The sequence below is a fragment of the Tsukamurella sp. TY48 genome (genome assembly GCF_019656655.1).
GTDB classification, from domain to species: domain Bacteria; phylum Actinomycetota; class Actinomycetes; order Mycobacteriales; family Mycobacteriaceae; genus Tsukamurella; species Tsukamurella strandjordii.
Window position 1 is genome coordinate 965962 of record NZ_BPMV01000002.1, and the last position, 115343, is coordinate 1081304.

Below are 115343 nucleotides of genomic sequence, written 5' to 3' on the forward strand. Positions count from 1 at the left end.
GATCCATCGCATGCGCGGGCTGAGATGGCTGGAGGCGCGGTACCGCACGGTGCTGGCCCGGCTCGGCTACGAGTACCCGCCGTACTACATGCTGATCACCGAGTCGGCGATGGTGGCGCTGACCATCGGTGCCGCGGTGCCCCGCTTCCTCGCCGGACCGCAGGGGCAGCAATGGATCTGGCTGATCGCCGCGGTCGTACTGTCGGCCGCGCACATGGAGGCCGCACTGATCCGCGCCGGAACCGTGTCGATCACCGCCCACACCGCGGTCACCATCGCCACCTCCGCCCTGTTCTGGACGGTGTACACCCCGTACGACGTGGTCCCGCTCATCGTCGTGCTCGGCATGACCCAGGTGGCCGCGGTCTCGCGGTCGAGGACCACGGCGCTGCACCTCATCGCGTACGAGGCGTTGATCCTCGGCGCCGGACTCACCGGGGCGATCCACCAGGCCTGGCTCATCGGATTCACCGTCGCGTTCGGCGCCGCCGTCGGCCGACTGCTGCAGAACCAGCTGCTGCTCCTGCGGGCCGAACGCGATGCGCAGGCCGCACGGATTTCGCTGGACCGCGCGACGATCGCCGGCGAGGTGCACGACGTGGTCGCGCACTCACTCGCCGTGGTCCTGCTCAACGTCACGGCCGCCCGGCGGTCCCTCGAAGCCGACGACGACCGGGACGAGGCCGTCGATGCGCTGCGCGACGCCGAGACGCAGGGCCGCACCGCGATGAACGACATCCGCCGCACGATCGAGCTGCTCCGCACCGAGGGCAGTGACGCCGCACAGCCCGGGATCGCCGACATCCCCGAACTGGTCGCCTCCTACGAACGCGCCGGTCTGCCGGTGGAACTCGACCTCCTGGCACCCGCCGATCCGCTGCCGGCGAGCAGCGGCCTCGCCGCCTTCCGCGTGGTCCAGGAGTCGCTCGCCAACGCCGTGAAACACGCCCCGGGCGCCCGAGTGGACGTCGCCGTCGCTCCCGAGCCGGGGCGGGGTGTCTCGATCCGGGTCAGCTGTCCCGTGCCCGACGGTGCGCGGCGCTCCCCCGGCGGCTCGGGCCTGGCGGGAATGCGTGCCCGGGTGGAGAGCGCGGGCGGCACGCTCGAAGCGGGTCCCGTGCACGGAATCTGGCTGGTGGCCGCCACCTTCCCGACGGCCGAGGAGAACCGATGACCGACGAGCCGATCCGGCTGGTGCTGGTGGACGATCAGGACCTGGTGCGCGTGGGCCTGCGCCGGATCCTGCGGCGGCGCGACGGCTTCGAGGTGGTCGCCGAATGCGCCGACGGCGATGAGGTTCCCGATGCCGTGGCCGCAGCGCGGCCCGATGTGGTGCTCATGGATCTGCGGATGAAGCGCACCAGCGGTATGGAGGCCACTCGGCGGCTGGCCGCGCAGGTGGACGCGCCGCCGGTGCTGGTGCTCACCACGTTCCGCGACGACGACCTGCTCTCGTCCGCGCTCCGGGCGGGGGCCGCGGGATTCGTGCTGAAGGACTCACCCGCGGAGGAGCTGATCCGAGCGGTCCGGCTGGTCGCGGCGGGCGAGGCCGTCCTCGACCCCGCCGTCACCGGTCGGGTCCTGCAGACCTACCGCGCCGCACAGGAATCCGACACCACCCCGCCCACGGCACCGGATCCGCTCACCGCCCGGGAGGCCGATGTGCTGGCGCTCGTCGGCCGCGGTCTCTCGAACGACGACATCGCCGCCGAGCTGGTGATCTCGATCGTGACCGTGAAGAGCCACATCGGATCGATCTTCACCAAGCTCGGCGTGCGCAACCGCGCGGAGGCCATCGTGTGGGCCTTCGACAACGGCGTGGTCCGGCCGCGCGGCTGAGCGGGATCAGGACCGCTCGACGAAGTCCGGCTTCTCCTTCTTGATCGCCGCGTTCCGGGCGATCGCGTGGTTCTTGCCGCGCAGCAGACCCAGCTGCAGCGCCTGCTCCACCGGGAAGGACAGCCGCGAGCCGCTGTACCAGGTGTTCTCGAACAGCGCCTTGGAAGCGGCGACCGCATCGGGCGAACGCTCCTTGAGCTTCGCGATGAGCGCGAGGGCGTCCTTCATCGGATCGGCGGAGACGCCGGTCACCAGACCCCACTCGAGCGCCTGCTTCGCGGTGAACATCTCACCGGTCATGGTGAGCCGCTTCGCGAGATCGATCGTGGTGAGCTGCGCGATCGACGCCGACAGCGACATGTCGGGGATCAGGCCCCACTTCGCCTCGAGGATCGAGAAATCGGATTCGCTCGATGCGAACCGGAAGTCCGCGCCCAGCGCGATCTGCAGGCCGCCGCCGTAGCAGTGCCCGCGCACCACGGCGATCACCGGCGCCGGCACGCTGCGCCACGCCCAGCCCGCGGCCTGGAAGTTGTTCGCGGCCGAGATGCGCTTGGGCACGAAGTTCATGAACAGGCGACGCTGCTCCTTGCCGGCCGAGGCGAAGTCCAGACCGGAGCTGAACGAGCTACCCTCGCCGCTGATCACCACGGCGCGCAGCGAGCGGTCGTTCTTCGCGCGATCAGCCGCCTTCGCCAGATCGTCGATCATGTCCAGGGTGAGGCCGTTGTGCTTCTCGGGGCGGTTGAGTCGCACGTAGGCGACCTCGTCGCGCACCTCGTAGTCGATGTCCGACATTCGCTTCTCCTCGATTCCTCGTCATGCGTCCCGATATGGAAGCAGCCTATCCGCCGCGTTGGTCCGCGTACGGGAAGGCGCGGCTCGGTAAACTCGGCGACATGGCCGTCACCTTGCACATCACGGGGGAACCCGAGTCGGACGCCGTCCTCTCCGAGTACCCGTTCGCGCTGCTCGCGGGCATGCTGCTGGATCAGCAGTTCCCCATGGAGCGGGCCTTCGCCGGTCCGTGGAAGGTGCTCGACCGCTTCGGCAGCATCGATCCGAGGGACATCGCCGCAGCGGATCCGGTCCGATTCGAGGAACTGTGCACCACGCCCCCGGCGATCCACCGGTACGGCCGGGCCATGGCCGCGCGGCTGCAGGCGCTGGCACAGATCGTGGTGGACGAGTACGACGGCGAGGCCGAACGCATCTGGACCGAGGCGAAGTCGGGAGACGATCTCGTCAAACGGGTCGAGGCCCTGCCCGGGTTCGGCGCGCAGAAGGCGAAGATCTTCGCCGCCCTCGTCGGCAAGCAGTTGGGTGTGAAGCCCCGTGGCTGGGCCACGGCGGTGGGCGACTACGGCAAGGCCGGGTACCGCTCGGTGGCCGATGTGGTGGACGGCGAGTCGCTGCAGAAGGTGCGCACGCACAAGAAGGAGATGAAGGCTGCCGCGAAGAAGGCCGCGAGCGAGAAGGCAGGGGCATGACCGGACCGGGTAACCAGAACGATCCGCGGTACGAATCGGGTCAGGCGTACTCACAGGCGATTCCGCTGCCGACACCGCCGCGCGGCCCGGCCGCTCCCGGCGCGGTACCCGGAGCTCCGCCGCCGCCCCCGCAGAAGCCGAACTCGGGCCGCAACGTGATCGTGGGTCTGGTCGCGGCGGCCGCCGTCGTCGCACTCACCGCGGCGATCGTGGTGGCGGCGCTGTTGAGCGGCTCGAAGGACGGCGACGACAAGAAGGCCGCACCCGCCTCGAACAACAGCGCCCCCGCACAGTTCCGCCCCAACGACTGCCTCTACGACGTGCCGGAATCGCCCAAGGTCGGGAACTGCGACGACGGCGGGTCCCCGTACAAGGTGACGCAGGTGATGCCGGTCGGCGAGAAGTGCCAGGAGAAGCAGGCCTCGTTGCCCGACGGCAAGCGCTGGTACTGCCTGACACCCAATCTCAATGTGAACTACTGCTACACGACCCCGGTGCAGGGGACGTGGATCAAGGCCGCACCGCGGTGCGGCGAGCCCGGCACCATCGCGGTGGTCTCCGTGGTCCCCGGATTCAAGGACCCGAAGCGGTGCTCGGCCGGCGGCGACGTGGTGTACACCTTCGATGAGCCCGTCTACACGGTGTGCGCGAAGTCCTACACGTGACGCGCGTCAGTGGTCGCCGGCGTCGCGGACGTCGGTGACCTCGATCTCGGCGACCTCGGCGTCCACGACCGCGGCGGGCCGCGCCCGTCGCGGCGGCTGACCGGCGGCCCGCGCCACCTCGCTGGCGGTGCGCAGCGCGAACTTCGGCAGGCTCGAGAGCAGATCGCCCACCGGTTCGGCGACGGTGTTGGCGGCACCGACCACGCCCTCGATGTCGACGATCCGCTGATTCATCGCCGAGATCGTGGGGGTGAGGCGGTTGAGTGCGTCGGTCATATCGGCGAGCCGCTGCATCACGCCGTCCTCCGCGGTGAAGGTCTCCACGATGCCGCCCTCGCGGGTGGCCCGGTCGAGCGGTCCGCCGGGCTTGATCACCCGGTCCACCGGGCCGTCCTCGTCGAACAGGTCCGCCACGCGATGACCGGCCCCCTGCTCGCCGACCAGCCGGTCGATCGCGCCGCCCGCGCTCAGCAGGTCGGACATGCGGTGCACGATGAACGGAACCCGCTGGACCGCGGTCACGATGTTCTCGTGGCGCACGTCCTTCTCCGCCTTGGGATCGAGCCGATCGGCGGCCATGCCCACCACATCGCGGGCCATCGCGGCGGTCTGCTCGGCGGCGGCCAGGCCCAGACCCGCCGCGGCGAGGCCAAGACGGGCCGGGGCCGCCAGCACCTTCGGAATCTCCATGGATCCAGAGTAGCGCCGGTCTCGGGCGAGGCGGCGGCGTCTCAGACGCCGGGGGTCGGGCTCACCACGTAGGTGACATCGCCGGCGTTCGAGGAGATGGCCACGGTGAAGCCGCGGCCGCGGTACACCGCGCCCACCGCGCCGGCGTCGAGGGGGACGTTCGGGGCGACCGGCGCCAGACCGGCGTCGAGCAGGGCACGGGAACCGGCGATGGTGTCGTCACCCGCCACGGTGATCCGCCACATCACGTGGCCCACCTCGATGGTCTCGGCCTTGCGGATCTCCCCCACCACCGGGACCTGGCCTGCGGGGTAACCGTCGGGAAGGCGGGTGGGGCCGCTCGTCGGCTCGCTGCACCCCGCCACCAGGACGGAGACGACAAGGGCGGCGCCGATACCGGCACCGCCCTTGATCGCTGTCCTGCCGGGCCGGGCCCGGATCGCGCGGATCAGACCGAGATCTTCCCGTCGGCCAGCGCGCGGATGATCTTCTTCTCGCGACGGCCGCGCTTGAACCGCGATCCCACGGCGAGCACGGCGAGCAGCGCCACCCCGGCGGCCGCGGCCAGCACGGGCGGCTTGGTCAGCGTGGAGACCACCGACTGCTGCGCCTGGGCGGCCAGCTTCTTGGGGTCCGCGCGCTCACCCAGCTGATCCAGCGTCGCCGCCAACTGCTCACGGGCGCGCTCGATGTCGCGCTCGATGCTCTCGGTGTCACGTGCCACGAGCTTCTACCTCCGGGGTCAGCCTGCTTCGGAATACTTCTCCGACAATAGACCAGCACGCTCGTCCGCACCGCTGCGCGGGGCCCGGATCGCGAAGGTCGCCTGCACCTGCAGCCTCTGGGCCAGCAGCTCACAGCCCGTCAGCTGGTAGTCCTCGTGGCGCAGCCGGGTCAGCGGTTCGGTCGCGTACGCCACGTGCCTGCTGCCGCGCAGGTTGTAGTCCCGGCCCCGGAACTTCACCCGCGGCAGGTACCCGAGGATCTCGCGACCGGCGGTGCGCAGCCGGACCACATCACGGCGCCACTGTTGCGAACCGAACGCGGTGCGGGTGGCGTTCTGGAACTTGTCGCCGAGGTAGCCGCCGAGCGCCCGCGGGGCCCAGGTCGCCAGATCCCGCAGTGTGAGCAGTGCGGTCGCGTCGGCGATATCTCGGACGAAGGAGTCGATGCTGGCATTGCAGATCACGTCCTGCGGATGCGAGATCCACTGGACCGGAAAGTCATCCGGGATGGGCGGACCGTCGCCCGCCACCCCTGATCCGGCGAGCGCGGGGTCGCTGCCCCGGGGGCGTTCGGGGTCGGAGACCAGGCCCGCCGCCGCCACGTTCGGCGCGACGAGTTCGCCGGTGGCCAGTGCGCCCAGCACCCGGCGCACCACGGTGCAGCCCTGCGAGTAGCCGATCAGCGCGACCGGCCCATCGGTCTCGGCGATCGCGGCGGTGAGCCGCTCGACGCCGATCGCCACCGACTCGGCGAAGGAGATGCCGTCCCGGGCGGGGACCGGCCCGTACGAGGCCGGATAGCCCACCCAGCGGGCGGCGAAGCGTTCGTCGAGCTCGGCGACCACGTGGCTGAGCATGCCGGTGACCTCGGTACGGACGTCGTCGATCGCCGACTCGCCCGTCCCGCCGACCGCGAGCACGGTGATCTCCGCCCGGCCCGGGCTTGCCAGGTGCCGAGCCTGCTTGGTGGGAACGGTGACCGCGTCCATGGCTCCGACTCTTGTCGGCCCACCTGAACGGGGCCTGAAGAAGCAGTTAAGGATTCCGTGATGTGTCGCAGATAACAGTGCAGGTCACAGGCTCGACGGCGGCACAGTCAGGACTGACAGGTGGGACACCAGTAGAGGTTGCGGGCCTCCATCGTCGCGGTGCGCACCGGCGTTCCGCACACCCGGCAGGGCTCGCCGGTGCGCCGGTAGACGTACGTCCTGGGCCGGTCGGGTGCGTACGAGGGTGCGCCGTGGTCGTCCTCGGCGCGCACCACGTGCATCCGACCGCGCTCGACGCCGATCGGCATGAGGGCCACCAGGTCGGCCCAGATCCCGTCGAACTCGTCGCGGGTCAGGCTCCGGCCCTCGCGGTGCGGGTCGATGCCGGCGCGGTAGAGCACCTCGGCCCGGTAGACGTTCCCGACGCCCGCGAGCACCTTCTGGTCCATGAGCAGTGCCCCGATCGGGCGGCGGGAGCGGCTGATCGGCCGCCACGCGTCGTCGGGATCGGACTCGGCGCGCAGCGGGTCGGGCCCGAGGCGGGCGAGCACATCGTCGACCTGCTCCTCCGAGACGAGCTGGCACGCCGTGGGGCCGCGCAGGTCGGTGCCGCCGTTCGGCCCGACGATGCGCATGCGCACCTGGCCGACCGGAGCGGGCGCGGCACCGTCGATCAGGTCGAACTCGGTGAAGGAGCCGTACAGCCCCAGGTGCACGTGCACGATCGCGCCACCGGCATAGCGGTGCCACAGGTGCTTGCCCCAGGAGTCGGCGCGTTCGAAGACGCGGCCGTCGATTCGGGCGGCCTCCGGGGCGAAGCGCCCCTGGGGGCTGGAGACGTGAACGCCCTCGCCCGCGAACAGTGCGTCGTGGGCGAGGGCGAGCCGATGGAGTGTGTGCCCCTCGGGCAATTAGGCCTCGGGCGAGCCGGGGACGGCCGGCGCGACACCGGTCCGCTCGTACTCGGAGAGGATGTCGATGCGGCGCTGGTGACGCTCCTCGTCCGACCACGGGGTGGCGAGGAAGGCGTCCACGATGGCCAGTGCCTCGTCGACACTGTGCATGCGGCCGCCCAGGCCGATCAGCTGCGCGTTGTTGTGCTGGCGCGCCAGCTGCGCGGTCTCCACGCTCCACGCCAGCGCGCAGCGCGCCCCGGGAACCTTGTTCGCGGCAATCTGCTCGCCGTTGCCGCTGCCGCCGAGCACGATGCCGAGGCTGCCCGGATCGGCGACGACGCGCTTGGCCGCGTCGATGCAGAACGCGGGGTAGTCGTCGAGGGCGTCGTAGGTGTGGGCACCGCAGTCGACCACCTCGTGGCCGGCGTCGGTCAGGTGCTGAGCGATCTGGGACTTGAGTTCGAATCCGGCGTGGTCGCCGCCGAGGTAAACGCGCATGAATACAAGTTTTGCACGCGTCGCCTTAGCGCTCGACGGCGGCACAGCCTAGATTCGATGGCATGGATGACAGCACCGAGCAGACCCCGGGCGGGAAACCGGACGACGGTTCCGCCCCCACCGAGTCCGCCCGCAGCACCGGCTCCGCCTTCGGAACGGACTCGACGAGCATGCCCGCCACCGGCACGTTCCCGGTCGTCCAGCCGAGCGGCACCGGTGGGACCGACGCCGGATCGGACGCCACCACCGCGGCCTTCCCCGCGGCGGACTTCCCCACCGAGCAGCACAGCAACGTGCCGCACCACGCGCTGCCGCATCTCGGTGCGCACGATCCGGCGGTCACCGCCGGGCACACGCAGGGCACCGTCCCGCCGCAGTACCCGGGCGGCCCCGTCGCCCCCGCGTACCAGCCGCCGCGCTACGCGGACGCGCCCCGCCGACACCCGGGTGAGATCCCGCTGCTGATCCTGGTGATCCTCACGACCGCTGTGATCTACGTTGGCTCGCTGGTCCTGGTGCTGCTCGGTTCGCTGAGCTCGTACGCGCTGGTGGTGCTCGCACTCCCGCTGATCCTGTTCATCGGCCGAGGCCTGAACTGGGCCAGCCCGCGCGTGCAGGGCATTCAGATGACGCCCACGCAGTTCCCCGAGGGCTATCAGATCGTGCGCGACGCCGCGGCCCGCTACGGCCTGCGCGAGGTGCCCGACGCCTTCGTGGTGATCGGCAACGGCCAGATCAACGCCTTCGCCTCCGGCCACACCTTCCGCCGGTTCGTGGTGGTCTACAGCGACCTGTTCGAGATCGGCGGCAAGGCCCGCGACCCCGAGGCCCTCGCGTACATCATCGGCCACGAGGTGGGCCACATCGCCGCCGGCCACGTGTCCTACTGGCGGCAGATCGGCTCGTTCGCGATGAGCTACCTCCCCGTGATCGGTCCGGCGCTGTCCCGCTCGCAGGAGTACACCGCCGACAACTACGGCTACTTCAACCAGCCCTCGGGCGTCACCGGCGGCATGGGTCTGCTGGGCGCCGGCAAGTACCTCGGCAAGCAGATCGACTTCGATCAGCTCGCCGACCGGGCCACCACCGACCGCGGCTTCTTCACCTGGCTGGTGAACCTCATGGCCTCGCACCCGGTGCTCACCTGGCGCGCCGCCGCGCTGCGCAACCGCACCAAGGCGGGGTCGCTGTTCTTCGCCCCGGGCCAGACGGTCCGCGGGGTCGGCGGCGGCGCCGTGGTCCCGTCGGGTCCCGTGCCCACGTTCAACACGCAGGAGGTGCTGGCGCCGGCACCCGGCCAGCAGCCGGCGCACCAGCTGCCGCCCGGCGGGCACCCGGCACACGCGCTGCCGCCCCACCAGGGACAGGCCCCGCAGGGGCAGGTCCCGCCCCAGCAGGGCCCGGATCAGACCCCTCCGACGCCGCCGGCTCCCCCGGCGCCGCCCGCGTCCTAGCAGCGACACACGAAACCCCCGGTTCACGGTCGAACCGGGGGTTTCGTCGTCGTACGGCCGATCGTCGGGGGTCAGTCGAACTGCGGGTCCTCGTGACGAGTGCGCTTCAGCTCGAAGAAGTGCGGGTAGCTCGCCAGCAGAACCGTTCCGTCCCACACCTTTCCGGCGACCTCACCGCGCGGGATGCGCGAGAGCACGGGGCCGAAGAAGGCGACGCCGTTGACGTGGATCGTCGGCGTGCCCACATCGGGCCCCACCTTGTCCATACCCGCGTGATGGCTGGCGCGCAGGGCCTCGTCGTACTCGGTGCTCGTCGCCGCCTCCGCGAGGTCGGGCTCCAGCCCCGCCTCGGCGAGAGACTCGGCGATGATCGCTGCGTTGTCCTTCTCACCGCGATTGTGGATACGGGTGCCGAGCGCGGTGTACAGCGGCGCGAGCACCTGATCGCCGTGCCGCTGGGCGGCGGCGATCAGGACGCGCACCGGGCCCCACGCCGTCGTCATCAGCTCGCGGTAGATCTCCGGCAGGTCGTCGCGGCCCTCATTGAGCACGGCGAGACTCATCACGTGGAAGTTCACGTCGATGTCGCGGACCTTCTCGACCTCCAGGATCCAGCGGGAGGTGATCCAACACCACGGACACAGCGGGTCGAACCAGAAGTCGACGCGGTCCCGGGACGGGGTGGTCGGGGCGGTTTCTGTCACGGATTCTCCTAGGGCGAACGGATTCGACGGCACCTCTTGCACTACGTCCAACGCACGGCACCCCCAACCGCTTCCCGCGCACGCGCACGACGGTGCGAGGTGGCATTGTGGAGCCGAGCCGAAGTAGTCCGTGTACGAGCATGAAGGAGCGTCGCCCTTGTCCGCCCCCAATCTCACCCAGGTCCAGGCCGCCGAGCGCGCGAGCATCGTCGATGTGGCCCGCTACGCCATCGACCTCGACCTCACCGACGGGTCGAACTCCCCCGGTACCGGCACCTTCGGTTCCACGACCACGATCACCTTCGGCGCCACGGCCGGGGCCGAGACCTTCATCGATCTGATCGCCTCGGACGTGACCGCCACGCTCAACGGGGCACCGGTGGACGTTTCCGGCTACACCGAGGAGCAGGGCCTGCGCCTGACCGGTCTGGCGGAGCAGAACGAGCTCGTGGTCTCCGGCCAGTTCCACTACTCGAACACCGGCGAGGGCCTGCACCGCTTCACCGATCCGACCGACGATGCGGTGTACCTGTACTCGCAGTTCGAAACCGCCGACGCCAAGCGGATGTTCGCGTGCTTCGACCAGCCCGACCTCAAGGCCGTCTTCGACGTGACGGTCACGGCGCCGTCGTCCTGGACCGTGGTGAGCAACGGCGCCGAGTCCGCCACGGCGACGCTCGCCACCGGGGCGCAGCGGTGGACCTTCGTGACCACGGAGCCGATGTCGACCTACCTGGTGGCCCTCATCGCCGGACCGTACGCAGTGTGGAAAGACGCGTACACCGACGAGCACGGCACCATCGACCTGCGGCTGTTCTGCCGCGCGAGCCTCGCCGAGCACATGGACCCGGAGCGGCTGTTCACCGAGACCAAGCAGGGTTTCGGCTTCTACCACAAGAACTTTGGCATCCCCTACGCCTTCGGCAAGTACGACCAGCTGTTCGTGCCCGAGTTCAACGCGGGCGCGATGGAGAACGCGGGCGCCGTGACCTTCCTGGAGGACTACGTCTTCCGCTCGAAGGTCACGCGGTACCTGTACGAGCGGCGCTGCGAGACCGTGCTGCACGAGATGGCGCACATGTGGTTCGGCGACCTGGTGACCATGCGCTGGTGGGACGACCTGTGGCTGAACGAGTCCTTCGCCACCTTCGCCTCGGTGCTCAGCCAGGCGGAGGCCACCGAGTACACCTCGGCGTGGACGACCTTCGCCAACGTCGAGAAGTCGTGGGCGTACCGGCAGGACCAGCTCCCGTCGACGCACCCCGTGGCCGCGGACATCCCGGACCTGCAGGCGGTGGAGGTCAATTTCGACGGCATCACCTACGCCAAGGGCGCCTCGGTGCTCAAGCAGCTCGTCGCGTACGTGGGCCTCGATCCCTTCCTCGCGGGGCTGCGGGCGTACTTCGCCGAGCACAAGTTCGGCAACGCCACCTTCGACGATCTGCTGCGGGCGCTGGAGGCGTCGTCGGGCCGCGATCTGTCCGGCTGGGGTGCGCAGTGGCTCAAGACCACCGGCATCAACATCCTTCGCCCGGACTTCGAGCTGGACGATCAGGGCCGGTTCACCCGGTTCACCATCGTCCAGGAGGGCGCGCAGCCCGGTGCCGGCGAGACCCGCACGCACCGTCTGGCCGTGGGCGTGTACGCCGATCAGGGCGGCAAGCTGGTGCGCACGAAGCGGGTCGAGCTCGACGTCGAGGGCGAGCGCACCGATGTGGCCGAGCTGGTGGGCGTTGACCGGGGCGAGCTGGTGCTGATCAACGACGACGATCTGACCTACTGCTCGGTGCGGCTGGACCCGGTGTCGCTGGCCACGGTCACGAACCGGATCGCCGATATCGCCGATTCGCTCCCCCGCACCCTGGGCTGGTCGGCCGCGTGGGAGATGACTCGGCAGGCCGAGATGAAGGCCCGCGATTTCGTGACGCTGGTGCTGGGCGGCATCGGCGCCGAGACCGAGGTCGGAGTGGTGCAGCGCGTGGTGCTGCAGGCCCAGACCGCCGTCGAGGCGTACGCCGATCCGGCCTGGGCCGCGGCGGAGGGGCGGGACCGCCTGGCCTCGGGCCTGCTGCAGCTGGCCCGCGATGCGGAGGCGGGTTCCGACTTCCAGTTGGCCTTCGTCAACGCGCTCGCCACCTCGGCGCTGGGCACCGACCAGGTGCAGGTGCTGCGGTCGCTGTTCGACGGTGCCGATCCCGCCTCGGTGGGGCTCGCGGGGCTGTCGGTGGATACGGATCTGCGCTGGCGGCTGGTGAACGCTCTGGCGCGCTCGGGTGCGCTCACGGCCGATGAGATCGAGGCCGAGGTGCTGCGCGATCCCACGGCGGCCGGTGAGCGGGCGGCGGCGACCGCGCTGGCGGCGCGTCCGGATGGCCGGGTCAAGGAGGAGGCCTGGGAGAAGGTCTTCGGCGACGATTCGATCTCCAACACCATGACGCGCGCGATCTCCGCGGGCATCGCGGCACCGGGGCAGGCCGAGCTGCTGGCCCCGTTCACCGCGCGCTACTTCGCCGCGATCGACGAGGTGTGGAGCCGCCGGTCGTCCGAGGTGGCGCAGACCGTGGTGATCGGCCTGTACCCCAGCTGGGACATCTCCGACGGTGCCGTGGCCGCCGCCGACGCGTGGCTGGCCGGGGAGCACCCGTCGGCACTGCGCCGTCTGGTTCTGGAGGGTCGCGACGGCGTCGTCCGGTCGCTGCGGGCGCGGGCCTTCGACGCCGGCTGATCCACGCGACGCCGCGGCCCCCGGGATCGAATCGATTCCGGGGGCCGCGGCCGTCGGGGTCAGCTGATGAACGGGTGTCCGCTCACCGTCTTGCCCGGATCGTCCTGGATCACGTCCCAGTGCTCGACGATCTTGCCGTTCTGAACGCGGAAGATGTCGGCGACGGCCTGCGCCTTGCCGTCGTAGACGGACTTCGCGTAGACCACCACGATGTCGCCCTCGGCCACGATCCGCACGATGCTGGACTTGTACTTCGGGTCGGCGACCACGGGGCCGAGCACCTTGACGAAGGCCTCGCGGCCGTCGGCGACCTCGGGGTTGTGCTGGATGTAGGTGTCGCCGATGTAGCGCTGCGCGGCCCCGGCGATGTCCTTGTTGACGAAGCCCTCGGTGTAGAAGGCGGTGACCACCTGCTTCGGCGTCGTGGGGGCCGCCGTCGCCGGCGCCGCGGCGAACAGGAGGGCGCCGATGGCCAGCAGGGCGGCGATCGCGGTGCGCAGACCGCGTCGGATCTCGGTCATGAATCCACCAATCATTGAAGGTTCAAGTATCACTGTCATCGAACCACCAGCGGACGCGAGCACACAAGGTGATCCCGCCGACAGCGGTAGGCTGCCGCCGTGACCGACACCCCACCCCGCACAGCCGAGGCACTCATGCGTTCGCGGTTCGCCGCCTTCCGCGACGGCGATGTGCAGTGGCTCCTCGCGTCCTGGCACCCCGATACCCGCCCGCGGGATCTCACGCTCGACGAGGACCGCACCTGGCGCGGCCTGCAGATCGTGGACACCGTGGCGGGCACCGAGGACGACGCCGAGGGCATCGTCGAATTCCGCGCCACCTTCCTCGAGGACGGTGAGCTGGGCGTACTGCACGAGCGATCGCGCTTCGTCCGCGAGGACGGGCGCTGGTTGTACGTCGACGGCACCTTTCCGGACTGACCGCGCGCACGGAAGAGCCCCGGACCGATGTGGTCCGGGGCTCTTCGCGAAGCGGGTTACGCCGTGGGCGGCTTCACGGCCGAAGCCATGACGCGCAGGGCGGCGATGAGGCCGTCGATCAGGTCGCCCTTCTGGAAGGGCGGGATCGCGGCGGTCACACCGAGCTGGGCGACCTTGTCGCCGAGGCGGTCGGCCACCTCGCGGCCGGTGACGACCACGATGTCCTTGGTGTTCGGCGACACCGCGATCAGTGCGCCGTACTCGGGCTCGGGTGCCTGCCGCAGCACGGCCTCGGCGCCGGCGTGGATGTCGTCACCCAGGTCGCCGATGTACACCGAGAAGCGGGCCTTGGCGTCGCGGGTGGCGCGGATCAGCGCCTCGTCGAGGCCGATCAGCTCCTCGCGGGAGAAGGGCGGATTGCTCGGGCTGTTGCCGGCCTGACGGGCCGCCGAGATGCGTCCACTCGACGTGACGACCGTGCCCATGGGCAGGTCCGACGAGGGAACGGCGACAGCGTTGCCGTGATCACCACTTGCCACTTGCGGCACCTCCGATCAGGTTCTCGTCCGCACCGTCGTGATGCGCACCGTACGGGGCCACGGGGGCCTCGTCGACGGCGCTGAACAGCAGGGGCTCGCGCGTCCACGGCTCGCCCAGCTTGTACTCACCCGGCTGCTGGTACTTCTCGTTGCGACCGGTCGCCATCGAGATCACCGTGAGAAGGACGATCACGATCGTGGCGATCACCGTGATCGTGCCGACGATGTTGAGGATGCTCACCTCAGCCCCTTTCCTGCCGCCGAGGCACCCGGCGGCGTGCGGTCATTCGTGAATCAACTTAGCCTATGCCGCATCCAGGTCGAGATACCGACTCCACATCGGGTCGACCTCTTTGAGCGTCGAGAGCAGCCGCCAGTGCCGCCCCTGCGGTGCACGCGGCTCCGTGCGCAGGGTCCAGCCCAGCTCGGAGAGCAGGCGGTCGGCCTTGCGGTGGTTGCACGAGGCGCAGCAGGCCACGCAGTTCTCCCAGCCGTGACCTCCCCCGCGCGATCGTGGGTGCACGTGATCGATGGTGTCGGCCTTGCCGCCGCAGTAGCCGCACCGGAACCGGTCTCGATGCATCAGCGCGGCACGCGTCATCGGCACCTGCGCCCGGTACGGCACCCGCACATAGGTGCGCAGCCGGATCACCGAGGGCACAGACAAGGAACGGTCCGCTGAATGCACCAGCGGACCGTTCGGATCGTCATGGACCACGTCGGCCCTATCCCTGAGCATGAGGACTATCGCCCGCCGCATCGAGACCGCGGTCAGTGGCTCGTAGGTGGCGTTGAGGAGCAGGACGCGCCGCTTGCCCCACGCCGTGCGATCGGGGCGGGAGTCGGCGAGCGCCGTCGTCGCGGTGACACCCGCGCCGTGCGTTCGCTTCATCGACTCTCCTCACGTCTGTCACGGCCCCGCCGCACCCGGCGGAGTCGCCGTTAGTAGTGCACCACGCCGGCGGCGGTTCCGCACGCTGATTTCGGCGCATTTCCCCGGGCGAACAGGCGGACGGACGGTGAACGACGGGTGACCTAGTCCGCGACGACGCGGTTCCGGCCCGCAGCCTTGGCCTGGTACAGCCGACGGTCCGCCTCGCGCAACAGCAGGCCCGGTGTGGTGGCGGCGGCCGGTCCGGACGCTCCGCCGCAGCTCACCGTGACCGGCCGCGAACCGTCGTGCGCGAGCCCGAGCTCGAGCACCGCGGCGCGGATGGTCTCGAGGACCGCTGCGAAATCGAGTTCTCCCACCATGATCAGTGCCAGTTCGTCGCCGCCGTAGCGGGCCGCGATGTCTCCGCCGTTCATCGGGACCCGCGCCACCACCGAGGCGAGCTGCCGCAGCGCCCGGTCACCCGCGGTATGGCCGTGGGTGTCGTTGTAGCGCTTGAAGTCGTCGACATCGATGAGGGCGAGGTGCACGTCCCGGCCGGTGGCACCGGCCGAATGCCAGGCGGCGCTGAGCGCCCGGGTGAATCCGCGGCGATTGGCGATGCCCGTGAGGTCGTCGATCTCCGCGAGCCGCTCCAGTTCCAGCGCCTCCCGCTCGACCCGGCGCCGTTCGGCGACCTCGGCGCTGATGTCGGCGGAGACGCCCACCATCCGCAGGATCCTGCCGCGGGGGTCGCGTTCGATGACGCGGCCGCGGCCGCGCACCCAGAGCCACTCGCCGGAGCGCGTGCGTAATCGGTGCTCGCAGGAGTACTCGGGGCTCTCGCCGCGCATGTGGCTGCTCATCGCCATCAGTGCCGCCTCGAGATCATCGGGATGCACCCGGCTCTCCCATTCCCGTGCGCTGTCGCCGACCTCGTCCTCCTCGTAGCCGAGCATCGTCTTCCACCGGGAGGAGTAGAAGACGGCGCCGGTCGCCAGGTCCCAGTCCCAGATCCCGTCGCCCGAGCTGTCGACGGCCACCTGCCAGCGGGCCTCGGCGCGCGCGAGTGCTTCCGCCGAACGCCACGTCTCAGTGACATCGCGGGAGACGCCGATCAGGCCGATGATGCGGCCGAAGGGGTCGCGGTAGGGCGCCTTGAGGGAGCGGTAGATCCGCCACTGTCCGCCGATCAACCCTTCCTCGTGGATCTCCAGCGGCATCCCGGTCGTGATGACGCGCTGGTCGTTGGCGCGGAGTTGCTCGAAGGTCTCCGGGGCGAAGAAGCCGCTGTCGTCGTGTCCGAGGACCTCGGAGATCGGCCGGTCGGTGGCCTGCACCACCTCGAGCGCGGCGGCGTTGAGGAAGAGGTACTTGCCCTCGGTGTCCTTGACGTAGAGGGAATCGGGCGCGGCGTCGGCGATCGCCTGGACGTGGCGCAGGCGGCGCAGGTCCGCCATATCGGCGGTCGAGTCCACCGCCGCGCTGAGGGAGTCCACCAATCGACGCAGCCGAGCGATCTCGGCGAGCGCCTCCTCGAGGCCGACGGCACCGTCGCCGACGCCATCGCGAGCGGTGTCCCGCTCGCGATCAGCACCTGCTTCGGATTCCTTCACGGCTCGACAGCGTAATCCTGTGTTGTGAGCCTGCAACAGCGGAGCGGGGCGCATCGTCGGCCGTGCGAGACTGGAGGGTGTGAGCAGCCCCAGCCAACCGACCTTCTACGACGCCGTCGGCGGAGCCGAGACCTTCCGCGACCTGATTCACCGGTTCTACGTGGAGGTGGCCGCGGACGAGCTCCTGCGGCCGCTGTACCCGGAGGAGGATCTGGGGCCCGCGGAGGACCGCCTGCGCATGTTCTTCGAGCAGTACTGGGGCGGTCCGCGCACGTACTCCGAGCGCCGGGGGCACCCGCGGCTGCGGATGCGCCACGTGCCCTTCCGGATCACCGAACTCGAGCGCGATGCCTGGCTGCGGTGCATGGACGTGGCGATCGCGTCGATCGGCGACGACCGCATGGACCCGTCCCGCAAGCAGGAGCTCAGGGCCTACTGTGAAATGGCTGCCCAGATGCTCGTGAACACCCCGATGGGCGCCTGAGCGGCCCCACCCGAAGGCCCAGCACGATTCCCGGCTCACCCGTCCGGGAAGAACGAGGAGTGAGATGACGCCGCCCGCCGGCCAGTACGACGATTCCGCGCCGTGGTGGAAGGACGCGACCTTCTATCAGATCTACCCGCGCTCGTTCTCCGATTCGAACGGCGACGGCGTCGGCGATCTGCGGGGCGTCATCGACCGGCTGGGGTATCTCGAGCTGCTGGGCATCGATGCGCTGTGGCTCTCGCCGGTGATGCGCTCCCCCATGGCCGATCACGGTTACGACGTCTCCGATCCGCGTGACATCGACCCGTTGTTCGGCAGCCTGCAGGACATGGACGACCTGATCCGGGCTGCGCACGCGCGCCGGATCCGGGTGACGATGGACCTGGTACCGAACCACACGTCGGATCAGCATCCGTGGTTCCAGGCCGCACTGGCGGCGGGCCCCGGCAGCCCCGAGCGTGACCGGTACATCTTCCGCGAGGGCCGCGGACCGAACGGCGATCAGCCGCCGAACAACTGGCCCAGCATCTTCGGCGGTCCCGCGTGGCATCGCGTCACGGAGGCCGACGGCCGGCCGGGCCAGTGGTACCTGCACATCTTCGCGCCCGAGCAGCCGGACCTGAACTGGCACAACGAAGACGTCTTCCAGGACCTCGCGAACACGCTCCGGTTCTGGTTGAACCGCGGGATCGACGGCTTCCGCATCGATGTGGCGCACGGTATGGCCAAGCCGGACGGTCTGCCGGACATGGACCTGGCGAACAACAAGATCATGGACAACGACGAGAACGATCTGCGGTTCAACGATCCCGGCGTGCACGCGATCCACCGCCGGATCCGCTCGGTGATGAACGAATTCCCGGGCCGGGTGACCGTCGGCGAGATCTGGGTCAAGGACAACGACCGGTTCGCGGAGTACATCCGGCCGGACGAGCTGCACCTGGGCTTCAACTTCCGGCTGGCCGAGGCCGCCTGGGACGCCCGCGAGATCCGCGATGCGATCGACAATTCGCTCATCGCTGTCGAGTCGGTGGGCGGCATCCCCACCTGGACCCTGTCGAATCACGATGTGCCGCGCGAGGTCACGCGGTACGGGGGTGGCTCGTTGGGTGAGGCGCGGGCGCGGGCGATGATCCTGGTGGAGCTGGCGCTGCCGGGGACCGCGTTCCTCTACAACGGGTCGGAACTCGGCCTGCCGAACGTGGACCTACCCGACGACGCGCTGCAGGACCCGACCTGGGAGCGCTCCGGCCACACCGAGCGCGGCCGCGACGGCTGCCGGGTGCCGCTGCCCTGGCAGGGCACGCTGCCGCCGTACGGCTTCTCGACGAACCCGGACACGTGGTTGCCGATTCCGGCGGACTGGAAGGACCTCACCGCGGAGGCCGAGCTCGAGGACCTCGACTCCACGCTGACCCTGTACCGGACGGCCCTGGAACTGCGCCGGATGCGGCCGGAGTTCCAGGGCGACGCGATCGAGTGGTTCGGCTCGCCGCGCCCCGGCGCGCTGGCCTTCCGCCGTGTCGGCGGCCGGCTCACCTGCGTGCTCAACGCCTCCGAGGCCCCGGTCGAGCTGCCCGCCGGCGAGGTGATCCTGGCCAGCGCACCGCTCGTCGACGGCCTGCTGCCGCCGAACGCGTCCTGCTGGCTGGCCTGACCCGCGATCAGGCGCCGATGCGCTCGCGCGAGGTGCGGCCCCGCCGGGCCAGAGGTTGGGCACCGACCGCCGCGGCCAGGCCGACGGGGTTGGACAGGTCGCCGTAGATGCTCTCGTGGGCGCCGGCGGGCACGCGGTAGGTCTCGTGCCAGATGCCGACCCGCGACGCCCCTGCCGTGTGGGTCATCGAGTAGAACTTCAGCCACGCCGGACGGTGCTCGAAATCGGTGGAGTGCGAGTACCGCTCGAGGTCCTCGAAGCTGCGCCAGTACTGCACCACGAGCGGGCCGGAGGGTGCGATCGCATTGAAGCCGCCGAGGTAGCCGATCGCTCCACCGCGAGCGCGATCGCGTTCGATCTCCACCTGCATGCGCCGCATCGAGCGCCCGACGAAGAGGGTCTGGTCCAGCCGCCATGTCCGCCTGGGCTGCATGCCCAGGAGGAACACGACCAGGTCGCCGTCGTGGGTGTCGGTCTGCATGTCGTGGTTCATGAGCGTCTCCCTGAGTATTGGATAGTGCTACTACCCATATTGGAGAGTGTAACTATCCCATGTCAAGATCGAGGCATGAAATTGTCCGAGCTCTCCGCCGAGACCGGCGTCAGCACCGCCTCGCTGAAGTACTACCTGCGGGAGTCGCTCCTCGCCCCCGGTGAACCGGTCACCAAGACGCAGTCGGAGTACGGGCCCGAGCACGCCGAGCGAGTACGGCTGATCCGTGCGCTGGTCGAGTCCGGCGGGCTGTCCCTGGCGCAGGTGCGGCGCGTCCTCGACGCGCTGGACAGTCCGGCGGTGCCCCGGCACGACCTGCTCGGGGTGGCACAGGAGGCCCTCACCGAATCCACCGCGTTCGTCGGTGATCCCGAGTGGACCGCACTCGCGGCGGCGTTCGTCGCCGACCGCGGCTGGCGCATCCAGGACGGCGACGTGCTCATCCCGCAGCTCGGCGCGCAGCTCAAGACCCTGGTCGCCAGCTGCGATGTGGGCGGGCAGGAGACGCTCGCCCGGTGGGCCGACGCCGCGGAGACCATCGCGGCCGCCGATCTGGACACCCTCTCCGACGACGATGCGCAGGCCCTTCGTACCGCCGTGGTGGGGACGGTGCTCTCGGACAAGGTCCTGCAGACCCTGCGCCGCCTGGCACAACAGGACTGCACGGCACGGCGGCTCGATCCGGTGGACTGACCGGGCCGCGCGTCAGACCAGCAGACTCGGCCCCGCCTCGCGTCGCTGGTAGAGCGAGCCGTAGCGCGCATCCACCCGGACCCAGGTGGTGGACGCCGATACTCGGACGGGTTCGTCCGCACCGTCGGCGGAGAAACCCATGGCCTCCAACGAGAACGCGGTGCGCAGACCGATCGGCACCGTCTGTCCGGCGCCGCTCACGCTGACCACGTCGGAGTCCAGCAACGACTGCGGCGGGCCGGCGGGTCCACCGGCCTCGCGCCCCACTTCGACCCCGCGCTCGGCCACCCGGCGCAGCGCCGCCGCCGGCACGTCGTCGACGTGCACGAAACCGTCGGTCGGCGGCAGCGCGCCGCGCCAGGCGGAGTCGAGTGCGAAGCCCACGTCCACGTAGCCACCGTCCAGGCCCGACGGATCGGCGCGCACGGATTCGAGGACCGTCGTCGCGCTGCACACCAACGATTCCGGCGCGACCGAGCCCGCCAGAACGCGGACCACCAGCACGCCGAATCCGGTGCGGCCCCAGATCTCCACGCGCTCGTCGTCGCGGCGGCGCACCCGCAGGACCGCCGAATCGTCCGTGCGCAGCAGCCGGGTGGCGAAGGCCGCGAGGTCGGCCCGCGCCGGCCCCGGGACGGTGAGCCGCCGATCACTCACCGGGAGAACGACTTCAGGTAGTCGCGCTGATCACCGGAGAGGCGCCGCACCCGTTGCTCGGCCACGTCGAAGGCGGCCAGCCGCACCGTCGCGACCACCGCGGGCGCCGTCCCCGGGTCGGCACCGACCGGCCGCACCTCGTGGTGCACCACGAAGTCGGCCGCTCGCACGGCGGAGGTGCACAGCGTCACCTGCAGCGGCGAGTCCTGGTGCCGCAGCTGCCCCCGGTACTCCACTTCCAGCTTGGCCAGGAGCAGCCCGTCCAGGAGGTCCCGGGTGGGCGCATCGGGTGCGAACAGCAGCGGGATCCGCGCCTCCTCGAGCAGCGTCACCATGCGGGCGTTGTTGATGTGCTGGTAGACGTCCATATCGGACCAGCGCACGTCGACCGGCACGGTGAGGCCCGCACCGCCGTCGTCGAAGGTGGTCCGGACGCCGGTGACGCCCGCTGCGGTGAAGCTGTACTCGGTCACCCCGCCACGCTAGCCGACGCTGCGCAGCACCGACCTCAGCGCCCGCGTGGCCACCGACAGCGTCGACTCCTGGTTGACGCGCGCGTCGCCGTCCTCGGCGTCCAGGATCTCGGCCAGCAGCGACCGCACGCGCTGCAGGCTGCGCGCGTTGTGCGACTCCCAGTCCGCGATCTTCTGGTCGGCGGGCTCCTCCGGGTCGGTGAAGTTGAGCACCTCGACGGTGATGGCGCGCAGCGCCCCGTACAGGTCGTCGCGCAGGGCGAGCCGCGCCATCTCGCTCCACCGGTCGCCGCGCGGCAGTTCGGCGACGGCGCCCAGCATCCGGTCCACGCGCAGGTGCTGCATGAGCGCGAAGTAGAGGCGGCCCACCTCATCGTCCTCCCGCTCGGTGATGTCGGCGATGTCGATCACGTCGAGCAGGCTGAACCGGTACAGGGCGCGACTCACGCTGAGCGCGAGATCGGTGGGAACCCCGGCCGTCTCGGCCCGGTCGGCGGACGCACAGGCCTGCGAGTCGTACTCGATCCCCCACTCGCCCATCGCCGCGGTCAAGGCGGCGATGCGGGTCGCGTACCGGTTGACCTCGGCGCCGATCGCGATCGGTTGCGGCCGGTTGTTGAGCATCCACCGCGCTCCACGGTCGAGCACCCGGCGGCTCTCCGCGAGGAGCGCGGCGGTCTCGGCCGCCGAGACCGGGAGCTCCCGGATCCGGCCCCAGGTGGCGGGCAGGTCGAAGACGCGGCTCACGGCCACGAAGGCCCGCACGGCATCGCTCGCACCCGCGCCCGTCTCCTCGGAGAGCCGGAAACCGAAGCTGACCCCGGCGTTGTCCACCAGCTCGTTGACGGCCTGGGTGGCCACGATCTCCCGGCGCAGCGGATGCGCGAAGACGGCCTCGCCGGCGCGCTCGCGGAGCCGGTCGGGGAAGTAATCGGGCAGACGCGCGGCGAGCGCGTCGTTATCGGGCAGATCGCCCGCGAGCAGATCGTCCTTGATCGACAGCTTCACGTGTGCCATGAGGTTCGCCAGCTCGGGTGAGCTGAGCCCCTGGCCGGACGCCTGCAGCTTGTCGGTCTCCTTCTTGGTGGGCAGTGCCTCCAGGCGCAGGTCCACGCCGCGGTTGCGGGACAGGTCCGTCAGGATGCGGGCGTGCACGTCCACCATCTTCGGTGCAAGCGAGCGCTCCACCGACAGTGCGAGGTTCTGGGACACGTTGTCCGCCAGCACCAATCGCGAGACGTCATCGGTCATCGAGACCAGGAGGTCGTGTCGCTCCGCGGGCTCGATGGCGCCCGCCGCGATCTGCCGGTCCAGGAGGATCTTGATGTTCACCTCGTGGTCGGAGCAGTCCACACCGGCGGAGTTGTCCATGGCATCGGTGTTGATCCGGCCGCCGTTGCGGTCGAACTCGATGCGGCCGAGCGGAGTCACGCCCAGGTTGCCGCCCTCACCGATCACCTTGGCGCGCACCTCGTTGCCGTTCACCCGGATGGCGTCGTTGGCGCGGTCGCCCACCGCCAGATCGGTCTCGGTGGACGCCTTGACGTAGGTGCCGATTCCGCCGTTCCACAGCAGGTCGACGGGGGCCAGCAGCACGGCGCGCATGAGCTCGGGCGGTGTCAGCTCGGTGACGTCGTCGGGCAGGGCCAGCGCGGCGCGCACCTCCGGGCTGATGGGCACCGATTTCTGGTCGCGGCTGTACACGCCGCCGCCCTTGCTGATCTTGTCGGTGTCGTAGTCCTTCCACGACGAGCGCGGGAGCGCGAAGAGGCGTTGCCGCTCGGCGAAGCCCACCGCCGCATCGGGGTTCGGGTCGAGGAAGATGTCGCGGTGGTCGAACGCGGCCACCAGCCGGATGTGTTCGGACAGCAGCATGCCGTTGCCGAAGACGTCGCCGCTCATATCGCCCACACCGGCCGCGGTGAAGTCCTCGGCCTGGGTGTCGATCCCCATCTCGCGGAAGTGCATCTTCACCGATTCCCACGCGCCGCGGGCGGTGATGCCCATGCCCTTGTGGTCGTAGCCCTCGGAGCCGCCGGAGGCGAAGGCGTCGCCGAGCCAGAATCCGTATCCGGCGGCCACGTCGTTGGCGATGTCGGAGAACGAGGCGGTGCCCTTGTCGGCAGCCACCACGAGGTAGGTGTCGTCCCCGTCGCGGCGGACCACGCGCTCGGGCGGCAGCACCTCGCCGTCGGGTCCGAGGTTGTCGGTCACGTCCAGCAGGCCGGAGATGAAGGCCCGGTAGCAGGCCACGCCCTCGGTGCGCTGCGCATCGCGGTCGACGGCGGCGTCGCCGGTGAGCTCGGGCGGGTTCTTGACCACGAATCCGCCCTTGGCGCCCACGGGAACGATGACGGCGTTCTTCACCGCCTGGGCCTTGACCAGGCCGAGGATCTCAGTGCGGAAATCCTCCCGCCGATCCGACCAGCGCAGGCCGCCTCGGGCGACCATGCCGAACCGCAGGTGCACTCCCTCCACGCGCGGCGAGTACACGAAGATCTCGAAGCGGGGCCGCGGCTTGGGCGCCTCGGGGATCCGGCCGGGCTCGAGTTTGAGCGAGATCACCGGCTTCTCGGCGAAGAAATTGGTGCGCACGGTGGCCTGCACCACGTGCAGGTAGGCCCGCAGGATCCGGTCGGCGTCGAGGCTGGTGACGGCCGCGAGCGCCGCCTGGACATCGGACTCGGCCCGGACGGCGGCGTCCGCGTCCGCAGCCACCGGGTCGAAGGCGGCGCCCCAGAGCCGCTGCAGCGCGAGGACGGCGTCGCGGTGGTCGAGCAGCACCTGGGCCATGTGGCCGGGGCTGTAGCCGAAGCCGCACTGCCGCAGGTACTGGCCGATGGCGCGCAGCAGCGCCACCCGGCGCCAGTCGAGTCCGAAGGCCAGGATCAGCTCGTTGAACCGGTCCACCTCGCACTCGCCGCGCCACACGGCTGCCGCGCCGGCGCTCGCCAGGCCGCGGCGCTCCTGCAGGTGCGCCGGTAGATCGGCCTCGGGCACTCCGGCGACGACGGCGTCGCGGAGCGCCTTCGGGGCGCGCAGACCGAAGTCGTACACGGTGCAGGTCACGCCGTCGGGGCGGCGCACGGTGTACGGCCGCTCATCGAGCACCTCCACGCCGAGCGACTGGAGCACGGGGAGCAGCTGCGACAGGGTGACCCGTCCCCCGGTGAGGAACATGGCGAACCGCAGCCCGCCCTGGTCGCCGGGCGGCTCGTAGAACACCAGGTCCATGCCCTCGGCGGGGAGGGCGTCGATGCGCACGACATCGGCGAGCGCGAGCTCGGGAGCCTGGTCCTCCTTGTAGTTCGGGGAGAAGCCGGGGAGGTAGGTGCGAACGGTGTCGACGTCGGCGCCGGATGCTGCCGCCGCAGCGAGGACGTCCTCGTCCCAGGTGCGGCTGGCCTCACCGAGCCGGCCCCTGATGCGCGCCTCGTCCTCCGCCCGGAACACCGGGACGGCCGATTCGTCGCGCGGGAGGAGTACGAATTGGATTCGGGCGATGGCTGATTCGGTGACCCGGGCGGTGAACCGATCGACCCGCATGCCGGTCTCGTCTTCGAGGACGTCGATCAGCACGCCCCGCGCGCGCGAGGTGTACCGGTCGCGGGGCAGGTAGACCAGGGCGGTGGCGAACCGGGCGAGCTTGTCGGTGCGCAGGAACAGGGCGAGGTCGCCGTCGCTCAGTTCGCGCAGGCCGCCGAACACCCGCGCCAGCTCGTCCTCGTCGCCCACGATCAGCCGGAGCCGGGGGAAGGTCTGGATGTACTCCATGAGCCGCTGGTTCTGCGAATCCGCCGGGTCCACGCCGATGCGGGTGAGCACGCGCTCGATCTTCGCTCCCACCATCGGGATGTCGAAGACGTTGTCGTGCAGGCCGAGCACCGTGAGCGCCATCGCGTAGCAAACGGTGGGACCACCGTCGCCGGGCGTGGCGGCGAGCAGGAACGGGGCGCCCGCTGCGTCGCCGAGCGGCTGCGCCAGCTCGACCACCGAGATGTCGCCGGGGGCGGGAGTCGGCAGGGCGTCGAGCACGGCGCGCACGGCAGGCGCCGGTTCGGTCAGCACGCCGGTACCGGCACCGTCGCTCCAACTGCCGAGCACCCGGGCGTTCCCGTCCGCGAGCCACGTCATGAAGTCCGACGGGGACCGTCCCGGCGGCTGCGTCGACACCGACGCAGCGGTTCGGGAAAATGCGGACTGATCGATCGCGGACAGCGCCACGGGCGTGCTCCTCCTGCGGGTCGTGGCAGCGGACACGCGAAATGCAGGGTCAGCACGCGGCGCCGTTGCCAAGGTGTGACGGAGCTTCTAGCTCCGCCGACCACACTACGGCCGGACCGGGGGCTACGGGCCAGTAATGAACGACGACGGCGCCCACCACCTCGGAAAGGAGTGGGCGCCGTCGCCGGTGCGCAGTGGGACCGCGGAGATCAGTCGCGGGTGAGCTTGCGGTGCGTCACCGCGTGCGGACGCGCCGCCTCGGCGCCGAGCCGCTCGACCTTGTTCGCCTCGTAGGCCTCGAAGTTGCCCTCGAACCAGAACCACTGGCCCTCTTCGACATTGCCCTCCCACGCGAGGATGTGGGTGCAGGTGCGGTCCAGGAACCACCGGTCGTGGGAGATCACCACGGCGCAGCCGGGGAACTCCTGCAGGGCGTTCTCGAGCGAGCTCAGGGTCTCCACGTCGAGGTCGTTGGTCGGCTCGTCGAGGAGGATCAGGTTGCCGCCCTCCTTGAGCGTCAGGGCCAGGTTCAGGCGGTTGCGCTCACCACCGGAGAGCACCTCCGCGGGCTTCTGCTGGTCCGGACCCTTGAAGCCGAAGGCGCTGACGTAGGCGCGCGAGGGCATCTCGTTCTGGCCGACGGTGATGTAGTCCAGTCCGTCCGAGACCACCTCGAACACGGTCTTCTTGGGGTCGATGTTGGCGCGGTTCTGGTCGACGTAGCTGAGCTTGACCGTCTCGCCCACCTTCACATCGCCCGAGTCCGGGGCCTCCAGGCCGACGATGGTCTTGAACAGCGTGGTCTTACCGACACCGTTGGGGCCGATCACGCCCACGATGCCGTTGCGCGGCAGGGTGAAGCTGAGGTCCTTGATCAACACGCGGCCGTCGAAGCCCTTGTCCAGGTCGGCGACCTCGACCACCACGTTGCCCAGACGGGGCGGCGTGGGGATCTGGATCTCCTCGAAGTCGAGCTTGCGGTGCTTCTCGGCCTCGGCGGCCATCTCGTCGTAGCGCTCGAGGCGGGCCTTGTTCTTGGTCTGCCGGGCCTTCGCACCGGAGCGGACCCACGCCAGCTCCTCCTTGAGGCGCTTCTGCAGCTTCTGGTCCTTCTTGCCCTGCACCTCGAGGCGCTCGGCCTTCTTCTCCAGGTAGGTGGAGTAGTTGCCCTCGTAGCCGTGCAGCTTCCCGCGCTCGACCTCGCAGATCCACTGCGCCACGTGGTCGAGGAAGTACCGGTCGTGGGTCACGGCGAGGACGGCGCCGGGGTAGCTGGCGAGGTGCTGCTCGAGCCACAGCACCGACTCGGCGTCCAGGTGGTTGGTGGGCTCGTCGAGGAGCAGTAGGTCGGGCTTGCTGAGCAGCAGCTTGCACAGCGCGACGCGGCGCTTCTCACCACCGGAGAGGTTGGTCACCTGAGCGTCGCCCGGCGGACAGCGCAGCGCGTCCATGGCCTGATCGATCTGCGAATCGACCTCCCAGGCGTCGACGGCGTCGAGCTGCTCCTGCAGCTTGCCCATCTCCTCCATGAGCTCGTCCGTGTAATCGGTGGCCATGAGCTCGGCCACCTCGTTGTAGCGGCGCAGGTTGACCATCGTCTGGCCCAGGCCGTCCTCGACGTTCTCGCGGACCGTCTTGGTCTCGTCGAGCTGCGGCTCCTGCATCAGGATGCCGACGGTGGCCTCCGGGTCCAGGAAGGCTTCGCCGTTGCTCGGCTGGTCGAGTCCGGCCATGATCTTGAGGATCGACGACTTGCCCGCACCGTTCGGGCCGACCACGCCGATCTTCGCACCGGGGTAGAACGACATCGTGACGTCATCGAGAATGACCTTCTCGCCGTGCGCCTTACGCACCTTCTTCATCGTGTAAATGAACTCAGCCACAGTCCCTGCCCTGTCTCACGCGAATACTGCCACCGGGGTGCCGGGGGCAAACGTCTCCAGCCTACCGACTCCCCCGGCGTCGTCCACACCGGCCGAGGCGTGCCGTCAGTCGCGCGAGCGTACCGCCGCGGCGACACGCTCGCCCGCGATCACGACCGCCATTGCTTCGCATTGTGAATTTTCGGTGCCGATTTCGCTCACACCGCGGGGCGCACGGGCGGGCGGAGGTCGACACACCGCCGTAACAATGAGGCCGAAACCCGGAAACACCGCGCGGGCACCGTGTGCGATATGGACATCGACACGGTGTGCGGGTACTGCGGGGTGGGCTGTGGCCTCACACTGCAAGTACGCGACGGCGTGGTCACCAAGTCCTTCGGCACGCCGAGCCATCCGGCGAACCGCGGCCGCCTGTGCACGAAGGGCAGCACCACCGTCGATCTGCTGACGGCCGGGGGCCGGCAGGCCCGCGCCGAGATGCGCGGGACCCGTGACGACGCCCGGGGCACCGTCGCCCTCGACGAGGCGATCGCCGCGACCGGGCGCCGCCTGCGCGCGATCCGGGACGAGCACGGGCCGGACGCGATCGCCCTCTACGTGAGCGGCCAGATGACGCTGGAGGCGCAGTACCTCGCCACCAAGCTCGCCAAGGGCTTCCTGCGCACGCAGTGGATCGAATCGAACTCACGGCTGTGCATGGCCAGCGCGGGCACCGGATACAAGCAGTCGCTCGGCGCCGACGGGCCGCCCGGCAGCTACGACGACCTCGACCACGCCGACGTCTTCCTGGTGATGGGCGCCAACATGGCGGACTGCCATCCCATCCTGTACCTGCGGATGATGGACCGGGTCAAGGCCGGGGCGAAGCTGATCGTGGTGGACCCGCGGCGCACGGCGACCGCTGCGAAGGCCGACCTGCACCTGCCGATCCGTCCGGGCACCGACCTCGCGCTGCTCAACGGGCTGCTCGCGCTGATGGTCGGCAAGGGCGCCGTGGACCGGGATTTCGTCGACCGGTACACCGAGGGCTGGGACGCTATGCCACCGCTCCTCGAGGAGTATCCCCTCGATCGCGTCGCCGAGATCACCGGTCTCGCCGCCGCCGACATCGATGCCGCCGCCGAGCTCATCGCGGGGGCTGCGAACTGGACCAGCCTCTGGACGATGGGCCTGAACCAGTCCACCCACGGCACCTGGAACACCGTCGCCCTGTGCAACCTGCACCTGGCGACGGGCGCGATCTGCCGCACCGGTTCTGGACCGTTCTCACTGACCGGGCAACCGAACGCCATGGGTGGCCGCGAGATGGGCTACATGGGGCCGGGCCTTCCGGGCCAGCGCAGCGCCCTCGACGACGGCGACCGTGCGCACGTCGAGGAACTGTGGGGCCTGCCGGCGGGCACCATCCGGACCGAGGCGGGCACCGGCACCGTCGAGATGTACCGCGAGATGGCCGCGGGAAACATCAAGGCGGCGTGGATCATCTGCACCAATCCGGTGGCGTCGATGGCGAACCGGTCCACCGTGATCGACGCGCTCCGATCCGTCGACCTGGTGGTGGTGCAGGACGCGTACACCGGGACGGAGACGGCGGAGTACGCCGATGTGGTGCTGCCCGCGGCGCTGTGGGCCGAGACCGACGGGGTCATGGTCAATTCCGAGCGCAACCTCACCCGCACCGTCGCCGCGGTCGCGCCGCCCGGGGACGCGCTGCCGGACTGGAAGCTGATCTGTCTCGTCGCCGCGGAACTCGGCTACGGCGAGCACTTCGACTACCCCGATGCCGAGGCGGTCTTCGACGAGCTCAAGGCCTTCGACAATCCGCGGACCGGATGGGACGTGCGGGGAGTCGACCATGCGCGGCTGGAGCAGGGGCCGGTCCAGTGGCCCGCGCCGCCGGGCGCCCCCGACCGCAACCCCATCCGCTACCTCGATGCCGACCGCGGTCTGCGGTTCGCGACCCCGTCGGGGCGCGCCCGATTCCTGCCGCGCCCCTACCTGCCACCGGCGGAGCTGCCGGACGACGAGTACCCGATGCTGCTGACCACCGGCCGGCTCGCGCACCAGTGGCACACCATGACCAAGACCGGCCGCGTCGCCAAGCTCAACCGCCTCAACCCCGCCCCCTTCCTCCAGCTGCATCCCGAGGACGCGGAGCGGATGGGATTGCGTGCGGGGACGCAGGTGCGGGTGTCCAGCCGGCGCGGCGGTGCCACCCTGCCCGTGGCCGTCGACGAGGCGGTACGCCCCGGAGTCTGTTTCGCCCCCATGCATTTCGCCGATGCCTTCGGAGAGGAGGTGGCCGTGAACGCGGTGACCAATGACGCCGTCGATCCCGAGTCGCTGCAGCCCGAATTCAAGGTGAGCGCCGTCGCGCTGACCCCGGTCCCCGCCGAATCGACGACGGCCGCCCCGGACCCGCAACAGCCGGCCTCGCCCTTGGCGGCGGCGCTCGCGCCGTACACCTCCGGGCCCGGCGAGCTCAGCGCGGAGGCGTCCGGATTCCTCGGTGGCCTCCTCACCGGACTGAGTGCCGCTCCGCCGTCCGGCGTTCCGACGGTGCCGCACTCGGCGCCCCTCGAACCGATCGCCCGCGCTTGGCTCGAGGGCGTTCTCGCCGGTGTGTACGGCTCCGCCGCGGACACCGGATCCCCGGACGAGGGTCCTGCCGTCACCATCGTCTGGGCGTCGCAGACCGGGACCGCCGAGGCCTACGCCGCCGACTGCGCTACCGCCCTGGCCGGCGCGGGGCTCACCACCACGGTGGTCGGCGCGGAGCTGCTCGCACCGTCCCAGTTGACCGGGACCGTGGTCTTCGTGGTGGCCACCACCGGCGATGGCGACGCACCCGACAACGGCGTGGCGCTGTGGGACGCACTCGCTGCGGCCGAACCCGGCGACCTCACCGACCTGCGGTTCTCCGTTCTCGGTTTCGGGGACCCGTCGTACGCCGACTTCTGTGGCTTCGCCCGCAAGCTGGACGCCCGCTTGGAACATCTCGGGGCCACGCGGATCGCGCCGCGCGCCTCCTGCGAACCCGACTACGCGGACACCGCCGCGGCGTGGCTCGGCACCGTCACCACCGCGCTCGCCCCGGGAACGGCACCCGCCAGTACCCCGTCCCCGGCGGATTCGGCGCCGTCGCGGAACCATCCACTGCGCACCACTCTCCTGGAGTCCGAGCGGCTCTCGGGCCCCGGGTCTGCGAAGGACGTCCGCCGGTTCACCTTCGCGCTGCCGGCGTCGGAGCTGCGCTACCGCGCCGGTGACGCGCTCGGCGTGTGGCCGCGGAATTCGGGCGCGATCATCGAGGAGTTCTGCGCCCGCACCGGAGTCGACCGGGACACCGAGGGGCTCGAGCACAAGGACCTCACCCGGATCACACCGGAGCTCCTGCGGTTCGTGGCGAGCCGGTCCTCCGCGGGCGGCGAGCTACAGCCGGTGATCGATGAACCCACCCGATTCGCGCAGTGGACCTGGGGCCGCCAGCTCCCCGATCTGCTCGCCGCGCACCCGGTGACCGCGGACGCCGAGGAGTGGACCGCACTGCTGCGGCCCCTGACTCCCCGGCTGTACTCGATCTCGTCGAGCCCACGGGAGGACCCCGATCGGGTATCGGTGACGGTCTCGGTGGTCGGCTTCGAGCACGAGGGCGTTCGCCGCGCCGGCGTGTGCTCGTCGCACCTCGCCGGCCTGACGGCGGGTGACGAGGTGCGGGTGTTCGTGCAGCCGACGCGTGCCTTCCTCCCACCCGACGACCCGCAGGCCCCGGTCATCATGATCGGTCCCGGCACCGGTGTCGCGCCTTTCCGCGGCTTCCTGCGCGATCGCGCGCACTCCGGCGCGACCGGCCCCAACTGGCTGTTCTTCGGCGAGCAGCACGCCGCCACCGACTTCTACTACCGCGAGGAACTGGACGCATTGACCGCCGACGGTGTGCTCACCCGCATCGACACGGCCTTCTCGCGGGACACGGCGGAGAAGGTCTACGTGCAGGACCGCATGCGGGAGAACGCCGCCGAGCTGTGGCGATGGATCCGGAGCGGTGCGTACGTGTACGTCTGCGGCGATGCGAGCCGCATGGCCCGCGATGTGGACGAGGCGTTGCGCGGCATCGTCGCCGAGCACGGCCACATGGCGCCGCGCAGCGCCGATGCCTACGTGGCGGCGCTCTCGGCCGAGCACCGCTACGTGCGCGACGTCTACTGACAGCTCACACCGCGGAAGCGGCGGGTGTGAGGAAGCCGTGACGGCGGCGCAACGCGACAGAACCCGCGCGCAACACCCGCTCCATAGCGTGGCTTCCATCAGCTTCGGGCAATCGATCCCGGCGAGAGGAGACTCGAATGAACGCCCCGCGCACAGTGGTCGTGGTGGGACACGGCATGGTCAGCCACCGCTTCGTCGAGGCACTGCGAGCCCGCGACGGCGGCGGCGAGTGGCGCGTCGTGGTCTTCGGCGAGGAGGCCGACGCCGCCTACGACCGCGTGGGCCTCACCTCGTACGTCGGCGAGTGGGACCGGAGCGCATTGGCGCTGTCCGGCAACGACTACGCCGGCGACGACCTGGTGGATGTCCGGCTCGGAAGCCGGATCGCGGCGATCGACCGGGCGGCGAAGACGGTCACCACGGAGTCGGGCGAGACCACGTCGTACGACGCCCTCGTCCTGGCCACCGGTTCGTACGCCTTCGTGCCGCCGGTTCCGGGCCACGATCTGCCGGGTTGCCACGTGTACCGCACCCTCGACGATCTCGACGCCATCCGCGCCGACGCGAACGCCGCCGTGGACCGCTCCGACGGTGCCGTGGGCATCGTGGTCGGCGGCGGACTCCTGGGCCTGGAGGCGGCCAATGCCCTGCGCACGCTGGGCCTGCGCCCACGGGTCGTCGAGGTCAACCCGCGTCTGATGCCGCAGCAGGTGGATTCCGGTGGCGGCGAGCACCTGGCCCGGATGATCGCGGACCTCGGCATCGACATCAGCCTGTCGTCCGGCACCACTGAGATCGCCGCCGCCGAGCACGGGTTGGCGGTCACGCTCAAGGACGAATCCGTGATCGACGCCGCCGTCGTGGTTTTCGCCGCGGGCGTGCGGCCCCGCGACGAGCTGGCCCGCGACGCGGGCATCGTGGTGGGCGAGCGCGGCGGTGTCATCACCGACCTCAGTTGCGTCACCTCCGATCCGGCCGTCTACGCGATCGGCGAGGTCGCCGCGATCGAGGGCCGCTGCTACGGCCTGGTGGGCCCCGGTTACGCCTCCGCCGAGGTGGTGGCCGATCGCCTACTCGGTGGCGATGCGCAGTTCCCCGGCGCCGACATGTCCACCAAGCTCAAGCTTCTCGGTGTCGATGTGGCCAGCTTCGGCGACGCGCACGGCACCACCGAGGGCGCGCTGGACGTGGTGGTCAGCGATCCCATCGGCGGTACCTACGCCAAGTTGGTGCTCTCCGACGATGCCTCCACCCTGCTCGGCGGCGTGCTCGTGGGCGACGCCTCGCAGTACGGCGTGCTGCGTCCGCTGGTCGGATCGTCGCTGCCCGGCGATCCCGTGTCGCTGATCGCACCGTCGAGCGGCGACTCCCCCGGTATCGGCGTGGGTGCGCTGCCCGACGCGGCGCAGATCTGTTCGTGCAACGACGTCACCAAGGGCACGTTGTGCGCCGCGATCGCCGACGGCTCGTGCACCGTGGCCGAGCTCAAGGGGTGCACCGGTGCGGGTACCTCCTGCGGTTCGTGCGTGCCCCTGCTCTCGCAGCTCCTCGAAGCCGAGGGCGTTTCCGTCTCGAAGTCGCTGTGCGAGCACTTCTCCCAGTCCCGCGCCGAACTCTTCGAGTTGGTCCAGGCGAGCGGCATCCGCACCTTCTCCGGCCTGATCGAGCGGTTCGGCTCGGGCACGGGCTGCGATATCTGCAAGCCGACTGTGGCCTCCATCCTCGCGTCCACGAGCTCCGACCACATCCTCGAGGGCGAGCAGGCCTCGTTGCAGGACAGCAACGATCACTTCCTGGCGAACATCCAGCGCAACGGCACCTACTCGGTGGTGCCGCGGATGCCCGGCGGCGATGTCACCGCGGAGCAGCTCATCGTGATCGGCGAGATCGCGCGGGACTTCGGGCTCTACACCAAGATCACCGGCGGTCAGCGGATCGACATGTTCGGTGCCACGGTCGACCAGCTGCCGCTGATCTGGCGCCGGCTGGTGGACGCGGGCATGGAATCCGGCCAGGCCTACGGCAAGTCGCTGCGCACCGTGAAGAGCTGCGTGGGCAGCGATTGGTGCCGGTACGGCCAGCAGGATTCGGTGCAGATGGCGATCGACCTGGAGCTGCGGTATCGCGGCCTGCGCTCGCCGCACAAGATCAAGATGGGCGTCTCCGGTTGCGCGCGCGAATGCGCGGAGGCCCGCGGTAAGGACGTGGGCGTGATCGCCACCGAGACCGGATGGAACCTGTACGTCGGTGGTAACGGCGGTATGACTCCGAAGCACGCGCAGTTGCTGGCGGGCGACCTCGACCGCGAGACACTGATCAAATACGTCGACCGGTTCCTCATGTACTACATCCGCACAGCGGACCGGCTCCAGCGCACGGCGCCCTGGGTGGAGGCCCTCGACGGCGGCATGGACCGGCTGCGCGCGGTCGTGATCGACGACGCCCTCGGCCTCAACGCCGATTTCGAGGCCACGGTCGAGCGGCACGTGGACGGCTACGGCTGCGAATGGAAGGGCGTGCTCGACGATCCCGACAAGCTCGCCCGGTTCGTGTCCTTCGTCAACGCCCCCGGCGCTCCCGATCCCACCGTGGAGTTCGGCGAGAAGAACGGCCGCAAGGTCCCCGTCCTCATGGGGACGCCTGCGTTCCCCGCCCGCAAGCCCTCGCTCACCGCACAGGAGGCCTGAGATGACCACGGTTCCGTTCGATCTGCATCGGTGGACCCGCGATTGGACCGCCGCCTGCCGGGTGAGCCGCCTCGAACCCCTGCGCGGCGTGGCGGTGCTGCTGCCCGACGGTGCGCAGGTGGCCCTGTTCCGGCTCGCGGACGACAGCATCCGGGCGATCGGCAACATCGACCCGATCGGTCGCGCCGCGGTCCTGTCCCGCGGGATCGTCGGCGATCGCGGCGGCTTCCCGGTGGTGCAGTCGCCGCTCAAGAAGCAGGCCTTCAGCCTGCTGGACGGTCGTTGCCTGGACGCACCCGGCGTCTCGATCCCGGTCTACGACACACGGATCTCCCTGGACGGCACCGTCTTCGTCGCCAACTCGCCCGAGATCCGGTTCGGCTACCGGGCGCCTCGGCCGGAGTCCGCGTAGTCGCTGCCCAGCCCGCGCGTGCCCGTGACGGCGAATCCCGCGAGCCGGCGGCGCAGCACCGCCAGGCGCACCACCGCGGGATGCAGCCCGAGGGGCTCGGCCACCACATCGGCCCCTGATTCACGCAGACGTTGCTGGAACAGCCCCTCCGCCAACAGGTACGACGCCACGGCGACCGTGCGCGCACCGTCGGCGCGCACCCGGGAGACCACCTCCGGCACGCAGGCGTAGCCCGAACCGTCCTTCGGCGGCGAGGCGAAGGCGATGGAGACGCGGCTTCCCACCAGCGCCGACAGCATCGCGGCCATGGCCCGGATCTGGCCCTGCGCCTGCGGGTCCCGAGTCCCGGCAGCGGCCATCACCACCGCATCGCCGCGACGCCAACCTGCATCGATCAGGCGGCCGAGCATCGCGCGAGCGAGTTCGGGAGACGGGCCGAGCGCGTCCGTGACGGTGACCGCCCGGTGACCGGACTCCGCCACCTCCCGCGGCAGATCGTGCTGCACGTGGAACCCGCTGGACAGGAACGCCGGCACCACCACCGTGGGTTCGTCGTCGAGACCGGCGAGCACCTCCCTCGGGGTGGGGCCGAGCACATCGACGAAGGCCACCCGCACCGGTTCGGCGAGCCGGTCGGCCATCGCGGCCGCGAGGTCACCGATCATCGCGACGCCGTGTGCGCTGCGCGTGCCGTGCGCCACGAGGAGGGTTCCCATGTCGTGCTCCTGTCAGTGCTCGTCGAGCGCGAGCCGGTAACCGCGTTTGACCACGGTGGCGATGATCTCCTTGTGCCCCAGGCCGGTCCGCAGGCGCGCGACGGCCGCCTCCACCGCGTGCGGGTCCTCACCGCCCAGCGCCGCGAGCATCTCGTCACGCGCGACGACGGCCCCGGGTTCGCGGGCCAGCAGGCGTAACAGAGTGATCGAGGTGGGGGTGAGCTCGCGCTCCGCACCGTCGACCACCGCACCCCGGGCGCGCACGCCGAGCCGGTGGCCGGCGACCGGCAGGTCGGGATTGCGGGTGGGGAGGTCCTGTTCCACGAGCCGTGCGAGGGCACCCAGCCGCATTCGCTCGGGCGTGACGGACGGCACGCCCACCCGCTGCAGCGGGGTCGCGGTGACCGGTCCGACGCAGTACACGGTGACCGGGCCGGTGAGCGCCGCATGCACCGAACCGGACACCCCCAGTTCGCCGGCGCGCTCCAGGAGCGAGGCGGCGGCGGGCGCCGAGGTGAAGGTGACCGCGTCCACGTCGGCGAGCGCGATCGCCTCCACGATCCGGTCCAGACCGGACAGATCGTCGGGCTGCTCCCACCGGTAGACGGGCACCGGAACGATCTCGGCACCAAGTGCGCGAAGGCCGTCCAGCAGACCGGGATTGGGGTCCCAGTCGTCCGTTGCGCCGTGCAACTGGACGGCAACACGCTGCCCGTGCAGATCCTCCCCACCGAGGTGGCTGAGCACCTCTGCGGAGGACTCCGACTTCGGAGACCACTCCTCCCGCAGCCCTGCGGCGCGCAGCGCACCGGTGGCCTTGGGCCCGCGCGAGATCACCCGTCCGCCGCCCAGCGCGCCGAGTAGTTCCTCGGCCACGCCCCAGCCCTCGGCGGCCTCGAGCCAGCCGCGGAACCCGATGCCGGTGGTCGCGACCAGCAGATCGGGCGGCGCCGCGAGCAGCTCATCTGTGGCGGCCCGCAGTCGGACATCGTCGGACAGCGGCACCATCGCGATCGCGGGGGCGGCGACCACGGCGGCGCCGCGCCGTTCGAGCAGAGTGGATAGCTCGTCGGCGCGGCGCGCGGCGGTCACTGCCACGGTGAATCCGAGAAGTGGGGTGGCCGAGGCCTCGGTCATTGGACTCCTCTCCGGTTCGATCACCGTCACGTGTCAGCGGCTGTGCTGAGCGCACCACGACGGTGTGTCCCGTCGAGCGTGCCATGTCCGCGCGGCGCGGGCGTACGCACGTAGACCTTCCAGGTGACGAACGCCGCCATCACGTAGAACGCGCCGAACACCCAGAAGGCGGCGGTCGCGGTCCCGCTGGACTGGTACGACGCGCGCAGGACGAGGTTGATTCCCACGCCGCCGAGGCCACCGATCGCGCCCGCGATCCCGATCACGGCACCGGACATCGCTCGCGAATAGTGCGTCCGGGTGGCCTCATCGGTGTCGAGCGAACGCGACTTCGCCTCGAAGATCGAAGGAATCATTTTATACACCGAGCCGTTCCCCAGACCGCTGAGCAGGAACAGCGCGATGAATCCGGCGACGTACGCCGCCATCGTGGCGCCCGTGGGCGCCGCGGTACCCGCCCGCGTCGCGGTGGTGATCAGCACGCCCGCGCCCGCGATCATGCCGGCGAAGACGTACAGCGTCACTCGGCCGCCGCCGATGCGGTCGGCGAGCTTGCCGCCGTACACCCGCGAGATCGAGCCGAGCAGCGGACCGAGGAAGGCGATCTGGGCCGCGTGCAGCGAGGCCTGAGCGGCGGTGTCCCCGCCGGCCTTGAAGGTGGCCTGCAGCACCTGACCGAACGCGAAGGAGAAGCCGATGAACGATCCGAAGGTACCGATGTAGAGCAGCGAGACGATCCAGGTGTCGCGATCCGTGGTCGCCTTCCGCATGGCCGCGGTGTCGACGGTGGGCACCTGCAGGTTGTCCATGAACAGGGCGGCTCCGATCCCCGCCACGGCGAGCAGCACGAGGTACACCGCGCACACCCAGTACGGCTGGCGATCGCCGACGGTGGCGATCACCAGCAGGCCCACGAGCTGGACCGCCGGCACACCGATGTTGCCGCCGCCCGCATTCAGCCCGAGGGCCCAGCCCTTGAGCCGCTGGGGGAAGAAGGCGTTGATGTTGGTCATCGACGAGGCGAAGTTGCCGCCACCGAAGCCCGTGAGCGCCGCGCACACCAGGTACACCCACAGCGGCTGACCGGGATTGGCGAGGATCACGATGGTCGCGATCACCGGGACTGCCAGGACGAAGGCGCTGAAGATGGTCCAGTTGCGGCCGCCGAAACGGGCTGTGGCCAGCGTGTAGGGCAGGCGGAGCAGCGATCCCACCAGGGTGGCGGTGGCACCGATGAGGAACTTGTCGGCGGTCGTCAGTCCGTACACGTCCTGCGGCATGAACAGCACCATCACCGACCACAGCGACCACACGGAGAATCCGACGTGTTCGGCCATCACCGACCAGAACAGATTCCGCTTGGCGATCTGCTTACCGCCGGACTCCCACTGCTGCGTGTTCTCGGGATCCCAATCGGTGATCGTGTGTGAGCGCGCCATTGTCGACCTCCTGTGCACCTTCGGAACGCGAATCGAATGTCCCGAAGGTAGGGAAGCCATGTTGCGGGCCCGCACCGGCGCGTGTCCCGGCGGTAAACCCGTCCTCACAACCGCAGCTGCTCGGCGGTGAGCCGGTGCAGTGAGACAATCGCCGCATGATTCCGGCCATCCTCACGGGGACCTGCGCCTTCATCGTGTGGTGCCTTCTGGCGACCCGGATGGAGCGATGGTGGGTCTCCGCTCCGCTGGTGATGGTGCTCGCCGGCGCGGCCGTGGGGCTGGCAGCGCAGGGCTCCATCGCCGCCGCGTTGAACACCACCGCGGCTCAGCGGGCGGCCGAGATCATCCTGGCGGTCCTGCTGTTCGTCGACGCCACCGAGGTACGGGGGTCGTTGCTGGGCCGCTACCCCCGGCTCGCGGCGCGCGGGCTGCTGATCGGCATCCCCGTCGCACTCGCGCTGACGATGGTCGCGGCCTCCTTCCTGCTCCCCGCCCTCGGCTGGTCGATGTTTCTCCTGGTGGCCTGCGTGATCGCCCCGATCGACTTCGCCTCGGCGCCGTCACTGCTGCGCGATCGGCACGTGCCGGAGCGGGTGCGCGACGTCTTGACGGTCGAGTCGGGGTACACGGACGGACTGGTGACCCCGATCTTTCTGTTCGCCCTGCTCTGGGCCAACCCAGCCAACGACAGCGACGATCCGCTCGCGGCACTCGTCAACGCCGCACCGGCGTCCCTCATCGCCCTGGCCGTGGGTGCCGTGATGGGCCTGATCACCGAGACCGCCGTGATCCGCAGCGACCGCGCGGGGTGGTCCACGGAGCGCACCCGCCGCCTCGCCCTGGTCGCGATCCCCCTCCTCACCTATGCCGCGGCGGTGGGCTTGGGCGGCAACGGATTCGTCGCCGCGTTCATCTGCGGGATCGTCTACCGGTTCCGGCGCGGCGATGCCGCGAGCGCCGAGGTCGGTCTCACCGAGGACGTCGGTGCGCTACTGACCGCCGCGATGTGGTTCGTCTTCGGCGCCGTGATCGTGGTCGCGCTCGGCGACGGCGTGCCCTGGCAGATCCTCGCCTTCGCCGCGCTGGCGCTCACCGTGCTCCGGGTGCTGCCGGAGGCGATCGCTCAGATCGGCAGTGGGCTCCCCCGGTCCGAAGTGCTCGCGCTGGGCTGGCTCCGACCGCGCGGCACATCCACGATCGTCTTCGCGCTGATCGCGTACAACACTCTGCCCGAGGGCGACCCGGCCGAACTGGTCCTGGCGATCGCCTCCCTCGTGGTCCTGGGCAGCATCGTGCTGCACACCGTGGGCGCACCCGTCGCCGTGGCCGGCCACGACCGGCGGGTCCGGAACCGCTCCGCGCAGTAGCCGATCAGAAGTCGGGCACGGCGGCGAGCGAGGGCTGGGACGTCTCGTCCGCCACCCCGTCGGTACCGGTGCCGAGCTCCTCGATCGCCTCGCCCTCACCCTCGGCCTCCACCTCCACCGGACCAGACGCGGCGTCGTCGACGGTGCCGGACGACGCCTCCCGGGTCCGCTCCCCCGATCCGGTGTACAGCGCACTGCACAACCGCAGGTTCAACCCGATCGAATCGGCCTTGAGGTCCAGGGAGCTGTGCTTGTGCCCGTCCGCACCGTCGAAGGTCTCGTGCTTGAGCTCACCGTGCACCAGCACCGGACGCCCCTTGGCGATCGCTCCCCGGGCATTGCGGGCCAGGGCGCCGAAGGCTTTGACGTTGAGCCATAAGGTGCTGGTCTGCCGCCAGGTCCCCGATTCGTCGAAGAAGCCGTTGTTGTGCGCCATCGTGAAGCTCAGGAAGTCGTGCCGCTCGCCCCGAGCCGATTCTCGATAGGTCAGGTCGTTGGTCACGTATCCGGCGGCGTAGATCATCACTCCGGGCATGACGCCCTCCTCGTCCTCGTCGGCGGCCGGACGGTCCGGCCCCCGGGTCGAGTGTCACGCGCAGGGCCCGCCGCGAACCGTGTCCGCGACGGGCCCTGTGGAGGAATGAAGTTACATACGCTTACCTGTGGAGGAAGCCGCTCATCCGTTCTGCGCCGGCGGCAGCCAGCCCGCGGTCTCGAAGTCGCGCAGGTACTTCTCGATCAACGCGCGATCGAGCACCGGGATGTCGCCGGGGCCCACGCCCGCGTCGCGCACCTCCCCGCGGAACCGATCCACCGACAGCGCGGATGTGCCCGCAGCCGGGGCCGGTTCGCGCACCGCGTGCAGCAATGGCAGCACGGAACGCTGTCGTGCCTCGTCCGGGAGGGCCTGCAGCGCTTGCTCGAACCTGGTGAACCAGGTGTCGTAATCGTCGATCCGCTCGATCTCGCGGCCCGATGCCTCGATCCACTCCACGAAGCTGTCCAGGCTCACGCCGTCGTCATTGGCGTTGAGCACGTGGAAGGTTCGGTAGCCCTCACGGCCGGCGGCACTGAGCGTGGTGATCGCCTCGGCGGTGAAGTCCACGGGCAGGCCGTCGTAGTGCGGCCGGTGCCCGGAGGCATCCGGAGCGTAGAACGAACGCGGCGCCAGGCCGGTCTCGGCGATGCTCAGCAGCAGCCGGGTGAACTGATCGACCGCGTTGAACTGCCCGTGGAACCTGCTGTGCGCCAGGATCATGTCGGACCGGAAGACGCGGACGGGAAGACCTGCGAGATCCGCCGCCTCATGCAGCAGCACCTCACCGGCCCACTTGCTCACGGCGTAGCCGTTGGCGTAGGCATCGGCGCCGATGCGCCGCTCGGCGCCGTGCACGCGCACGTCGTCGTCCTCGGCCAGGACGCGGCCGTCGTCCTGCGGGACCACGGCCACCGTCGAGACGTAGTCGATGGATTTGCGCCGGGTGGTGAGCGCGAGACGCACCACCTCGCCGGTGGCCACCACGTTCGGTCCGAACAGCTGGTCGTAGGGCAGCACGTGGTTGACCAGCGCGCCGCAATGCACCACGTGGTCCACGCGCGCAGCGAGATCGGTCCAGGTGGCCTCGTCCAGGCCGAGCGACGGGCTTCCGAAGTCGCCCGCGATCACCTGGAGGTGCTCCTGCGCGAGCTCAGCGAACTCCGCGGTGAGCGCGGGGTCGGCCTCGCCGATGGCGGCGACCACGCGCCGGCGTGCGTCATCGGCGTCGGCGCCGCGCACCAGCGCGATCACGGTGCCGCCGTGCGGGGCCACCCGGCGCAGCCAGTCGAGCAGCAGGAACCGGCCCAGGTAGCCGGTCGAGCCGGTGAGCAGCACGGTGGCGGGTTCGCCGGCGGCGGCCGGCAGCGCCGGTGCCGCAGCGAGCAGCTGCGGGTCAATGAACTTCTCCAGAGTCAGGTCCGCGGCGCGGGCGACCTGGGCATTCGTCCCGTGCACCGAGGCTGCGGTGGGCGCGCCCACGGCGCCCGACCGGGCCCGCTCGATGTGGTCCGCGACGCCGCCCAGTGTCGCCGTGGGGCCGACGATCGTCTGCACCGGCACCGGGACGCCGTACAGGCCCTCCAGCGTGGTGGCCAGTGACAGCGCCGACAGCGAGTCGCCGCCGAGGTCGCCGAACCGGGTGCCGGCGCCGAAGTCATCGGCCTCGGCGCCGAGCGTGAGTGCGGCGGCAGCGACCACCGCGTCGATCACGGGACCCGACGCGTCGAGCGCCCGCAGGCCCTCGCGCTGGCGGGCATCGGCTTCGGCGTACAGGGCGTGCAGCGCGTCGCCGTAGCGGGCGGTGAGCGCGGGACGGACGAGTTTGCCGATGCCGGAACGCAGCCCGTTCTCCTGGGAGAAGGGATCCCGCTCGATGATCACATCACGCGGCAGCTCGTAAGCGGCGAGGTCGTTCTCACGGGCGATCGCCGCCAGGCTGTCGAGCACGCGCGTCCGGGTCTCGGCATCGGTCTCGCCCTCGCGACCTCCCGCGGGGACCACGACGCCCAGCAGGTACGACCGCTCGCTGGTGCCGTAGACGAAGATCTGCTCCACCTCGGGGCTGGTCGCGTAGACCGCCTCGAGCTGCGCGATCGGCACGAACTCGCCCTGCGCCAGCTTGATCACGTTGCTGCGCCGGTCCACGTACTCGAGGCGGTCCGGGCCGAGCTCGGCCATCACGTCGCCGGTGCGGTAGAAGCCCTCGTCGTCGCGCACCTGCTTATCGGAGTGGTAGTAGCCGGGGATCAGCTGGTTCGACTTCACCAGGAGCTCACCGCGGGGATGCGGGGTATCGGTGGTGAAGTAGCCGAGTTCGGGAACGTCGATGAGCTTGTACTCGGTCACCGGCGGCCGCACGATCACGCCGTCCCGGATGACCCCGCCCGCTTCGGTGGAGCCGTAGCCGATCTGGATGTCGATGCCCAGCAACCACTCCATGAAGGTCTGCAATTCAGCGGACAGCGCGGCGCTGCCGCACATCGCGGCCTGCAGCCGGCCACCCAGCACGCGGTCGCGCAGCTCGACGCGCGCGGTCTCGGCATCGGTCTCGGCCTCCACCGCCAGGAAACGCTGGTGTACCAGCTCGCACACGCGCGGAACGAGCCCGATGGCGGTGGGACGGGCGGCCGCGAGGTCGTCGAACAGCGTGGACATATCGGATGCACCGGCGAAGTAACCGGTGCCGCCCGAGGCCAGCCCGGCGATCAGCCAGTTGCGGCCGTACATGTGGCTCATCGGCAGGAAGTGCAGCAGTGATTCGGACGGCATGTCCACATCGACGATGCTGTCCACCTTGAGCCAGGCGTCCACCACCAGCTTCTCCGTGTACATCGCACCCTTGGGCGTCCCGGTGCTGCCCGAGGTGTAGATCAGGGTGACCAGCGGATCGGTATCGGGCTCGGGAGCGAAGAACTCGGGCTGCGGCAATGCCTCGCCTGCGAGGACGTCGGCCTCGATGCCCTCGTAACCCTCGTACCCACCGTCGAAGACCACAACGCGGGGCGTCGCCGTGGACTCGCGCAGCGCCTCTTCCGCGAGCTCCACCTGATCGGCGCTGACGGCGAAGATCTTCGGTCGGGTCTCGTCGAGGATCGCGGCGATCCGAGCGGCGGGCGCTCCGGCCTGCAGGGGCACGTTCGGCGCTCCCAGCAGTGTGGTCGCGAGGTCGACGGTCACGAAGTCCGCGCTGGTGAATCCCAGGATCGCAACGAAGTCGCCCGGGTCGAGCTCGCTTCGCCAGGAGGCGGCCAGCGCGGTGACCCGCCGCCAGATCTCGCCGAAGGAGACCGTGACGTAGGGCGTGCCCGGACCGCCCTCCCGCGTCGCGAACGCCGGACGATCCGCGAACTGGTCGAAGATCCGCGCGATCACCTGTGGGAGTCGTTCGGCCTGTGGGCCGGCGGCCCCTGCCCCGCCGGCTCCAGTGGTCGCGGGGTCACCGTTCTGCACCGTCTCGATCGACATCTGACACCTCTTTTCACTACGGAACTCTAACTAACTCATTCCCTAGCTTAGCTACTGATCGGTAGCTCCGCACGTTCGACGCATCACGAGTCGAAACCTGGCCCCCACGGCCCCCGCGGTGGTGGACTGGCGCTCCGTACCCCGCCCCATCGACGGAAGGCTGCCGTGAGCTCGCCCAACCCCCTCCATCTGCACTGGTTCCTGCCCACCTACGGCGATTCGCGGAACCTGATGGCGGGAGGGCACGGCAGCGGCATGAGCGGCGATCGCCCCGCGAACCTGCACTACCTCAAGCAGCTCGCGCTGGCCGCCGAGGCGAACAAGTTCGAGGCGGTGCTCATCCCCACCGGCCTGTGGTGCGAGGACGCCTGGCTCACGGCGGCGTTGCTCACCGAATCCACCGAGACCCTGAAGTTCCTGGTCGCCCTGCGCCCCGGTCTGGTGAGCCCGCTGCTGTCCGCCCAGATGGCGAGCACGCTGCAGTGGCAGTCGGGAGGCCGCGTCCTGCTCAACGTGGTCACCGGCGGTGAGTCGTCCGAGCAGCGCGCCTTCGGCGACACCCTGACCAAGGACGAGCGCTACGCCCGGTGCGGCGAGTTCCTCGACATCACCCGGCAGCTCTTCACGTCCTCGGAGCCGGTGAACGTCGCGGGCAAGTACGTCTCGGCGGAAAACGCCCTGCTGGCGCGGCGTCCCGAGCCCGCGCCGCCGATCTTCTTCGGCGGCAGCTCCCCCGCCGCCGGCGACGTCGCCGCCCAGCACGCCGACACTTACCTCACCTGGGGCGAGCCGCCCGCCCAGGTGGCCAAGAAGATCGAGTGGATCCGTGGACTGGCCGCAGCCCAGGGACGCGAGCTCACCTACGGCATCCGGCTGCACGTGATCTCTCGCGATACGTCCGAGGAGGCCTGGGCCGAGGCGAACCGCCTGCTCGGCAATCTCGATCCCGCGGCCGTCCGCGCGGCGCAGGCCAACCTCGCCAGGAGCGAGTCCGAGGGCCAGCGGCTGATGCGCGAACTGCACGGCGGCGGTGCGGCTTTCGACGAAGCCGCCGATGCCCGCAGCCTCCAGGTGTATCCGGGCCTGTGGACCGGCGTGGGCCTGGTCCGCGGCGGCGCCGGGACCGCCCTGGTCGGCTCGCACGACGAGGTGGCCGACCTCATCGCCGAGTACGCGGCGCTGGGCCTGGATCACTTCATCCTGTCCGGGTACCCGCACCTGGAAGAGGCCTACCACTTCGGCGAGGGCGTGCGCCCCCGCCTCGCGGCCCGCGGCCTGCTCGACGCCGGCACTTCGCCGTCGGAGCCGGTGCGCGGGGCCTTCCTACCCAACCTCTCCCCCACCTCCTAGACAGCCCCGAGCCGAAGGAACACCATGACCACCGAGAAGATCGCCGACGAGATCAAGTTCGCCTACTGGGTCCCCAATGTCTCCGGTGGACTGGTGACCAGCGATATCGAGCAGCGCACCAGCTGGGACTTCGAGTACAACAAGAAGCTGGCCCAGACCGCCGAGCGCGTGGGCTTCGAGTACGCGCTCTCGCAGGTGCGGTACATGGCCAGCTACGGCGCCGAGTACCAGCACGAGTCCACCTCGTTCAGCCTCGCGCTGCTGGGCGCCACCGAGAAGCTCAAGGTGATCGCCGCCGTGCATCCCGGCCTCTGGCATCCCGCCGTGCTGGCCAAGTTCGGCGCCACCGCGGATCACCTCTCGAACGGCCGGTTCGCGATCAACGTGGTCTCCGGTTGGTTCGCGGGCGAGTTCAAGGCGCTCGGCGAGCCCTGGCTCGAGCACGACGAGCGGTACCGGCGCAGCGCCGAGTTCCTCGAGGTGATCCGCAAGATCTGGACCGAGGACAACGTCGACTTCGGCGGCGACTTCTACCGGATCCGCGACTTCACCCTCAAGCCCAAGCCGCTCAACACCCCGGAGCGCCCGAATCCCGAGCTGTTCCAGGGCGGCAACTCCTCGGCGGCGCGCGTGAACGGCGGCAAGTACGCCGACTGGTACTTCTCCAACGGCAAGGACTTCGACGGCGTCACCGACCAGCTCGACGATCTGCGTCGCGTGGCCCGGGAGGCGCAGCGCGAGGTGAAGTTCGGCCTCAACGGCTTCATCATCGCTCGCGACACCGAGAAAGAGGCGCGGGACACCCTGCGCGAGATCGTCGAGAAGGCCAACAAGCCCGCGGTCGAGGGCTTCCGGGACGCGGTGCAGCAGGCGGGCAAGTCCACCTCCGATGGTCGTGGCATGTGGGCGGACTCCTCGTTCGAGGACCTGGTCCAGTACAACGACGGCTTCCGCACCCAGCTGATCGGAACCCCGGAGCAGGTCGCCGAACGGATCGTGGCCTACAAGGAGCTGGGGGTGGACCTGATCCTGGGTGGGTTCCTGCACTTCCAGGAGGAGATCGAGTACTTCGGCGAGAAGGTGCTGCCCCTGGTGCGCGAGATCGAGGCGAGCCGCGCCGGGGCGCTGGTGTGACCATCGCACCCGGAATCGACTCGGCGCAGACGGCATTCGATTCGGCGCGCTACCTCGCCGAGCGGTTCGCCGAGACCGCCGCCGACCGGGACCGCGATCGCCGGCTTCCGCACGCCGAGGTGGAGTACCTCTCCGACGCCGGGCTCTTCGCGTTGACGGTGCCCGCCCGGTTCGGCGGACCCGATCTGCCGCCGTCCACTGTGGCCGAGGTCTTCCGCATCCTCGCCACCGCCGACGGATCGCTCGCGCAGATCCCGCACAGCCACTACGTGTACCTCACCGCGCTGCGCCTGGCCGCGCCGGAGGGCCTGCAGCGCACGCTGTTCCAGCAGGTGCTCGACGGTGCTCGGATCGCGAACGCGCAATCCGAGAAGGGCGGGAAGACGGTGGCCGAGGTGTCCACCACGCTCACCCGGACCCCGGACGGTGCCCGCCTCGACGGTGAGAAGTTCTACTGCACGGGCTCGCCGTACGCGCACATCCTCGCTGTACTGGCCCGCGACGCCGACTCGGGGGAACAGGTGATCGCCTTCGTTCCGGCGGAGACGCCCGGCATCACCGTGCTCGACGACTGGAACGGGCTGGGCCAACGCACCACCGGCAGCGGGACGGTGCGCTTCGACGATGTGGCCGTCCCGCCCGGGGCGGTGGTGCCGCGCTCGCCCGCCGTCTCCGAGCCCACCGGCTACGGTGCGTTCGCACAGCTGCTGCATGTGGCCATCGACACCGGGCTGGCCCGGGGCGCACTGGAGGCGGCGGCGGAGTTCGTCCGCACGAAGTCTCGCCCCTGGTTCGAGGCGGGCGTCGACCGCGCGCAGGACGACCTCCTGGTGGTGCAGCGATTCGGCGAGCTCACCGTGAGTGTGCGCGCCGCCGAAGCCGCGCTCACCGTGGCCGCTGCGGCCGTCGACACCGCCTTCGCCGAACCCGGCGCCGAGCACGCCCAGGAGGCCTCGATCGCCGTCGCCACCGCGAAGGTCCTGGCCGACCGCGCCGCCACCGAGGTGCCCGCCGCTCTGTTCGAGGTGAGTGGGACGCGCAGCGCGGGCGGCGATCTGGGCCTCGACCGGTTCTGGCGTGACGCCCGCACGCACACCCTGCACGATCCGGTGCGATACAAGGTGCACCACCTCGGCCGCAGCACCCTCAATCAGGTGCCGCCTCCGCTGCACGGCGTTCTCTGACGCGGTCCTCAGATGTGCGCCGCGACCAGCTCGCGGATGCGCCCGAGCTGGTACCGGGAGGTCTCATCCGCGGTCTCGTCCTCGGCGAAGACGTTCGAGCAGATGATCGCGTCCTCGCGCCCGAGGAAGCCGGTGCGGCCGAGCAACCCGAACAGCGCCTCCCAGTCCACGTCGCCGGCGCCGATCCGCAGGTGCTGATGCACGCGCACGGCGTTGCCGGGTGGGTTGGTGATGTAGCGCAGGCCGTGCGAGCGGCGATGGTCGTAGGTGTCGGCGGCGTAGACCGCTCCGAGCCGATCGCCGAGTTCCGGGACCAGACTGTCCGCGCGATCGCCGTAGTGGAAGGTGTGGCTGCCGACGTAGACGAATCCCACCGCGGGTGAATCCAGCCCACGCAGTATCTGCCAGGCCGCCAGGCCGTCCTCGACGAAGTCGTCGGGGTGTGGATCGAAGTTCAGGGTGATACCTGCGGATTCGAGCAGTGGGATCAGTTGTTCCATGGACCGGTAGAAGGCCGCCTCCGATTCCTCGAATCGTTCAGGCCGTCCGCTGAATTCGGTATTGATCACGGAGACCTCGAGCGCTTCGGCGACCTCGATGACGCGCCGGAAATTCCGCAGTGCGGCCTCCCGCTGCGGTTCGTCCGGCCACGAGATCCGCTGCACCGGGAGCAGCGAGGCGATGCCGACCCCCGCATCCGCGGCGCGTTTGCGCACCGTGGCGAGGTGAGCGCGGTCCACCCGCGGATGCCCGAAGAAGGGCACGAACTCCGGATGCGGCGTGAGCTGGATCCATTCGTATCCGGCCCTCGCCGCCACGTCGAAGAAGTCGAGGAACGCGTGGGTGCTGTGGAACGGCGTGGGATCGAGGGCGATTCGGACCATCACAGCCCCCTAGCGCTCGGCGTAGAACGCCGGCGTCACGGGCAGGTCGACGGTGACGGGCCCCTCCTTGTCGAGGGCCTCGACGCCCGCGGCGCAGCACACGGCCACCTTGTAGCCGTCGAACGCCGACGGTCCCGCCACCACGCCGCGCCGCGCACCGTCGACCCAGGCCTGCACCTGGCGGTCGTAGGCCTCGCGGAATCGGGTCGTGTAGTCGGCGTGCTCCGCCACGGCGAACCGTCCCGCCTGGAAGAGCTGGAGCCCGGACGGTTCACCGATCCTGGCCACGCCCTGCTCGAAGACCGCCTCGGTGGACACCTGGTAGCCGAAGCCGATGGAGACGTTCATCTCGACGTCCACGAGGACGCCGTTGTCGAGCTCCATGATCACCAGGATCGGCTCGCGAAGACGTTCGGGAGCACCACTGTTGCGGCGCGGGTACTTCACCTCGACCGAACGCACGACGCCTCCGGCGAGCCAGGGCACCACATCGAACTCGTGCACCACGGAATCGTTGATGAGCATCGATTGCACGTAGCTCGCCGGGACCGAGGCGTTGCGGTGCCGGGCGTGCAGCATGACCAGTTCACCGGCGGCACGATCGGCGATCAGTGCCCGCAGTTGCTCGTACTCGCGGTCGAACCGGCGCATGAATCCCACTTGGATCAGCTGCTTCCCGCCCGCCATCTCCGCCTCCACCACGCGCCACGACGACTCGGGTTCCTTGGTCAGGGGCTTCTCGCACAGCACGGGCAGCCCGGCGGCGAGCACCGCGAGCAGCGCCTCCTCGTGGTACTGCCCCGGCGTGGCGATCAGCACCGCGTCGGCGAGCCCCGACGCCAGGGCACCGTCGAGGTCCGTGAAGCCCTGCGCTCCCGGTGCATCTGCGAGCGCGGCACCGCGACGCGCGGCATCGGGTTCCACGACGGCCGAGACGGTGGCACCGGTGATGGCGGTGGTGATGCGCCGGATGTGGTCGGCGCCCATCATTCCGGCGCCGACGACGGCGATCCGCAGGTCCTGGCTCATGGGGTCTTCGCTCCTGTTCGGTTGGGCGGTCAGCGGGTGCGGGTGAGTGGGTGGCAGCCGAAGATGTGCTGCCGGGTTCGGGTGGCGATGCCCGCCGGGAGGTCGATGTCGACGCCGGGCATGTCCTGCTCGACGATCGCGAAGATCTCCGAGTCGATCCCGTTGACGGCGTCGATGATCGGTGCGAAATCGGGTATGCCGGAAGGTGGTTCGACCATGATCTCGGCGGCGCAGTCGGCGAAGGCGACGTCGTTCTTGAGGACGTCGAAGCGCAGTTCCGGATCGATCTGCTTGAGGTGCAGGTACCCGATCCGGTCCGGGTGTTTCGTGATCAGCTCGACGTTGTCGCCGCCGTAGTAGGCGTAGTGCCCGGTGTCCAGACACAGGCTCAGGCTCTCGGGATCGGTGATCTCCAGGAGGCGCTGCACCTCGCGTGCGGTGCCGATGTGGCTGTCGGCGTGGCTGTGGAACTGCTGGCGGATGCCGAACTCCTCGGCCAGGGCGCGGCCGAGGCGATTATGGCCCTCCCCCATGAGGTTCCACTGCTCGGTGTTCAGGGTACGCGGTTCCAGGGTCTCGCCGGTGGCGTCGGAGCGCCACAGGTCGGGGATCACCACGAGGTGCTCGGCCCCCATCGCCTGCACCAGGGCGGCGACATCGCTCACCTGCCGCCAGGCGCGGTCCCACTGATCGGCGCCCTTGTGGAAGCCGGTGAAGATGGTGCCGCCGGACAGCGCGAGATCGCGCTTTCCGAGCTCGTCCTCGAGGCGCCCCGGATCGGTGGGCAGGTAGCCGTAGGGGCCGAGCTCGATGTAGTGGTATCCGGCCGCGGCGGCCTCATCGAGGAAGCGTTCCCACGGTGTCTGGCGGGGGTGTTCGGGGAACCACACACCCCAGGAGTCGGGGGCGGTGCCGATGCGCAGTCCGGCGGTGTGCTCGCGGTCGTCGGTCATGATGTGGATCCTTCTCGGAGCGGGTTCGGCACTAGCCGAGGAGCGGGCGCTGCTGGACGCGCTGCCGTTCGTAGTCGGCGCGCGCCGCCCGGGTGCTGTCCATCGTCGAGACCTCGGCGACGGGAACGTCCCACCAGCCGCCGCCCTCGGGCGCGTAGACGAACGGGTCGCTGTGCAGATGGATCACGGTGGGACCGCTCGCGGCCTTGGCGGTGGCGACCGCCCGCGACAGGTCGCCCAGAGCCTGCGGACCGGGCGCGATGTCGATCACGTCCACGCCGTAGCTGGCGGCGTTCGCGGCCAAGTCCACCGGAAGGAAGGGGCCGCGCTCGAAGTCGGCGTGCGCCGGATCGCCGTCGGGTGATTCGGCGTACCGGTACCGCGTGCCGTACCGCTGCGATCCGACCGTCTCGGAGAGGTGACCGATCGACGCGTAGCCCTGGTTCTGGATGATGATCACGATCAGTTTGATGCCCTCGGCCACTGCGGTGACCAGTTCGGTGTGCAGCATGAGGTAGGAGCCGTCGCCCACCATCACCACGACATCGCGATCGTCACCGTCAGCCAGGAGTCCGCGCTTGGCGCCGAGACCGCCGGCGATCTCGTATCCCATGCAGGAGAAAGCGTATTCGACGTGGTAGCCGAGTGGATCGCGCACCCGCCACAACTTCTGCAGGTCGCCGGGCAGCGACCCCGCTGCCTGGATGATCACGTCGCGGGGATCCATGGCAGCGTGCACGGCTCCGATGATCTCGGGCTGGCCCGGCAGCTCGCCTCCGGTGGGCACGAAGGCGGCGTCGACCGCTGTATCCCACTCGCGTTTGGCTGCGGCGATCCGATCGGCGTAGCCGGATTCCACGGTGTGACCGTCGAGTTCGGTTCGCAGGGCGATGAGCGTCTCGCGGGCATCGGCGATCACCGGGAGCTGGGACCCGTGCTTGTAGGCGTCGAACGAGGCGACGTTGATGTTGACGAAGGTGACCTCGGGGGCTTGGAAGGCGGTGCGGCTACCGGTGGTGAAATCGCTGTACCGGGTGCCGATTCCGATCACAACATCCGCCTCGGCGGCGATCGCATTGGCCGCGGCGGAGCCGGTGGCGCCGATACCGCCGAGGTTCTGCGGGTGGTCCCAGATCAGCGCCCCACCACCCGCCTGGGTGGTGCCCACGGGTATCCCGGTGGCCTCGACGAGCCGCCGCAGTGCGTCTTCGGCGCCGGAGTAGATCACGCCGCCTCCGGCCACGATCAGCGGTCGTTTCGCGCCGCGGATCGCCGTCACGGCGCGGGCCAGCGGCCCGCGCTCGGGCAGCGGGCGGCGCAGGTGCCACTCGCGGTCGGCGAGGAACTCTTCGGGCACGTCGATGCTCTCGGCCTGGACGTCTTCGGGCAGCGCGATGGTCACGGCGCCGGTCTCCGCGGGATCGGTCAGCACCCGCAGTGCGGCGAGCGCGATCGAGAACAGCTGCTCCGGGCGCTGCACGCGGTCGAAATAGCGGGAGAGGGGGCGGAAGGCATCGGAGACCTGGATCCCCGTGTCGTGCGGGAACTCCAGCTGTTGGAGGACGGGATCGGCCACGCGGGTCGCGAACGTGTCCGAGACCAGCAGGAGCGCGGGCATCCGGTTCGCGGTGGCCAGCGCGGCACCGGTGAGCATGTTGGCCGCCCCCGGTCCGACCGACGCGGTGCTGGCGTACGTGGCGCGCCGCCGGTGCATGCGGGCGTAGCCCACGGCCTGGTGCACCATGGCCTGCTCGTTGCGCGCCTGGTGATAGGGCATGAGCCCGGGTTCCTCGACGGCCGCCTGGAGCAGGGCCTGGCCGACGCCGGCGACATTGCCGTGCCCGAAGATCCCGAAGGTGCCGGGCACGGTGCGCTCGCGCACGACGGTGCTCGTACCGTCGGCACCGACGACCTCGTCCACGGTCCATTGATGGGCCAGGAACTCGACCAGGGCCTGGCCGACCGTCATCCGACGCGTGCTCATTCGGCTTCTCCTTCGCTGGATCCGGTGGGGGCCGCGTAGGGCAACCGGGAATCGGGTTCCTGAGCGCTCCATGTGTCCCGCAGCCAGGTCTGGCGCGGATCATCACTGATCAGCCATTCCCGTTCGGGGTCGGGGCCGGCCATCACGTTGAGGTAGTAGAGGTCGTACTCGGGCGCCGCCATCGCCGGACCGTGGTACCCGAACGGGACCAGCGCGATGTCACCGGTGCGGACCACGGCGTTGGTGTCGATCTCACCCGCGTTCGACGAGTAGGTGACGAAGCTGCCGAAGGCGTCCACGTCGGCGGGGGCCGATCCCGCCTCCCGCAGTGCGCGGGTGGGAGCGGCCTCGAAGTAGTAGATCTCCTCGAGCCTGGTCTCGTGCCCCGCGATGTACTCGTCGTGCTTGTGCGCGGGGTGACTGCTCCAGTTCCCACCCGGCGTGATCACCTCGCACACGATGAGTGCGGCGGCGTCGAGGGTGCCGGGAGTACCGAAGTTGTGCACCTGGCGGGTGTCCCGGCCCGCTCCGCGGACCTCGACCGGGACCGCGTGCGCCGGGACGTGGCGAGTGGGTCGGGTGACGGTGGTCGGGGCTTCCGCCACCGCCACCCGCCCGGTGCCGCGCACCGTCAGTCCGGTGCCCGCACCGATGTACAGCACGTCGGTGGGACCGTCGAACACGGAGCGCCGCCCGGCCAGCGTCGTGGAGACACCCTCATGATCCACGATGCAGCCGCCGGTCAGGGGGACGACGATGCGTTCGATTCCGCCCGCGGGCAGCGTCAGCGCGCCGGAGGCCAGGTCCGCGATCCGGATCCCGGTGTGCCGCCAGCCGGGGATCGTGGTGTCGACCACGGATTCCCATCCATCACGCGCCAGGTCACCGCGGGGATGGAACCACTCGTTGGGTGTCGCCGCCATGGCCGTTCCCTTCTCGAAATGCGTCAGTCGTTCTGCGGGAAGCCGAGGTTGATGCCTCCGTGCGAGGGGTCCAGCCACCGGCTGGTGATCGCCTTGAGCTGAGTGAAGAATTTCACGCCCTCGGCGCCGTGCGCCTTGGTATCGCCGAACATGGATTCCTTCCAGCCACCGAAGCTGAAGGTGGCCACGGGAACCGGGATCGGCACGTTGATGCCGATCATGCCCACCCTGATATCGCGCTGGAACCGTCGTGCGGCGCCGCCGTCGTTGGTGAAGATCGCGGTGCCGTTGCCGAAGGCGCCGGAGTTGATCAGTTCGACGCCCTCCTCGTAGGAGTTCACGCGGACCACGGCGAGCACGGGTCCGAAGATCTCCTCGGTGTACACGCGCGAACCGGTGGGCACTCGGTCGATCAGCGTGGGTCCGAGCCAGAAGCCCTCGGGCGCACCGTCGGGCTGCACCGAACGCCCGTCGACCACGACGGTGGCGCCGTCCTCGATCGCGATGTCGATGTAGGACGCCACCTTGTCACGGTGCGCCTTCGTGACCAGCGGGCCCATATCGCAGCCGCGGCGGCCGTCTCCGGTGCGCAGCGTGGCCATGCGCTCGGTGATCTTCTCGATCAGGGCATCGGCCACGGGCTCGACGGCGACTGCGACGGAGATCGCCATGCATCGCTCCCCCGCCGAGCCGAAGCCGGCGTTGATCGCGGCGTCGGCGGTGAGGTCGAGGTCGGCGTCCGGGAGCACCAGCATGTGGTTCTTCGCGCCGCCCAGAGCCTGCACGCGCTTGCCGTGCTTGGCGCCGGTCTCGTAGACGTACCTGGCGATCGGCGTGGAACCGACGAAGGAGATGGCCGCGACATCGGGGTGGGTCAACAGGCCGTCGACGGCTTCCTTGTCGCCGTTGAGCACGGTGAACACGCCGTCCGGCAGTCCTGCCTCCTTCCACAGCTCGGCCATCCAGATCGACGCCGACGGATCCTTCTCGCTCGGCTTGAGCACCACCGCGTTACCCGCGGCGATGGCGATCGGGAAGAACCATGCCGGCACCATCGCCGGGAAGTTGAACGGGCTGATGATGCCGACCACGCCGAGCGGCTGCCGGGTGGAGTAGACGTCGACTCCGGACGAGACCTGCTCGCTGAACTCACCCTTGAGGTGATGCGCCAGGCCACAGGCGAATTCGACGACCTCCTGGCCGCGACTGATCTCGCCGAGGGCATCCGAGAGGACCTTGCCGTGTTCGCTGGTGATGATCTCGGCGAGTTCGGGCTTGCGGGCCTCGAGCAGTTCGCGGAACCGGAACAGCACCGACTGCCGGCGTGCCAGGGACAGATCGGCCCACGCCTCCTGTGCCTTGCGCGCGGAGGCGACGGCGGCGTCGATCTCGGCGCGGTCGGCCAGCGCCACCCGCTTGGTGACGATGCCGAGGGCCGGGTCGTAGACATCCGCGGTGCGACCGCTCGTGGACGGGTGGGCGGCACCGTCGATCCAGTGCGGAACGACGGGAAGTTCTGTGGTGGTCATCGGTACGGTCTCCTCGGAGTGCGTCGGGTCGAGAGGTTCAGGCGCCGTGGACGAGTGCCGCGGCGGTGTCGACGGCGGCGGCGACATCGCCGTCCGCGGGGTAGAGCAGGGTGCGGCCCACGACGAGTCCGTGTACTCCGGGCAGGCCGAGCGCCTTCGCCCAGGACGCGTACACCGCATCGGGATCGCCCGCGGGGTCGCCTCCGAGCAACAGCGTGGGCAGCGTTGCGGCGGCCATCACGCGCTCCATGTCGTCGACCACGGGCAGCTTGAGCCAGCTGTAGGCCGAGGTGCTGCCGAGGCCGCATGCGATCGCGATCGAGGCGATCACGGCGTCGGTGGACAGGTCGTTGACGATCTTGCCCTCGGACCAGCGGCTGAGGAAGGGCTCCAGCATGATCGGCAACTTGGCGGCAGCGGCGGCGGTGACCGCCGCGGCGGTGGCCTCCAGGGTGGCGGCGGTACCGGCGTCTTCGAGGTTGATCCGCACCAGCAGTTTCGCGAAGTCCAGCCCGTCGCGCTGCATGGCGGGCACGTCGTAGGAGGTGTACCGATCGTCCATCTCGAACGCGGCACCACGCAGGCCGCCGCGGTTCATCGACCCCACCACGATCTTGTCGTCGAGGACGCCGAGCAGGGCCAGGTCTTCGATCACGTCCGGCGTGCCGAGCACCCCGTCGACGCCGGGCCGGGAGGCGGCCAGCGCCATTCGTTGCAGCAGCTGGTAGCGGTCCGCCATCGCCATCGGGTCGGAACCGACGCCGAGCGCCCCACGGGCGGGGTGGTCGGCGGCCACGATCATCAGGCGCTTGTCGCCGCGTACCAGCGGACGGCGGCGGCGAGCGGCGAGCACTTCCGCGATCGCATCGGGAGTCTCCAGCCGAGCGGTACGGAGGCGCTCGAAGTCCTCGGGGCCCAACGGGCCGGCGTTGAGATACGAATCAGACATGATTGCGGTCCAGCTCCTCGATGACGGTGTCCACCTCATCGGTGGTGGGCATGGCGGTGGAGCACTCGCGGCGGGAGGCCACGATGGCGCCGGCGACGTTGGCGAAGCGCAGCGTCCGTTCGAGCGGCCACCCGGACAGAAGCCCGTGGCAGAGGGCGCCGCCGAATCCGTCGCCCGCGCCGAGACCGTTGATCACGTCAACGCGGTACGGCGGCACCTCCACCCGCTCGTCGCGGGTCTTCGCCAGCACGCCGCGCGGGCCCTGCTTGACGACGGCCAGTTCGACGCCACGGTCGAGCAGGGCGTCGGCCGCCCGCTCGGGTTCGGTCTCCCCCACGGCGATCTCGCATTCCTCGCGGTTGCCGATCGCGACCGTGACATGGTCGAGAGCCCGCCCCACCTCGGCGCTCGCGAGCTCGGGCGACTCCCAGAACATCGGCCGGTAGTCGAGGTCGAGCACGGTGAGCGGTGTGCGTCCGCGAGCCGCCCACGCGGTGTGATGAGCGGACCGGCTGGGCTCGCGGGAAAGTCCGGTGACGGTGGCCCAGAAGATCCGTGCAGCGCGGATCGCGTCGAGGTCGAGCGCATCGTCGTCGACCATGAGGTCGGGCGCGATCGGATCGCGGTAGAAGTACAGCGGGAAATCGTCGGGCGGGAAGATCTCGCAGAACGTGACCGGGGTGTTCAGCCCGGCGACGGTGCCCACGTACCGGTCGTCGACCCCCAGCCGGCGCAGTTCGGTGTGCACGAAGCGGCCGAAGGGATCTGCGCCGGTTGCGGTGATCACGGCCGAGGTGCGGCCGTATCGCGCGGCCGCGACGGCGACGTTGGTCGCACTCCCGCCGAGGTACTTGCCGAAGGTCTCCACCTGATCGAGGCCGACCCCGTCCTGCAGGGGGTAGATGTCGATGCCGACGCGACCGAGGGTGATCAGATCGAACGGCGCGCCGCCGGTGCCTGTGGTCATGGCGTGGCTCCTCCTGGTGGGTAACGTCGTGAGTGCGACGTGGATCACTGTATCTCATTTGTCCTGTCATACAAACATCTCTCGACAAATTTTCGTCAGATACACGACTACCTGCGAACTTCGACGTTCTCCGGACGGTTGCGAGGGGTATGACAACGCGACTGCGGCACACGTCGCCGGTCGATATGTGCTGACATACTCGCGCAATTCCGTAAAAGTTGATTGTCCACACATGCGTTGCTCAGGACCGCGAGAAAATGCACGTCGTGACCTAGACTCGTCGGTATGTCGCAGGACGCCCTCCCCGTCGAGCTGGACCGCACCAGTCCGGTGCCGCTGTACTACCAGCTCGCCCAGGCGCTGGAACGGTCGATCCTGGACGGCCGGCTCGTTCCCGGTGACCGGATCGAGAACGAGATCGATCTCGCCAAGCGGCTCAACCTGTCTCGTCCCACCGCACGCCAGGCGATCCAGGCGCTCGTGGACAAGGGGCTTCTGGTGCGCAAGCGCGGAGTCGGAACGCAGGTGGTGCGCAACGAGGTCCACCGCGCCGTCGAACTGACCAGCCTCTACGAGGACCTGGTCGCCGCAGGGCAGCGGCCGTCCACGAAGCTGCTCGATTACCGGCTCGGACGGGCGGACGAAGAGGTGGCGGACGAGCTGGGGATCGAGCACGACGCCCAGGTGGTCTCGATCCGCCGGCTGCGCAGTGCCGACGACGTACCGCTGGCGATCCTCACCAACCACCTTCCCGCCGAGCTGGCTCCGGCTCCGGACGAGCTCCAGGCCAAGGGGCTCTACCAATGCCTGCGCGGTCGTGGCATCACCATCGCCCAGGCGGAGCAGCGGATCGGCGCGCGCATCTCGACCGGCGACGAGGCCGAGCTGCTGGACGAGGGGCCCGGCGATGCGGTGCTCACGATGCAACGCGTGGCCTTCAACGAGGTCGGCACGGCCATCGAGCTCGGCCGGCACGTCTACCGGGCCTCGCGGTACTTCTTCGACGTCTCCGTCTTCAGTCGCTAGCGGTCACAGGCCGGCCAGATTCGGCGGCGTGACGATCTGGATCGCGGTCGGCCGCGGGCGCTGGGGCCCCGGGAGCGCACCGTGATACCCCATCACCGCGTGCGCGGCCTGCCGCAGGTCGGCTCGCAGATCGTGGTGCAGGAGGGCGGTGATGCGCCCCGCGCACAACAACTCCCGGTTCGACTCGGCCAGATCGTGGCCGATGTAGGCGTGATAACCGCGGTCCGCGCCGTCGAAGGCCGCGATCACGCCCCGGTTGCCCCCGCCCGGCGTGTACACCCCCGCGATCTCCGGTTCGCGGGCCAGGACCGCCGCCACTGCGCGCCGGCAGGCCTCGTCGGAGCCCGCGGTGTTCGGCACCTCGATCACCGACCGCTCGGGGTCGATGCGGCGGATCTCGCTGCGGAAGCCCATCTCCCGTTCCTCCTCGCCGCGGAAGAGTGCGCCGCTGGTGACCACCAGGTGCGCACCGGGCCGCTCACCGACGAGCTGTGAGACCAGGTACGCCGCCGTCGCACCCGCCGCCCGGTTGTCCATCCCGACGTAGGCGATGCGCGTACTCGCCGGAATATCGGTCACCACGGTGATCACGGGGATCCGGCGCGCGGCGAGCCGATCGATCGCCGCCGCAACCTCGGGGAGGTCGGGAGCCTTGAGAATGACGCCGTGGCTTCCCTTGCGGGCCAGGGTATCCAGTTGGGAGATCAACTCGGCGGTCGGCCACTCCTCCCGGAGGTGGTAGCGCGCCCGGAAGACCGCCGGCCGCAGCGCCGGTAGCTCGGATTCCAAGGCGTCGCGGGTGAGCGTCGAGAAGCGACGCGGCGTCTCCATCACGACATCGAGCATGAACCTGCGCCCGGACAGGCGTAGTTGGGTGCGTTGCCGGTCCAGATCCGCGATCGCCTGCCGCACCTGTTCGGCGGTGCCGGCCCGAACCCCGGGCCGGTCGTGCAACACACGGTCGACGGTGGCCTCACTGACGCCGGCCTGCTGAGCGATCTCACGGATCGGGTACGGATGCGGCATCGGGTGCTCCTGTCGGCGCGGTACTCCACCATTCTGAGGGGTTTTTGATGGGTTTGCGGGGTGTTTCGACACGACTCCGGTTGGCAACATCTGTGGTGCACAGCACATCCGGCCCCCGGGCCGCCGAACAGGAGCCACCGCCCATGGCCACAACCGCATCATCCCGGCCCGTCCGGGTTCGCGCGCAGGACTGCGACCTCGACGAATTCGTCGCACTCCTGTCCACGGAGACCGACCTCGCCGCGTTCCCGAACGCCACCGGGTCCGAGCGCGGGGTCCTCACCTACGGCCACGACGTGCAGCGGCGCGCAGCCGACGACCCGGCCTTCCGCGAGGACCTCGGTGACGAATTGGTGCGGGCCCTGCTGGACGGACCCGGCATCGTCGTCTTCCCCGGCGCCTTCGATCAGCGGCACGGCCTCGACGAGTGCACCGCGGCGTACACCGCGATGATCCGCGAGCAGCGCGCGGCGGGGGGCGCCGGCGGCGATCACTTCGCCGCACCCGGTGCCAACGATCGCATCTGGAACGCCCTGCAGAAGCTCGCGCTCCGCGACCCCGCCCTCTTCGTGCGGTACTACGCCAACGACGTGCTCAACCTGATCGCGCAGGCCTGGCTCGGACCGATGTACCAGGTGACCTCGGCGATCAACGTGGTCAACCCGGGCGGCGGGGCGCAGTCTGCGCACCGGGACTACCACCTGGGCTTCATGTCGCCGGAGACGGCCGCGCAGTTCCGCATCCCGGCGCATCTACTGTCCCCCGCGCTCACCCTGCAGGGGGCGGTGGCGCACGTGGACATGCCGCTCGAATCCGGCCCCACCATGTACCTGCCCTACTCACAGCGGTATCCGAACGGGTACCTCGCCTTCAACCTCCCGGAGTTCCAGCAGTACTTCGCGGAGCACTACGTGCAGCTCCCCCTCGCCGCCGGCGACGCGGTCTTCTTCAACCCGGCACTGTTCCATGCGGCCGGATCGAACGTCTCCGGCGGAATCCGCCGCATGGCGAACCTGCTGCAGGTCAGCTCGGCGTTCGGCCGCGCGATGGAATCGGTCGATCGCTCCGCCATGCTGCGCGCGACCTATCCGCACATCGCCACCTTGGCCGCGTCCGATCCGCGCGGGGCGGGCCATGCCGTGGCGGCCACCGCGGAGGGCTACGCCTTCCCCAGCAATCTCGACCTCGACCAGCCGGTGACCGGGATGCACGGCGAGACCCAGGCGGAGCTCACCCGCCGTGCGCTCGAGGCCGGCATGTCCGCCGCGGAGTTCAGCGCACAGCTGTCGGCGCTCGACGCCCGGAGGCTCGCGTGAGTGCCGCGGCCGGGGGCGATCTCGCGGGCCGCGTGGTCCTCGTGTCCGGCGGCACCCAGGGCGTCGGCGCCGCCGTGGTCCGTGCCGCAGTGGCCGCCGGAGCACGTGTGGCCTTCACCGGACGCCGGGCGGACGTGGGCGACGCGCTCGCGGCCGAGCTCGGGGCGGGTGGCGCGGACGTGCGCTTCCTGGTGGCCGATGTCGCCGATCCGGCACAGGCCACGGCTTCCGTCGAGGCGACCGTTGCGGCCTTCGGCCGAGTCGACGGGCTGTGCAACGCAGCCGGGCTCACCACCCGCGGCACCCTGCTCGATACCACCCCCGAGCTCTTCGACGAGCACATCGCCGTGAACCTGCGAGCCCCGTTCTTCACGATGGCCGCAGCGGTGCGCGATATGCGCGGTCGCGGCGCGCCGGGGGCGATCGTCAACATCATCTCGATGTCCGCGCACGGCGGACAGCCCTACCTCGCGCCGTACGTCGCCGCGAAGGCGGGACTGATCGGGCTCACCCGCAACACCGCCCACGCCCATCGGTTCGACCGGATCCGCGTCAACGGACTCAACATCGGGTGGACCGAGACCGAGGGCGAGGCGATCACACAGAAGCGGTTCCACGCTGCCACGGACGACTGGGCGCAGGAGGCGGGCCACGGCCTGCCCGCGGGACGGCTCGCGCAACCCTCCGAGGCGGCCGATGCGGTCGTCTTCCTCCTCTCCGATCGCAGCGGCATCGTCACCGGCTCGGTGATCGACTGGGACCAGCACGTTCCCGGCGCCTACGACTGATCCGTTCCGAACTCCCCTCTCCATCCATCACTTTCGAGAAACGAGAAGCCCGATGACCGACCTTCCCCTCCGCCTCGCCGCCGCCCCGATCTCCTGGGGCGTCTGCGAGGTCCCCGGTTGGGGGTATCAGCTCGCGCCCGATCGCGTACTCAGCGAGATGCGCGAGCTCGGCCTCACCGCCACGGAGACCGGCCCCGACGGCTTCCTGCCGGCCGAACCGGCTGCGCTGCGCACCACGTTGTCCGGCTACGGCCTGTCCTGCGTCGGCGGCTTCATCCCCCTGGTGCTGCACGACCCCCACGTCGATCCGCTCCCCGAGTTCCTCGTCGCCGCCGACCGGATCCTCGCGGTCGGCGGCGGCGTGGCGGTGATCGCCGCTGCGACCGGCACCGACGGCTACGACGCGCGTCCTGAGCTCGACGCGTCCGGCTGGGACACCCTGCTGCACAATCTGGACCGGCTCACCGCCGCCGCCGGTGAACGCGGCCTCGATGCCGCGCTGCATCCACACGTGGGCACCATGATCGAGCAGCGCCCCGAGGTCCTGCGCGTGATCGAGGGCTCGGCCGTCACCCTGTGCCTGGACACCGGGCACCTGCTCGCGGGTGGCACCGACCCGGTTGACGTGGTCACCCTCGCCGCTGATCGCGTCCGCCTCGTGCACCTCAAGGACGTGCGCGCCGAGCTCGCGGCCCGCGTCCGCTCGGGCGACCTCAGCTACACCGACGCCGTGCGGGCGGGCATGTACACCCCGCTGGGCGATGGCGATGTGGACCTGCCCGCGATCATCAAGGGTCTCACCGCGGCCGGGTATGCGGGATGGTACGTCCTGGAGCAGGACACGATCCTGGGCTCCGAGGCGGACGGCGACACCGCGAAGGACGATGTCGCGGCGTCGATCGACCACCTCCGGGCCGTGTGCGCCACGACGTCCGCATGACGCGCGGCGAGGCCGCGGTCCGCATCGACGGCACTCCGCTTCCCGGTGGCCCGCTGCGCATCGGGGTGCTCGGCGCGGCGCGGATCGCCGCCGACGCGATCGTCGGTCCCGCCCATGCCCTGGGGCACCGGCTGGTCGCGATCGCCGCGCGCGATCGCGACCGCGCCGAGGCCTTCGCCACAGAGCACGGCGTGGAGCGGATTCACGGTGATTACCAGGCGGTGATCGACGATCCCGAGGTGGACGTCATCTACAACCCGCTGGTCAATTCCCTACACGCGCAGTGGAACCTGGCCGCGGTGCGTGCGGGAAAGCCGGTGCTCACCGAGAAGCCCTTCGCGGCCAACGCCGATTCCGCGCGTGCGGTGGCCGACGCCGCCACCGCGGCGGGAGTCGTGGTGCTCGAGGGGTATCACTACCGGTTCCATCCCCTGGTCGCGCGGGCGGAGCAGCTGCTCGCCGCCGGCGCGATCGGCGACCTGCGCCGGATCGACGTGCGGATGTCGATGCCGACGCCACCGGACGAGGATCCGAGGTGGTCGGCGGCGCTGGCGGGCGGTGCACTCATGGACCTCGGTTGCTACGCCGCGCACGTGATGCGCACCTTCGGCGCCTTCGCCGGAGGTCGCCCGACGGTACGCGGCGCGGTCGCCGTCCTGCGTTCACCGGGCGTGGACTCGGCCTGCGATGTGGATTTCGGATTCCCCGGCCGCGACGGCGCGATGCCGGTGACCGGCCACGCGCACGTGTCGATGGTCGGTGATCGCTACGACTTCGCGCTCGTCTTCCGCGGCGACGGCGGATCCATCGCGATCCCCGATTTCCTGGGTCCGCACCGCGACGATCGGTTCATCGTGACCGGTGCGGACGGGTCCGAGACGGTGGAGCACCTCGATCGCACGTCGACCTACACCCACCAGTTGGCCGCCTTCGCGGACGCCGTGCGGACGGGCGCGGCGCTCCCGATCAACGTCGAGGACTCGGTGTCGACGATGGAGCTGGTGGACTCGGCGTACCGCGCGGCGGGCCTGACACCACGGTGAACCCCACGAACCGCATCGCGATGAGCGATGATCGGTTCCACCCATGACCCGTCTGCCCCGCCCCGCCACCGTCTCCTTCCGCCGCCCGCTCGCCCTGCTGGTGGCGGGTGCGCTGTTCCTGGAGAACCTGGACGGCACGGTGCTGCAAACCGCCGCGCCCGCGGTGGCACGCGAATTCGGCACGACCCCCGCGGGGGTGAGCCCGGCGATCGTCGCCTATCTGCTCGCCGTGGCGGTGGCCCTTCCGGCCGCCGGGTGGGTGGCCGACCGGTACGGCGCCCGGCGCACCTTCGTCTGGTCGGTCGTGGGATTCACAGCGGCGTCGCTGGCCTGCGCCGTGGCACCGGACCTGGTGTGGCTGTCCGTCTTCCGCGCGGCACAGGGTGTTGCGGGTGCGCTGGTGATCCCCGTGGGTCGGATCGCGGTGCTGCGCACGGTGCGCCCCGTCGACCTCCTGGCCGCGATGGCGTACCTCACCTGGCCGTCGCTGATCGCGCCCGTGATCGCGCCCTTCATCGGCGGCGTCATCACCGACCGCCTGGGCTGGCGGTGGATCTTCGCGCTGAACATCCCGATCGGCATCGCCCTGGCCATCGGCGGCGTCCTCCTGATCCCCCGTCCGCAGGCGCTCCCCCGAACCCCGTTGGACCGCTGGGGATACCTGTGCACGGCGGGAGCGGTGGTCTGCCTGATCGGCGGGGCGGAACTGGTCCGCAGCGGACGGCCGGTACTCGTCGCCGCCCTGCTCGTCGGCTCCGTGGCACTCACCGCGGTCGCGGCGCACGGGATGTCGCGACGCCCTGCCCCGCTGTTCCACCCGGCGGTGATGCGTATCCGGACCTTCCGCGTCGGCAACGTGAGCGGTTCGGTGTACCGGCTGGTGATCACCGGTGCGCCCTTCCTCTTCGTCCTGACCTTCCAGGCCGGGTTCGGGTGGAGCGCTTCCGCAGCGGGTGCGATGGTGGCCGCCGTCTTCCTCGGCAACCTCGGCGTCAAACCGCTCACCACCCCGATCATCCGGGCGATCGGCTTCAAGCGGACCCTGGTGGGTTCGATCCTGGCCGGCGCGGCCGCGCTGGCGGCATTCTCAGCGGTGACGTCCGCGACGCCGCACGTGGTGATCGCGGTACTGCTGGTGTTCAGCGGCGCGGTGCGGTCGATCGGCTTCAGCGCCTACAACACACTCATGTTCGCCGATGTCCCGCCGTCGATCCTGGGCTCGGCCAACACGCTGTCGGCCACCTTGCAGCAGGTGGGAACCGCGCTCGGTGTGGCGGTGGTGGCCGCGGCCGTCGGGCTGGGAACGGCGGCGGCGGGACCGGGCGAGGCCGAGCTGGGATACCGCCTCGCCTTCCTCCCGCTCGCGGCCCTCCTCGTGCTCCCGCTCCTCGGAGCGCTGCGCCTACCCGCGGCAGCCGGACAGCACGCCGCGACGCGCTGAACCGTCCGGCTCAGGTGGCGAGCCGCACGACCTCGCCGGTCCGCAGGGACTCGGCCGCCGCATCGGCCAGCAGCAGTGCAGCGCGGCCGTCCTCGAAACCCGGCGACGCGGGTTCCCCCGTGCGTGTCATCGTGATGAAAGCGTCGAGCTCGGCGCGGTACGCCGGGGTGTACCGGTCCAGGAAGAAGTCGTGGACCCGCCCGGCGGCACCCGTGCGATCCACGCCGGAGAAGGACACCGAGGTGGCCCGCTGGTTCGCCACGTCCAGCGCACCCAGCGCGCCGAAGGCTTCGAGGCGCTGGTCGTAGCCGTACGCGCACCGTCGCGAGTTGGTGATCGTGGCGAGCTGCCCGCCGACTCCGCGCAGGGCGACCACCGCACCGTCGACATCGCCGGCCGCCCGAATGTCGTCGGAGACGAGGTTGGCGCCGAGCGCGGACACCGACTCGATCTCGCCGAGGAAGAACCGGGCGAGATCCAGATCGTGGATCATCATGTCGCGGAACAGGCCGCCCGATACCGCGACGTACTCGGCGGGTGGCGGCGCCGGGTCACGGCTGATGATCGTGAGTTGTTCGAGGGCGCCGATCTCGCCGCCACCGACCCGTGCTCGCACCTCGGCGAAGGACGGATCGAACCGACGGTTGAAGCCCAGCATGACCCGCTCGACGAGGTCGCCGAGATCGCCGCGGCAGGCGTCCACACGGGCGATGTCGAGGTCGATGGGCTTCTCGCACAGCACCGTCTTCCCCGCGCGCACCGCGCGGGTGAGCAGGTCGATGTGCGTGGGGGTCGGCGAGGCCACGATCACCGCATCCACCAGATCGTCGCCGAAGATCCGGTCGACGTCGGTCGTCCATGCGGCGCCGTACCGCCCACCGACGTCCTTCGCCGCGGCCTCGACCGGGTCGAACACCCAGGCCAGTTCGGCACGTTCGTTGATCGCCACCGAATCGGCGTGGACCCGCCCGATCCGGCCGCAGCCGAGGACCGCGATCCTGGTCGCGCTCACATCCGCCTCCTCACTCGAGCGTTGTCGCTCGTCTACTTCCGCAGTTCGTGGCTCAGGGTCTCGAGTTCGTCGCCGCCCGCCATCTGCTGGGTGAGCTTGTCGAGCGAGATCTCGCTGTACGTGCAATCGAGCTTCTGGCGCCCGCGGTTGAGCAGCACGAAGTGGTCGCCCACCAGGTGCGCGTGGTGCGGGTTGTGCGTGATGAAGACGACGCCGAAGCCCTGGTCCCGGGCCGCCGTGATGTAGCGCAGCACCATGCCCGACTGCTTGACGCCGAGCGCGGCGGTGGGCTCGTCGAGGATGAGAACACGGGCGCCGAAATAGATCGCGCGCGCGATCGCCACGCACTGGCGTTGGCCGCCGGAGAGCGAGCTGATCGGGGCGTCCACATCGGGGAGGTCGATGCCCATCTTGAAGAGCTCGTCCTTGGTGGTCGTGCGCATGGTCTGCACATCGAGCGACCGCAGCACGCCGGTGCGCATCTCCTGTCCGAGGAAGAAGTTGCGCCACACCGGCATCAGACCCACGACCGCGAGGTCCTGGTAGACGGTGGCGATGCCCTTGTTGAGCGCGTCCTTCGGGGATTCGAGGCGCGTGGCCTCCCCGTCGATGAGGACCTCGCCCTCGGACTGCTGGTGCAACCCCGCCATGATCTTGATCAGCGTGGACTTGCCGGCACCGTTGTCGCCGAGCACGCAGGTCACCTCACCGGCATGCACACGGAGATTGATCCCCTTGAGCGCGATGATGTTCCCGTACTGCTTGCCCACATCGCGCAGCTCGATCAGCGGCGTCCCCGAAGGCTCGGTACCGAGGACGATCTCGTCGTTGTCCGTGGTCATATCGGTCACCTCTTCGCCGCGAAGTTACGGAATGCGTTGTTGGCGATCACGGCGAACAGCAGCATGATCCCCAGGAAGAACTTGAACCAGTCGGGGTTCCAACCGGCGTAGACGATGCCCTGGTTGACCATGCCGAAGATGAAGGCGCCGATCGCGGCGCCGACGGCCGTGCCGTAGCCGCCGGTCAGCAGGCAGCCGCCGATCACCGCGGCGATGATGTACAGGAACTCGTTACCGACGCCCTGGCCGGACTGCACCGTGTCGAAGGAGTACAGCAGGTGCTGCCCGACGAACCACGCGCAGAAGCCGACGAAGACGAACATGCCGATCTTGACCTTGGTGACCGGCACACCGACCGCACGGGCGGATTCCTGGTTGCCGCCGACGGCGAAGATCCAGTTGCCCACCCGGGTCCGCATCAACACGTACGTGGCGACGGCGGTGAACAGCAGCCACCAGAAGACCGTGATCTTGACGTTGATGCCGAAGATGCCGATGGTCGACGCGAACATCGACCGTGCCGACTCGTAGCCCTGCATGTCGGCGATCGACGGGGTCGCGACCTGGCCGGTGACCAGCTTCGTGACCGCGAGGTTGATGCCCGTGATCATGAGGAACGTGGCCAGGGTGATCAGGAAGCTGGGGATCTTGGTGCGCATCACCATGTACCCGTTGAAGACGCCGACGGCGATCGAGAGCCCCAGCGCCAGTGCCGATCCCACCCAGGTGTTCAGGTGCAGGTTGTACGCGAGCATGGACGCGGCCAACGACGAGAAGGTGACCGCGACACCGGTGGACAGGTCGAACTCGCCGCCGATCATCAGGACCGCGACGCCGCAGGCCATGATGCCGATCGTGGAGCTGGCGTAGAGCACCGTGGCGAAGGCCTCGGGACTGCGGAACGGCGGCGCCACGATCATGAAGAAGACGAAGATCGCGATCGCGCCGATCAGCGCGCCCACCTCGGGGCGCACGATCACTCGTTGCAGCGCCTTCTGCTTCTTGACCCGTTCGTCGGCGGCGGCTGTGCCGTCCGCGACGTCGACGGTGTCACTCGCGGTCATCGGGTGCCCGCCTTGGCGAGTTCGGCGACCGCGTCGACGTTCGTCTTGTCGATGAAGGCCGGCCCGGTCGAGACGGGCTGGCCGCCGCCGATCGTATTGCGGTTGGTGAGGTACAGCCACAGCGAGTCGACGGCGAGGTATCCCTGCAGATAGGGCTGCTGATCGATGGCCCAGGCGACATCACCCTTCTTGATCGCGTCGATCATCGCGGCATTGGTGTCGAAGGTGACCACGGCGGCCTTGCTGCTGGTGCCCGCCTTGGCCTTCACCGCACCCAGCGCGAACGGTGCGCCGAGGGCCACGATGCGGTCGATCGAGGGATCCTGCTGCAACTTGGCGGTCACCTTGGACTGCACGTCGGACATGTCCTCACCGTTGACATTGAGGTTCTCCACGCTGCCACCCGTGAATCCCGCCTTGACACCGGCGCATCGGGATTCGAGCTGGACCTGCCCCTGCTGCTGGATGATGCAGATCGCCTTCTTCGCGCCCTCCTGCGTCAGCTTCTCACCGACCGCCCGGCCCGCGGTGGTCTCGTCCTGCCCGAAGTACTGGCCGATGCCCATTCCCTTGTACTCGTTGAATCCCGCGTTGAACGCGGTGACAGGGATTCCGGCCTTGAGCGCGGACGCGACCGCCGGCGCCATCGCGCTGGGCGAGGCCAGTGTGAGCGCGATGCCGTCCACCTTCGAATCGATCGCGGTCTGCACGAGATTCGCCTGGTTGGGGGCCTGTGGATCGTTCGAGTACCGCAGTGTCACGTTGTCCTTCTTCGCGGCCATCTCCGCACCCTTGCGGATCAGGTCCCAGAAGGTGTCGCCGGGCTGCTGATGAGTGATCATCGCGATGGTCAAGGCCTTCGTGCCCGCCGAGCCCACCCCCGCCCCGCCATTGCCGGTGTCGCGCGGAGCGCCGCCGGTACTGGAGCATCCGGCGACCGCCAGCACGACGGCGGTGCTCGCGGCGGCCGCGGTGAGCAGCCCCCGGAACCGGCCCGTGGTCTTCAACATGTCTGTCCCTTTCGACCTCGCGGATGAACCGACCCACCCGCTGAGGATGAATGTAGTACAGATCACACTTCATGCCTAGCGTTTGTTCAGACATACGCACATTAGCGACAATCCGATGCACGCCTCAGTCGGAGGATCGCGGCCGCGCCGTGGTCGACCGCGTCACCACTCGCGCCGGCAAGGTCGTGCGCACCGGACCCGCTCCGAGCGGTGCGAAGGCGTCGTCGTCGCCCATTCGCGCGCGCAGCAGGCCACCCGCCCGTTCGCCCACGTCGAAGCTGCGATCGTCGACAGTGGTGAGGCTGATCAGACGGGTGGCCGCGAGCGAGGTGTCGTCGTAGCCGATCACCGAGAGGTCGCCGGGCACAGTGCGGCCGGCGGCCCCGGCCGCGCCGAGCACGCCCACCGCCAGCACGTCGTTCGCGGCGAAGATCGCCGTGACCCGAGGGTCGGCGTCGAAGATCGTCAGCGCGCCGGCGAACCCCGCATCGTCGGTCGCGGGACCGTCCCGGCCGGCCTCGACGAGGCTCACGCCGAGTCGCTCAGCCTCGGCGGCGAAGGCCTCGCGGCGGACGGCGCCCGCGCCACCCCCGGCGCACACCTGCGCGAGGCGACGGTGACCGAGTCCGACGAGGTGGCGCGCCGCCAGTCGCGCACCCTCTCCGTCGTCGTTGGCGACCGCGTCGAAGGGCAGATCCGGCGCCGCTCGAGTACCCGCGATCACCACGGGCGGAAGCCGCTCCGCACCGATCAGCGATCGCGGCGGGTCCATGCCGAGCACCAGGCCGTCGACCCGCATCGCGAGCATCGACTCGATCGGATCCTCAGCCTGGCCCGCCGTCGCGACATCGACCACGGCGAGCCGATACCCGGCGGGACCGAGGGCGGCGTGCAGGCCACGCACCAGATCGACGAACCAGAGGTTGGTGTAGTCGTCGATCAGGACGCCGACGGTGCGGGTGCGCCGGGCCGCGAGGTCCGCCGCCGCACGGCTCGGCCGGTAGCCCAATTCGCGGATCGCGTCCCGCACCACCCGACGGGACTCCTCACCCACGCGCGGCGAATCCCGGAGCACAAGGGAGACCAACGACTTCGACACTCCCGCCCGCGCGGCCACGTCGTAGATGGTGGGCCGCTTCTCGCTCATCGAACCTCCGGCGATCGGGTCTTGACAGGACATAGCGACATTTCGCATCATTGTTGGAGCGCTCCAACTCACACCGAATCCTACGTGTGATGCAGCGCACCCACAATCATCGCCCGCGCCGGGGTCGCTGAACCCCACGGCCCGCGCACCCGAGGAGAACAATGACCGAGAACGGGATAGGTGTCGCCGTCATCGGCGCCGGAATGGCGGGCAAGGCCCATGCCGCCGGCTACCGCACGGCCTCCACCGTCTACGGGACGGAGCTGCCACCCGTGCGGCTCGTCGCCGTCGCCGACGCCCACGAACCGCTCGCGAAGGAGACCGCCCGGCGGTACGGCTATCGCCGCTACACCACGGATTGGCGGACGATCGCCGACGATCCCGCGATCGACGCCGTGAGCGTGGTGGTGGCCAACCGTCTGCACCGCGAGATCGTGGAGACGCTGCTCGCCTCCGGGAAACACGTGCTGTGCGAAAAGCCGCTCTCCGACACCATGACCGACGCGGAAGCGATGACCGCGGCGGCCGAGAGCTCGTCCGCTCTCGGCCGGATCGGGCTCACCTACCTCCGCTCCCCCGGCATCGCCTTCCTCGGCGATCTCGTCCGCAGCGGACGCCTCGGTCCGCTGATCGCCTTCGACGGCGCCTATTGGACCGACTACGCCTGCGACCCGCAGGCCCCGATCAGTTGGCGGTTCAAAGGCCCCGCTGGGTCCGGCGCCCTCGCGGATGTGGGAAGCCACCTGACCTACATCGCCGAGCTCTTCGGCGGTCCGGTCGCGACGGTGCGCGGCGGCACCCTGACCACCGCGTTCACCTCCCGGCCGAAGCCCCTCGGCCGAGTAGTCGGCCATGAGCACGCCGAGGTGAGCACCGAGCGCGAGCTCGTCGAGAACGATGACGCAGCCGGCTTCTTCGTGGAGTTCGCGGGCGGCGGGACGGGTGCACTGCAGGTCTCGCGCGTGGCCGCCGGGCACGCGAACACGCTCAAGTTCGAGGTCTTCTGCGCACGCGGATCCGCATCCTTCGACTTCCGCGATCCAGGCCGGGTGCGGCTGTGTCTCCCCGAGGCCGACCACGCCGTCGCCGGCGAGCGCACGATCACGCTCGGTCCGGACCACCCGTACTGGCGCGGCGGCCTCCCGATGGACGCGCCCGGCGTGGGCATCGGGCAGAACGACGGCTTCGTCTTCCAGGCACGCGCCTTCCTGGAAGAGATCGCCGGCGTCCCCGCCGCACAGGCCCTTCCGCGCAACGCCGGCTTCCCCGACGGTCTGCGCACCATGCGACTGCTCGACGCCGCGGCCCGCTCCGCGCTGGCCGGTGGCGCCGAGATCGCCGTCCCGCACTGATCCCCACGAACCAAGGAGTCGCCATGAAACTCGGCCTGTACAACGCCGTCCTGCACGATCGACCGCTGCCCGACGCGCTCGCCGTGATCGCCGGACTCGGTCTCACCGGGATCGAGATCAACACCGGCGGGTTCCTGCCCGCCGTCCACGTCCCGACGATGGACGACATCCTGGTGAGCGACACCGCCCGCGACGACTTCCTCGGCGGATTCGAGGGGACCGGTGTCGGCATCGCGGGGCTGAACTGCAACGGCAATCCGCTGCATCCGAATCCCGCCATCGGGGGCGAGCACGCCGAGGACGTGCGGCGATCGATCCGGCTGGCTGCGCGGCTCGGGCAGCATCGCGTGGTCACCATGTCGGGGTTGCCGGGCGGCGAGCCGGGCGCGACCCGGCCCAACTGGATCGTGAACGCGTGGAACTCCGCCGCGCTCGACGTGCTCGACCACCAGTGGGCGATCGTCGCGGACTTCTGGCGCGAGATCGACCGGCTGGCCCGCGATCACGACGTGAAGGTGGCGCTGGAACTGCATCCGCAGAACGTGGTGTTCAACAGCGACTCCGTGCACCGCCTGATCGAGCTGACGGGGGCCACGAACATCGGAGTCGAACTCGACGCCTCGCACCTGTTCTGGCAGCAGATGGATCCGGTCGCGGTGGTGCGCCATCTGGGCGATCTCGTGGTGCACGCGGCGGCCAAGGACGTACGGATCAACGCCGAGCACGCCGCCCTCAACGGCGTGCTGGACAACGGTTTCCGGCGATTGTCCTCCGACGATCCCCGCACCAACCTCGGCGGCGACGAGTGGGCGAACGAGTGGCCGGAACGGTCCGCGTGGGATTTCGTCGCGCTCGGCAAGGGACACGACACCGCTTACTGGACCGAGTTCCTCCGCGCCCTGCACGAGGTGGACCCCGACATGATGGTCAACATCGAGCACGAGGACACCGAGCTCGACCGCGTCGAGGGAGTGGCGGTGGCGGCCGGCGTGCTCCAGGCGGCCGATGCCGCCCTGGAGCGATCGCTCCTGCCTCCTACAGCGTGACCCAGCACCCGGCGGCGATCGACTCGGTCATCGCGTCCAGAGCACGGGCGCTGCGTACCGCGTCGGCCGCCGTCGCCCCCTCGGGTGTTCCGGTCACGATCGACCGCATGAACCGCTGCGCCTCGATCACCTTGAGATCGTCGTAGCCCATCGGATTGGCCGAACCGGGCTGGAACGCCGCGAAATCACCGCTCCCCGGCCCCACGTAGACCGTGGACACGGGCTGGTCCTGGAACGTTGCGCCCAGCGAGGTCTCGAGTTCGCCCATCCGGCGGTAGTCCCACCGGATCATTCCGGTGGTCCCGTGGATCTCGAAACCGTAGGAGTTCTGCTCGCCCACCGCGATCCGGCTGGCCTCGAGCACGCACCGCGCCCCCGACACCAGGCGCAATTGGGCACCCACGTAGTCCTCGTTCTCGACCGTGCCGCGCACACCGCCGGTGGCAAGCTGATGGCCGGACGTGGCACCGGAGGGCTCGGACCGCTCCGGAATGAAGATCGCGGCGTCGGCCACCAGGGAGTCGATGTCACCCAAGAGGAAGCGAACGAGGTCGACACCGTGCGAACCCAGATCACCGAGCACGCCGTTGCCGCCGCGAGCGCGCTGGTACCGCCAGGTGAGCGCGCCGTCGGGATGCGCGGCGTAGTCGCTGAAGAAGCGGAAGCGAGCGTGGGTGACGGTGCCGATCGCACCGTCGGCGATCATCGTGCGCGCGGCCTCGACGGCCGGCGCATTGCGGTAGTTGAAGCCGACCGCGGTCACCAGATCGCGCGACCGCGCCGCCTCGTCCACAGCGCGGGCATCGTCGGCGGTCAGCCCCACGGGCTTCTCGATCCACAGGTGCTTACCGGCTTCGAGGACGGCCGTGCCGATCTCGCGATGGAGGAAGTTGGGCACGGTGACCGAGACCGCGTCGATGTCGTCGTCGGTGAGCACGTCGCGCCAGTCGGTGTACGCGCGCTCGGCACCGAACCGATCGGCGAACTCGGCGGCCCGGCCGGGAACGTCATCGGCCACCGCGACCAGCACCGGACGGGCCGGGCCCTGCGGGTAGTGATGCGGAACGCGGGTGTAGGCCTGGGCGTGCACACGGCCCATCCATCCCATCCCGATCACTGCCACGCGCACCGGTTGGAGCGCACCGCCGGGCTGTGCGGAATCGGTCATGGAGCACCTCCGTTGTCGGATCACCTACGTCGTCGACTCCCATGATGGCAGATATCCGACTCGAATTCACCTTTTGTCCTAACATTCGTTCAAATTCAACGAAACACTTCCCAAACTCGACTTCTTCTGTTGTGATCAACATCACCGAACAGGTGAAGGGAACCCCCACATGGCCCACGGCAGCATCGATACTCCGCACGGCGGCGTCGCACTCCCGCCGCTGAGACCGGGACCGCATCAGCGGCGCCTCGACCTGGTGGCGGTGGTGGCGACCTTCGGCGGCCTGCTCTTCGGCTACGACACCGGCGTCATCAACGGCGCGCTGGAGCCGATGAAGAAGGATCTCGGCCTCACCTCGGTGACGGAGGGACTGGTCACCAGCACGCTGCTGATCGGCGCGGCGGTCGGCGCACTCGCCTGCGGGCGACTCAACGACCGACTGGGCCGCAAGAGGACCCTCACGCTGCTGGCCGTGATCTTCTTCGGCGGCACCATGGGCGCCGTCTTCGCGCCGGACCTGTTGGTGATGCTTCCCGCGCGCTTCGTCCTCGGGTTCGCCGTGGGCGGCGCCTCCGTCACCGTGCCCGTGTACCTGTCCGAGCTCGCGCCCACGGAACGGCGCGGGGCGCTCAGTGGCCGCAACGAACTGGCGATCGTGATCGGCCAGATGTCGGCCTTCATCATCAACGCGATCATCGCGAACGTCTGGGGCGAGCACGAGGGCGTCTGGCGCTACATGCTGGCCGTCTGTGCGGTGCCGGCCGTCTTCCTGTTCATCGGCATGCTCCGGATGCCGGAGTCGCCGCGCTGGCTGATCTCCAAGGGCCGCGACGACGAGGCGCTCGGCGTGCTGATGCAGATCCGCTCCGAGGACCGCGCCCGGGCCGAGATGGCCGAGGTCGGGCATCTGGCCGAGGAGGAGGCCGCCACGAAGACCGGCGGGTGGTACGACCTGTCCGTGCCGTGGATCCGGCGGATCATGATCGCCGCCATCGGTCTGGCCATCGCGCAGCAGGTGACCGGCATCAACTCGGTCATGTACTACGGCAGTCAGTTGCTCACCGTGGCCGGGTTCGACGCGAACTCGGCGTTGCTCGCCAACATCGCCCCCGGCATCATCGCCGTGGTCGGCTCCGCGATCTGTCTGTTCTTCCTGATCGACCGAGTGCCCCGCCGCACCATGATCATCGGCGGTCTCATCGCCACCACCACGTGTCACGGGCTCATCGTGATCGCCTCGCTGCTGATCCCCGAGGGCATCGTCAAGGCCTACGTGATCCTGGCCCTGGTCGTGCTGTTCGTCTTCTGCATGCAGCTGGCGCTCAACGTGCCGGTGTGGGTGTGCCTGTCCGAGCTGTTCCCGCTGCGGATGCGCGGATTCGGCATGGGGCTCAGCGTCCTGGTGCTGTGGGTGACGAACGCCATCGTGGCCTTCGGTTTCCCGATCATGGTGGACGCCACCGGGATCACCGGATCGTTCATGGTCTTCTTCGTGCTCGGCGTGTTCTTCGTGGGTTTCCTGTGGAAGTTCCTGCCCAATACCTCGGGCCGCTCGCTGGAGCAGCTCGAGGAGTCCTTCGCCTCCGGCGATTTCCGCTGATCCGACCATCCGCTCACGAGAGGAATGCCCGCATGACGATTCTGGTCGCCGTTTCCGATACCCCGGAGGGTCGCGCCGCGCTGGCGCAGGCCGTCGCGGAGGCGAAGATGCTCGACACCGATCTGGTGGCGATGAACCTGGGGCTGCGCCCCCTGGACGTGGCGCGGTACAAGGAGGCCGTCGCCATCACGGTGGTCGACCGGCACGGCCGCGGCGACCGCGATCCCGCCGACGCCGTGCTCGACGAGGTACAGGAACGTGGCATCGAACGCCTCGTGATCGGGATGAAACGAAGGTCCCCGGTGGGCAAGGCGATCCTCGGCAGCCTGAGCCAGCGGCTGCTGCTCAACTGCCCCGTCCCCGTGCTCGCGGTCAAGGTCGACTGATTCGACCTATCCTGGGGCGGTGCCGAGACCACGCGCCCCCTGGGCCGCCCCGTCCGGCCGCCGATCCACCACCGTCGCCGCGCTGATCGCGGTCCTGGTGCTGGTCGGCGGTCTGGTGTTCGCCTGCTCGCCCGACCGAGGTCCGTCGGTCCGCCAGACCGAGGCGATGCTCGACGGTGCCGGGGTGGCGCTCGACACCTCGTTCTTCGTTCCCGACGGGGCCGCCGGCCCCCTCCCGGCGGTGCTCCTGGCACACGGCTTCGGCGGCTCCAAGGCCGATGTGGAGGCGGAGGCGAAACAGCTCGCGGCGGGCGGCTACGCCGTCCTCACGTACACGGCACGCGGATTCGGGAAGTCGACCGGTCTGGTGGGACTCGACTCCCCCGACTCCGAGGTCGCCGATGCCCGCAAGCTGCTCGATTGGCTGAGCACCCGCCCCGAGGTGCGCCAGGACGGCCCCGGCGATCCGCGGGTCGGCGTGGCGGGCGGCAGCTACGGCGGCGCCCTGGCCCTCCTGCTCGCCGGCCATGACCGTCGCGTGGACGCCATCGCGCCACGGATCACGTACTGGAATCTGGAACAGGCCCTCTTCCCCGGCGGCGTGTACAAGAAGCAGTGGGCCGGAATCCTGTTCACCATGGGCGGCGGTTGCGCGAAGTTCGAGCCCGCGGTCTGCGAGATGTACAACCGGGTCGCCCAGGGCGGAGCGCTCACCGATGGCGACCGCGCCCTGCTCGCGGCGCGAAGCCCGGCCTCGGTGGGCTCGTCCATCCGCGTTCCCACGTATCTCGCACAGGGCGAGAGCGATTCGCTGTTCCCGTTGGACCACTCCGACGAGGCGGCACGGCGGATCGCCGAGAACGGCTCGCCCGTGGCGATGGACTGGATCGCGGGCGGCCACGACGGCGGCGATCGCGAGGATGCCCGCGTCAACGCCCGCACCAAGGACTGGTTCGACCGCTACCTCAAGGGCGAGGACGCCCCCGCCGTCCCCGCCTATCAGGTGACCCGCACAGGCGGCATCGACTCCGAGACCGGTACGCAGGCCCTGCGCTCGGCCAGCACCGACCGCTACCCGGGACTCGAAGGAACGCAGACGCGCACCGTCGAACTGACCGGCGGCCCGCAGAACGCCGAGAATCCGCCCGGCGGCGCACCACCGTCGATCTCGGGTGTCCCCGGGCTCGGCGGCAGCCTCGGCGCCGCGGGCGCACTCCTGGGCTCGGCCGGACTCTCACGCGACCTGCCCGCCCAGTCCGCGGGCTTCGAATCAGCACCGCTGGATACCAATCTCACGGTGACGGGCGCCCCGTCGATCACCATCAAGGTCGACTCCGCCGCCCCGGACGCCGTGCTCTTCGCCAAGCTCTACGACGTGGGCCCCGACGGATCGCAGGCACTGCCGCAGCAGCTCGCCGCGCCGATCCGCATACCGTTGGCTGGCGGTAGCGCCACCACCACGGTGCGCCTGCCCGCCATCGACCACGAATTCGACGCCGGGCACCGCCTGCGCGTCGCGTTCTCCACCACCGATCTCGGCTACCTGTCACCGAATGCTCCGGCGATGTACACGATCTCGGCTACCGGGCCGCTCACCGTGCCCGAAGTTCCGGGCTTGGTGTCGGCGCCGCGGCCCCTGCCGACGTGGGTGTGGGCACTGCCCATCATCGCGCTCGCGGTGGCGGCGGCCCTCGTCCTCATCGGGCGCCGGCGCACATCCGCACCCGCCGATCCCGATCTGGCCGATGTGGCGCTGCAGATCACCGGCCTGTCCAAGAAGTACGCCGGCGGCGACGGCTACAGCGTGCGCGATGTGACCTTCCGCGTGGACCGCGGCCAGGTACTCGGACTGCTCGGCCCGAACGGTGCCGGCAAGACCACCACGCTGCGGATGCTGATGGGACTGATCACCCCCGACGAGGGCGAGATCCGCGTCTTCGGGCACGTGATCCGGCCCGGCGCACCGGTGCTCTCTCGGGTGGGCGCCTTCGTGGAGGGCGCGGGCTTCCTGCCCCATCTCTCGGGTCGCGCGAATCTCGACCTGTACTGGCGTGCCACCGGCCGTCCGATCGAGGACGCGCACTTCGAAGACGCCCTGGCGATCGCGGACCTGGGCTCCGCACTCGACCGTGCGGTGCGCACCTACTCGCAGGGCATGCGGCAGCGACTCGCGATCGCCCAGGCGATGCTGGGCCTTCCGGACGTCCTCGTGCTCGACGAGCCGACCAACGGACTCGATCCTTCCCAGATCCGCGAGATGCGCGCCGCCATCGTGCGGTACGGCGCCACCGGCCGCACCGTGATCGTGTCGAGCCACCTCCTCGCCGAGGTGGAGCAAACCTGCTCGCACGTGGTCGTGCTGCGGCGCGGGCAGCTGATCGCGGCCGGCACCGTCGACGAGATCGTGCACGCCGACGGCTCCGGGGCACCGCGCAGCCTCGAAGACGCCTTCCTCCAGCTGACGGGTGGTGACGACGAATGACCGCACAGACCGATTCGGTGACCGAACACGACGGTGCCGCACCCGGGTACGCGCCGGGGCGCACGCTCACGGTGCGGGTGGAGCTGGCGCGCCAATTCCGGCGGCGCCGCACGCTGGTGATGGCGGGGTTGCTCGCAGCGCTGCCGATCGTGCTCATCGTGGCCCTCGCCGTGGGCAGTGACGACGAGAGCCGCCGGGGTGGCCGGCCGTCGATGTTCGATGTGGCCACCGCGTCCGGGCTCAATCTGACGGCGACGGTGCTCATCGCGGGCACCGGATTCCTCCTCGTGATCCCGGTGGCGTTGTTCTTCGGCGATGCCATCGCCTCGGAGGCCGACTGGTCGTCCCTGCGGTACCTGTTGGCGGCGCCCGTGCCCCGGACCAGGCTGCTGATCACGAAGGCGATCGTCGCCCTCATCCTGTCGGTGGCGTCCGTGGCTCTGCTCACGGCTGTCGCGCTGGTCGCCGGGACCCTCGCCTACGGATGGGGTCCGCTGCAATCCCCCACCGGGACATCGCTCCCCGCGGGTGAGGGTCTGTGGCGGCTGCTGCTGGCGGCGGCCTTCATCATCGGTTCCGAGCTCGCCACCGCGGGGCTCGCGCTGTGGCTCTCCACCCGCACCGACGCCCCGCTCGCGGCCGTCGGCGGCGCGGTGGGCCTGACCGTGATCGGTAGTGTGCTCGATCAGGTGACCGCCCTGGGCGGGTTGCGCGCGGCGCTGCCCGCGCACTGGCAGTACGCCTGGACCGATCTGCTGCAGCCGTCGATCGAATGGGCCGGGATGGCGCAGGGACTGTCGCTCTCGGTGAGCATCGCGGTGGTCTTCTTCGCCCTCGCCGTGCGCGGTTTCCGCTACAAGGACGTGGTGAGCTGACATGCCGTGGAGCACCAAGCAGCTGGCGGATCTCGCCGGCACCACGGTGCGCGCCGTCCGGCACTACCACCACGTGGGCCTGCTCGACGAGCCGATCCGGCAGAGCAACGGCTACAAGCAGTACGGGGTCGATCACCTGCTGCGGCTGGTCCGGATCAAACGGCTCTCCGAGCTCGGTTTCTCGCTCCAGCAGATCGGCGGGATGGGCGACGCCCAGACCCTCACGGCGGATGCGGTGCACGCGCTGGACGCGGAGCTGAAGGAGTCGATCGAGCGGATGCAGCAGGTGCGCGACGAGCTCGCGACCATGCACCGCGACGAGATGCCCACCGACCTCCCGGCCGAGGTCGCTGCATTCGCCGAGGGTATGTCCGAGGCGGACCGCTCGTTGATCGTGGTGATGACCCGGGTGCTCGGACCGTCGGGCATCACCGCCTACGCCGATATGCTGCGCTACTCGTCGAAGCTGAAGCCGCCCGCCGATCCGACACCGGAGTTCGACGCGCTCACCGTCGACTCGGACGACGCCACCCGGCAGGCGCTCGCCGAACGGATGCTGCCCCACTCGATCGACCTCATCGAGAACAATCCGGCGATCGCCACGGCCACCGCCGAATCCCCGCGGGGTGCCGGACACTTCGCCCGGACCGTCGCCGAGGCGATGCGCGACCTGTACAACCCCGCGCAGCAGGACGTGCTGGCCCGGCTGGGCAGGCTGATGGACGCGCACCGCGCCGCGCGGGAGGACCGCGCGGCCGATCAGACCTGATCGCCGACGCGCCCACCGAGGTGACGGGCCAGGAAGCCCTCGGCGGCGCGGTACATCTCGATCACGTTCTCGGGGTTCACGAAGCCGTGTCCCTCATCGGATTTGATCATGTACTCGACATCGCCGCCGCGGGCGCGCAACGCCTCGACCAGGTTGTCGGATTCGGCCTGCACCACCCGGGGATCGTTGGCGCCCTGCACCACCAGGAGCGGGGTGCGGATGCGATCGACGCGCGTGATCGGTGAGCGCGCCAGCATGTCGGCCTCCTGCACCGGATCCGCCGGATCGCCCACGTAGAGGTACCAGTTGTTGGTCAGGTAGGGCCGCGCGATCTCGGGTGCGGTGCGCATGAAGTTCGGCAGGCTCGAGATGCCCACGTAGTCGATCGCCGCGGCGAAGACCTCGGGCGTGAAGGTCACCCCCACCAGACTCGCGTACCCGCCGTACGAGCCGCCGAAGATCGCCACTCGTGCCGGATCGGCGTAGCCGCGCGCGACCGCCCAGTTCACGCCGTCGATGAGGTCGTCGTGCATGGCGCCGGCGAACTCCCCGATCGCCGCCTTGGTGAAGGCCTTGCCGTAGCCGGTGGAGCCGCGGAAGTTCACCTGGAGCACGGCGTAGCCGCGATTGGCGAGCATCTGCACGTCGCCGTGGTAGCCCCAGGAGTCGCGGAACCACGGGCCGCCGTGCACCAGCAGCACCAAGGGCAGTCCGGCGGGCTCCACTCCGACGGGGAGGGTGAGGTAGCCGGGCAGGGTGAGGCCGTCGCGGGCGGGGATGGCGACCGGGCGCATCGGGGCGAGTCGTTCCGGATCCAGGTGCGGGAACGGGCGGAACAGCAGTCGCGAGCTCCCCGTCCGATGGTCGTAGAGGTAGGTGACCCCGGGGTCGCGGTCGTGCACGAAGGACACCACCCAGCGGACGCCGTCGCGATCGGAGGACAGGGCGCCGATGTCCCCCTCGGACAGCGACCGGAGGTTCGCGAGAACCGTGGCGAAGCCCTCGTCGAGCGCGTGGATCTCCTGTCGTTCGCCGAGGTAGCGCACGCCCAGCAGTGCACCGGTCCGGCGGTCCAGGATCAGCGGCGAGGGCAGCACGGGCGAGACCAGCCCCGTGGTGTCGAGATCGAGCGTGGGGTGACTGTCGACCTCGATCTCCGTGCCGCTCGCGACGTCGAGCCGCACCACGCGCGTGCGGTCGGTGCCGGTGTTGGAGCCGAGCCACAGGTCTCCGTCCGGAGTGGCGGTCACCGGGAAGATGCCGAGCGGGTAGTCGGCACCGTCGAACCGGGCGATGAGCCCGAGCTCGCGGGTGCCGGAATCCCACCGGCAGATCTCGATGTCGCCGTCCTCGTTCTGGGTGGCGGCGAACAGGTTTCCGCCCGGTCCGTACACCCACCCGGCCACGTTCCCGGGGTTGCGCTCCACGAGGGTCAGTTCGCCGGTGGCGATGTCGAGCTCGTAGACGTCGAACTCGTCCACCTTGCGGGAGTTGAGGGAAACGATCGCGACGCCCGGCCGCGACGGCGGCAGTTCCATGAGGAAGGCGGTCGCCCCGTCGAAGGGCGTGAGATCGACCGCGGGCGAGGCGGGATCGTCGAGATCCACCCGGTAGATGTGCCACTGCTCGTTGCCACCGTCGTCCTGCAGGTACAGCAGCCAGCGCGGATCGTCGGTCCAGTAGTACATCTGCACGCTGCGGGTGGAGTCGGCCGTCACGCACCGTGCGGGCGAGTCGCCGTCCAGGTCCTCGATCCACACGTTGAGCCGGTTCCCCCACGGCGCGAGGAAGGCGATCCGGGTGCCGTCCGGCGAGATCTTCGCGGCCGCACGGACGGGCGAGTCGAAGAACTCCTCGATGGTGATGGTGTCGGGCAGTGCCATGCCGCTCTCCTGACGTCGGTGGTGTGCCTCCAGGAGAAACCATGCCGTCGGGGCATGGTCAAGCAGCGGCTACTTCATGATCCGTGCGAGGAACGGGGTGGAGTCCTTCATCGATTCGAGCACCGCCCCGCTGTGGTCGGCGTTCGGGTACTGGTGCAGTTCCACCTGTGCCCCGCTCTTGCGCAGTGCGGCGGCGAGCGCGATCGACGATTCGACGGGCACGTCGCGGTCCTGCAGGCCGACGCCGAGGAAGACGGGCCGGTCGTAGCCCGAGGTGGGCGTGCCCATGTACCGGTCGACCGCCTCGGCGGCCCCCGGGAGGGTGGTCAGGTCCTTGGTGAAGTAGCTGGTGGGTGTGACTCCCGTGAGCGAATCGCTCAGCTGCGCATAGCATTGGACTTCGGCCTTGGCGGCGGCTGCCCTCCCCTGCTGGCTCAGCACGGAGTCGACGTCGATCGCGGGGTTGGCCTCGCGGAAGCCCGCGAGGATGTACGCGGTGTACGCCGTGGCCGCGGATCCGAGACCGGCCGGGAGCTTCAGGTTCGGGCCCGCCTTCTTGATGATCTCCTCGATCTTGAACGGCGTCCCGGTGGAGACCACCCCGCGGTAGTCGAGGCCGCTGCCCTCGCTGAACCGGGTCGCCCACCGCGCGCTGTTCACCGCCGCGGCGCCGCCCTGCGACTGGCCCACGATGGCCCACTTCTTGGCCAGCTTCAGCGAGGGGTCGCCCTGCGCGGACACCACGGAGTCGACCACGCTGTGCGCCGTGGCGACGCTGTTGAGGTAACTCATCAGGCCAGGGGTACCCAGGCCGGCGTAGTCGGAGGCGACGATGGCGTAGCCCTGCTGCAACCAGTGGCCCAGGTACTGCGCGTCGCGCTCGGACCGCGGGTTCGCCGACGGTGCGCAGCTGTCGCCGAGGCCGACGGTGCCGTGCGCCCAGGCGATCACGGGCCATCCGCCCTCCGGCGGTGTGCCCTTCGGCGTGAAGATCGCGCCCGTACTGGTGGCCGGGCGTCCGTGCTGATCGGTGGTGGAATAGAGCACGCGCTTGGCCGTGCCCGCCCCGGGCAGCGACAGGGCAGGGGCGAGCGGCACGGATGTGATCAGCTTTCCTCCGCGAGCGGGCACGTGGCCCGCGTAGTTCGCGGCGTCCAGGCCGGACCAGTCCGGAGCCGCGGTGGCGGGTGCCACGGCGACCGCCGCACCCACGGCGATCGCGATACCGGACATCATCCACCGATTCGTTCTCATGCGAAGGATCCTAACGAGCGGCCGCGCATGCGGTCGCATCTTCGCGGAGCCGCTCATGCGAGCGCGTACCGCTGCCGGGGACGCCCGGTCGCGCCGTACTGCAGGGCCATCGTGAGCGTGCCGTCGCGCACCAGCTCCGCCAGGTAGCGCCGGGCGGTGGCGGGCGAGACGCCGACGGCTGCGGCGATCTCGTCCGCGAGCATCGGCTCCGCCGCGGCCCGCAGGATGTCGACGATCCCCCGTTCGGTGACGGATGCGCCCTCGTCCCGGCGGGGCACGGCGCGTTCGGAGCGCAGCACCGCCGCGGCGGCGTCCACCTGCTCCTGCGTCACCTCGCCGGTGTCCAGGATCCGGCGGTACGCGGTGTACGCGCCCAGGCGGCGGGCCAGTTCGGTCGCCGGGAAGGGCTTGATCAGGTACTGCAGGGCCCCGGCGGCGAATCCCGCACGGACGCTGGCCGCGTCGTCCGCGGCCCCGAGGACGAAGGCATCGGCCCGCAGCTCGCGCACCAGGTCGATGCCGGATCCGTCCGGGAGGTAGACGTCGACGAGCGCGAGGTCGATCTCCTCCCGGGCCACCAGCGCGCGGGCCTCGGACAGGGTGCGCGCCGATCCCACGGTGGCGAGCCCACTCATCGTGTCGACGATCTTGGCGTGCAGGGCGGCGACGCGGAAATCGTCGTCGACCACCAGGACGCGGAGTTCAGGACGCATCGGCGCGCACCCCCGCCGGCAGCGTGGCGATCACCGTGGTCGGTTCGCTCGACGAGGGGCCGCCGCGCGACGAGACGGTCACCTCTCCCCCGTGCCCGCGCGCCACCTGGCGGGCGATGGCGAGCCCGAGGCCGCGACCGCCGGGCACCGTCGGGTCCACGCGTGTGGTGACCCCCTCGGCGAAGGGGTCGGCCACCGTGAATCCCGGTCCACTATCGGTGACCACGATGGCCAATTCGTCTCCGCCGGAGAGCACGTCGAGTTCCACCTCCCTGGGTTCCTGGCCGTCGGCGGCCGCATCGATCGCATTGTCCAGCAGATTCCCGACGAGCGTGGTGGTGTCGACGGGATGCGCGAGGGTGCCGAGCACGCCCGTGTCGGCGCCGACGCGCAGGGTGACACCGCGTTCGCGGGCCCGCGCGGCCTTCGCGGCGACGAAGGCTCGCAGGTGCGGCTCATCGAGCCGGTCGATGCCGGGCACCGGTGCGACGCCGGAATGGCCGGTGAGCTCGTCGAGGTAGGCGAGCGCCTCCTCCGTACGTCCGTCGCGCAGCAGGCCCGAGACCACGTGGATGCGGTTGGCCGCCTCGTGGCGTTGGGCCCGCAGTGCGGAACTCATCGCCTGCACGGAATCCAGTTCCCGGGTGAGCTGTTCGACATCGGTGCGGTCGACGGCGGTGAGCACGGTTCCGAGATCGGCGTCGCCGCGCTGCACGCGCCGCGAGGACACCAGGACGACCCGCTCGTTGACGGCGGCGGCCACGGGCGCCGCCGCAGGTGCGGCGACCACCGCGGCCACGCGCTCGGTGAGTCCCAGCTCCCCCAGTGGAGTGCCCGGTTCGGCGGTGACCCCGAGCAGCTCGCGAGCACGCGGATTGATCACGCGCGCTATCCCGTCGGCATCGATGGCGATCACGCCCTCGGAACCCGAGTGCAGGACGGCGTCCTGCTCCCGGATGAGCTCCGCCATCTCCTCGGGCTCGAGCCCGAGGGTGAGGCGACGCCACCGTCGGGCCAGCAACGCGGAACCGACCAGCCCGATCACGAAGGCCAGGACGACGACCCCGATCAGCAGCAGGAGGTTCCGGCGGGCCGCAGCCGTGACCGTGTGCGTCGAGATGCCCACGCTGACCAACCCGACGACGCGCCCGTCTGCGCCGTAGACCGGCGCCTTCGACCGCACCGAATCGCCGAGTGTTCCCTTCTGCACGGTCATCTCGACCTGGCCCGCGAGCGCCGTGGTCGGATCGGTACTGAGCGGTTTCGCGAGCTGCGTGGCATCGGGATGCGCGATCCGGTACCCCGCGTCGTCGGCGATCACCACGAAGAGCACGCCGGTGCGCTGGGTGATGTCGGCCGCCTGCCGCTGGAGTGGGGTGGCGGCGAGTTGTTCGGCGGTCGCCGGACGGCCCGCGCGACGTGCCTCCGATTGCGCGGCGGCGGCCGCGCGGACGTCGGTGTCGGAGGCCACCGTCTCGGCGATCACCCGTGCCCGCTGAGCGTGCTCACCACGCGTCTCGGTGTCCACCCGGTGCAGCACCAATCCGAAACCGGCGGCCAGGCTGGCCACCAGGATCACTACTTGGAGTAGGAGGATCTGCGTGCGCAGCCGGAGCCCGGGCATTGGGACAGCGTAGCCATCGGGCACCCGATCAGAAGGGGATCTGACCGAGTCCCACACCGACCACGAGCATGAGGATGGACACGGCCGCGGCCCGCCAGAGCACCTTCTTGTGATGATCGGCCAGGCCCACACCGGCGAGGGCGACGAGCAGCAGGATCGCGGGAACCAGGGGGCTCTGCATGTGGAAGGGCTGCCCGGTGATGGAGGCGCGTGCCATCTCGGCCGCACTGATGCCGTAGTGGCTCGCGGTCTCCGACAGCACGGGCAGGATCCCGAAGTAGAAGGCGTCGTTGGACATCAGGAAGGTGAAGGGGATCGACAGCACGCCGGTGATCACCGCGAGGTGCGGCCCCATCGAGGACGGGATGATGCCGGTGACCCACGCGGCGACCGCCTCGACCATGCCGGTGCCCTTGAAGACACCGGTGAGCACGGCCGCGGCGAAGACCATGCCCACCACGGAGACGATCGACTTCGAGTGCCGGGTGATGGCCTCCTGCTGCTCGGCGACCTTCGGGAAGTTCACGATGAGGGCGATCGCGGCGGCGATCATGAACAGCACCGGGATGGGCAGCAGGTCGAGCGTGAGCACCGACAGCAGGGCTGCGGTGAGGGCGGCGTTGAACCACAGCAGCTTCGGCCGGGCGAACGCGCCGGAGATGGGCGTCAGGGCCGAATCGCCCGGCTCTTCGGCGACTGCCGGACGGTCCGATCCGGTTGCGCCGGAGGAGCCGCCGCTTCCCGCCGCCCCGCCGCCGATACCGCCGCCGACGCCGGCGAGGACGCTCTCGCGCACGGTGATCGTTCCGATTCGCTTGCGCTCCATCAGTCCCAGGTGCCAGGCGAAGGCGAAGACCAGCACCATGCCTGCGATCAGCGACGGGATCATCGGCACGAAGACCTCCGACGGCGAGATCTTCAGCGCCGCCGCGGCTCGTGCGGTCGGGCCGCCCCACGGCAAGATGTTCATGGTGCCGTTCGCCAGGCCCGCGACCACCGTGAGCACGACGGGACTCACACCGAGCTTGAGGTACAGCGGGAGCAGCGCGGAGGTGGTCACGATGAAGGTGGTCGAGCCGTCCCCGTCGAGGGAGACCACGGCGGCGAGCACCGCCGTGCCGATCACCAGCCGGGCCGGATCGTCGCGCACCAGGCGCACCACCGCCCGCACGACCGGGTCGAACAGGCCGACATCGATCATGACGCCGAAGAAGACGATCGCGAAGAACAGCATCGCCGCCGTGGGCGCGAGATCTTTGATGCCGTCGGTAATCATCTTCCCGATCCCGGTTCCGGCGCCCGCGAGGAGCCCGAAGACCACCGGCACGGCGATCAACGCCACGATCGGTGTCGCTCGGCGGGTCATGATGACGGCCATGAAGGCCGCCACCATCGTCAGTCCCAGGGCTGTCAACATCATCCATCTCCTCGCACAGTGATCGTGGTCACAGAGGAGCATCGGGGTGAGCGGCGGCACAGCGCGCGCTTGTGCGCGATTCCCGTTCTTTTGCGCGTTTCGCACGCGGCGAGGGACGGCGGTCGCAGCCCTGAAGGAGAACACCGAAAGTCCGCACAACACATTATGATTGATGTTACTTGTGGGGTTATTGTGATAGAAAGGCACTCGATGGGCGATTTCCGCGCGGCGATCGAGTGAGCGCCGGCGGGCATCGATGCTTCAAGACAGTGAGCACCTGAGGAGCCCGCCATGACCCGCCGAAACCTTCCGTTACGCCTGACCGCGCCCGCCGTCGCCGCCCTACTCGTGACGACCGCCGTTGCCGGCACCGCCTCCGCAGCGCAGACCACAGTCCCCGCCGGATCGATGCGGGCGAGCTCGCTGTACGCGGGCGGCCCCACCTACGACTCGAGTGCGGGCACCGTCATGCGGCTCTCGAACAACGGCACCATCTCGATGCCGATCGCCCCCACCGGGACGGCCACCCTCGCGGTCCGGGCGCGGGCCGACCTCTGCAGCGGATCACCCATCGCCACCGTGAGGGTGGGCGGGACGGTCGTGGGAACGATCGACGTGAACTCCGCTTCGTGGGCGACCTATCCGCTGAGCGGTTCGGTGCCGCCCGGCGCGAACACGCTCACGATCGAGTATGCGAACGACTACTTCGCGTTGTTCCGGTGCGACCGGAACCTCTACGTCGCGTCGGTCACCGTGGACGATGCCGGGGCTCCGGAGATGTGTCCCCCCAACCAATTCCGGGCGAGATACTTCAACAACACCACCGCCACGGGCACCCCGGTCGCCACCCAGTGCGAGAACGGCCCCGGCGGTTCGTTCACCGGATCTCCACTCCCGGGCGTGAACGCCGACAACTTCTCGGTCGAGTACACCGGGACCGTCGACTTCCCCGCGACAGCGGATTACATCGTCTCGACCACCCTGGGCAATGTGGGTGCTCGCGTGTGGATCGACGATGCACTCGTCGTCGACAAATGGTCGCCGCAGTGGGGAACCACCAACATCCAGCGGACGATGACGCGCGGACCGCACCAGGTGCGCGCTACCTACGTCAACACCTCCGGAATCGCGCACTTCGGTATCTCCCTTCCACGTGCAACGCCCGGCCCCGCATCGAACAACGGCAACTACTTCGCAGCCGACTCCCCGTGGAACCAGCCGATCCCGCCCGGCGCGGCGGTGGACCCCCGGAGCGCGGGCTGGGTCAACACCCTGGACGGCGGCAACGACGGGATGTTCGTCAACAGCACCGACTGGACGACCACCGTGTACAACGCGCCGCCCGGAACGCCGACCACGGAGATCACCGTGACGAACACCAATCGCAAGGTGACCATCCCGTACCTGCCGTCGTACCGGCCCACCCGCGATGCGGATGCGCACCTGTCGGTGATCGACGATGCGACGGGCTGCCTCTACGAGTTCCAGAGCTTCAATCCGGTCACCAAGACCGCCATCGCCCAGGCCACCTACAAGGCGTACACAGGATCGGGCGGACACACCGCCGGACCGTCGCACGCCGGCGGTGAGATCTCCTACCTGGCAGGCATGATCACTCCCCAGGACGTGCAGTCCGGAGTGATCGACCACGCGGTGCGATACGCCCTGCCCGAAGGCGCCCCCACCTACGTCTACCCCGGCACCCGATCCGACGGTTCCACGATGGGTGGCGTCCCGCAGGGCACCCGGATCCAGCTCGATCCGAGTCTCGACCTCACGCAGTTCGGGCTCTCGCCGTTCCAGCTCATGCTCGCCCGGGCGATGCAGGTGTACGGCGGATTCAACTCCGATCACGCCGGTTCGTTCGTGGTCTCGGCGCGCAGCACCGCGGACGGCACGACTTACGCCCAGCCGATCCAACCGCTGCCCGATGCCCTGCTCCGGCACATGCGGTTCCTCTCGCCCACCCTCTCGTCGACGCAGATGTATCTCGACCGCGCCGACGATCCCACCTGCAACCAGCAGCGGTAATTCACTCCACGGTCGCGTCGTGACCGCCGTCACCACGGCGGTACGATCGTCCAGCGGGAATGCGCCACAACGGAGTCCGATGTTTGCAGCTACGCACGGAGGGCGGCTGCGCCCGATTTGGCAGCGCGCCCGGACTCCTATAAAACCAACCTGTGGATGATAGTACTCAGCCCACCGACTCTCACAGCCCCTGGGAAGTCTGGTTCAGTGACGCATTCCAGGTGACCACCGAGGGCGTGCGCAGTTTCGGCCGCGCCACGGGCTGCTGGCACACGCCGTCACCGTCGCTCGGGATACCGCCGGACGACACCCCGGTGCCCTCGACGCTGCTCGCCGCGCCGACCCTGCACGCGGTGGCCGCCGTCGTGTCCCAGGCGATCAGCAGCCCCAACATGTCGCGCATCCTGCATGCCGGACAGTCGTACACCTACATCGAGCACCCGCGGATCGGCGAGCGGATCGATATCGGCGCGCGCCTGGTGGAGCACACCCAGCGGGGCGGAGCGGACTTCTTCGTGGTCGAGACCGGGGCGTTCGTCGACGGTGCCCTCCGGGTCCTCGGCACCAGCCGGATCGTGTACGCCGGCGAGGCCGACGATGTGCTCGCCCTCAGCGATGCCGTCGTCGACGAGGTGATGCTCGCCGGCACCGGGCCCAGCGCCCAGCGGGCCCATTCCTGACGCGGGACCTCAGGTGCGCTGGTCTTTCTCGAGCGCCCCCGGCAGGAATCGAACCTGCGACCTAGGGATTAGAAGGCCCTTGCTCTATCCAACTGAGCTACGGAGGCTTGGCGTAGCGATATTAGCGGAGGCACCGGACGCGCCCCGACTCCGTCATTTCGACAACACTAGTTGTCGGCGTTGCTAGCCTGGTGCCGTGACGCCCACCGCCTTCCGTTGGGAGACCGCCCGCACGCGCGGCGGCCATCGTCGTGTCCGGGACGCGGTGCTCCGCATGACCGGCGTCGACCTCTTCCCCGCCGACGGTGTCGGAGAGGAGTTCGCACGATTGCGCACCGTCGGCGACCCCGAGGCCGAACGATTCGTCGACGCGACCACCTACGGCGATCTCGGACCGGAGGGCACTCGCGCCCTCGTGGATCTCGCGCTGGCCGAGGGCATCGATGCCGCGCTGCCCACGGTGGATCTCGATCCCGGGACCGAGCGCGCCGCGCGCGAGCTGTTCGAGCAGTTCGAGACGGTTCCCGACTGGGTGGATCCCGCACTGATCGAGCAGGGCGCCGCCGTGTGGCGACGGTGGGGCTACGACCTGGGAGCCGTCGGCAATGCGGGCACGCTGGACACATACACCGAGGGCTCGCTCGCGGTGCCGCTCTCACTGTCCGGCGGTTACGCGGGGGCCTCGGCCCTGCACCGCTTCCTGGAGACGAGCCGCTGGTGGATCGAGGTGAGCCGGCCCGGCGCGCTGGTCACCCCGGGTTCGCTCGGCCGCAGCCTGTCGATGCGGGTGCGGATCATGCACGTCTCGGTTCGCCGCGGCGTCCAGCGCCATCCGGAGTGGGACGCGCAGCGGTGGGGCCTGCCGATCAGCCAGGCCGAAATGCTGCTCACGCTGCTCGGCGGCAGCGTCGGACCGGCGAGCGGGCTGTACGCGCTCGGATACCTCACCTCCCCTGCCGAGATCCGCGCGGCGCTGCACTTCAACCGCTACCTCGGCCACCTGCTCGGCGCTCGGGCGGATGCCATCTTCCCGTCGACGGTGGCCGACGGGCTGCGCCTGCTGTACATGTTCGACGCCTCTCGTTCACACGATTCCGGTTCGGCTGGAACGGAACTCGTCGAATCGTTCGTCCCGGCTTTCGCTCCGCAGCCGGGCCAGGCACGGCGCGATCGCGCGCGCTCCCGCTGGCACGCGACGGTCCAGGCCGGCCACACCCGGCTGTTCATGCTGCCGTGGAACCGCCGATTGTTCCGCCTTCCTCCGTCACTGCCGGGCGTGGCCTACCTGGCGGCACGATTCCCGTTCATCGCGGGGATCGAGGCGGCGCGACATCTGAGTCCGGCCGTGGACCGCGCGTGGCAACGTCGCTCGGTGGCGGCATGGGAGCGCTGGCACGCCTGGGCGCTGGGGAACGAGGAGACGGCGTTCCAGGCCGGCACACTCCGCCGTTGATACGCATTCACGCGCACTGCAACTAGTTGCATAGCGCGTCGCTGCGGCGTAGCGTCGGCGGCGTGGCCCTCGAACATGCGCTGCTCGTGTCCCTGAGCGAGCGATCCGGCACCGGGTATCAGCTCACCCGGCGCTTCGATCGGTCCATCGGGCACTGGTGGCGGGCCTCGCACCAGCAGATCTACAAGACGCTGGGGCGGATGACCGAGAGCGGGCTGGTCACCTTCGTCGAACAGGCGCAGGACGGTAAGCCCGATAAGAAGGTGTACTCCATCACCGAGGCGGGCCGTGCCGCCCTCTCGGAGTGGATCCGCACACCGGGCAAGGACGTCACCGATCGCCGCGAACTCGCCACCAAGATCCGGGGAGCCGCACCGTCGGACCTCCCCGACCTGACCGCCGAGATCCGGCGGATCCGCGATCTGCACGCCGACCGGGCCGCCCTGTTCCGCACCTTCGAGAGCGACGACTACCCCGACCCCGGCACCCTTTCCGGCACGGCGCTCCAGCAGTACCTGGTGCTGCGCGGCGGCGTGCTCTCCGAGCAGGGCACCGTCGAATGGCTCGACGAGGTCCTGGCAGCCCTCACCCCTGCAGCAACTCAGCTCCAGTCCATCTCAGCCGAATAAGGAACTCGCCCATGACCAGCAAGTACCCGCTTCTGTTCGAGCCCCTCGATCTGGGCCACACCACACTGAAGAACCGCGTGGTGATGGGCTCGATGCACACCGGCCTCGAAGACCTGCCCTGGGACCTGGGCAAGCTGGCCGCCTACTTCGCCGCCCGCGCCAAAGGCGGTGTGGGCCTGATCATCACCGGTGGATACTCCCCCAACATCACCGGTTGGTTGCTGCCCGCCGGCGCCAAGATGTCCAGCCCGATCGACGCGATCCTGCACAAGCGGGTGACCGACGCGGTGCACGCCGAGGGCGGCAAGATCGCGATGCAGCTCCTGCACGCCGGCCGCTACTCGTACCACCCGCTGAGCGCCTCGGCGAGTGCGATCAAGGCGCCCATCAACCCGTTCAAGCCGCGGGCGATGCACGACCTCGAGGTGCGCAAGACCATCAAGGACTTCGGGAACGCCGCGCGCACCGCCCAGAAGGCCGGTTACGACGGTGTCGAGGTGATGGGCGGCGAGGGCTACCTGATCAACCAGTTCCTCGCGGCACGCACCAACAAGCGCACCGATAAGTGGGGCGGCTCCGCCGAGAACCGGCAGCGCTTCCCGGTGGAGATCGTCAAGGAGATCCGCAAGCGCTGCGGCGAGAACTTCATCATCGTCTTCCGGCTGTCGATGGCCGATTTCGTGGAGGACGGCCAGACCCGCGACGAGATCATCTCGCTGGCGCACAGGCTGGAGGCGGCGGGCGTCGACATCCTCAACACCGATATCGGCTGGCACGAGGCCCGCGTACCCACCATCGTGACCTCGGTGCCGCGTGCGGCCTTCGCGGCTTTCACCGCGGACGTCACCCGCGCCGTGAACATCCCGGTGTGCGCGGCGAACCGGATCAACATGCCCGCCACCGCCGAGGAGATCCTCGATCGCGGCGATGCGCAGCTGGTGCAGATCGCGCGCCCCCTGCTCGCCGACCCCGAGTGGGCGAACAAGGCCCGTGAGGAGCGCGCCGACGAGATCAACACCTGCATCGGCTGCAATCAGGCCTGCCTCGATCACGCCTTCGTGCACAAGAAGGTCTCCTGCCTGGTGAACCCGCGCGCGGGCCGCGAGACGGATCTCGTTCTCGCGCCGACGCGTTCGGCCAAGCGAGTCGCCGTGGTCGGCGCCGGACCGGCCGGGCTCTCGGCCGCCGTCAGCGCAGCGGAATGCGGTCACAAGGTGGAGCTCTTCGAGGCCAGCGAGCACATCGGCGGCCAGTTCGGCTACGCCGCGAAGATCCCCGGCAAAGAAGAGTTCAACGAGACCATCCGGTACTTCACCACGATGCTGGACCGGAACCAGGTCACCGTGCACCTGAACACCGAGGCCGGCGTCGACGATCTCGCCGGCAAGTTCGACGAGGTGATCATCGCGACCGGCGTGGTGCCGCGCGTGCCCTCCTTCCCCGGCGTCGATCACCCGAAGGTGATCACCTACGCCGAGGCGATCAGTGGCCGCAAGCAGATCGGCGACACCGTGGCGATCATGGGCGCCGGCGGCATCGGCTTCGATGTCGCGGAGTTCGTGACCACCGACAAGTCCCCCACCCTGCACCTCGACGAGTGGAACGCCGAGTGGGGCGTCACCCGCCAGGGCGACGTGCCCGGCTTCGTCACCAAGCCGAACCCGGCACCGTCGACCCGCTCGAAGGTGTACCTGCTGCAGCGCAAGACCACCCCGCAGGGGATCGGCCTCGGCAAGACCACCGGCTGGGTGCACCGCGCCTCGGTGAAGATGAAGAAGGTCGAGCAGATCTCGGGCGTGAACTACGAGAAGGTCGACGACGCCGGCCTGCACATCAGCTTCGGCGAGGACCGCAAGGACGCCCGCGTACTCGACGTCGAGACGGTGATCCTGTGCACCGGCCAGGAGTCGGTGCGCGACCTCGACGACGCGCTGCGTGAGCGCGGCGTCACGGCGCACGTGATCGGCGGGGCGGCCCTGGCCGCCGAGCTGGACGCCAAGCGCGCGATCCGGCAGGGCACCGAGGTGGCCGCCGCGCTGTAGCTACTTCTTCAGGGCGTTACCGCTGAACCGGGTGGGGCGGATCGCGATCTTCACGCGGTCCGCCGCGTCCGGCGGCACGATCGACCCCTGGCCGTACCGCTCGGCGAGGCGGGTGTACAGCGAACCCGTGGGGTCGGGCTCGATGCGCTCGAGCCCGCCACGGATCTCCAGATAGTTGTACGGATCGCCCTCGGGCAGGATCGAGATCGCCACCCGCGGCTCGTGCTGCAGATTGCGGAACTTCTGCCGGTAGTCGGTGTGCGTGAACCAGATCAGGCCGTCCTCGAACAGGAACCACATCGGGTTCACCTGCGGTGCGCCGTCCGGGCGGACGGTGGCGAGATCAACGACGAGTGGCTGGTCGAGCAGGACGCGGGCTGCTTCGGGGACTGCGACGGTCATACCGTCGACTCTGCCGCATCCTTCTGCGCGGCGGGCGCCGGATCGCCGTTCCGGGCGCGGCCGATCAGAGCGTCCAGGCTGATCGGCCCCGGACCGGTGAAGGCGAAGAGCAGCAGGACCCAGCAGTACAGGACCGACAGCTCGCCGTTGTTGGCGAGCGGCGAGAGGCCGTCGCCCGCGTGGTAGGCGAAGTAGGCGTACGCCATGGAGCCGGAGGCGATGATCGCCGCCGGGCGCGTGGCCAGGCCGAAGGCGATCAGCAGGCCTCCGGCGAGTTGGATCAGCGCGCCCCACCAGGAGGGCCACGCGAAGACCTCCGGGCTGGACTGCTTGCCTCCGAGGAATCCCCAGTAGGTGGCAGCTCCGTGCAGCGCGAAGAGCACGCCCACCACGATGCGGAGGGCGGAGAGGTAGTACGGCGCCCAGCGATTCATTTCGTTGACCTTTGCTTGAATCGGAAATGGTGAGGCTAACCTAAACGAGGTTGGTGCGGGTCGCCACTCGAAGACGCGTCACACCAGGTCCAGCGTGATCGAAACCTCCCCCGGCGCTCCGTTACGATCGGGACCCATGCCAGTACCCGCACCCAATTCGTCCGCCCGCGCCGTCGTGACCGGCGGTTCCTCCGGCATCGGCGTGGCGCTCGCCACCGAACTCGCGCGCCGCGGCCACTCCGTGATCCTGGTCGCGCGCAGCACCGGTCCCATGGAGGAGCTGGCGGCCAAGCTCCGCGAGCAGTTCGGCGTCGAGGCCGAGGTGCGGGGCGTGGACCTCTCGGATCCCACGGCGCGCGGCGAGCTCTGCAAGGAGCTGTCGGGTCGCGAGATCTCGATCCTGTGCAACAACGCGGGCACCGCGACCTTCGGCAAGGTGATCGACCTGGACGCCGATTACGAGCGCGCGCAGCTGGAACTCAACGCCAATGCGGTGCACGACCTGACGCTGGCCGTGCTCCCGCAGATGGTCAAGCGCGGCGCCGGCGGCATCCTGATCACCGGCTCGGCGGCGGGCAACATGCCGATCCCGAACAACGCCACTTACGCCGCCTCGAAGGCCTTCGCGAACACCTTCTCCGAGTCGCTGCGTGGCGAGGTGAAGCCGCTGGGCGTGCACGTCACCCTGCTCGCCCCCGGCCCCGTGCGCACCGAGCTGCCCGATCCGGAGGACCGCTCCACCGTGGAGAAGGTCGTTCCCGAATTCCTCTGGGTCAACACCGAATACACCGCGCGGATCTCCATCGATGCATTGGAGAAGAACCAGATGCGCATCGTGCCCGGCCTGCTCTCGAAGGGCATGTCGCTGGCCGGTTTCTACACCCCGCGCCGCATCATGGCTCCGATCGTCGGACAGGTGTACAAGAAGCTCGCGGGTAACTGATGCACCCCGCGGCTCCGGCTCCTCAGCTGCCGCATCGGCCGTTCCCCGCGATCCAGTACACCTGGGTCGCCGACAAGCATGCGGCATGGAGGGCAGCGCACTCCCTCGCACTCAGCATGATCTGGAACAAGCCGATGTGGGCGGTCTACTTGGTGTGCGTTGCGTTGTTGACGAGACGTGCCCTCCTTTACGGCGCCCGCGATGCCGCGGAGAACGTGGCCGTCCTCGCCGTGGTCCTCGTGATCGTCTACCTGTACTATCTAGCGCGCTATAGGCGGTCGACCACGGCACTTGCGGCACCGGGGGCCGTGTGGGCCTCAGGATTCGGATCCGACGGATTCATCCTGGTCACCCCGATCCACACCGAGATAGTCGACTACGCGGCGATCGGGAAGGTCCGCAAGGTGGCCTCGGTCGTCGTATGCCGATACAAGGCCGGCCTGTTGTACGACATCCTTCCGAACGCATTGGTGCCGGACCACGAGCTGGAGATCCTCCGCGCCGCGGCGAAGAAGAAGTAGCGGCCAGCAACAACTAAGTCCGGTCATTCGTCTTCACAATCGTGAGGACGAATGACCGGACTTTCGTGTGCGGTGATCGATCAGCGGCGACGCTTGGTGCCGAAGATGCTGCGGGAGAGCTCGCGACCGGCGCTGGACGCAGCGGACCGCAGGAAGGACTTGACCGCCGGGTTCTTCATCACGTCGGAGACCCAGCCGGACTCGTCCTCCTCCTTCTTCGGTGCGGGCGGCGGCGGGGGCGCCTGCTCGGCGGGCGCGTTCTCCTGCTGAGCCTGCTGAGCGTTCTGCGACAGCTTCTCGAACGCCGAGAGATTGTCCACCGTCTGCGAGTACTTGCCCCACAACGGAGACGCCTGTGCCGCAGAGCGGATCGCATCGTCGCCGATCGCCGACATCAGCGAGCGCGGGGCCCGCAGGCGGGTCCACGCCACCGGCGTCGGCGCGCCCTTGTCCGAGAGCACGGTCACGATCGCCTCGCCGATGCCGAGGCTGGTGAGCGCCTCATCGAGCTTGTACGCGGGCGAGGTCGGGTAGGTCTTCACCGTCTTCGACAGTGCGGCCTGATCCTCGGGCGTGAAGGCGCGCAGCGCGTGCTGGATGCGCGCGCCGAGCTGGCTGAGCACCGGGTTGGGGATGTCGGTGGGCAACTGCGAGCAGAAGAACACGCCCACGCCCTTCGAGCGGATCAGCTTCACCGTCTGCTCGACCTGATCCTTGAACGCCTTGCTGGCGTCGGCGAACAGCAGGTGCGCCTCGTCGAAGATGAAGACGAGCTTGGGCTTGTCCAGGTCTCCCGCCTCGGGCAGGTACTGGAACAGGTCGGCCAACACCCACATGAGGAAGGTGGAGAACAGGGTGGGCCGCGAGGCCTGATCGCCCAGCTCGAAGAGGGTGACCACGCCCTGTCCGCCTGCGGTGCGCAGTAGGTCGCCCATGTCGATCTCGGGCTCGCCGAAGAAGGTATCGCCGCCCTCGGCTTCGAGGTTCACCAGGGCGCGCAGGATGACTCCGGCGGTCTGCTTGCTGACGCCGCCGATGCCCTCCAGATCTGCCTTACCCTCGGCCGAGGTGAGGTACTGGATCACCGAACGCAGGTCCTTCAGGTCCAGCAGTTCGAGCTGGTTCTGATCGGCCCAGTGGAAGATCAGGCCGAGGGTCGACTCCTGGGTGGCGTTCAGCCCCAAGACCTTCGACAGCAGGATCGGGCCGAAGGAGCTGATCGTCGCGCGGATCGGGACTCCCACGCCGGTGGTGCCGAGGGAGACGAACTCCGTGGGCACGTTGGCAGGCTTCCAGTCGTCACCGGTGTCGGCGGCGCGGGCGGTGGTCTTGTCGTTCGCCTCGCCGGGCTTGGACAGACCGGCGAGATCGCCCTTGATGTCGGCGAGGACCACGGGAACACCGTTCGCCGAGAGCTGCTCGACGATGAGCTGCAGCGTCTTCGTCTTGCCGGTACCGGTGGCGCCGGCCACGAGGCCGTGGCGGTTCATCATGGCCAGGGGGATACGCACCTTGGCCGACGGGTCGACGGTGCCGTCCACCAGGACCGTGCCGAGCTCGAGGGCCGGTCCCGTGAAGTTGTAGCCGGCCGCGATCGTCTGCGCCGGGGAGTTCGCGTTCTCAGTCACGACGGCAACCCTAGCTTGGATACGCTGAACCGCGTGGACGACAAACTGGTATGGGTCGATTGTGAGATGACCGGGCTCGATACGGGTACGGACCGGCTGATCGAAATCGCGGCCCTGGTGACCGACGGCGACCTGAACATCCTGGGCGAGGGCGTGGACCTGGTGATCCACGTCGACGATGCCGCGCTGGAGGGCATGCCCCCGGTGGTGCAGGACATGCACGCCAAGTCGGGTCTGACCGAGGAGGTCCGGAAGTCGACGGTGACGGTCCGTGAGGCCGAGGAGGCCGTACTGGCGTACCTGCGCGAACACGTCGAGGCCGGCACGACGCCGCTGGCGGGCAACTCGATCGCGACGGACCGTCGGTTCATCGCGCAGGAGATGCCCGAACTGGACGGCTTCCTGCACTACCGGATGGTGGATGTCAGCTCGATCAAGGAACTGTGCCGCCGCTGGTACCCGCGGATCTACTTCGGTCAGCCCGACAAGGGCCTCGCCCATCGCGCGCTCGCCGATATCCGCGAATCGATCCGGGAGCTGAAGTACTACCGGAGCACCGCCTTCGTGCCCGCACCGGGACCGTCGACCGAGGAGATCACCGCGAAGGTCGCGGAGCTCGGTCCGGCCTGACACCGCAGGTCACGGCGCCGACGGAATCGATTCGCTTTCCGCGGCGTGCGTCGGGTAAAGTACTCCGAGCCTGGCGATCCCAGGCACCTGGTGGGTGTAGTTCAGTTGGTAGAGCACCAGATTGTGATTCTGGCTGTCGCGGGTTCGAGTCCCGTCATCCACCCCAACCGAGAGAGCCGGTTGACCAGCAGCGATGTTGGTCGACCGGCTCTTTTGCGTGGTCGGTCCCGCCTCGTTACGGCCACCGACACGTAACAGCGTCCTTGTAGACGACACACTCACGGCTTCCGGATGTTCCGTCACCCCACTTGACGTTCTGCACCTCCGGGCTCGCCCACGGCTGCCAGATCATTAAGCCCAACAGAAGCATTCCGGCGGTGAGCCAGCCCGCCGCGAAGCGGATCGATTTCGCCAATGCGAGCGCTTGCAGGTCCGTCATGAACTGGACGATAACATCGATTCAACACAGCAAATCGTTGTCGGAAGCCCCGCCCCTGTACCGCGACACGATTGCGAAATGGTCACTCAGGTCGGGCCAGCAGGCCACCGACCCACCAGTCCTGCGGTTCGCCGTGCAGCATCGCGCGCTGCCGGAGCAAACCCTCCACCTCGAAGCCCAGCGACTCTGCGACGGCGCGGGAGCCCGTGTTGCCGACCACCGCCCACCAGTCGATCCGATGGATACCGAGCGTGTCGAAACCCCACTGACACAACAGCCGCGCTGCCTCAACCGTGTAACCGCGCCGCCGATGCTCCGGCACCGTCCAATATCCGAGCTCGACGATCCCATCACTCTTGCGAGTGAGCTGACAGGTGCCCACCAGATCGCCGCCGGCGATCACCGCGAAGGCGTAGGCCTCGTCGGCCGCCCAGTCCCGAGCGGATCCGGCCACGAACTCACGAGCGTCATCGACGGTGTAGGGCGAGGGCACCGGCACGTACCGCTGGATCGACGGGTCGACACATGCCGCTGCGATCGCCGGAACGTCGGACACAACCGGGCACCGGAGGACAAGTCTGCCGGTCTGCAGCTCGACGAGGTCCATGACCGCAGTCTGCATCGGTCAACCGATCCGGACAATCGACTTTCCCGAGGCGACGACGACGCGCGGCCACCGTCCTAGGCGGGCGCCTTCTCCGCGAGCCGTGCAGCGCGATCGAATTCGTCGTCGATGATCTCGTCGGTCCGGTACGTCGCGAGGCTCACGCCGACCGCCACCACGAGGTTGGCGATGAAACCGGGGACGATCTCGAACAGGTCGATGGGCTTGAACTCGCCCCAGAGAAAGACGACAACGGCACCGGTGACGAGACCTGCCAGCGCGCCCTGATGGGTGAGCCGGCGCCAGAACAGCGCGAGCAGGACCACCGGTCCGAAGGACGCCCCGAACCCGGACCACGCGAATCCGACCAGATCGAGGATGCTCTGTGCCGGATCGATCGCGAGGACCACCGCGACCACTGCGACGAGGAGGACACCGAGCCGCCCGAGGCGCACGTAGGTCGAATCGGTGATGCCGACCGCGCGGCCCGTCTTCTCGGCGAAGATCTTGAACAGATCCTCGACGAGGGCCGACGAGCACACGACCAGCTGCGAGGACACGGTCGACATGATGGCCGCGAGGACCGCGGCCAGGACCAGCCCCGCGACGAACGGGTGGAACAGGATCTGCGACAGCAGTAGGAAGACCGTCTCCGGATCCTTCGGCGCGCGTTCGGGATTGATCGTGAAGTAGGCGAGACCGACCACTGCGGTGGCGATGGCTCCGCCCGCCGAGGCCACCATCCAACCGATACCGAACCGGCGTGCCGTCGTGGCCTCCTGCGGGGACCGCAGTGCCATGAAGCGGACGATGATGTGCGGCTGACCGAAGTAGCCGAGCCCCCACGCAGCAGCCGAGATCACTCCCAGGACCGAACCGCCCGCCACCAGGCTGAAGAAGTTCGGGTTCACCGACTCCACCGTGTCGACGGTGGTGCCCACGCCGCCCACCTGGATGAGCGCGGCGACCGGTACCGCGATGAGCGCCGCCAGCATGAGCAGCCCCTGCGCGACATCGGTGAGCGTCGCCCCCAGGAAACCGCCGAACAAGGTGTAGACCATCGTGACCACCGCGACGATGAGCATGCCGTGCACGTACGACACGCCGAAGGTGCTGTCGAAGAACTTCCCGGCCGCGACCATGCCACTGGAGACGTAGAAGGTGAAGAAGACCAGGATGATCACGCCGCACACCAGGCGCAATGATCGCGACGAATCCCGCAGACGGTGCTCCAGGAAACTCGGAATGGTGATCGAGTTACCCGCAACCTCCGTGTAGGAACGCAGCCGAGGAGCCACGAACTTCCAGTTCAGCCACGCCCCGATGGTGAGCCCGATCGCGATCCACGCCTCGATCAGCCCCTTGGCGTAGATCGCGCCGGGCAGACCCATGAGCAGCCAGCCGGACATGTCCGAGGCGCCCGCACTCAACGCGGCCACCCACGGTTTGAGTCCGCGCCCGGCGAGCATGTAGTCGTCGAGATTGTCCCGGGTACGGCTGTACGCAAACCATCCGATCCCCAGCATGGCGACGAAATACAGGGTCACTGCGATCGTCTGATACGTGGACTCCGACACGGATGTCTCCCTTCGAGTCGACAGCGCCATGGTAGCCAGTACACGGATGATGCACAGATCAACACCAAGTACGCCAAGCTGATTCGGTTCGATGACAGCTTCCGGCAAATGGTATGGTGGCGAACACATTTGTGCGGCGATTTCGGCGCGCGGACACTCACGACCGACATCCCTGGGAGGGTTGGATCTTGGCCGAAGGCACGCGCACGAGCAAGTCGCTTCGACGATGGGCGCAGTGCCTCCTCGCCACTGCGGCGGTCGGCCTCATGGCCGCGCCGCACGCCACCGCCGCTCCCGTTGCGCCGCCCGCCCCACCGAGCCCCGCCGCTCCGGCGCCCGGCGCACCCACGCCCGGAGCCCCCGCGCCCGGCACGCCGAACCGTCCGGCACCGTCGACCCCGGCGCCCGCGCCGTCGACCCCGAACCGTCCGGCACCGGCACCGCCCACGCAGAACCCGTCGCCGACCTCGGTGGCCCCCGGAGACCGCATCGACATCCTCCAGCGCTCCCTCGGCGGTGGCCGCTTCGAATCACTGCAGTGCACCATGGGCTTCGCCGTGACGGCCCCCAACGGCGAGCGCCTGGGAGTGACCGCCGGCCACTGCGGCAGCGCGGAACAGCCCGTGGGCGTGAAGAAGTGGATCGTGGGCGAGGTCGTGCAATCGGTGACGCCGAAGGTCACCGAGGACCCGAAGCGACCGGGGCACTTCTCCCCCGTCGACCCGTTCCAACCCGACTGGGCCACCTTCCGGCTCACCGATCCGTCGGTGAAGCTGCTGGCCTCGTCCCCGCAGGTCGCGCCACGGCTGACCGGTGTGGCCCGCCCGGGTGACCCGGTGTGCCAGCTGGGTTCGGTGAACGGACACCGCTGCGGCACCGTCACCAAGGTGATGAACGACTGGGTGGTCACCGACATCGTCACCACGCAGGGCGACAGCGGCGGGCCGCTGATCCGCACCACGGACAACGCGGCGCTGGGCATCATCACCGACGCGGTGACCCTGACCGACAGTGACAGCGGCGCGGTGAAGCAGCGCCTCACGCAGTACTACTCGATCAACGCCGTCCTCCGCGCCGCGGGGAACGCGCAACTCGCCACCCGATAGACGCACCCGGACGGCCGGGGCTGGCTACGATTCCGGCATGACCGCGCCCGCCTCGCTCAAGTCCCGGTTCCTGCAGCTCGGCCGCCATCGCGCGGTGGCCCGTGCCATTCGCGCCACCGTTCCGCTCGACAAGGCCATCACCCGCCTGAGCGGTGGGCGCGTACATCTCGTGCCTGAGGCCCTGCTCCCCCAGATCACGCTGACCACGGTGGGGCGTCGCAGTGGCGTGGCGCGCGCCGTCCCCCTGTTGTACGTCAACGACGGCGAGGACTTCGTGGTGATCGCCTCGAACTTCGGCCAGGAGAAGCACCCCGCCTGGTCGTACAACCTGGAGGCCAACCCCGACGCCGAAGTCCTGCTCGGCACTCGCCGCATCCCGGTGCGTGCGCGCAGGATGACCGAATCGGACCGTAAGCGCCTGTGGCCCAGCATCACCGCGATGTGGCCCGCGTACGACGACTACATCGACTGGGCGGGCGATCGCACCATCAAGCTGTACCGCCTGACGCCCCGGTAGCCGATTCGGCCGGCACCAGGAACGGCCCCACGACGTCGGTCTCCACCGCGCGAGCGGTCACCGCGGCGCGGGCCGGCGGGAGGTCGACGGCGCCGAAGGCACCCGCCGCGGTCGCGATCGTCAGCGTGAGTACCCGTGCCCGCCGCTGGAAGAAGGTCTCGGTGGTCACGAAACCGATGACGCCGTCGAATTCGAGCACGGTGCGGGTGCGGGCCACCGTGTCCGCACCGACAGTCGTGCCCAGGTTGCGGTAACGCGTGCTCGCCAGCGGGATCGCGGCGAGCAGGAGCACGACGGCCAGACCGGCGGGAAGAATCCACCACCAGCCCGGCGCGGTGAAGGCCACTGCCACCAGCAGTACCGCGGGGATCGCGGACGCCAGAAGCGCCCGCGTGCGGCGCCGACGCAGCGCTGCGGTTCCGTGCGGGACGAGGGTGGCCTCCATCGCCCCCGGCCTACCGAGCACGTCGTCCGCGACGCGGATCGCTTCGCTGCGCGGCGCCGGCGGCAGCAGGCTGGGGTTGCGGTCGGTGCCGGTGGCGATCGCCCTCAGCTTGGCGCCTCCGGGGATACGCATCAGCACCGGCTCGTGGATCTGCACGCCGCGCACGCGCCTGCGCTCGATTGTCGCCGCCACCGTGGACACCAACCCGCGGCTGGTGTGCAACGCACCGTCGGACCGCCGGACGAGGCGGAAGCCCCAGAAGGCCAACGCGTACGCCAGCACCGAGATGAGCGTGGACAGTAGCAGGACCAGCACGATCGCACCGGGGATCACCACCGCGGCACCCAGATCGAGGATCTTCACCAACCAGGATTCGGCGATCTCCGACCCGCGTTCGCGCAGGCCCGCCTCGTCGACCACCCGGAACCCGATACCGGCACCCGCCGCGACAACGGCGAATCCGGTGAGCGAGAACGGCGCGAAGCGCAGCCACGCGGGCTGCAGGCGGGCCAGCTCTTCCTCGGTGACGGCGGGTGCAACCGGCGCGACGGGCTGCTCGCCGTCGTCACTCGGAGCGGGGTCCGCAGCGACCGGGCTGCGGCGCAGCAGCTCGTGCCCGAGGCGCTCGGCGACGTCGGCGGGGATCGGGTCGAGGACCAGGGCGGACTCCTTGCCGCCGACCCCCGTGCCCACTTCCACCTTGCGGAGCTTGAGAATCCGCTCGATCGGCCCCGCCGTCACATCGACGCTGCGGATGCGGTCCCGTCGGGCCGTGGCGGAAACGCGGCGCAGCAGGCCGTGCCGCAGTTCCAGCTGATCGTCGGTGACCCGCCAGCGGGTGGTGAGCCAGGGCAGCAGGCCAACCAGCACACTGATGCCGAGGCCGATCACGATGATCACCGTGGGCCCCGCCGTACGGCCCAGGACGAAGACACCGATGAGCGCGGGGATCAGCGACGGCAGAGCGCGGATCACCCGCGTGCCGATACCCCACGGGGAGAGCCGGTTCCAGCCCTGATCATCAGGTTGCGTCATCGGTGTCCTCCGCGGCGCTCACGGTGAGGCTCGCCGCGATCGACTGCGCAACCTCGGTCGGCAGGCCCGAGATGCGCACCGTGCCCGCCGACGAGGCGGTGGTAACCGTGACCGTCGACAGACCGAAGGACCGTTCGAGCGGTCCCGCGACAGTGTCGATCACCTGCACGCGCGACACCGGGATCAGCACGCGGGTGCGCGTGAGCCAACCCGCCTGCGAGTACACCGCCACGGGATTGATCTCCCAGCGATGGAAGGCGTACCGGAACCGGGGCATCACCACGAGGTGGGCGGCGGCGGCCGCCGCCAGCAGGACGAAGACGACGGCGGTCACGAACCACGGCATATCGGGCACGAGGGCAACGGCGATCGTGACCACGGGGATGATCACGATCCACCGCAGTGCGGCGCGAACAGCCCACCAGGTCTTGGCCTTCGGCGAGACCTGATGCGCCGGTGGCCGCAGCACCTCGTCGGCACCGTCGACGGCGGGAACTCCGGGGGCGGTCATGTTCCCACCTAAGCACGGCTTCCACGCCGGGACCACCACCCGGCGGTTATCGTGACCGACAGGAGGGCAGATGACGACACATCCCGACGAATTGGCGGGCCTCACCGGCCTGTTCACCGACGAGGAACACCAGATCGCGGCATCGGTGCGAGCGCTGTGCGCCTCCGAGGTCGAGCCCCACATCGGACGGTGGTTCGAGGACGGCGAGCTCGACGATCCCCGCGGCCTGATGCGCTCGCTCGGCTCGCTCGGCGTGCTGGGCATGCACCTGGACGGCTACGGCTGCGGCGGCATGTCGGCCACCGCGTACGGCGTGGCCTGCCTCGAACTGGAGGCGTGCGATTCGGGCTTGAGGTCGATGGTCTCCGTGCAGGGCTCGCTGGCGATGTTCGCGATCTGGCGCTGGGCGAGCGAGGAGGAGAAGCAGCGCTGGCTGCCCGGTATGGCCACCGGCGAAATGGTGGGCTGCTTCGGCCTCACCGAGCCGGACCACGGCTCCGACCCCGCCCACATGCGCACCCGGGCCCGGCGCGACGGCGGCGACTGGATCATCGACGGCCGGAAGATGTGGATCACCAACGGATCGCTGGCCGATGTCGCCGTGATCTGGGCGCAGACCGACGAGGGCATCCGCGGCTTCGCGGTGCCCACCTCGACACCCGGCTTCACGGCCAACACCATCAAGCACAAGATGTCGTTGCGGGCCTCGGTGACCTCCGAGCTCGTGCTCGACGGTGTGCGCGTGCCCGATTCCGCCACCTTCCCCGAGGTGCGCGGACTCCGCGGACCACTGTCCTGCCTGAGCGAGGCGCGGTACGGCATCGTCTGGGGAGCAATGGGTTCGGCGCGGACCGCGATCGAGTGCGCGCAGCGGTACGCGGTGGAGCGGGAGCAGTTCGGCCGGCCGATCGGTGGTTTCCAGCTGACGCAGCAGAAGTTGGCCGATATGTCGCTGGAGTACGTGAAGGGGGTGCTGCTGGCCGTGCATCTGGGCCGACTGAAGGACGCGACCGGCCTTCGCCCGGAACAGGTCTCACTCGGCAAGCTGAACAACGTGCGCGAGGCGATCGAGATCTGCCGCACCGCCCGCACGATCCTGGGTGCCAACGGCATCTCGCTCGAGTACCCCGTGATGCGGCACGCCAACAACTTGGAGAGCGTGCTCACCTACGAGGGTACCGTGGAGATGCACACGCTGATCCTGGGCCAGAAGCTGACGGGCCAGGACGCCTTCCGCTGATTCCCCACGGTCCCGGATACACCCCCTGAGCAGCCGATTTCATTTTTCCGGCGTCGTCTTGCTAGAGTTCTTCAGCACGCAGCGAGCAGGAGCGAGCAAGCGAGCGCCATTAGCTCAATTGGCAGAGCAGCTGACTCTTAATCAGCGGGTTCGGGGTTCGAGTCCCTGATGGCGCACAATCACTGAGAAGGCCGGGCAGATGCCCGGCCTTCTCGCGTTACCGGGGTCACTGACAGGTTCACGACGCTCACGCTCCTGTGTGATCGTCGGTCCGCCCGCAAAGATGACCGCCATGCCTGATAACCGACGATTACCAGTTCTTCGGGTCTCCGAACGCACCACCTGCAGCCTCCGAAGCCGCAGCGAAGGCGATCCAGCCGACGAGCGCGACAATCACCATGCCGACCACCAACGTGAAGCGCCACACCGCACGCCAACCAGTCGGCTCCGAGTATGAGGCACCTGGCAGGCGTTGACTCAGGACGACGAGCCCGATACCGACGGCGCCTCCGACGACGATCGCGACCCCGGCGAGAGGCACGGTTATCCGGCCGATGACCACTCCGAGTCCCAGCGCGCAGCAACCGAGTCCGACGAAGCCTCGCCGGCCCACTCGCTGAATCGCCTGCAGAGGAGAATAGAGCTTGCTATCAGCACGGGCGACCCCGAGCCACGCGAACAGCGGCATCAGATAGGCGGCGGCCAGCGCGTCGACGACGAACGCCGCAATGCCGTACTGATCGCTCCCCACCCAACCACTATGTCAGATCATGGACTATCGATTCATCGCCATATTGCCGGGGCGGCACTTGACCCTTCTATTATTAGCTTGGCAAAGGTAAGCTCCTCGGTGAGCCTGGGGAGGCCACCTCACTTCACCCGTGCACCGCAGCGTTCTCCCCAGGCTTCCTACTTGCCCTTTTCGGCCCCGTCGGGATCCTCGGGCTCGTCGTCGTCCGACTTGCCGGCGCCGAATCCGAAGGCCGCCGCGATCGCGACGCCGATGCCCATCCCCATTCCGATGCCCAGGCCGGTGTTGTCCAGCACGACTCCGAGCGCCGCACCGACGCCCGCGCCGAGCGCGATACAGATCGCCAGCATGTTGTAGCCGCGGTCGTCCCAGGGCCCTTTCGGAGCCTTGTCATCGCTCATACCCGCACGGTACCGCCTCCGACAACGCCCCGGGCCGCCGCTAGAATCGGGAGCAATCGGTCTCACTGCCGTCCGCCGATCGCTTCTGCTCAACCCCGGGGGTTCTTCATGCGTTTCCGCCGTCCCGCGTCTCGCCGCGCTCTGACCGCCACTCTGGCGGGGCTTGCGACGGTCTCGCTGCTCGCGGGGTGCACCAGCACCGCGAACGACGCACTGCCCCTCCCGCCCGCGGACCAGAAGATCACCGACTCCACCCCTTTCTTCGACCTGCTCCGGCCGCAGATCACCGCCAGCGTGAAGAACGGCGCGGTGGGCGTGGCCCCGGGCGCGCCGGTGAAGGTCTCGGTGGCCGGCGGCACGCTGACGAAGGTGGTGGTGACCAATCCCGACGGCAAGCAGGTGCAGGGCGCACTGAGCCCCGACGGTCGCAGCTGGCAGAACTCGGAGCCCCTCGGCTACAACAAGCAGTACAAGCTACGGGCCGAGGCCAACGGCGTGGGCGGCGTGAACGTGGCCAACTCCACCTTCACCACCGAATCACCCAACAGCCTCACCCAGGCCTACCTGTCCACCGCGGACAACTCGGTGGTCGGCATCGGCCAGACCGTGGGCGTGAAGTTCGACGAGAAGATCGGCGACCGCCTGGCGGCGCAGCGCGCCATCAAGATCGTGACCGACCCACCGGTCGAGGGCGCCTTCTACTGGATCAGCCAGTCCGAGGTGCGGTGGCGCCCCGAGAGCTTCTTCAAGCCCGGCACCAAGGTGAACATCGACGTGAAGATCTACGGCGTCGACCTCGGTAACGGGCTGTTCGGCCAGAAGGACGTGTCCTCCAAGTTCACCGTGGGCGACGAGGTGATCACCACCGTCTCCGACAAGGACAAGATCGTCCGCGTCACCCGCAACGGCAAGCTCGAGAAGACCATGCCCACCTCGATGGGCGGCACGGGCAACGAGACCCCCAACGGCACCTACATGATCGGCGACCACCGCGAGAACATGATCATGGACTCGTCCACCTACGGCGTTCCGGTCAACTCCCCCAACGGATACCGCACGCAGGTGGACTACGCGATCCAGATGTCCTACAGCGGCATCTACCTGCACAGCGCGCCGTGGTCGGTGAGCCAGCAGGGCGTGACCAACGTGAGCCACGGGTGCCTCAACGTGAGCACCGAGAACGCGCTGTGGTTCATGCAGAACACCAAGCGCGGCGACATCGTGAAGGTGACCGATACCGCCGGCCCCGTGCTCGAAGGCGCCGACGGGCTAGGCGACTGGAACGTTCCGTGGTCCGTCTGGAAGGCCGGCAACGCCAAGGTCGGCTGACGCCGCCTCGTCGGTCCGCACGGCGTCGTCCGGCTCGACGGTCCGCTCCGCCTCGGCGAAGCCCGGACGGGCGTTGCCGACGAAGGCGCGCAACCAGTCCCGCAGTACGACGATCCGGTTGCCCATCCCCGCCAGGTAGTACAGGTGCACGGCCAGCCAGCCGACCCAGGCGATGAATCCGGTGAGCTTGGGCAGGTTCATCGGCGGATCGATCACGGCGTTCGGGGTGTCGATCATCGCCATGCTGCCCTTGTCCAGGTAGCGGAAGTGCGTGCCGGGCCCCTTGACGCCGCGGATGATGTCGGCGGCGTGACGGCCCTGCTGCATCGCGACGGGGCTCTGTCCGGGGAGGTTGTTCAGGTTCGTCATATCGCCCAGGGCGAAGACGTCCGCGCGACCGCCGACGGTGAGGTCGCGGTTGATGAGCAGCCTTCCGGCACGGTCGGTCTCGCACCCGGTGGCCTCGGCGAGCAGCCCGGCGAGCGGGTTGGCCTTGACCCCGGCCGACCAGACGACGGTGCCCGCCGGGACCGTGCGCTCGACGCCGGTCTCGTCCTTGACGGTGACCGCACCGTCGTCGATCGCGGTGACGAAGGTGTCGGTGAGCACGTTCACGCCCGCCTTCTCCAGCGTGGCGCGGGTGAAGGCCGAGAGCTTGCCGCCGTACACGGGCAGCACGTCGCCGGCACCCTCGACCAGGTTGATGCGCACCTCGGCGCCGCCCTGATGGGTCCGCGCGAGCTCCGCGATCTGACCGGCGACCTCGACGCCGGTGGCACCGGCGCCGACGATGACGAAGTCGCGCAGCACGTCGTCCGCGGTGGCCTCGAAGGCCCGGAGGACCTGCTCGCGCAGCGCCTTGGCATCGTCGAGGGTCTTGAGCGCGAAGGTGCGCTCGGCCCACTCGTCGTGACCGAAGTAGGCCTGCGCGGCACCGGCCGCGACGATCAGGTAGGTGTAGCCGATCTGCTCGATACCGTCGTCGGTGGCGTAGGTGATCACCTTGCGGTCGGCGTCGACCGCGGTGACGTAGCCGGTGATCACGTCGACGCTGCGACGACGGCGCAGGACCTCGGCGATGGGCGGGGCGATCCGCGCACCGTCGACCACACCGGTCGCGACCTGGTAGAGCAGCGGCTGGAACAGGTGCTCGCCGTTCGCCGAGATGAGGGTGGTCTCGATGTTCGACTTGGCCAGCTGCTTCGCGGCGGCGAGGCCGCCGAATCCCGAGCCGATCACCACGACGTGGGTGTTGCGCATGATCGCTCTCCTTCCGCTTCTCGGGCCTGGTAGGCGGCCCTTTCCGTTCCCTATGCCACTACTCTTGTCGATAATTCGAAGCGTTTCAACGCGCTCCACCACACACTTTTCGATGCAATCCATCTGTTTTGCTCATACTATGGAGGAATGGAGTTCCGGCAGCTCGAGTACCTGGTCGCCGTGGCGGACACCGGCGGTTTCTCCCGCGCGGCGCAGCGCTGCTTCGTCTCCCAGTCGGCGGTGAGTCACCAGATCGCGGCCCTGGAGAAGGAACTGGGCGCCGACCTGTTCGAACGGGCGGGGCGCACCGTCCGGCTCACCGATGCCGGCGAGGTGCTACTCCCCCGCGCCCGGGACCTGCTGCGACTCCGCGACGAGGCCGTCGACGCCGTCCGGCCCCGCCCCGACCGCATCCGGCTCGCGGCCAACATGTCCTTCGCGCGCTCGGCTCTCGGTGCGATCGCCGACGTGCGCGGACGGCACCCCGAGGCGGAGGTCGACTTCCTCATCAAGCCCTTCGCGCAACGCATCGCCGCGGTCACCGCGGGCGAGGCGGACCTCGCACTGGTCCGCGGCCGGGTAGACGAACCCGGCCTCTACCTCGAACCCTTGTGGGTGGATCAGCTCCTCATCGCCTTCGCGCAGCGGCACCCGCTGGCAGCCCTCGGGCGGGCCCCCACGGCGGCCGAACTCGCGGAGTACCCGCTGCTCCTGCCACCCGCGAACGAGCAGGTGCTGCTCCACCAGCTGGTGACCCGGGTGTTCGCCGCGGAGGGTCTGGAGGTCACGCTCGGACCCGAGATCCGCGACGGGCACCCCGTGACGCTGGAGCTGATCAACCACCCCGACGGCTGGACGCTGCTCTACGAGGACCCGCGGCAGCCGGGCGTGGTCAGCCGACGCAGCGCCGGGTTCTCGCTCCCGGTCGCCGCGGTGCTGCGCACCGACGCGGAGCCGAACCCGCTGGTGGCGGAGCTGCTGGTGGGACTGTCGAACGGCTATCGCCGGTCGTGATCAGTCCCGATGCAACAGGCGGCGGCCGAACGCACCGGCGGCGTCGACCGGCCCGGCGATCGCCTTCTCGGCGGCGGCGATCACCGCGTTCGGCCCGGCCAGCACCGCGTTGACCTTCTCGACCGCGGCATCCGCCCTGGCCAGAGTCGCGGTGAAGGAGGACAGCAGCCGCTCGAACTCGTCGAGGTTGCGGTTCACCCGCGCGAGAGTCGCGTCGAAGTCGGTCATGGTGGTGTCCATGCCCTGCATCGTCTGGCTCAGACCGTCGAGGACGGTGGTCGCCTGATCGATGGTGACATCGGCGTTGAGCGCAGCGCTCGCCAGATTGCGGATCCTGGCACGGCCGCGGCCGACCGTGTCATCCTGTGTGGCCATAGCGATACGGTAGCCGTATGAGCACCTCTTCGCGCCTGCAAGCGGGCGATTCCGCGCCAGATTTCACACTTGACGACCAGGATGGCAAATCCGTCTCGCTGTCGGACTACCGCGGGCGCCGCGTGGTCCTGTACTTCTACCCCGCCGCGATGACCCCCGGCTGCACCAAGCAGGCGTGCGATTTCCGCGACAACCTGTCCGATTTCGAGGCCGCGGGCCTCGACGTCGTCGGCATCTCGCCCGATAAGCCGGAGAAGCTCAAGAAGTTCGCCGAGCGCGACGGCCTGACCTTCCCGCTGCTGTCCGATCCGGATAAGCAGGTGCTTACCGAGTACGGGGCCTTCGGTGAGAAGATGATGTACGGCAAGACCGTGACGGGGGTGATCCGGTCGACGTTCGTGGTGGGCGCCGACGGAAAGATCGAGGTGGCGCAGTACAACGTGCGCGCCACCGGCCACGTCGCCAAGCTGCGCCGCGACCTGAAACTCTGAGAGGACCCGTCTTGGACCGCACCATCTACACCGAGGATCACCTGCAGTTCGGCTCCGCCGTGCGCGACTTCCTGCAGAAGAACGTGCTGCCGAACGCTGAGCAGTACATCGACGACAAGCTGATCGCGCGCGACGTGTGGCGCGGCCTCGGCGAGCAGGGCGTCCTCGGCTTGGAGATCCCGGAGGCCTACGACGGTGGCGAGGCGGACGACTACCGCTTCAACGCCATTGCGCAGGAGGAACTGGCGGCGGTCTCGATGGCCTTCGCCAGCTCGGTGGGCATCGACTTCGACATCACCACCCCCTACATCGTGCGCCTGGGCACCGACGAGGCGAAGCAGCAGTGGCTGCCCGCCATCGCCGCCGGCGAGGCCGTGGCCGCCATCGGCATGACCGAGCCCTCCGCGGGATCCGATCTGGCGGCGATCAAGTCCACCGCCGTGCGCAGCGGCGACGACTGGATCCTCAACGGCTCCAAGACCTTCATCACCAACGGCTACACGTGCGATGTCGCGGTGATCGCGGCGAAGACCAACCCCGACGCCAAGGCCCGCGGCATCTCGCTGTTCGCCGTGGACTGCTCCCTGCCCGGGTTCGAGCGCGGCCGCAAACTCGACAAGGTGGGCCAGCCCGAGGCCGATACCGCCGAGCTGTTCTACTCCGACCTGCGCGTGCCCGGCAGTGCGCTCATCGGCGAGGTGGACCGCGGCTTCATGCACATGATGGAGAAGCTGCCGCAGGAACGCGTCGGCTCGGCGGTCGCGAACGTCGCGCACGCCAAGCAGATCCTGGCCGAGACCATCGAATACGCCCGCGAGCGCAAGGCCTTCGGCCAGTCGATCGGCTCGTTCCAGCACAACAAGTTCCTCCTCGCCGATCTGGTGACCAAGATCGAGATGGCTCAGGCCTACGTGGATCAGGCCGTGCTCGCGCACGCCGAGGGCAAGCTGACCGCGGTCGACGCCGCGAAGGTCAAGTACGTCTCCGCCGAGGTCCAGAACTCCGTGCTCGACAGCTGCGTGCAGCTGCACGGCGGATACGGCTACATGCGCGAGTACCGCGCCGCCCGCGCCTGGATGGACGCCCGCGTCACCCGCATCTGGGCCGGTTCTTCCGAGATCATGAAGGAGATCATCGGTCGCGATCTGGCGCTGTAGCCGCGGGATAGGCTCCGGCTCTGAAGAGCTGCTGGTAGGGCACCGTCTGGACGCCGGACGGTGCCCTACTGCTCTTTCGCTCCCCCATCCAGCGCCGATGCGCGCGCACCGCGGTTCGTCCCCCACCCCACGATGTTCCTCCCGCGGGGACGGACGACGACGCAGGGGAATCGGCGAGGCGCGGGGGACGGACGACGATGCAGGGGAATCGGCGAGGCGTGGGGGACGAAATCGGCGGCCCCACTCCCGGCGGGGAGACGGTGTCCCCCTGATGCCGTGGCCTCCCTGCTCCAGCTGCGACGGGGAGGCCGGGCGAACGCGGGGAGGCGACGTCCCGGCAGGGAGCGGGCATTGGGGGTGAGCAGTGTGAGGAACGACGAAGGGCGCCACCGGAGAACCGGTGGCGCCCTTCGTTGATCGAGCTACTTCTGCGAGGCCTTCGTGATCACCGAGATGATCTTCGGGCGCAGATCGGACGCGGCGACGATCTCGTCGACCGAACCGACCTCGACGGCGCGGCGGATGCTGTGCACCTGGTCGAACTCCGCGGCCACCTCGCCCAGCTTCTCGGCGCGCACCGAGGCACGCACCTCCTCCAGCTCGGCGGCCAGTGCGGCACGCGCGGTGCCGGAGACACCCGCGATCCGGTCCTCCAGCGCCTTGACCCGCGGGTCGGCTCCGGTGCGGGAGTTGACCTCACCGGAGAAGACCACGGCCGCGGCGGGCGCGCCGCCGAGCACCGAGGCGAACGAGCCCTCGATGGCCAGCACCGTCATGTTCGGGTTGAGCCGCTTGGAGAACACCACGAAGGCGCCGCCGTGGTACCGCGAGATCACGCAGAACACGATGGGGCCCTTGAAGTTGACGATCGCACGACCGATCTCGGCGCCGTACTCCAGCTGGAGCTTGCGCAGCGACTCCGGCGAACCGTCGAAGCCCGACAGGTTGGCCAGCACCACCAGCGGACGGTTACCGCTGGCCGCGTTGATCGCGCGGGCCGCCTTCTTCGACGACTGCGGGAACAGCGTGCCGGCGGTGTAGGTGTCCGGACCGTCGGTGGCCGGGAAGCCCAGCCGCGGAACCGACTTGGACTCGATGCCGAGCAGAGCCACCGGGGTACCGCCGATGTGCACGTCCTGCACCACCGCGGTCTCCGCATCGGCCATGCCGGCCCAACGCTCCAGGATCGGGTGATCCTGATCCGACAGGGCGCGCATCACGGTGCGGATATCGAAGGGCTTCTTGCGGTCCGGGTTCTTCTCCGAGGAGAAGATATCGCCCACCGTGGTGAAATCGCTGTCGGCGATCCGGTGCGGGAAGGCCGTGATGTCGCGGTCCGACGGATCGTTGGTCTGCGATGCGCGCGGAGCGGCCTCGCCCGGCGCGACGTAGGTGTGCGCGTAGTGCCGCATGAGGATGTCGCGCGCGCCCAGCAGATCCGGCGCCCAGTACTGCGCCTGGCCGTTCGGACCCATGATCCGGTCGTAGCCGCCGATGCCGAAGTTGTCCTCGGCGGAGACGCCGCCGGAGAAGTCCAGCGACTGCTTGCCGGTGAGCACCATGGCCGACTCCGGGGTCATCACCAGCACACCCTTGGTGTGCATGAGCATGGTGGCCTCGGCGTTCCAGTACGGCTGCGCGCCCACGTTGATGCCGGCGGAGACGATGTTGATCTCGCCGCCCTCCTGCGTGAACTCGACGATCTTCTTGAGCGCCTCGGCCACCCAGTCCATGTTCTCGGTACCCGAGTCCATGGAGATGCGGGCACCGGCGGACAGGGCGTACCACTCGACCGGCACCTGCATGCGGTCGGCGAGATCGATCGCGGCGATGATCCGGCGACACTCCCCCTCGGCGAGCGCACCGAGCGACTTGGTCGGATCGCCCAGCAGCAGCACGCGGGTGATGCCCTCGGGGTACTCGGGAGTGGCGGTCTTGATGACGCCCGCCACGATGCCCGCCGTGTTGCGGCCCTTCGGCCGGTTCACCGGAACCAGGACGTCGGCGATATCGCCGTCGGCCAGGTCGTACTCGGTGAAATCGCCCAGCAGGCCCGTCAACTCGTACGGGTAGGCGGTGTTGCGGCTCGCGGCGCGCAGCACCTTCTGGCGATAGCCGTCGATCGGCTCCACCGGCTCGTCGCTCGGGCCGCCCTCGAAGAACACCGCGTTCCCGGTGGGGCTCAGCGCGATCCGCACCTCGGTCTTGGAAAGCACACCCGCATCGTCGCTGCGCCGGCCGATGAACAGGACCTCCTCGAGGCCCGCGCCCGCGGCGATCGACTCCACGTGCCGCACCACCTCCGCGATATCGGCCTCGCTGAGGTCGATCGGCGGCCAGATGTACATCACGATCCGGTTGGTGGGCAGGCGCTTCGCCGAGGGCTGCGCCGCCTGGGCCCGGCGGATCGAGTCCACGCAGGTGGCCAGCACGATCTCGGCCGCCGGCAGCGCCAGCAGGTTCCCCTTGCCGTCGCGGACCGCCGTGAGGTCGCGGACCTGGGCGAAGGCCACCAGGCGATCGTCCGCCGGGTTCTCCTTGGCGACGGCGCGGTACAGGTACACCTCCTCGTCGTCCGAGGACGGCAGCCGCGTGAGATCGAAGCGGCGCAGCCGCTCCAGCTGCATGCGCTGCGCGATGTACGGGTGCAGGCCGCGGATCAGGCGGTCCTCGGCGACGCCGTTGGCCGCCGACCGGAAGGTGAAGTGGTGGTGCATCACCGAGCCGTCGGTGCCCGCGACGGTGACCGTGACGCGCCGGACCTGCGGCGGCAGCGGGTGGGCGCTGAGCGCGTTGTCGAGCACCACCGCCATCTCGTCGAAGTCCTCGGGCTGCTGCTCCCAGCTCAGGTAGATGTCGGCGTCGACCGACGCCGCGCCATCGGCGACCTTCGCCAGACCGGTGATCGCACCGGGCAGGCCCCGGTAGTCCACCGCGGTGGAGGCCAGCAGCGCACCGTCCTTCTCCGCGACCACGAAGACCGTGCCGTCCACGTCCTGCGTGCGGACGTCGCCGAGGCCCTTGTTGCCGTAGTACCGGCGCGTGAGAACCTCGAGCATCACGGTGTTATCGGACTGCGCGCCCGAGACCAGGCGCTCGCCCAGCAGCGCCACCAGCGGCTCGGTGCTGCGCACCATCTCGCCGATGCGATCGGCGCGGTCGGCGGCGTCGGCCTTGCCGTCGAGGTAGGTCAGGTTCTCGCGGACCTGCGAGTACACCGACTGCCGGTTGCCGTGCAGCAGCGGCTGACCGAACCACGCGAAGACCACGCCGCGGGCGAGATCGGCGATCGCCGGGTACCGCGACTGGGTGGCACCGATCAGGCGCTCCAGCGTGGGCCGCGCCTCCGCCGATGCGGCCGGGGCCGGCTCGCGCAGCCACTTGCGCAGCAGCGTGGTGATCGCACCGACGGTGTCCTTCGGGCGCTGCAGCGCGAGGAAGATGCGGAAGACCGCACCCTCCAGATCGGACGTGCGCTCCAGCTCGGTGATGCCGTAGTGCGACAGTGCCGCCGTCAGCTTCGCCTGGAAGATCTCGGGGATGCCGGCCCGCTCGACGTCGAGGCTGCGCAGGTAGGTGTGGAAGTGCTCGCGCGGGCTGTGCACCTGATCGTCGCTGACCGCGCTCCGCAGGCTCAGCTCGGCGAGGTCGGCGAAGACGCCGGCCAGGGCCAGCTCGTCGGCGACCGGGCCCGCGCCGACCTCGGTGCGAGCGGCCAGGTAATCGTCGAGCACGCGCCGATCGTCGGCGGGATCGCGATCGAAGCCGAGCAGCAGGCTGCGCAGATCATCGCGCCCGCGCGCGGCGCGGGCCTCGGCATCGGCGGCGTCGGGCTCGGTGACCAGGTCGAGCGGTGCCGCCTCGCCCACACCGGCGGCCTCGGCCTCGTCGCTCAGGGGCTCCAGGCGCAGCATCGCCGCACCGGCCTCCACCTGGCTGCCGACGGTGACCGTGATCTCCTTGAGCTTGGCCGAGAACGGCGCGCGCAGCACCGTCTCCATCTTCATCGATTCGAGCACCAGGATCGGGGCACCCGCCTCGACCTCATCGCCCACCGACAGCGGCACGGCCACCACGAGAGCCGGTGCGGGAGAACGGACAACGCCACCCTCATCGCGACTCACGCGGTGCGTGACACCGTCCACATCGACCACGTGCACGGGGCCGTGGGTGCCGGTGGTGAGCCGGTACCGGACGCCGTTGACCACGGCCTGCCCGGTGTGATTGTCGAACCGCTCCAGATCGACGTCCGCGGTGCGGACCTCGGGGCCGTTCTCGATCACCAGGCGGAAGCGGTGCGCGCCCGTGCGGGCGACCCGCACGCGGTAGCTCGCACCGCGCAGCTTGAAGTCGAGCGGCTGACCGCTCTCGTGCTGCACCTGGGGACGGCCGCCGGAAGCGGTGGCGAA

Annotated in this window: 101 protein-coding genes and 3 tRNA genes (1 of these 104 running past the window's edge); 47 read left to right on the forward strand and 57 right to left on the reverse strand. The window is 69.5% G+C overall.

What is annotated here, in order from left to right; genetic code table 11:
* The first annotated feature begins 10 nt into the window (after positions 1-10).
* Both TTY48_RS20365 and TTY48_RS20370 read left to right on the forward strand, forming a co-directional pair.
* Entirely contained in the window at positions 11-1174 is a 1164-nt protein-coding gene (locus TTY48_RS20365; protein ID WP_220659429.1) for a sensor histidine kinase, read from the forward strand.
* Positions 1171-1839, forward strand: coding sequence for a response regulator transcription factor (locus TTY48_RS20370; RefSeq protein WP_220659430.1), 669 nt, complete (start codon positions 1171-1173; stop codon positions 1837-1839). Before TTY48_RS20365 ends, TTY48_RS20370 begins: the two co-directional genes overlap by 4 nt.
* 6 nt (positions 1840-1845) lie before the next feature.
* On the opposite strand, the gene TTY48_RS20375 is transcribed toward TTY48_RS20370, so the two are convergent.
* Positions 1846-2637, reverse strand: a complete 792-nt coding sequence (locus tag TTY48_RS20375; RefSeq protein WP_220659431.1) for a crotonase/enoyl-CoA hydratase family protein — start codon at positions 2635-2637, stop codon at positions 1846-1848.
* A 101-nt stretch (positions 2638-2738) separates the two neighbouring features.
* On the opposite strand from TTY48_RS20375, the gene TTY48_RS20380 reads away from it, so the two are divergent.
* Positions 2739-3329 carry an HhH-GPD-type base excision DNA repair protein gene (locus tag TTY48_RS20380; protein ID WP_220659432.1) on the forward strand — a complete coding sequence of 197 codons (591 nt, stop codon included), beginning with the start codon at positions 2739-2741 and terminating at the stop codon, positions 3327-3329.
* Positions 3326-3994, forward strand: coding sequence for a hypothetical protein (locus TTY48_RS20385; RefSeq protein ID WP_220659433.1), 669 nt, complete (start codon positions 3326-3328; stop codon positions 3992-3994). Before TTY48_RS20380 ends, TTY48_RS20385 begins: the two co-directional genes overlap by 4 nt.
* Before the next feature lie 6 nt (positions 3995-4000).
* Here the strand turns inward: TTY48_RS20385 and TTY48_RS20390 are convergent, their stop codons facing one another.
* The 6 genes from TTY48_RS20390 to TTY48_RS20415 all read right to left on the reverse strand — a co-directional run bounded on the left by TTY48_RS20390 (position 4001) and on the right by TTY48_RS20415 (position 7792).
* Entirely contained in the window at positions 4001-4684 is a 684-nt protein-coding gene (locus TTY48_RS20390; RefSeq protein ID WP_220659434.1) for a hypothetical protein, read from the reverse strand.
* A 41-nt stretch (positions 4685-4725) separates the two neighbouring features.
* On the reverse strand, positions 4726-5049 hold the full coding sequence (locus TTY48_RS20395) for a hypothetical protein (protein WP_220659435.1): 324 nt from the start codon (positions 5047-5049) through the stop codon (positions 4726-4728).
* A gap of 83 nt (positions 5050-5132) precedes the next feature.
* Entirely contained in the window at positions 5133-5408 is a 276-nt protein-coding gene (locus tag TTY48_RS20400; protein ID WP_220659436.1) for a DUF3618 domain-containing protein, read from the reverse strand.
* Positions 5409-5426: 18 nt separating this feature from the next.
* Complete coding sequence (locus TTY48_RS20405; RefSeq protein WP_220659437.1) at positions 5427-6398, reverse strand: PE-PPE domain-containing protein; 972 nt, start codon at positions 6396-6398, stop codon at positions 5427-5429.
* Positions 6399-6505: 107 nt separating this feature from the next.
* Entirely contained in the window at positions 6506-7309 is an 804-nt protein-coding gene (locus tag TTY48_RS20410; RefSeq protein WP_220659438.1) for an Fpg/Nei family DNA glycosylase, read from the reverse strand.
* Positions 7310-7792, reverse strand: coding sequence for a ribose-5-phosphate isomerase (locus TTY48_RS20415; RefSeq protein WP_220659439.1), 483 nt, complete (start codon positions 7790-7792; stop codon positions 7310-7312).
* Positions 7793-8244: 452 nt separating this feature from the next.
* Between TTY48_RS20415 and TTY48_RS20420 the strand changes: the two genes are divergently transcribed.
* Entirely contained in the window at positions 8245-9246 is a 1002-nt protein-coding gene (locus TTY48_RS20420; protein WP_255585895.1) for a M48 family metallopeptidase, read from the forward strand.
* Between the two features lie 71 nt (positions 9247-9317).
* Here the strand turns inward: TTY48_RS20420 and TTY48_RS20425 are convergent, their stop codons facing one another.
* Positions 9318-9950, reverse strand: coding sequence for a DsbA family protein (locus TTY48_RS20425; RefSeq protein ID WP_220659440.1), 633 nt, complete (start codon positions 9948-9950; stop codon positions 9318-9320).
* A gap of 157 nt (positions 9951-10107) precedes the next feature.
* On the opposite strand from TTY48_RS20425, the gene pepN reads away from it, so the two are divergent.
* Positions 10108-12675 (forward strand): aminopeptidase N, encoded by a 2568-nt coding sequence (gene pepN / locus TTY48_RS20430; RefSeq protein ID WP_220659441.1) that lies wholly within the window; start codon positions 10108-10110, stop codon positions 12673-12675.
* Positions 12676-12734: 59 nt separating this feature from the next.
* Here the strand turns inward: pepN and TTY48_RS20435 are convergent, their stop codons facing one another.
* A complete protein-coding gene (locus TTY48_RS20435) occupies positions 12735-13196 on the reverse strand; it encodes a nuclear transport factor 2 family protein (protein ID WP_220659442.1) in 462 nt (153 codons plus the stop codon).
* A gap of 99 nt (positions 13197-13295) precedes the next feature.
* Here TTY48_RS20435 and TTY48_RS20440 point away from each other — a divergent pair, with 99 nt between their 5' ends.
* Positions 13296-13616, forward strand: coding sequence for a YchJ family protein (locus tag TTY48_RS20440; RefSeq protein ID WP_255585860.1), 321 nt, complete (start codon positions 13296-13298; stop codon positions 13614-13616).
* A gap of 56 nt (positions 13617-13672) precedes the next feature.
* On the opposite strand, the gene TTY48_RS20445 is transcribed toward TTY48_RS20440, so the two are convergent.
* The 4 genes from TTY48_RS20445 to TTY48_RS20460 all read right to left on the reverse strand — a co-directional run bounded on the left by TTY48_RS20445 (position 13673) and on the right by TTY48_RS20460 (position 16642).
* Positions 13673-14155: a DUF5130 domain-containing protein gene (locus TTY48_RS20445; RefSeq protein ID WP_220659443.1), complete on the reverse strand. Its 483-nt coding sequence runs from the start codon at positions 14153-14155 to the stop codon at positions 13673-13675.
* Complete coding sequence (locus TTY48_RS20450) at positions 14142-14396, reverse strand: hypothetical protein (protein ID WP_220659444.1); 255 nt, start codon at positions 14394-14396, stop codon at positions 14142-14144. Before TTY48_RS20450 ends, TTY48_RS20445 begins: the two co-directional genes overlap by 14 nt.
* A gap of 63 nt (positions 14397-14459) precedes the next feature.
* Positions 14460-15047 (reverse strand): HNH endonuclease, encoded by a 588-nt coding sequence (locus TTY48_RS20455; RefSeq protein ID WP_220659445.1) that lies wholly within the window; start codon positions 15045-15047, stop codon positions 14460-14462.
* A gap of 143 nt (positions 15048-15190) precedes the next feature.
* Positions 15191-16642 (reverse strand): diguanylate cyclase, encoded by a 1452-nt coding sequence (locus TTY48_RS20460; protein ID WP_220659446.1) that lies wholly within the window; start codon positions 16640-16642, stop codon positions 15191-15193.
* A 79-nt stretch (positions 16643-16721) separates the two neighbouring features.
* On the opposite strand from TTY48_RS20460, the gene TTY48_RS20465 reads away from it, so the two are divergent.
* Positions 16722-17126: a globin gene (locus tag TTY48_RS20465; RefSeq protein ID WP_220659447.1), complete on the forward strand. Its 405-nt coding sequence runs from the start codon at positions 16722-16724 to the stop codon at positions 17124-17126.
* 64 nt (positions 17127-17190) lie between these two features.
* Entirely contained in the window at positions 17191-18786 is a 1596-nt protein-coding gene (locus TTY48_RS20470; protein ID WP_220659448.1) for a glycoside hydrolase family 13 protein, read from the forward strand.
* 7 nt (positions 18787-18793) lie between these two features.
* On the opposite strand, the gene TTY48_RS20475 is transcribed toward TTY48_RS20470, so the two are convergent.
* Positions 18794-19279 (reverse strand): DUF4188 domain-containing protein, encoded by a 486-nt coding sequence (locus TTY48_RS20475; RefSeq protein WP_220659449.1) that lies wholly within the window; start codon positions 19277-19279, stop codon positions 18794-18796.
* A gap of 75 nt (positions 19280-19354) precedes the next feature.
* Here TTY48_RS20475 and TTY48_RS20480 point away from each other — a divergent pair, with 75 nt between their 5' ends.
* Positions 19355-19972 carry a MerR family transcriptional regulator gene (locus tag TTY48_RS20480; RefSeq protein ID WP_220659450.1) on the forward strand — a complete coding sequence of 206 codons (618 nt, stop codon included), beginning with the start codon at positions 19355-19357 and terminating at the stop codon, positions 19970-19972.
* Between the two features lie 12 nt (positions 19973-19984).
* Here the strand turns inward: TTY48_RS20480 and TTY48_RS20485 are convergent, their stop codons facing one another.
* From TTY48_RS20485 to ettA, 4 genes are all read right to left on the reverse strand, one after another.
* Positions 19985-20629: a hypothetical protein gene (locus TTY48_RS20485; protein ID WP_220659451.1), complete on the reverse strand. Its 645-nt coding sequence runs from the start codon at positions 20627-20629 to the stop codon at positions 19985-19987.
* Positions 20626-21102, reverse strand: a complete 477-nt coding sequence (locus TTY48_RS20490; protein ID WP_220659452.1) for a thioesterase family protein — start codon at positions 21100-21102, stop codon at positions 20626-20628. The genes TTY48_RS20485 and TTY48_RS20490 overlap by 4 nt, the downstream gene beginning before the upstream one ends.
* A 9-nt stretch (positions 21103-21111) precedes the next feature.
* Positions 21112-25236, reverse strand: coding sequence for an NAD-glutamate dehydrogenase domain-containing protein (locus tag TTY48_RS20495; RefSeq protein ID WP_255585862.1), 4125 nt, complete (start codon positions 25234-25236; stop codon positions 21112-21114).
* A 299-nt stretch (positions 25237-25535) separates the two neighbouring features.
* Positions 25536-27209: an energy-dependent translational throttle protein EttA gene (gene ettA, locus TTY48_RS20500; protein ID WP_220659454.1), complete on the reverse strand. Its 1674-nt coding sequence runs from the start codon at positions 27207-27209 to the stop codon at positions 25536-25538.
* Positions 27210-27500: 291 nt separating this feature from the next.
* Here ettA and TTY48_RS20505 point away from each other — a divergent pair, with 291 nt between their 5' ends.
* The 3 genes from TTY48_RS20505 to nirD all read left to right on the forward strand — a co-directional run bounded on the left by TTY48_RS20505 (position 27501) and on the right by nirD (position 34517).
* Positions 27501-31418: a bifunctional nitrate reductase/sulfite reductase flavoprotein subunit alpha gene (locus tag TTY48_RS20505; protein ID WP_220659455.1), complete on the forward strand. Its 3918-nt coding sequence runs from the start codon at positions 27501-27503 to the stop codon at positions 31416-31418.
* Between the two features lie 137 nt (positions 31419-31555).
* Complete coding sequence (gene nirB / locus TTY48_RS20510) at positions 31556-34105, forward strand: nitrite reductase large subunit NirB (protein WP_220659456.1); 2550 nt, start codon at positions 31556-31558, stop codon at positions 34103-34105.
* Position 34106: 1 nt separating this feature from the next.
* A complete protein-coding gene (gene nirD / locus TTY48_RS20515; protein ID WP_220659457.1) occupies positions 34107-34517 on the forward strand; it encodes a nitrite reductase small subunit NirD in 411 nt (136 codons plus the stop codon).
* Here the strand turns inward: nirD and TTY48_RS20520 are convergent.
* From TTY48_RS20520 to TTY48_RS20530, 3 genes are read right to left on the reverse strand one after another with little or no spacing between them, the layout of a single operon-like run.
* On the reverse strand, positions 34487-35233 hold the full coding sequence (locus TTY48_RS20520; protein ID WP_220659458.1) for a sirohydrochlorin chelatase: 747 nt from the start codon (positions 35231-35233) through the stop codon (positions 34487-34489). The genes nirD and TTY48_RS20520 overlap by 31 nt on opposite strands.
* A gap of 12 nt (positions 35234-35245) precedes the next feature.
* Positions 35246-36370 carry a uroporphyrinogen-III synthase gene (locus tag TTY48_RS20525; protein WP_220659459.1) on the reverse strand — a complete coding sequence of 375 codons (1125 nt, stop codon included), beginning with the start codon at positions 36368-36370 and terminating at the stop codon, positions 35246-35248.
* A 26-nt stretch (positions 36371-36396) separates the two neighbouring features.
* Complete coding sequence (locus TTY48_RS20530; RefSeq protein ID WP_220659460.1) at positions 36397-37809, reverse strand: NarK/NasA family nitrate transporter; 1413 nt, start codon at positions 37807-37809, stop codon at positions 36397-36399.
* Positions 37810-37964: 155 nt separating this feature from the next.
* Between TTY48_RS20530 and TTY48_RS20535 the strand changes: the two genes are divergently transcribed.
* The gene (locus TTY48_RS20535) at positions 37965-39176 is read left to right on the forward strand and encodes a cation:proton antiporter (protein ID WP_220659461.1); all 1212 of its coding nucleotides are present in this window, start codon (positions 37965-37967) and stop codon (positions 39174-39176) included.
* 4 nt (positions 39177-39180) lie between these two features.
* On the opposite strand, the gene TTY48_RS20540 is transcribed toward TTY48_RS20535, so the two are convergent.
* Positions 39181-39711 (reverse strand): single-stranded DNA-binding protein, encoded by a 531-nt coding sequence (locus TTY48_RS20540; protein ID WP_220659462.1) that lies wholly within the window; start codon positions 39709-39711, stop codon positions 39181-39183.
* Between the two features lie 141 nt (positions 39712-39852).
* Entirely contained in the window at positions 39853-43179 is a 3327-nt protein-coding gene (locus TTY48_RS20545; RefSeq protein WP_220659463.1) for a thioester reductase domain-containing protein, read from the reverse strand.
* 231 nt (positions 43180-43410) lie between these two features.
* Here TTY48_RS20545 and TTY48_RS20550 point away from each other — a divergent pair, with 231 nt between their 5' ends.
* Genes TTY48_RS20550 through TTY48_RS20560 form a run of 3 tightly spaced genes read left to right on the forward strand, consistent with a single transcriptional unit; the run spans position 43411 to position 46847 of the window.
* A complete protein-coding gene (locus TTY48_RS20550; RefSeq protein ID WP_220659663.1) occupies positions 43411-44529 on the forward strand; it encodes an LLM class flavin-dependent oxidoreductase in 1119 nt (372 codons plus the stop codon).
* A gap of 24 nt (positions 44530-44553) precedes the next feature.
* On the forward strand, positions 44554-45663 hold the full coding sequence (gene sfnG / locus TTY48_RS20555; protein ID WP_220659464.1) for a dimethylsulfone monooxygenase SfnG: 1110 nt from the start codon (positions 44554-44556) through the stop codon (positions 45661-45663).
* Entirely contained in the window at positions 45660-46847 is a 1188-nt protein-coding gene (locus tag TTY48_RS20560; protein WP_220659465.1) for an SfnB family sulfur acquisition oxidoreductase, read from the forward strand. The genes sfnG and TTY48_RS20560 overlap by 4 nt, the downstream gene beginning before the upstream one ends.
* Positions 46848-46855: 8 nt before the next feature.
* Here the strand turns inward: TTY48_RS20560 and TTY48_RS20565 are convergent, their stop codons facing one another.
* From TTY48_RS20565 to iolC, 8 genes are read right to left on the reverse strand one after another with little or no spacing between them, the layout of a single operon-like run.
* Positions 46856-47731: a sugar phosphate isomerase/epimerase gene (locus tag TTY48_RS20565; RefSeq protein ID WP_220659466.1), complete on the reverse strand. Its 876-nt coding sequence runs from the start codon at positions 47729-47731 to the stop codon at positions 46856-46858.
* 9 nt (positions 47732-47740) lie between these two features.
* Positions 47741-48760 carry a Gfo/Idh/MocA family protein gene (locus TTY48_RS20570; RefSeq protein WP_220659467.1) on the reverse strand — a complete coding sequence of 340 codons (1020 nt, stop codon included), beginning with the start codon at positions 48758-48760 and terminating at the stop codon, positions 47741-47743.
* Between the two features lie 29 nt (positions 48761-48789).
* Positions 48790-49713, reverse strand: a complete 924-nt coding sequence (locus tag TTY48_RS20575) for a sugar phosphate isomerase/epimerase (RefSeq protein WP_220659468.1) — start codon at positions 49711-49713, stop codon at positions 48790-48792.
* 31 nt (positions 49714-49744) lie between these two features.
* Complete coding sequence (iolD, locus tag TTY48_RS20580) at positions 49745-51697, reverse strand: 3D-(3,5/4)-trihydroxycyclohexane-1,2-dione acylhydrolase (decyclizing) (RefSeq protein ID WP_220659469.1); 1953 nt, start codon at positions 51695-51697, stop codon at positions 49745-49747.
* The gene (iolB, locus tag TTY48_RS20585) at positions 51694-52620 is read right to left on the reverse strand and encodes a 5-deoxy-glucuronate isomerase (protein ID WP_220659470.1); all 927 of its coding nucleotides are present in this window, start codon (positions 52618-52620) and stop codon (positions 51694-51696) included. Before iolB ends, iolD begins: the two co-directional genes overlap by 4 nt.
* A gap of 23 nt (positions 52621-52643) precedes the next feature.
* A complete protein-coding gene (locus TTY48_RS20590) occupies positions 52644-54149 on the reverse strand; it encodes a CoA-acylating methylmalonate-semialdehyde dehydrogenase (RefSeq protein ID WP_220659471.1) in 1506 nt (501 codons plus the stop codon).
* 37 nt (positions 54150-54186) lie between these two features.
* Entirely contained in the window at positions 54187-55098 is a 912-nt protein-coding gene (locus TTY48_RS20595; RefSeq protein WP_220659472.1) for a deoxyribose-phosphate aldolase, read from the reverse strand.
* The gene (iolC, locus tag TTY48_RS20600; protein ID WP_220659473.1) at positions 55091-56065 is read right to left on the reverse strand and encodes a 5-dehydro-2-deoxygluconokinase; all 975 of its coding nucleotides are present in this window, start codon (positions 56063-56065) and stop codon (positions 55091-55093) included. Before iolC ends, TTY48_RS20595 begins: the two co-directional genes overlap by 8 nt.
* 285 nt (positions 56066-56350) lie before the next feature.
* Between iolC and TTY48_RS20605 the strand changes: the two genes are divergently transcribed.
* Positions 56351-57091: a GntR family transcriptional regulator gene (locus TTY48_RS20605; RefSeq protein ID WP_220659474.1), complete on the forward strand. Its 741-nt coding sequence runs from the start codon at positions 56351-56353 to the stop codon at positions 57089-57091.
* A 3-nt stretch (positions 57092-57094) separates the two neighbouring features.
* Here TTY48_RS20605 and TTY48_RS20610 read toward each other — a convergent pair whose 3' ends face one another.
* Entirely contained in the window at positions 57095-58117 is a 1023-nt protein-coding gene (locus tag TTY48_RS20610) for a LacI family DNA-binding transcriptional regulator (protein WP_220659475.1), read from the reverse strand.
* Between the two features lie 143 nt (positions 58118-58260).
* Between TTY48_RS20610 and TTY48_RS20615 the strand changes: the two genes are divergently transcribed.
* The 5 genes from TTY48_RS20615 to TTY48_RS20635 are packed head-to-tail and all read left to right on the forward strand — an operon-like array spanning position 58261 to position 63645.
* Positions 58261-59433 (forward strand): phytanoyl-CoA dioxygenase family protein, encoded by a 1173-nt coding sequence (locus TTY48_RS20615; RefSeq protein ID WP_220659476.1) that lies wholly within the window; start codon positions 58261-58263, stop codon positions 59431-59433.
* The gene (locus TTY48_RS20620) at positions 59430-60221 is read left to right on the forward strand and encodes an SDR family oxidoreductase (protein ID WP_220659477.1); all 792 of its coding nucleotides are present in this window, start codon (positions 59430-59432) and stop codon (positions 60219-60221) included. The genes TTY48_RS20615 and TTY48_RS20620 overlap by 4 nt, the downstream gene beginning before the upstream one ends.
* A gap of 52 nt (positions 60222-60273) precedes the next feature.
* Positions 60274-61161: a sugar phosphate isomerase/epimerase gene (locus TTY48_RS20625; protein ID WP_220659478.1), complete on the forward strand. Its 888-nt coding sequence runs from the start codon at positions 60274-60276 to the stop codon at positions 61159-61161.
* Entirely contained in the window at positions 61158-62204 is a 1047-nt protein-coding gene (locus TTY48_RS20630) for a Gfo/Idh/MocA family protein (protein ID WP_220659479.1), read from the forward strand. The genes TTY48_RS20625 and TTY48_RS20630 overlap by 4 nt, the downstream gene beginning before the upstream one ends.
* A 43-nt stretch (positions 62205-62247) precedes the next feature.
* Complete coding sequence (locus TTY48_RS20635) at positions 62248-63645, forward strand: MFS transporter (RefSeq protein ID WP_220659480.1); 1398 nt, start codon at positions 62248-62250, stop codon at positions 63643-63645.
* A gap of 10 nt (positions 63646-63655) precedes the next feature.
* Here the strand turns inward: TTY48_RS20635 and iolG are convergent, their stop codons facing one another.
* From iolG to TTY48_RS20660, 5 genes are all read right to left on the reverse strand, one after another.
* Entirely contained in the window at positions 63656-64657 is a 1002-nt protein-coding gene (gene iolG, locus TTY48_RS20640) for an inositol 2-dehydrogenase (protein ID WP_220659481.1), read from the reverse strand.
* Between the two features lie 32 nt (positions 64658-64689).
* Complete coding sequence (locus tag TTY48_RS20645) at positions 64690-65499, reverse strand: ATP-binding cassette domain-containing protein (RefSeq protein WP_220659482.1); 810 nt, start codon at positions 65497-65499, stop codon at positions 64690-64692.
* 5 nt (positions 65500-65504) lie between these two features.
* Positions 65505-66563: an ABC transporter permease gene (locus TTY48_RS20650; protein WP_220659483.1), complete on the reverse strand. Its 1059-nt coding sequence runs from the start codon at positions 66561-66563 to the stop codon at positions 65505-65507.
* On the reverse strand, positions 66560-67573 hold the full coding sequence (locus tag TTY48_RS20655; RefSeq protein ID WP_220659484.1) for a substrate-binding domain-containing protein: 1014 nt from the start codon (positions 67571-67573) through the stop codon (positions 66560-66562). The genes TTY48_RS20650 and TTY48_RS20655 overlap by 4 nt, the downstream gene beginning before the upstream one ends.
* Before the next feature lie 124 nt (positions 67574-67697).
* Positions 67698-68720 carry a LacI family DNA-binding transcriptional regulator gene (locus tag TTY48_RS20660; RefSeq protein WP_220659485.1) on the reverse strand — a complete coding sequence of 341 codons (1023 nt, stop codon included), beginning with the start codon at positions 68718-68720 and terminating at the stop codon, positions 67698-67700.
* Between the two features lie 161 nt (positions 68721-68881).
* Here TTY48_RS20660 and TTY48_RS20665 point away from each other — a divergent pair, with 161 nt between their 5' ends.
* The gene (locus tag TTY48_RS20665) at positions 68882-70072 is read left to right on the forward strand and encodes a Gfo/Idh/MocA family protein (protein ID WP_220659486.1); all 1191 of its coding nucleotides are present in this window, start codon (positions 68882-68884) and stop codon (positions 70070-70072) included.
* A gap of 23 nt (positions 70073-70095) precedes the next feature.
* Positions 70096-71118, forward strand: coding sequence for a sugar phosphate isomerase/epimerase (locus TTY48_RS20670; RefSeq protein WP_220659487.1), 1023 nt, complete (start codon positions 70096-70098; stop codon positions 71116-71118).
* Here the strand turns inward: TTY48_RS20670 and TTY48_RS20675 are convergent.
* Positions 71108-72286: a Gfo/Idh/MocA family protein gene (locus TTY48_RS20675; RefSeq protein ID WP_220659488.1), complete on the reverse strand. Its 1179-nt coding sequence runs from the start codon at positions 72284-72286 to the stop codon at positions 71108-71110. The genes TTY48_RS20670 and TTY48_RS20675 overlap by 11 nt on opposite strands.
* A gap of 169 nt (positions 72287-72455) precedes the next feature.
* Between TTY48_RS20675 and TTY48_RS20680 the strand changes: the two genes are divergently transcribed.
* The 5 genes from TTY48_RS20680 to TTY48_RS20700 are packed head-to-tail and all read left to right on the forward strand — an operon-like array spanning position 72456 to position 78398.
* Positions 72456-73886 carry a sugar porter family MFS transporter gene (locus tag TTY48_RS20680; RefSeq protein WP_220659489.1) on the forward strand — a complete coding sequence of 477 codons (1431 nt, stop codon included), beginning with the start codon at positions 72456-72458 and terminating at the stop codon, positions 73884-73886.
* 32 nt (positions 73887-73918) lie between these two features.
* Positions 73919-74272 carry a universal stress protein gene (locus TTY48_RS20685; protein ID WP_220659490.1) on the forward strand — a complete coding sequence of 118 codons (354 nt, stop codon included), beginning with the start codon at positions 73919-73921 and terminating at the stop codon, positions 74270-74272.
* A gap of 19 nt (positions 74273-74291) precedes the next feature.
* Positions 74292-76754, forward strand: coding sequence for an alpha/beta fold hydrolase (locus tag TTY48_RS20690; protein WP_220659491.1), 2463 nt, complete (start codon positions 74292-74294; stop codon positions 76752-76754).
* A complete protein-coding gene (locus TTY48_RS20695; protein WP_220659492.1) occupies positions 76751-77629 on the forward strand; it encodes an ABC transporter permease in 879 nt (292 codons plus the stop codon). Before TTY48_RS20690 ends, TTY48_RS20695 begins: the two co-directional genes overlap by 4 nt.
* Position 77630: 1 nt before the next feature.
* Positions 77631-78398, forward strand: coding sequence for a MerR family transcriptional regulator (locus TTY48_RS20700; protein WP_220659493.1), 768 nt, complete (start codon positions 77631-77633; stop codon positions 78396-78398).
* Here TTY48_RS20700 and TTY48_RS20705 read toward each other — a convergent pair.
* From TTY48_RS20705 to TTY48_RS20725, 5 genes are all read right to left on the reverse strand, one after another.
* Complete coding sequence (locus tag TTY48_RS20705; RefSeq protein WP_220659494.1) at positions 78389-80281, reverse strand: S9 family peptidase; 1893 nt, start codon at positions 80279-80281, stop codon at positions 78389-78391. The genes TTY48_RS20700 and TTY48_RS20705 overlap by 10 nt on opposite strands.
* 69 nt (positions 80282-80350) lie before the next feature.
* Complete coding sequence (locus TTY48_RS20710) at positions 80351-81517, reverse strand: S9 family peptidase (RefSeq protein ID WP_220659664.1); 1167 nt, start codon at positions 81515-81517, stop codon at positions 80351-80353.
* A gap of 71 nt (positions 81518-81588) precedes the next feature.
* Positions 81589-82248 (reverse strand): response regulator, encoded by a 660-nt coding sequence (locus tag TTY48_RS20715; protein WP_220659495.1) that lies wholly within the window; start codon positions 82246-82248, stop codon positions 81589-81591.
* Positions 82238-83872: an ATP-binding protein gene (locus tag TTY48_RS20720; RefSeq protein WP_220659496.1), complete on the reverse strand. Its 1635-nt coding sequence runs from the start codon at positions 83870-83872 to the stop codon at positions 82238-82240. Before TTY48_RS20720 ends, TTY48_RS20715 begins: the two co-directional genes overlap by 11 nt.
* Positions 83873-83900: 28 nt before the next feature.
* Positions 83901-85289: a CitMHS family transporter gene (locus TTY48_RS20725; RefSeq protein ID WP_220659665.1), complete on the reverse strand. Its 1389-nt coding sequence runs from the start codon at positions 85287-85289 to the stop codon at positions 83901-83903.
* 291 nt (positions 85290-85580) lie between these two features.
* Here TTY48_RS20725 and TTY48_RS20730 point away from each other — a divergent pair, with 291 nt between their 5' ends.
* Together TTY48_RS20730 and TTY48_RS20735 are read left to right on the forward strand one after the other, a co-directional pair.
* Positions 85581-87320: a carbohydrate-binding domain-containing protein gene (locus tag TTY48_RS20730; protein WP_220659497.1), complete on the forward strand. Its 1740-nt coding sequence runs from the start codon at positions 85581-85583 to the stop codon at positions 87318-87320.
* Positions 87321-87541: 221 nt separating this feature from the next.
* On the forward strand, positions 87542-88000 hold the full coding sequence (locus TTY48_RS20735; RefSeq protein WP_220659498.1) for a MaoC family dehydratase N-terminal domain-containing protein: 459 nt from the start codon (positions 87542-87544) through the stop codon (positions 87998-88000).
* A 33-nt stretch (positions 88001-88033) separates the two neighbouring features.
* Here the strand turns inward: TTY48_RS20735 and TTY48_RS20740 are convergent.
* Positions 88034-88107 (reverse strand) — tRNA-Arg (locus tag TTY48_RS20740).
* A gap of 89 nt (positions 88108-88196) precedes the next feature.
* Between TTY48_RS20740 and TTY48_RS20745 the strand changes: the two genes are divergently transcribed.
* The 3 genes from TTY48_RS20745 (at position 88197) to TTY48_RS20755 (ending at position 92124) form a co-directional block, all read left to right on the forward strand.
* Positions 88197-89453, forward strand: a complete 1257-nt coding sequence (locus TTY48_RS20745; RefSeq protein WP_220659499.1) for an oxygenase MpaB family protein — start codon at positions 88197-88199, stop codon at positions 89451-89453.
* Between the two features lie 62 nt (positions 89454-89515).
* The gene (locus TTY48_RS20750) at positions 89516-90082 is read left to right on the forward strand and encodes a PadR family transcriptional regulator (RefSeq protein ID WP_220659500.1); all 567 of its coding nucleotides are present in this window, start codon (positions 89516-89518) and stop codon (positions 90080-90082) included.
* An 11-nt stretch (positions 90083-90093) separates the two neighbouring features.
* On the forward strand, positions 90094-92124 hold the full coding sequence (locus tag TTY48_RS20755; protein ID WP_220659501.1) for an NADPH-dependent 2,4-dienoyl-CoA reductase: 2031 nt from the start codon (positions 90094-90096) through the stop codon (positions 92122-92124).
* Here the strand turns inward: TTY48_RS20755 and TTY48_RS20760 are convergent, their stop codons facing one another.
* Positions 92125-92526, reverse strand: a complete 402-nt coding sequence (locus TTY48_RS20760) for a PPOX class F420-dependent oxidoreductase (RefSeq protein WP_220659502.1) — start codon at positions 92524-92526, stop codon at positions 92125-92127.
* On the reverse strand, positions 92523-92960 hold the full coding sequence (locus TTY48_RS20765) for a DoxX family protein (RefSeq protein WP_220659503.1): 438 nt from the start codon (positions 92958-92960) through the stop codon (positions 92523-92525). Before TTY48_RS20765 ends, TTY48_RS20760 begins: the two co-directional genes overlap by 4 nt.
* A 136-nt stretch (positions 92961-93096) precedes the next feature.
* Here TTY48_RS20765 and cmrA point away from each other — a divergent pair, with 136 nt between their 5' ends.
* Both cmrA and TTY48_RS20775 read left to right on the forward strand, forming a co-directional pair.
* A complete protein-coding gene (cmrA, locus tag TTY48_RS20770) occupies positions 93097-93903 on the forward strand; it encodes a mycolate reductase (RefSeq protein WP_220659504.1) in 807 nt (268 codons plus the stop codon).
* Positions 93903-94424, forward strand: coding sequence for a hypothetical protein (locus TTY48_RS20775; RefSeq protein ID WP_220659505.1), 522 nt, complete (start codon positions 93903-93905; stop codon positions 94422-94424). Before cmrA ends, TTY48_RS20775 begins: the two co-directional genes overlap by 1 nt.
* An 80-nt stretch (positions 94425-94504) precedes the next feature.
* Here the strand turns inward: TTY48_RS20775 and TTY48_RS20780 are convergent, their stop codons facing one another.
* The gene (locus TTY48_RS20780) at positions 94505-96052 is read right to left on the reverse strand and encodes a helicase HerA-like domain-containing protein (protein WP_220659506.1); all 1548 of its coding nucleotides are present in this window, start codon (positions 96050-96052) and stop codon (positions 94505-94507) included.
* A gap of 33 nt (positions 96053-96085) precedes the next feature.
* Between TTY48_RS20780 and orn the strand changes: the two genes are divergently transcribed.
* Positions 96086-96682, forward strand: a complete 597-nt coding sequence (gene orn / locus TTY48_RS20785) for an oligoribonuclease (protein ID WP_220659507.1) — start codon at positions 96086-96088, stop codon at positions 96680-96682.
* A 90-nt stretch (positions 96683-96772) separates the two neighbouring features.
* A tRNA-His gene (locus TTY48_RS20790) sits at positions 96773-96848 on the forward strand.
* Between the two features lie 69 nt (positions 96849-96917).
* Here the strand turns inward: TTY48_RS20790 and TTY48_RS20795 are convergent.
* The 3 genes from TTY48_RS20795 to putP all read right to left on the reverse strand — a co-directional run bounded on the left by TTY48_RS20795 (position 96918) and on the right by putP (position 99302).
* Positions 96918-97121 (reverse strand): hypothetical protein, encoded by a 204-nt coding sequence (locus TTY48_RS20795; protein WP_220659508.1) that lies wholly within the window; start codon positions 97119-97121, stop codon positions 96918-96920.
* 82 nt (positions 97122-97203) lie between these two features.
* Positions 97204-97728 (reverse strand): GNAT family N-acetyltransferase, encoded by a 525-nt coding sequence (locus TTY48_RS20800; protein WP_220659509.1) that lies wholly within the window; start codon positions 97726-97728, stop codon positions 97204-97206.
* A 74-nt stretch (positions 97729-97802) separates the two neighbouring features.
* Positions 97803-99302 carry a sodium/proline symporter PutP gene (gene putP / locus TTY48_RS20805; protein ID WP_220659510.1) on the reverse strand — a complete coding sequence of 500 codons (1500 nt, stop codon included), beginning with the start codon at positions 99300-99302 and terminating at the stop codon, positions 97803-97805.
* Positions 99303-99490: 188 nt separating this feature from the next.
* Here putP and TTY48_RS20810 point away from each other — a divergent pair, with 188 nt between their 5' ends.
* Together TTY48_RS20810 and TTY48_RS20815 are read left to right on the forward strand one after the other, a co-directional pair.
* A complete protein-coding gene (locus TTY48_RS20810; RefSeq protein ID WP_220659511.1) occupies positions 99491-100408 on the forward strand; it encodes a S1 family peptidase in 918 nt (305 codons plus the stop codon).
* A 37-nt stretch (positions 100409-100445) separates the two neighbouring features.
* Entirely contained in the window at positions 100446-100925 is a 480-nt protein-coding gene (locus TTY48_RS20815; protein ID WP_220659512.1) for a nitroreductase/quinone reductase family protein, read from the forward strand.
* Here TTY48_RS20815 and TTY48_RS20820 read toward each other — a convergent pair.
* Complete coding sequence (locus tag TTY48_RS20820; RefSeq protein ID WP_220659513.1) at positions 100897-102405, reverse strand: PH domain-containing protein; 1509 nt, start codon at positions 102403-102405, stop codon at positions 100897-100899. The two genes, TTY48_RS20815 and TTY48_RS20820, sit on opposite strands and share 29 nt — an antisense overlap.
* A complete protein-coding gene (locus TTY48_RS20825; protein WP_220659514.1) occupies positions 102392-102916 on the reverse strand; it encodes a PH domain-containing protein in 525 nt (174 codons plus the stop codon). Before TTY48_RS20825 ends, TTY48_RS20820 begins: the two co-directional genes overlap by 14 nt.
* 70 nt (positions 102917-102986) lie before the next feature.
* On the opposite strand from TTY48_RS20825, the gene TTY48_RS20830 reads away from it, so the two are divergent.
* Complete coding sequence (locus tag TTY48_RS20830) at positions 102987-104156, forward strand: acyl-CoA dehydrogenase family protein (RefSeq protein ID WP_220659515.1); 1170 nt, start codon at positions 102987-102989, stop codon at positions 104154-104156.
* 103 nt (positions 104157-104259) lie between these two features.
* Positions 104260-104332: transfer RNA gene (locus TTY48_RS20835), tRNA-Lys, on the forward strand.
* Between the two features lie 134 nt (positions 104333-104466).
* Here the strand turns inward: TTY48_RS20835 and TTY48_RS20840 are convergent.
* Complete coding sequence (locus TTY48_RS20840; RefSeq protein WP_220659516.1) at positions 104467-104907, reverse strand: hypothetical protein; 441 nt, start codon at positions 104905-104907, stop codon at positions 104467-104469.
* A gap of 158 nt (positions 104908-105065) precedes the next feature.
* Entirely contained in the window at positions 105066-105308 is a 243-nt protein-coding gene (locus TTY48_RS20845) for a hypothetical protein (protein ID WP_220659517.1), read from the reverse strand.
* A 108-nt stretch (positions 105309-105416) separates the two neighbouring features.
* Here TTY48_RS20845 and TTY48_RS20850 point away from each other — a divergent pair, with 108 nt between their 5' ends.
* Positions 105417-106637, forward strand: a complete 1221-nt coding sequence (locus tag TTY48_RS20850; protein WP_220659518.1) for an Ig-like domain-containing protein — start codon at positions 105417-105419, stop codon at positions 106635-106637.
* Here the strand turns inward: TTY48_RS20850 and TTY48_RS20855 are convergent.
* Positions 106578-107897 carry an NAD(P)/FAD-dependent oxidoreductase gene (locus TTY48_RS20855; RefSeq protein ID WP_220659519.1) on the reverse strand — a complete coding sequence of 440 codons (1320 nt, stop codon included), beginning with the start codon at positions 107895-107897 and terminating at the stop codon, positions 106578-106580. The genes TTY48_RS20850 and TTY48_RS20855 overlap by 60 nt on opposite strands.
* 147 nt (positions 107898-108044) lie before the next feature.
* Between TTY48_RS20855 and TTY48_RS20860 the strand changes: the two genes are divergently transcribed.
* Positions 108045-108911: a LysR family transcriptional regulator gene (locus TTY48_RS20860; RefSeq protein ID WP_220659520.1), complete on the forward strand. Its 867-nt coding sequence runs from the start codon at positions 108045-108047 to the stop codon at positions 108909-108911.
* Here TTY48_RS20860 and TTY48_RS20865 read toward each other — a convergent pair whose 3' ends face one another.
* On the reverse strand, positions 108912-109286 hold the full coding sequence (locus TTY48_RS20865) for a hypothetical protein (protein WP_220659521.1): 375 nt from the start codon (positions 109284-109286) through the stop codon (positions 108912-108914).
* Positions 109287-109303: 17 nt separating this feature from the next.
* On the opposite strand from TTY48_RS20865, the gene bcp reads away from it, so the two are divergent.
* On the forward strand, positions 109304-109777 hold the full coding sequence (gene bcp, locus TTY48_RS20870; RefSeq protein ID WP_220659522.1) for a thioredoxin-dependent thiol peroxidase: 474 nt from the start codon (positions 109304-109306) through the stop codon (positions 109775-109777).
* A gap of 11 nt (positions 109778-109788) precedes the next feature.
* Entirely contained in the window at positions 109789-110934 is a 1146-nt protein-coding gene (locus TTY48_RS20875) for an acyl-CoA dehydrogenase family protein (protein ID WP_220659523.1), read from the forward strand.
* 422 nt (positions 110935-111356) lie between these two features.
* Here the strand turns inward: TTY48_RS20875 and TTY48_RS20880 are convergent, their stop codons facing one another.
* On the reverse strand, positions 111357-115343 hold the 3' portion of the coding sequence (locus TTY48_RS20880) for a biotin carboxylase N-terminal domain-containing protein (protein WP_220659524.1). The gene runs 1452 nt beyond the window's last position; only the last 3987 of its 5439 coding nucleotides appear in the window; its start codon lies off the right edge, out of view; the stop codon is at positions 111357-111359.

Excerpts from the sequence above, each read along its gene's own strand:
- TTY48_RS20365 (WP_220659429.1), top strand. The coding sequence starts at position 11 with ATGCGCGGGCTGAGATGGCTGGAGGCGCGGTACCGCACGGTGCTGGCC.
- TTY48_RS20370 (WP_220659430.1), top strand. The coding sequence starts at position 1,171 with ATGACCGACGAGCCGATCCGGCTGGTGCTGGTGGACGATCAGGACCTG.
- TTY48_RS20375 (WP_220659431.1), bottom strand. The coding sequence starts at position 2,637 with ATGTCGGACATCGACTACGAGGTGCGCGACGAGGTCGCCTACGTGCGA.
- TTY48_RS20380 (WP_220659432.1), top strand. The coding sequence starts at position 2,739 with ATGGCCGTCACCTTGCACATCACGGGGGAACCCGAGTCGGACGCCGTC.
- TTY48_RS20385 (WP_220659433.1), top strand. The coding sequence starts at position 3,326 with ATGACCGGACCGGGTAACCAGAACGATCCGCGGTACGAATCGGGTCAG.
- TTY48_RS20390 (WP_220659434.1), bottom strand. The coding sequence starts at position 4,684 with ATGGAGATTCCGAAGGTGCTGGCGGCCCCGGCCCGTCTTGGCCTCGCC.
- TTY48_RS20405 (WP_220659437.1), bottom strand. The coding sequence starts at position 6,398 with ATGGACGCGGTCACCGTTCCCACCAAGCAGGCTCGGCACCTGGCAAGC.
- TTY48_RS20415 (WP_220659439.1), bottom strand. The coding sequence starts at position 7,792 with ATGCGCGTTTACCTCGGCGGCGACCACGCCGGATTCGAACTCAAGTCC.
- TTY48_RS20435 (WP_220659442.1), bottom strand. The coding sequence starts at position 13,196 with ATGACCGAGATCCGACGCGGTCTGCGCACCGCGATCGCCGCCCTGCTG.
- TTY48_RS20455 (WP_220659445.1), bottom strand. The coding sequence starts at position 15,047 with ATGAAGCGAACGCACGGCGCGGGTGTCACCGCGACGACGGCGCTCGCC.
- TTY48_RS20470 (WP_220659448.1), top strand. The coding sequence starts at position 17,191 with ATGACGCCGCCCGCCGGCCAGTACGACGATTCCGCGCCGTGGTGGAAG.
- TTY48_RS20475 (WP_220659449.1), bottom strand. The coding sequence starts at position 19,279 with ATGAACCACGACATGCAGACCGACACCCACGACGGCGACCTGGTCGTG.
- TTY48_RS20480 (WP_220659450.1), top strand. The coding sequence starts at position 19,355 with ATGAAATTGTCCGAGCTCTCCGCCGAGACCGGCGTCAGCACCGCCTCG.
- TTY48_RS20495 (WP_255585862.1), bottom strand. The coding sequence starts at position 25,236 with ATGACGTGGCTCGCGGACGGGAACGCCCGGGTGCTCGGCAGTTGGAGC.
- TTY48_RS20505 (WP_220659455.1), top strand. The coding sequence starts at position 27,501 with ATGGACATCGACACGGTGTGCGGGTACTGCGGGGTGGGCTGTGGCCTC.
- nirB (WP_220659456.1), top strand. The coding sequence starts at position 31,556 with ATGAACGCCCCGCGCACAGTGGTCGTGGTGGGACACGGCATGGTCAGC.
- nirD (WP_220659457.1), top strand. The coding sequence starts at position 34,107 with ATGACCACGGTTCCGTTCGATCTGCATCGGTGGACCCGCGATTGGACC.
- TTY48_RS20520 (WP_220659458.1), bottom strand. The coding sequence starts at position 35,233 with ATGGGAACCCTCCTCGTGGCGCACGGCACGCGCAGCGCACACGGCGTC.
- TTY48_RS20525 (WP_220659459.1), bottom strand. The coding sequence starts at position 36,370 with ATGACCGAGGCCTCGGCCACCCCACTTCTCGGATTCACCGTGGCAGTG.
- TTY48_RS20530 (WP_220659460.1), bottom strand. The coding sequence starts at position 37,809 with ATGGCGCGCTCACACACGATCACCGATTGGGATCCCGAGAACACGCAG.
- TTY48_RS20535 (WP_220659461.1), top strand. The coding sequence starts at position 37,965 with ATGATTCCGGCCATCCTCACGGGGACCTGCGCCTTCATCGTGTGGTGC.
- TTY48_RS20540 (WP_220659462.1), bottom strand. The coding sequence starts at position 39,711 with ATGCCCGGAGTGATGATCTACGCCGCCGGATACGTGACCAACGACCTG.
- TTY48_RS20545 (WP_220659463.1), bottom strand. The coding sequence starts at position 43,179 with ATGTCGATCGAGACGGTGCAGAACGGTGACCCCGCGACCACTGGAGCC.
- TTY48_RS20550 (WP_220659663.1), top strand. The coding sequence starts at position 43,411 with ATGGCGGGAGGGCACGGCAGCGGCATGAGCGGCGATCGCCCCGCGAAC.
- sfnG (WP_220659464.1), top strand. The coding sequence starts at position 44,554 with ATGACCACCGAGAAGATCGCCGACGAGATCAAGTTCGCCTACTGGGTC.
- TTY48_RS20565 (WP_220659466.1), bottom strand. The coding sequence starts at position 47,731 with ATGGTCCGAATCGCCCTCGATCCCACGCCGTTCCACAGCACCCACGCG.
- TTY48_RS20570 (WP_220659467.1), bottom strand. The coding sequence starts at position 48,760 with ATGAGCCAGGACCTGCGGATCGCCGTCGTCGGCGCCGGAATGATGGGC.
- TTY48_RS20575 (WP_220659468.1), bottom strand. The coding sequence starts at position 49,713 with ATGACCGACGACCGCGAGCACACCGCCGGACTGCGCATCGGCACCGCC.
- iolD (WP_220659469.1), bottom strand. The coding sequence starts at position 51,697 with ATGAGCACGCGTCGGATGACGGTCGGCCAGGCCCTGGTCGAGTTCCTG.
- iolB (WP_220659470.1), bottom strand. The coding sequence starts at position 52,620 with ATGGCGGCGACACCCAACGAGTGGTTCCATCCCCGCGGTGACCTGGCG.
- TTY48_RS20590 (WP_220659471.1), bottom strand. The coding sequence starts at position 54,149 with ATGACCACCACAGAACTTCCCGTCGTTCCGCACTGGATCGACGGTGCC.
- TTY48_RS20595 (WP_220659472.1), bottom strand. The coding sequence starts at position 55,098 with ATGTCTGATTCGTATCTCAACGCCGGCCCGTTGGGCCCCGAGGACTTC.
- iolC (WP_220659473.1), bottom strand. The coding sequence starts at position 56,065 with ATGACCACAGGCACCGGCGGCGCGCCGTTCGATCTGATCACCCTCGGT.
- TTY48_RS20605 (WP_220659474.1), top strand. The coding sequence starts at position 56,351 with ATGTCGCAGGACGCCCTCCCCGTCGAGCTGGACCGCACCAGTCCGGTG.
- TTY48_RS20610 (WP_220659475.1), bottom strand. The coding sequence starts at position 58,117 with ATGCCGCATCCGTACCCGATCCGTGAGATCGCTCAGCAGGCCGGCGTC.
- TTY48_RS20615 (WP_220659476.1), top strand. The coding sequence starts at position 58,261 with ATGGCCACAACCGCATCATCCCGGCCCGTCCGGGTTCGCGCGCAGGAC.
- TTY48_RS20625 (WP_220659478.1), top strand. The coding sequence starts at position 60,274 with ATGACCGACCTTCCCCTCCGCCTCGCCGCCGCCCCGATCTCCTGGGGC.
- TTY48_RS20630 (WP_220659479.1), top strand. The coding sequence starts at position 61,158 with ATGACGCGCGGCGAGGCCGCGGTCCGCATCGACGGCACTCCGCTTCCC.
- TTY48_RS20635 (WP_220659480.1), top strand. The coding sequence starts at position 62,248 with ATGACCCGTCTGCCCCGCCCCGCCACCGTCTCCTTCCGCCGCCCGCTC.
- TTY48_RS20645 (WP_220659482.1), bottom strand. The coding sequence starts at position 65,499 with ATGACCACGGACAACGACGAGATCGTCCTCGGTACCGAGCCTTCGGGG.
- TTY48_RS20650 (WP_220659483.1), bottom strand. The coding sequence starts at position 66,563 with ATGACCGCGAGTGACACCGTCGACGTCGCGGACGGCACAGCCGCCGCC.
- TTY48_RS20655 (WP_220659484.1), bottom strand. The coding sequence starts at position 67,573 with ATGTTGAAGACCACGGGCCGGTTCCGGGGGCTGCTCACCGCGGCCGCC.
- TTY48_RS20660 (WP_220659485.1), bottom strand. The coding sequence starts at position 68,720 with ATGAGCGAGAAGCGGCCCACCATCTACGACGTGGCCGCGCGGGCGGGA.
- TTY48_RS20665 (WP_220659486.1), top strand. The coding sequence starts at position 68,882 with ATGACCGAGAACGGGATAGGTGTCGCCGTCATCGGCGCCGGAATGGCG.
- TTY48_RS20670 (WP_220659487.1), top strand. The coding sequence starts at position 70,096 with ATGAAACTCGGCCTGTACAACGCCGTCCTGCACGATCGACCGCTGCCC.
- TTY48_RS20675 (WP_220659488.1), bottom strand. The coding sequence starts at position 72,286 with ATGACCGATTCCGCACAGCCCGGCGGTGCGCTCCAACCGGTGCGCGTG.
- TTY48_RS20680 (WP_220659489.1), top strand. The coding sequence starts at position 72,456 with ATGGCCCACGGCAGCATCGATACTCCGCACGGCGGCGTCGCACTCCCG.
- TTY48_RS20685 (WP_220659490.1), top strand. The coding sequence starts at position 73,919 with ATGACGATTCTGGTCGCCGTTTCCGATACCCCGGAGGGTCGCGCCGCG.
- TTY48_RS20695 (WP_220659492.1), top strand. The coding sequence starts at position 76,751 with ATGACCGCACAGACCGATTCGGTGACCGAACACGACGGTGCCGCACCC.
- TTY48_RS20700 (WP_220659493.1), top strand. The coding sequence starts at position 77,631 with ATGCCGTGGAGCACCAAGCAGCTGGCGGATCTCGCCGGCACCACGGTG.
- TTY48_RS20705 (WP_220659494.1), bottom strand. The coding sequence starts at position 80,281 with ATGGCACTGCCCGACACCATCACCATCGAGGAGTTCTTCGACTCGCCC.
- TTY48_RS20710 (WP_220659664.1), bottom strand. The coding sequence starts at position 81,517 with ATGATGTCCGGTATCGCGATCGCCGTGGGTGCGGCGGTCGCCGTGGCA.
- TTY48_RS20715 (WP_220659495.1), bottom strand. The coding sequence starts at position 82,248 with ATGCGTCCTGAACTCCGCGTCCTGGTGGTCGACGACGATTTCCGCGTC.
- TTY48_RS20720 (WP_220659496.1), bottom strand. The coding sequence starts at position 83,872 with ATGCCCGGGCTCCGGCTGCGCACGCAGATCCTCCTACTCCAAGTAGTG.
- TTY48_RS20725 (WP_220659665.1), bottom strand. The coding sequence starts at position 85,289 with ATGTTGACAGCCCTGGGACTGACGATGGTGGCGGCCTTCATGGCCGTC.
- TTY48_RS20730 (WP_220659497.1), top strand. The coding sequence starts at position 85,581 with ATGACCCGCCGAAACCTTCCGTTACGCCTGACCGCGCCCGCCGTCGCC.
- TTY48_RS20755 (WP_220659501.1), top strand. The coding sequence starts at position 90,094 with ATGACCAGCAAGTACCCGCTTCTGTTCGAGCCCCTCGATCTGGGCCAC.
- TTY48_RS20760 (WP_220659502.1), bottom strand. The coding sequence starts at position 92,526 with ATGACCGTCGCAGTCCCCGAAGCAGCCCGCGTCCTGCTCGACCAGCCA.
- TTY48_RS20765 (WP_220659503.1), bottom strand. The coding sequence starts at position 92,960 with ATGAATCGCTGGGCGCCGTACTACCTCTCCGCCCTCCGCATCGTGGTG.
- cmrA (WP_220659504.1), top strand. The coding sequence starts at position 93,097 with ATGCCAGTACCCGCACCCAATTCGTCCGCCCGCGCCGTCGTGACCGGC.
- TTY48_RS20775 (WP_220659505.1), top strand. The coding sequence starts at position 93,903 with ATGCACCCCGCGGCTCCGGCTCCTCAGCTGCCGCATCGGCCGTTCCCC.
- TTY48_RS20795 (WP_220659508.1), bottom strand. The coding sequence starts at position 97,121 with ATGACGGACCTGCAAGCGCTCGCATTGGCGAAATCGATCCGCTTCGCG.
- TTY48_RS20800 (WP_220659509.1), bottom strand. The coding sequence starts at position 97,728 with ATGGACCTCGTCGAGCTGCAGACCGGCAGACTTGTCCTCCGGTGCCCG.
- TTY48_RS20815 (WP_220659512.1), top strand. The coding sequence starts at position 100,446 with ATGACCGCGCCCGCCTCGCTCAAGTCCCGGTTCCTGCAGCTCGGCCGC.
- TTY48_RS20820 (WP_220659513.1), bottom strand. The coding sequence starts at position 102,405 with ATGACGCAACCTGATGATCAGGGCTGGAACCGGCTCTCCCCGTGGGGT.
- TTY48_RS20825 (WP_220659514.1), bottom strand. The coding sequence starts at position 102,916 with ATGACCGCCCCCGGAGTTCCCGCCGTCGACGGTGCCGACGAGGTGCTG.
- TTY48_RS20830 (WP_220659515.1), top strand. The coding sequence starts at position 102,987 with ATGACGACACATCCCGACGAATTGGCGGGCCTCACCGGCCTGTTCACC.
- TTY48_RS20845 (WP_220659517.1), bottom strand. The coding sequence starts at position 105,308 with ATGAGCGATGACAAGGCTCCGAAAGGGCCCTGGGACGACCGCGGCTAC.
- TTY48_RS20850 (WP_220659518.1), top strand. The coding sequence starts at position 105,417 with ATGCGTTTCCGCCGTCCCGCGTCTCGCCGCGCTCTGACCGCCACTCTG.
- TTY48_RS20855 (WP_220659519.1), bottom strand. The coding sequence starts at position 107,897 with ATGCGCAACACCCACGTCGTGGTGATCGGCTCGGGATTCGGCGGCCTC.
- TTY48_RS20860 (WP_220659520.1), top strand. The coding sequence starts at position 108,045 with ATGGAGTTCCGGCAGCTCGAGTACCTGGTCGCCGTGGCGGACACCGGC.
- TTY48_RS20865 (WP_220659521.1), bottom strand. The coding sequence starts at position 109,286 with ATGGCCACACAGGATGACACGGTCGGCCGCGGCCGTGCCAGGATCCGC.
- bcp (WP_220659522.1), top strand. The coding sequence starts at position 109,304 with ATGAGCACCTCTTCGCGCCTGCAAGCGGGCGATTCCGCGCCAGATTTC.